This window comes from Moorena bouillonii PNG (assembly GCF_001942495.1).
Taxonomy (GTDB): domain Bacteria; phylum Cyanobacteriota; class Cyanobacteriia; order Cyanobacteriales; family Coleofasciculaceae; genus Moorena; species Moorena bouillonii.
On sequence record NZ_MKZS01000001.1, the window covers coordinates 6,061,871 to 6,177,213 of the forward strand.

The 115,343-nt window shown below is 44.1% G+C and carries 112 protein-coding genes, 1 pseudogene and 1 riboswitch; of the genes and pseudogenes, 58 read left to right on the plus strand and 55 right to left on the minus strand.

The features are described 5' to 3' along the window. The coding region (locus BJP37_RS42015; RefSeq protein WP_214607776.1) for a hypothetical protein at window positions 1-213 on the plus strand (213 nt) is incomplete at its 5' end. Between the two features lie 36 nt (window positions 214-249). Here BJP37_RS42015 and cutA read toward each other — a convergent pair. Further along, on the minus strand, window positions 250-570 hold the full coding sequence (gene cutA / locus BJP37_RS24615; protein WP_075902723.1) for a divalent-cation tolerance protein CutA: 321 nt from the start codon (window positions 568-570) through the stop codon (window positions 250-252). A 435-nt stretch (window positions 571-1,005) separates the two neighbouring features. Between cutA and BJP37_RS24620 the strand changes: the two genes are divergently transcribed. Continuing rightward, window positions 1,006-1,965: an aldo/keto reductase gene (locus BJP37_RS24620; protein WP_075902725.1), complete on the plus strand. Its 960-nt coding sequence runs from the start codon at window positions 1,006-1,008 to the stop codon at window positions 1,963-1,965. A 364-nt stretch (window positions 1,966-2,329) separates the two neighbouring features. Here the strand turns inward: BJP37_RS24620 and BJP37_RS24630 are convergent, their stop codons facing one another. Together BJP37_RS24630 and BJP37_RS24635 are read right to left on the minus strand one after the other, a co-directional pair. After that, window positions 2,330-2,545, minus strand: coding sequence for a hypothetical protein (locus BJP37_RS24630; RefSeq protein ID WP_075902729.1), 216 nt, complete (start codon window positions 2,543-2,545; stop codon window positions 2,330-2,332). Between the two features lie 729 nt (window positions 2,546-3,274). Continuing rightward, a complete protein-coding gene (locus BJP37_RS24635; protein ID WP_075902731.1) occupies window positions 3,275-4,816 on the minus strand; it encodes an Eco57I restriction-modification methylase domain-containing protein in 1,542 nt (513 codons plus the stop codon). A 625-nt stretch (window positions 4,817-5,441) separates the two neighbouring features. Here BJP37_RS24635 and BJP37_RS24640 point away from each other — a divergent pair. Next, window positions 5,442-5,858: a helix-turn-helix domain-containing protein gene (locus BJP37_RS24640; RefSeq protein WP_075902733.1), complete on the plus strand. Its 417-nt coding sequence runs from the start codon at window positions 5,442-5,444 to the stop codon at window positions 5,856-5,858. 14 nt (window positions 5,859-5,872) lie between these two features. Here the strand turns inward: BJP37_RS24640 and BJP37_RS24645 are convergent, their stop codons facing one another. The 4 genes from BJP37_RS24645 to cobM all read right to left on the minus strand — a co-directional run bounded on the left by BJP37_RS24645 (window position 5,873) and on the right by cobM (window position 8,356). Next, window positions 5,873-6,226 (minus strand): phenylpyruvate tautomerase MIF-related protein, encoded by a 354-nt coding sequence (locus tag BJP37_RS24645; RefSeq protein WP_070394851.1) that lies wholly within the window; start codon window positions 6,224-6,226, stop codon window positions 5,873-5,875. A gap of 235 nt (window positions 6,227-6,461) precedes the next feature. Beyond that, on the minus strand, window positions 6,462-6,947 hold the full coding sequence (locus BJP37_RS24650; protein ID WP_075902735.1) for a flavin reductase family protein: 486 nt from the start codon (window positions 6,945-6,947) through the stop codon (window positions 6,462-6,464). Window positions 6,948-7,104: 157 nt separating this feature from the next. Then, window positions 7,105-7,521, minus strand: coding sequence for a zf-TFIIB domain-containing protein (locus BJP37_RS24655; RefSeq protein WP_075902737.1), 417 nt, complete (start codon window positions 7,519-7,521; stop codon window positions 7,105-7,107). A gap of 37 nt (window positions 7,522-7,558) precedes the next feature. Further along, the gene (gene cobM, locus BJP37_RS24660) at window positions 7,559-8,356 is read right to left on the minus strand and encodes a precorrin-4 C(11)-methyltransferase (RefSeq protein WP_075902739.1); all 798 of its coding nucleotides are present in this window, start codon (window positions 8,354-8,356) and stop codon (window positions 7,559-7,561) included. Between the two features lie 195 nt (window positions 8,357-8,551). On the opposite strand from cobM, the gene BJP37_RS39990 reads away from it, so the two are divergent. After that, window positions 8,552-8,698, plus strand: coding sequence for a hypothetical protein (locus tag BJP37_RS39990; RefSeq protein ID WP_158069754.1), 147 nt, complete (start codon window positions 8,552-8,554; stop codon window positions 8,696-8,698). A gap of 162 nt (window positions 8,699-8,860) precedes the next feature. On the opposite strand, the gene BJP37_RS24665 is transcribed toward BJP37_RS39990, so the two are convergent. After that, window positions 8,861-9,217, minus strand: coding sequence for a phage holin family protein (locus tag BJP37_RS24665; RefSeq protein WP_075902741.1), 357 nt, complete (start codon window positions 9,215-9,217; stop codon window positions 8,861-8,863). Window positions 9,218-9,256: 39 nt separating this feature from the next. Then, entirely contained in the window at window positions 9,257-10,348 is a 1,092-nt protein-coding gene (ychF, locus tag BJP37_RS24670; protein WP_075902743.1) for a redox-regulated ATPase YchF, read from the minus strand. 295 nt (window positions 10,349-10,643) lie between these two features. Between ychF and BJP37_RS39995 the strand changes: the two genes are divergently transcribed. After that, window positions 10,644-10,811 (plus strand): hypothetical protein, encoded by a 168-nt coding sequence (locus BJP37_RS39995; protein WP_158069755.1) that lies wholly within the window; start codon window positions 10,644-10,646, stop codon window positions 10,809-10,811. Next, window positions 10,795-11,307 carry a Ycf51 family protein gene (locus BJP37_RS24675; RefSeq protein WP_075902745.1) on the plus strand — a complete coding sequence of 171 codons (513 nt, stop codon included), beginning with the start codon at window positions 10,795-10,797 and terminating at the stop codon, window positions 11,305-11,307. Before BJP37_RS39995 ends, BJP37_RS24675 begins: the two co-directional genes overlap by 17 nt. Before the next feature lie 86 nt (window positions 11,308-11,393). Here the strand turns inward: BJP37_RS24675 and BJP37_RS24680 are convergent, their stop codons facing one another. Continuing rightward, a complete protein-coding gene (locus BJP37_RS24680; RefSeq protein ID WP_075902747.1) occupies window positions 11,394-12,173 on the minus strand; it encodes an ABC transporter permease in 780 nt (259 codons plus the stop codon). A gap of 153 nt (window positions 12,174-12,326) precedes the next feature. On the opposite strand from BJP37_RS24680, the gene BJP37_RS24685 reads away from it, so the two are divergent. Together BJP37_RS24685 and BJP37_RS24690 are read left to right on the plus strand one after the other, a co-directional pair. Further along, window positions 12,327-12,557, plus strand: coding sequence for a hypothetical protein (locus BJP37_RS24685; RefSeq protein ID WP_075902748.1), 231 nt, complete (start codon window positions 12,327-12,329; stop codon window positions 12,555-12,557). Between the two features lie 75 nt (window positions 12,558-12,632). After that, the gene (locus BJP37_RS24690; RefSeq protein WP_075902750.1) at window positions 12,633-13,760 is read left to right on the plus strand and encodes a DegT/DnrJ/EryC1/StrS family aminotransferase; all 1,128 of its coding nucleotides are present in this window, start codon (window positions 12,633-12,635) and stop codon (window positions 13,758-13,760) included. 268 nt (window positions 13,761-14,028) lie between these two features. Here the strand turns inward: BJP37_RS24690 and BJP37_RS24700 are convergent, their stop codons facing one another. Continuing rightward, the gene (locus BJP37_RS24700) at window positions 14,029-14,823 is read right to left on the minus strand and encodes a DUF561 domain-containing protein (protein WP_075902754.1); all 795 of its coding nucleotides are present in this window, start codon (window positions 14,821-14,823) and stop codon (window positions 14,029-14,031) included. A gap of 159 nt (window positions 14,824-14,982) precedes the next feature. On the opposite strand from BJP37_RS24700, the gene BJP37_RS24705 reads away from it, so the two are divergent. Then, on the plus strand, window positions 14,983-16,080 hold the full coding sequence (locus BJP37_RS24705; protein WP_075902756.1) for a serine/threonine-protein kinase: 1,098 nt from the start codon (window positions 14,983-14,985) through the stop codon (window positions 16,078-16,080). 115 nt (window positions 16,081-16,195) lie between these two features. Here BJP37_RS24705 and BJP37_RS24710 read toward each other — a convergent pair whose 3' ends face one another. After that, a complete protein-coding gene (locus tag BJP37_RS24710) occupies window positions 16,196-19,390 on the minus strand; it encodes a phosphoenolpyruvate carboxylase (protein ID WP_075902758.1) in 3,195 nt (1,064 codons plus the stop codon). Window positions 19,391-19,626: 236 nt separating this feature from the next. Between BJP37_RS24710 and BJP37_RS24715 the strand changes: the two genes are divergently transcribed. Both BJP37_RS24715 and BJP37_RS24720 read left to right on the plus strand, forming a co-directional pair. Further along, complete coding sequence (locus BJP37_RS24715; protein ID WP_075902760.1) at window positions 19,627-20,412, plus strand: 4'-phosphopantetheinyl transferase family protein; 786 nt, start codon at window positions 19,627-19,629, stop codon at window positions 20,410-20,412. A gap of 565 nt (window positions 20,413-20,977) precedes the next feature. Further along, window positions 20,978-21,526 carry a response regulator gene (locus BJP37_RS24720; protein ID WP_075902762.1) on the plus strand — a complete coding sequence of 183 codons (549 nt, stop codon included), beginning with the start codon at window positions 20,978-20,980 and terminating at the stop codon, window positions 21,524-21,526. A gap of 340 nt (window positions 21,527-21,866) precedes the next feature. Here the strand turns inward: BJP37_RS24720 and recR are convergent, their stop codons facing one another. Further along, on the minus strand, window positions 21,867-22,463 hold the full coding sequence (gene recR / locus BJP37_RS24725) for a recombination mediator RecR (protein ID WP_075902764.1): 597 nt from the start codon (window positions 22,461-22,463) through the stop codon (window positions 21,867-21,869). Then, entirely contained in the window at window positions 22,463-22,615 is a 153-nt protein-coding gene (locus BJP37_RS24730) for a hypothetical protein (RefSeq protein WP_198954169.1), read from the minus strand. The genes recR and BJP37_RS24730 overlap by 1 nt, the downstream gene beginning before the upstream one ends. Before the next feature lie 119 nt (window positions 22,616-22,734). Between BJP37_RS24730 and BJP37_RS24735 the strand changes: the two genes are divergently transcribed. Continuing rightward, window positions 22,735-25,674, plus strand: coding sequence for a 3'-5' exonuclease (locus tag BJP37_RS24735; RefSeq protein WP_075902765.1), 2,940 nt, complete (start codon window positions 22,735-22,737; stop codon window positions 25,672-25,674). A gap of 32 nt (window positions 25,675-25,706) precedes the next feature. Next, window positions 25,707-26,525: a hypothetical protein gene (locus BJP37_RS24740; RefSeq protein WP_229415438.1), complete on the plus strand. Its 819-nt coding sequence runs from the start codon at window positions 25,707-25,709 to the stop codon at window positions 26,523-26,525. Here BJP37_RS24740 and BJP37_RS40000 read toward each other — a convergent pair. The 3 genes from BJP37_RS40000 to BJP37_RS24750 form a co-directional block, all read right to left on the minus strand. Further along, a complete protein-coding gene (locus BJP37_RS40000) occupies window positions 26,522-26,680 on the minus strand; it encodes a hypothetical protein (RefSeq protein WP_158069756.1) in 159 nt (52 codons plus the stop codon). The two genes, BJP37_RS24740 and BJP37_RS40000, sit on opposite strands and share 4 nt — an antisense overlap. 186 nt (window positions 26,681-26,866) lie before the next feature. Next, on the minus strand, window positions 26,867-27,289 hold the full coding sequence (locus BJP37_RS24745) for a hypothetical protein (protein WP_229415439.1): 423 nt from the start codon (window positions 27,287-27,289) through the stop codon (window positions 26,867-26,869). Window positions 27,290-27,709: 420 nt separating this feature from the next. Beyond that, window positions 27,710-28,204, minus strand: coding sequence for an allophycocyanin subunit alpha-B (locus BJP37_RS24750; protein WP_075902771.1), 495 nt, complete (start codon window positions 28,202-28,204; stop codon window positions 27,710-27,712). Between the two features lie 24 nt (window positions 28,205-28,228). On the opposite strand from BJP37_RS24750, the gene BJP37_RS43900 reads away from it, so the two are divergent. The 3 genes from BJP37_RS43900 to BJP37_RS24760 all read left to right on the plus strand — a co-directional run bounded on the left by BJP37_RS43900 (window position 28,229) and on the right by BJP37_RS24760 (window position 31,088). Next, the gene (locus tag BJP37_RS43900) at window positions 28,229-28,351 is read left to right on the plus strand and encodes a hypothetical protein (protein WP_269087059.1); all 123 of its coding nucleotides are present in this window, start codon (window positions 28,229-28,231) and stop codon (window positions 28,349-28,351) included. A 323-nt stretch (window positions 28,352-28,674) separates the two neighbouring features. Further along, window positions 28,675-30,060, plus strand: coding sequence for a 23S rRNA (uracil(1939)-C(5))-methyltransferase RlmD (gene rlmD / locus BJP37_RS24755; protein ID WP_075902773.1), 1,386 nt, complete (start codon window positions 28,675-28,677; stop codon window positions 30,058-30,060). Between the two features lie 581 nt (window positions 30,061-30,641). Beyond that, entirely contained in the window at window positions 30,642-31,088 is a 447-nt protein-coding gene (locus tag BJP37_RS24760) for an ATP-binding protein (protein ID WP_075902775.1), read from the plus strand. A gap of 24 nt (window positions 31,089-31,112) precedes the next feature. Here BJP37_RS24760 and BJP37_RS24765 read toward each other — a convergent pair whose 3' ends face one another. After that, window positions 31,113-31,400 carry a DUF6439 family protein gene (locus BJP37_RS24765; RefSeq protein ID WP_075902777.1) on the minus strand — a complete coding sequence of 96 codons (288 nt, stop codon included), beginning with the start codon at window positions 31,398-31,400 and terminating at the stop codon, window positions 31,113-31,115. A gap of 81 nt (window positions 31,401-31,481) precedes the next feature. Here BJP37_RS24765 and BJP37_RS24770 point away from each other — a divergent pair, with 81 nt between their 5' ends. Further along, window positions 31,482-31,925, plus strand: coding sequence for a sll0565 family protein (locus BJP37_RS24770; protein WP_075902779.1), 444 nt, complete (start codon window positions 31,482-31,484; stop codon window positions 31,923-31,925). 28 nt (window positions 31,926-31,953) lie between these two features. Here the strand turns inward: BJP37_RS24770 and BJP37_RS24775 are convergent, their stop codons facing one another. From BJP37_RS24775 to BJP37_RS24780, 3 genes are all read right to left on the minus strand, one after another. Further along, the gene (locus tag BJP37_RS24775) at window positions 31,954-33,294 is read right to left on the minus strand and encodes a (Fe-S)-binding protein (RefSeq protein ID WP_075902781.1); all 1,341 of its coding nucleotides are present in this window, start codon (window positions 33,292-33,294) and stop codon (window positions 31,954-31,956) included. A 193-nt stretch (window positions 33,295-33,487) separates the two neighbouring features. Then, entirely contained in the window at window positions 33,488-33,613 is a 126-nt protein-coding gene (locus tag BJP37_RS43905; protein ID WP_269087060.1) for a hypothetical protein, read from the minus strand. After that, on the minus strand, window positions 33,600-34,907 hold the full coding sequence (locus BJP37_RS24780) for an FAD-binding oxidoreductase (RefSeq protein ID WP_075902783.1): 1,308 nt from the start codon (window positions 34,905-34,907) through the stop codon (window positions 33,600-33,602). The genes BJP37_RS43905 and BJP37_RS24780 overlap by 14 nt, the downstream gene beginning before the upstream one ends. Before the next feature lie 162 nt (window positions 34,908-35,069). Here BJP37_RS24780 and BJP37_RS24785 point away from each other — a divergent pair, with 162 nt between their 5' ends. Beyond that, on the plus strand, window positions 35,070-36,674 hold the full coding sequence (locus BJP37_RS24785) for an FkbM family methyltransferase (RefSeq protein ID WP_075902785.1): 1,605 nt from the start codon (window positions 35,070-35,072) through the stop codon (window positions 36,672-36,674). Window positions 36,675-36,935: 261 nt separating this feature from the next. Here the strand turns inward: BJP37_RS24785 and BJP37_RS24790 are convergent, their stop codons facing one another. From BJP37_RS24790 to tal, 4 genes are all read right to left on the minus strand, one after another. Then, on the minus strand, window positions 36,936-38,297 hold the full coding sequence (locus BJP37_RS24790; protein ID WP_075902787.1) for a cobyrinic acid a,c-diamide synthase CobB: 1,362 nt from the start codon (window positions 38,295-38,297) through the stop codon (window positions 36,936-36,938). A gap of 93 nt (window positions 38,298-38,390) precedes the next feature. Then, window positions 38,391-39,746, minus strand: coding sequence for a glucose-6-phosphate dehydrogenase assembly protein OpcA (opcA, locus tag BJP37_RS24795; RefSeq protein WP_075902789.1), 1,356 nt, complete (start codon window positions 39,744-39,746; stop codon window positions 38,391-38,393). Window positions 39,747-39,831: 85 nt separating this feature from the next. Then, a complete protein-coding gene (gene zwf / locus BJP37_RS24800; protein WP_075902791.1) occupies window positions 39,832-41,361 on the minus strand; it encodes a glucose-6-phosphate dehydrogenase in 1,530 nt (509 codons plus the stop codon). A 263-nt stretch (window positions 41,362-41,624) separates the two neighbouring features. Continuing rightward, entirely contained in the window at window positions 41,625-42,779 is a 1,155-nt protein-coding gene (gene tal / locus BJP37_RS24805; RefSeq protein WP_075902793.1) for a transaldolase, read from the minus strand. Between the two features lie 89 nt (window positions 42,780-42,868). Between tal and BJP37_RS40005 the strand changes: the two genes are divergently transcribed. Then, a complete protein-coding gene (locus tag BJP37_RS40005) occupies window positions 42,869-43,321 on the plus strand; it encodes a hypothetical protein (protein WP_075902795.1) in 453 nt (150 codons plus the stop codon). Here the strand turns inward: BJP37_RS40005 and fbp are convergent. After that, a complete protein-coding gene (gene fbp, locus BJP37_RS24815) occupies window positions 43,254-44,333 on the minus strand; it encodes a class 1 fructose-bisphosphatase (protein ID WP_075902797.1) in 1,080 nt (359 codons plus the stop codon). The genes BJP37_RS40005 and fbp overlap by 68 nt on opposite strands. A 244-nt stretch (window positions 44,334-44,577) precedes the next feature. Between fbp and BJP37_RS24820 the strand changes: the two genes are divergently transcribed. After that, window positions 44,578-45,660, plus strand: coding sequence for an ATP-dependent 6-phosphofructokinase (locus tag BJP37_RS24820; RefSeq protein WP_075902799.1), 1,083 nt, complete (start codon window positions 44,578-44,580; stop codon window positions 45,658-45,660). 579 nt (window positions 45,661-46,239) lie between these two features. Here the strand turns inward: BJP37_RS24820 and rbp are convergent. Further along, window positions 46,240-46,518 carry an RNA-binding regulator gene (rbp, locus tag BJP37_RS24825; protein ID WP_075902801.1) on the minus strand — a complete coding sequence of 93 codons (279 nt, stop codon included), beginning with the start codon at window positions 46,516-46,518 and terminating at the stop codon, window positions 46,240-46,242. A gap of 328 nt (window positions 46,519-46,846) precedes the next feature. Further along, window positions 46,847-47,065, minus strand: a complete 219-nt coding sequence (locus BJP37_RS24835; RefSeq protein ID WP_075902805.1) for a ssl0294 family protein — start codon at window positions 47,063-47,065, stop codon at window positions 46,847-46,849. A gap of 217 nt (window positions 47,066-47,282) precedes the next feature. Here BJP37_RS24835 and BJP37_RS24840 point away from each other — a divergent pair, with 217 nt between their 5' ends. Then, a complete protein-coding gene (locus BJP37_RS24840; RefSeq protein WP_198954170.1) occupies window positions 47,283-47,867 on the plus strand; it encodes an Npun_F5749 family FMN-dependent PPOX-type flavoprotein in 585 nt (194 codons plus the stop codon). Between the two features lie 82 nt (window positions 47,868-47,949). Here BJP37_RS24840 and cysE read toward each other — a convergent pair whose 3' ends face one another. Together cysE and BJP37_RS24850 are read right to left on the minus strand one after the other, a co-directional pair. Continuing rightward, window positions 47,950-48,714 (minus strand): serine O-acetyltransferase, encoded by a 765-nt coding sequence (gene cysE / locus BJP37_RS24845; protein WP_075902807.1) that lies wholly within the window; start codon window positions 48,712-48,714, stop codon window positions 47,950-47,952. Window positions 48,715-48,824: 110 nt separating this feature from the next. After that, window positions 48,825-49,292 carry a hypothetical protein gene (locus tag BJP37_RS24850; RefSeq protein WP_075902809.1) on the minus strand — a complete coding sequence of 156 codons (468 nt, stop codon included), beginning with the start codon at window positions 49,290-49,292 and terminating at the stop codon, window positions 48,825-48,827. Between the two features lie 543 nt (window positions 49,293-49,835). Here BJP37_RS24850 and BJP37_RS24855 point away from each other — a divergent pair. Together BJP37_RS24855 and hrcA are read left to right on the plus strand one after the other, a co-directional pair. Further along, the gene (locus BJP37_RS24855; RefSeq protein ID WP_008187977.1) at window positions 49,836-50,195 is read left to right on the plus strand and encodes a rhodanese-like domain-containing protein; all 360 of its coding nucleotides are present in this window, start codon (window positions 49,836-49,838) and stop codon (window positions 50,193-50,195) included. A gap of 365 nt (window positions 50,196-50,560) precedes the next feature. Continuing rightward, the gene (gene hrcA, locus BJP37_RS24860) at window positions 50,561-51,652 is read left to right on the plus strand and encodes a heat-inducible transcriptional repressor HrcA (protein WP_075902811.1); all 1,092 of its coding nucleotides are present in this window, start codon (window positions 50,561-50,563) and stop codon (window positions 51,650-51,652) included. Window positions 51,653-51,661: 9 nt separating this feature from the next. Here the strand turns inward: hrcA and BJP37_RS24865 are convergent, their stop codons facing one another. Further along, window positions 51,662-52,006 carry a hypothetical protein gene (locus BJP37_RS24865; RefSeq protein ID WP_075902813.1) on the minus strand — a complete coding sequence of 115 codons (345 nt, stop codon included), beginning with the start codon at window positions 52,004-52,006 and terminating at the stop codon, window positions 51,662-51,664. Window positions 52,007-52,341: 335 nt separating this feature from the next. On the opposite strand from BJP37_RS24865, the gene BJP37_RS24870 reads away from it, so the two are divergent. From BJP37_RS24870 to BJP37_RS43910, 6 genes are all read left to right on the plus strand, one after another. Beyond that, on the plus strand, window positions 52,342-52,761 hold the full coding sequence (locus BJP37_RS24870) for a ribbon-helix-helix protein, CopG family (protein ID WP_075902815.1): 420 nt from the start codon (window positions 52,342-52,344) through the stop codon (window positions 52,759-52,761). A gap of 255 nt (window positions 52,762-53,016) precedes the next feature. Further along, window positions 53,017-53,766, plus strand: a complete 750-nt coding sequence (locus BJP37_RS24875; RefSeq protein ID WP_143727779.1) for a hypothetical protein — start codon at window positions 53,017-53,019, stop codon at window positions 53,764-53,766. A 156-nt stretch (window positions 53,767-53,922) separates the two neighbouring features. Next, a complete protein-coding gene (locus BJP37_RS24880; RefSeq protein WP_158069757.1) occupies window positions 53,923-54,897 on the plus strand; it encodes a DUF1822 family protein in 975 nt (324 codons plus the stop codon). Window positions 54,898-54,917: 20 nt separating this feature from the next. After that, window positions 54,918-57,233 carry a pentapeptide repeat-containing protein gene (locus BJP37_RS24885; protein ID WP_075902821.1) on the plus strand — a complete coding sequence of 772 codons (2,316 nt, stop codon included), beginning with the start codon at window positions 54,918-54,920 and terminating at the stop codon, window positions 57,231-57,233. Between the two features lie 171 nt (window positions 57,234-57,404). After that, window positions 57,405-57,863, plus strand: a complete 459-nt coding sequence (locus BJP37_RS24890) for a DUF29 domain-containing protein (protein ID WP_075902823.1) — start codon at window positions 57,405-57,407, stop codon at window positions 57,861-57,863. Between the two features lie 294 nt (window positions 57,864-58,157). Further along, the gene (locus tag BJP37_RS43910; protein WP_267876387.1) at window positions 58,158-58,286 is read left to right on the plus strand and encodes a hypothetical protein; all 129 of its coding nucleotides are present in this window, start codon (window positions 58,158-58,160) and stop codon (window positions 58,284-58,286) included. A gap of 44 nt (window positions 58,287-58,330) precedes the next feature. Here BJP37_RS43910 and carB read toward each other — a convergent pair whose 3' ends face one another. After that, window positions 58,331-61,573, minus strand: a complete 3,243-nt coding sequence (gene carB / locus BJP37_RS24900; protein ID WP_075902827.1) for a carbamoyl-phosphate synthase large subunit — start codon at window positions 61,571-61,573, stop codon at window positions 58,331-58,333. A 361-nt stretch (window positions 61,574-61,934) separates the two neighbouring features. Between carB and BJP37_RS24905 the strand changes: the two genes are divergently transcribed. Next, window positions 61,935-62,669, plus strand: coding sequence for a Uma2 family endonuclease (locus BJP37_RS24905; protein WP_075902829.1), 735 nt, complete (start codon window positions 61,935-61,937; stop codon window positions 62,667-62,669). A 620-nt stretch (window positions 62,670-63,289) separates the two neighbouring features. On the opposite strand, the gene ispG is transcribed toward BJP37_RS24905, so the two are convergent. Continuing rightward, window positions 63,290-64,507, minus strand: coding sequence for a (E)-4-hydroxy-3-methylbut-2-enyl-diphosphate synthase (gene ispG / locus BJP37_RS24910; RefSeq protein WP_075902831.1), 1,218 nt, complete (start codon window positions 64,505-64,507; stop codon window positions 63,290-63,292). A gap of 101 nt (window positions 64,508-64,608) precedes the next feature. After that, complete coding sequence (locus BJP37_RS24915) at window positions 64,609-64,812, minus strand: hypothetical protein (protein WP_075906439.1); 204 nt, start codon at window positions 64,810-64,812, stop codon at window positions 64,609-64,611. A 759-nt stretch (window positions 64,813-65,571) separates the two neighbouring features. Between BJP37_RS24915 and BJP37_RS24920 the strand changes: the two genes are divergently transcribed. The 4 genes from BJP37_RS24920 to BJP37_RS24930 all read left to right on the plus strand — a co-directional run bounded on the left by BJP37_RS24920 (window position 65,572) and on the right by BJP37_RS24930 (window position 66,760). Next, window positions 65,572-65,679 carry a pentapeptide repeat-containing protein gene (locus BJP37_RS24920; protein ID WP_081431319.1) on the plus strand — a complete coding sequence of 36 codons (108 nt, stop codon included), beginning with the start codon at window positions 65,572-65,574 and terminating at the stop codon, window positions 65,677-65,679. Further along, entirely contained in the window at window positions 65,666-65,794 is a 129-nt protein-coding gene (locus BJP37_RS24925; protein ID WP_081431320.1) for a pentapeptide repeat-containing protein, read from the plus strand. The genes BJP37_RS24920 and BJP37_RS24925 overlap by 14 nt, the downstream gene beginning before the upstream one ends. 9 nt (window positions 65,795-65,803) lie before the next feature. After that, entirely contained in the window at window positions 65,804-65,941 is a 138-nt protein-coding gene (locus tag BJP37_RS40015) for a hypothetical protein (protein ID WP_158069759.1), read from the plus strand. A 177-nt stretch (window positions 65,942-66,118) separates the two neighbouring features. Continuing rightward, window positions 66,119-66,760, plus strand: a complete 642-nt coding sequence (locus tag BJP37_RS24930; protein WP_075902833.1) for a DUF6391 domain-containing protein — start codon at window positions 66,119-66,121, stop codon at window positions 66,758-66,760. A gap of 390 nt (window positions 66,761-67,150) precedes the next feature. Here the strand turns inward: BJP37_RS24930 and BJP37_RS24935 are convergent, their stop codons facing one another. Continuing rightward, a complete protein-coding gene (locus BJP37_RS24935) occupies window positions 67,151-67,489 on the minus strand; it encodes an NfeD family protein (protein WP_075902835.1) in 339 nt (112 codons plus the stop codon). 863 nt (window positions 67,490-68,352) lie between these two features. On the opposite strand from BJP37_RS24935, the gene BJP37_RS24940 reads away from it, so the two are divergent. The 7 genes and pseudogenes from BJP37_RS24940 (at window position 68,353) to BJP37_RS24970 (ending at window position 74,332) form a co-directional block, all read left to right on the plus strand. Beyond that, a complete protein-coding gene (locus BJP37_RS24940; RefSeq protein ID WP_075902836.1) occupies window positions 68,353-69,312 on the plus strand; it encodes an Npun_F2552 family protein in 960 nt (319 codons plus the stop codon). A gap of 636 nt (window positions 69,313-69,948) precedes the next feature. Further along, window positions 69,949-70,092, plus strand: a complete 144-nt coding sequence (locus BJP37_RS40020) for a hypothetical protein (RefSeq protein ID WP_214607777.1) — start codon at window positions 69,949-69,951, stop codon at window positions 70,090-70,092. A gap of 60 nt (window positions 70,093-70,152) precedes the next feature. Next, window positions 70,153-70,347, plus strand: a complete 195-nt coding sequence (locus BJP37_RS24950) for a hypothetical protein (protein WP_075902840.1) — start codon at window positions 70,153-70,155, stop codon at window positions 70,345-70,347. Window positions 70,348-70,462: 115 nt separating this feature from the next. Beyond that, window positions 70,463-71,386: a Uma2 family endonuclease gene (locus tag BJP37_RS24955; RefSeq protein ID WP_075902842.1), complete on the plus strand. Its 924-nt coding sequence runs from the start codon at window positions 70,463-70,465 to the stop codon at window positions 71,384-71,386. A gap of 489 nt (window positions 71,387-71,875) precedes the next feature. After that, on the plus strand, window positions 71,876-73,081 hold the full coding sequence (locus BJP37_RS24960) for a Coenzyme F420 hydrogenase/dehydrogenase, beta subunit C-terminal domain (RefSeq protein ID WP_070394912.1): 1,206 nt from the start codon (window positions 71,876-71,878) through the stop codon (window positions 73,079-73,081). 275 nt (window positions 73,082-73,356) lie between these two features. Then, window positions 73,357-73,773, plus strand: a pseudogene (locus BJP37_RS24965) (MBOAT family O-acyltransferase); the annotation flags it as partial. Between the two features lie 94 nt (window positions 73,774-73,867). Further along, window positions 73,868-74,332: a hypothetical protein gene (locus tag BJP37_RS24970; protein WP_075902844.1), complete on the plus strand. Its 465-nt coding sequence runs from the start codon at window positions 73,868-73,870 to the stop codon at window positions 74,330-74,332. Window positions 74,333-74,646: 314 nt separating this feature from the next. Here BJP37_RS24970 and BJP37_RS24975 read toward each other — a convergent pair whose 3' ends face one another. The 3 genes from BJP37_RS24975 to BJP37_RS24985 form a co-directional block, all read right to left on the minus strand. Beyond that, entirely contained in the window at window positions 74,647-74,892 is a 246-nt protein-coding gene (locus tag BJP37_RS24975; protein WP_075902846.1) for a hypothetical protein, read from the minus strand. A gap of 499 nt (window positions 74,893-75,391) precedes the next feature. Then, on the minus strand, window positions 75,392-76,357 hold the full coding sequence (locus BJP37_RS24980; protein WP_075902848.1) for an alpha/beta hydrolase family protein: 966 nt from the start codon (window positions 76,355-76,357) through the stop codon (window positions 75,392-75,394). Between the two features lie 62 nt (window positions 76,358-76,419). Continuing rightward, entirely contained in the window at window positions 76,420-77,040 is a 621-nt protein-coding gene (locus BJP37_RS24985; protein WP_075902850.1) for a heme-binding protein, read from the minus strand. A gap of 270 nt (window positions 77,041-77,310) precedes the next feature. Here BJP37_RS24985 and BJP37_RS24995 point away from each other — a divergent pair, with 270 nt between their 5' ends. Continuing rightward, a complete protein-coding gene (locus BJP37_RS24995; protein ID WP_075902854.1) occupies window positions 77,311-77,784 on the plus strand; it encodes an EVE domain-containing protein in 474 nt (157 codons plus the stop codon). Between the two features lie 20 nt (window positions 77,785-77,804). Then, window positions 77,805-78,554, plus strand: a complete 750-nt coding sequence (locus BJP37_RS25000; protein WP_081431323.1) for a YdcF family protein — start codon at window positions 77,805-77,807, stop codon at window positions 78,552-78,554. 176 nt (window positions 78,555-78,730) lie between these two features. Here BJP37_RS25000 and BJP37_RS25005 read toward each other — a convergent pair whose 3' ends face one another. The 3 genes from BJP37_RS25005 to BJP37_RS25015 form a co-directional block, all read right to left on the minus strand. After that, window positions 78,731-80,485: a peroxidase family protein gene (locus tag BJP37_RS25005; RefSeq protein ID WP_075902856.1), complete on the minus strand. Its 1,755-nt coding sequence runs from the start codon at window positions 80,483-80,485 to the stop codon at window positions 78,731-78,733. A gap of 316 nt (window positions 80,486-80,801) precedes the next feature. After that, window positions 80,802-82,094: a cytochrome P450 gene (locus BJP37_RS25010; RefSeq protein WP_075902858.1), complete on the minus strand. Its 1,293-nt coding sequence runs from the start codon at window positions 82,092-82,094 to the stop codon at window positions 80,802-80,804. Between the two features lie 127 nt (window positions 82,095-82,221). After that, window positions 82,222-83,031, minus strand: coding sequence for an SDR family NAD(P)-dependent oxidoreductase (locus BJP37_RS25015; protein WP_075902859.1), 810 nt, complete (start codon window positions 83,029-83,031; stop codon window positions 82,222-82,224). A gap of 910 nt (window positions 83,032-83,941) precedes the next feature. On the opposite strand from BJP37_RS25015, the gene BJP37_RS25020 reads away from it, so the two are divergent. Further along, window positions 83,942-85,366 (plus strand): NADH:flavin oxidoreductase, encoded by a 1,425-nt coding sequence (locus BJP37_RS25020; RefSeq protein WP_075906443.1) that lies wholly within the window; start codon window positions 83,942-83,944, stop codon window positions 85,364-85,366. A gap of 63 nt (window positions 85,367-85,429) precedes the next feature. Here BJP37_RS25020 and BJP37_RS37350 read toward each other — a convergent pair whose 3' ends face one another. Beyond that, a complete protein-coding gene (locus BJP37_RS37350; protein ID WP_143727780.1) occupies window positions 85,430-85,630 on the minus strand; it encodes a hypothetical protein in 201 nt (66 codons plus the stop codon). Between the two features lie 36 nt (window positions 85,631-85,666). Here BJP37_RS37350 and BJP37_RS25025 point away from each other — a divergent pair, with 36 nt between their 5' ends. The 3 genes from BJP37_RS25025 (at window position 85,667) to BJP37_RS25035 (ending at window position 89,265) form a co-directional block, all read left to right on the plus strand. Beyond that, window positions 85,667-87,139, plus strand: a complete 1,473-nt coding sequence (locus BJP37_RS25025; RefSeq protein WP_075902861.1) for a c-type cytochrome — start codon at window positions 85,667-85,669, stop codon at window positions 87,137-87,139. Window positions 87,140-87,312: 173 nt separating this feature from the next. Continuing rightward, window positions 87,313-87,741: a hypothetical protein gene (locus BJP37_RS25030; RefSeq protein WP_075902863.1), complete on the plus strand. Its 429-nt coding sequence runs from the start codon at window positions 87,313-87,315 to the stop codon at window positions 87,739-87,741. Between the two features lie 75 nt (window positions 87,742-87,816). Beyond that, entirely contained in the window at window positions 87,817-89,265 is a 1,449-nt protein-coding gene (locus tag BJP37_RS25035) for a c-type cytochrome (RefSeq protein ID WP_075902865.1), read from the plus strand. Window positions 89,266-89,445: 180 nt separating this feature from the next. Here the strand turns inward: BJP37_RS25035 and BJP37_RS25040 are convergent, their stop codons facing one another. Together BJP37_RS25040 and cobU are read right to left on the minus strand one after the other, a co-directional pair. Further along, window positions 89,446-89,877: a hypothetical protein gene (locus BJP37_RS25040; RefSeq protein ID WP_075902867.1), complete on the minus strand. Its 432-nt coding sequence runs from the start codon at window positions 89,875-89,877 to the stop codon at window positions 89,446-89,448. Window positions 89,878-89,976: 99 nt separating this feature from the next. Continuing rightward, window positions 89,977-90,582, minus strand: coding sequence for a bifunctional adenosylcobinamide kinase/adenosylcobinamide-phosphate guanylyltransferase (cobU, locus tag BJP37_RS25045; protein ID WP_198954172.1), 606 nt, complete (start codon window positions 90,580-90,582; stop codon window positions 89,977-89,979). Window positions 90,583-90,695: 113 nt separating this feature from the next. Here cobU and BJP37_RS25050 point away from each other — a divergent pair, with 113 nt between their 5' ends. Continuing rightward, the gene (locus BJP37_RS25050) at window positions 90,696-91,421 is read left to right on the plus strand and encodes a hypothetical protein (protein ID WP_075902869.1); all 726 of its coding nucleotides are present in this window, start codon (window positions 90,696-90,698) and stop codon (window positions 91,419-91,421) included. A 12-nt stretch (window positions 91,422-91,433) separates the two neighbouring features. Next, window positions 91,434-91,595, plus strand: coding sequence for a hypothetical protein (locus BJP37_RS40025; RefSeq protein ID WP_158069761.1), 162 nt, complete (start codon window positions 91,434-91,436; stop codon window positions 91,593-91,595). Here BJP37_RS40025 and BJP37_RS25055 read toward each other — a convergent pair. Further along, window positions 91,585-92,721, minus strand: coding sequence for a ligand-binding sensor domain-containing protein (locus tag BJP37_RS25055; RefSeq protein ID WP_081431324.1), 1,137 nt, complete (start codon window positions 92,719-92,721; stop codon window positions 91,585-91,587). The genes BJP37_RS40025 and BJP37_RS25055 overlap by 11 nt on opposite strands. Window positions 92,722-93,201: 480 nt before the next feature. Between BJP37_RS25055 and BJP37_RS25060 the strand changes: the two genes are divergently transcribed. From BJP37_RS25060 to BJP37_RS25070, 3 genes are all read left to right on the plus strand, one after another. Continuing rightward, on the plus strand, window positions 93,202-94,632 hold the full coding sequence (locus tag BJP37_RS25060) for a form I ribulose bisphosphate carboxylase large subunit (protein ID WP_075902873.1): 1,431 nt from the start codon (window positions 93,202-93,204) through the stop codon (window positions 94,630-94,632). 81 nt (window positions 94,633-94,713) lie between these two features. Next, a complete protein-coding gene (gene rcbX / locus BJP37_RS25065; protein ID WP_075902875.1) occupies window positions 94,714-95,103 on the plus strand; it encodes a RuBisCO chaperone RbcX in 390 nt (129 codons plus the stop codon). A gap of 84 nt (window positions 95,104-95,187) precedes the next feature. Continuing rightward, window positions 95,188-95,535 (plus strand): ribulose bisphosphate carboxylase small subunit, encoded by a 348-nt coding sequence (locus BJP37_RS25070; RefSeq protein WP_075902877.1) that lies wholly within the window; start codon window positions 95,188-95,190, stop codon window positions 95,533-95,535. Window positions 95,536-95,766: 231 nt separating this feature from the next. Here the strand turns inward: BJP37_RS25070 and BJP37_RS25075 are convergent, their stop codons facing one another. Together BJP37_RS25075 and BJP37_RS25080 are read right to left on the minus strand one after the other, a co-directional pair. Beyond that, the gene (locus tag BJP37_RS25075) at window positions 95,767-96,177 is read right to left on the minus strand and encodes a hypothetical protein (protein ID WP_075902879.1); all 411 of its coding nucleotides are present in this window, start codon (window positions 96,175-96,177) and stop codon (window positions 95,767-95,769) included. Between the two features lie 622 nt (window positions 96,178-96,799). Then, window positions 96,800-97,681 (minus strand): 4-hydroxybenzoate solanesyltransferase, encoded by an 882-nt coding sequence (locus BJP37_RS25080; protein WP_075902881.1) that lies wholly within the window; start codon window positions 97,679-97,681, stop codon window positions 96,800-96,802. Window positions 97,682-97,858: 177 nt separating this feature from the next. Between BJP37_RS25080 and BJP37_RS25085 the strand changes: the two genes are divergently transcribed. Beyond that, window positions 97,859-99,514 carry a Ppx/GppA phosphatase family protein gene (locus tag BJP37_RS25085; RefSeq protein ID WP_075902883.1) on the plus strand — a complete coding sequence of 552 codons (1,656 nt, stop codon included), beginning with the start codon at window positions 97,859-97,861 and terminating at the stop codon, window positions 99,512-99,514. A gap of 599 nt (window positions 99,515-100,113) precedes the next feature. Here BJP37_RS25085 and BJP37_RS25090 read toward each other — a convergent pair. Further along, the gene (locus BJP37_RS25090) at window positions 100,114-100,407 is read right to left on the minus strand and encodes a hypothetical protein (RefSeq protein ID WP_075902885.1); all 294 of its coding nucleotides are present in this window, start codon (window positions 100,405-100,407) and stop codon (window positions 100,114-100,116) included. Window positions 100,408-100,837: 430 nt separating this feature from the next. On the opposite strand from BJP37_RS25090, the gene BJP37_RS25095 reads away from it, so the two are divergent. Next, window positions 100,838-102,226: a GH1 family beta-glucosidase gene (locus BJP37_RS25095; protein WP_075902887.1), complete on the plus strand. Its 1,389-nt coding sequence runs from the start codon at window positions 100,838-100,840 to the stop codon at window positions 102,224-102,226. Between the two features lie 347 nt (window positions 102,227-102,573). Further along, window positions 102,574-103,653, plus strand: a complete 1,080-nt coding sequence (gene psbA / locus BJP37_RS25100; protein ID WP_070393396.1) for a photosystem II q(b) protein — start codon at window positions 102,574-102,576, stop codon at window positions 103,651-103,653. Window positions 103,654-104,170: 517 nt separating this feature from the next. On the opposite strand, the gene BJP37_RS25105 is transcribed toward psbA, so the two are convergent. Continuing rightward, on the minus strand, window positions 104,171-105,277 hold the full coding sequence (locus BJP37_RS25105; RefSeq protein WP_075902889.1) for a TRAP transporter substrate-binding protein: 1,107 nt from the start codon (window positions 105,275-105,277) through the stop codon (window positions 104,171-104,173). A 95-nt stretch (window positions 105,278-105,372) separates the two neighbouring features. Between BJP37_RS25105 and BJP37_RS37355 the strand changes: the two genes are divergently transcribed. Further along, the gene (locus tag BJP37_RS37355) at window positions 105,373-105,555 is read left to right on the plus strand and encodes a hypothetical protein (RefSeq protein ID WP_143727781.1); all 183 of its coding nucleotides are present in this window, start codon (window positions 105,373-105,375) and stop codon (window positions 105,553-105,555) included. On the opposite strand, the gene BJP37_RS25110 is transcribed toward BJP37_RS37355, so the two are convergent. The 6 genes from BJP37_RS25110 to BJP37_RS25135 all read right to left on the minus strand — a co-directional run bounded on the left by BJP37_RS25110 (window position 105,552) and on the right by BJP37_RS25135 (window position 112,502). Next, a complete protein-coding gene (locus BJP37_RS25110; protein WP_075902891.1) occupies window positions 105,552-106,733 on the minus strand; it encodes an RNA-guided endonuclease InsQ/TnpB family protein in 1,182 nt (393 codons plus the stop codon). The two genes, BJP37_RS37355 and BJP37_RS25110, sit on opposite strands and share 4 nt — an antisense overlap. Next, window positions 106,654-107,229 carry an IS607 family transposase gene (locus tag BJP37_RS25115; protein ID WP_075902893.1) on the minus strand — a complete coding sequence of 192 codons (576 nt, stop codon included), beginning with the start codon at window positions 107,227-107,229 and terminating at the stop codon, window positions 106,654-106,656. Before BJP37_RS25115 ends, BJP37_RS25110 begins: the two co-directional genes overlap by 80 nt. Window positions 107,230-107,308: 79 nt before the next feature. Further along, window positions 107,309-109,324 (minus strand): magnesium chelatase ATPase subunit D, encoded by a 2,016-nt coding sequence (gene bchD, locus BJP37_RS25120; protein WP_075902895.1) that lies wholly within the window; start codon window positions 109,322-109,324, stop codon window positions 107,309-107,311. A 235-nt stretch (window positions 109,325-109,559) separates the two neighbouring features. Next, the gene (locus BJP37_RS25125) at window positions 109,560-110,369 is read right to left on the minus strand and encodes a class I SAM-dependent methyltransferase (RefSeq protein ID WP_075902897.1); all 810 of its coding nucleotides are present in this window, start codon (window positions 110,367-110,369) and stop codon (window positions 109,560-109,562) included. A gap of 50 nt (window positions 110,370-110,419) precedes the next feature. Further along, window positions 110,420-110,959: a sterol desaturase family protein gene (locus BJP37_RS25130; RefSeq protein ID WP_075902899.1), complete on the minus strand. Its 540-nt coding sequence runs from the start codon at window positions 110,957-110,959 to the stop codon at window positions 110,420-110,422. A gap of 382 nt (window positions 110,960-111,341) precedes the next feature. Continuing rightward, entirely contained in the window at window positions 111,342-112,502 is a 1,161-nt protein-coding gene (locus BJP37_RS25135; RefSeq protein ID WP_075902901.1) for an SAM-dependent methyltransferase, read from the minus strand. Between the two features lie 164 nt (window positions 112,503-112,666). Between BJP37_RS25135 and BJP37_RS25140 the strand changes: the two genes are divergently transcribed. Beyond that, window positions 112,667-113,629 carry a YihY/virulence factor BrkB family protein gene (locus BJP37_RS25140; RefSeq protein WP_081431325.1) on the plus strand — a complete coding sequence of 321 codons (963 nt, stop codon included), beginning with the start codon at window positions 112,667-112,669 and terminating at the stop codon, window positions 113,627-113,629. 113 nt (window positions 113,630-113,742) lie between these two features. Continuing rightward, window positions 113,743-113,886: riboswitch (cobalamin riboswitch) on the plus strand. 628 nt (window positions 113,887-114,514) lie between these two features. Further along, the gene (locus BJP37_RS25145; protein ID WP_198954174.1) at window positions 114,515-115,201 is read left to right on the plus strand and encodes a HupE/UreJ family protein; all 687 of its coding nucleotides are present in this window, start codon (window positions 114,515-114,517) and stop codon (window positions 115,199-115,201) included. Window positions 115,202-115,343: the final 142 nt, after the last annotated feature.

Below are 115,343 nucleotides of genomic sequence, written 5' to 3' on the forward strand. Positions count from 1 at the left end.
AGTCCGGTTCTTAGGGGAGGGAGAGATGGTAACATTTCTCACCTTACCCGACTAATAGTTTTGTGGAATGGGCATCTTGGTGGAACTGGCATCTTGTGTAGAACTGGCATCTTGGTGGAACTGGCATCTTGTGTAGAACTGGCATCTTGCCAGTTTCAATATATTTTCGCGCGGGCAGGATGCACACTCTACTCCTATTCATTCGAAGACTGACGCAACGCCCCAACTATTGCCAGAAATTACCGGATTTTAGGCAATAGCGACATTATTAATCAGCCAAGCTGCATACTGTTCGTTGACATGCTGTGTACTTAGTACCACAAATTCAGGGGTATCGTAGGGATGATAATTAGTTACAGTCTGCTCTGCTTTAGAGATCAGCTCCGTAGTTGTTTTGATTACTAGCAGCACTTCAGAATCAGACTCAACCTCACCCTCCCACCAATAAACTGAAGAGATCCCGGGAATAATGTTCACACATGCTGCCTCTCTACGCTGGAGAAGCTGATTAGACAGATCATGGGCAACAGCATTATCAGGACAGGTGACAAGGATTAAAACAATGTTCATGCTTTTGCTCAATTTTTTTTGACCCGGGAATATATTAAACCAGATTCCGCACTTTAAAATGTTTTACACAGAAAACGGTTAAAATTAATGTTTTATACAGAAAACCCTTAGAATTATGACGTTGCTGAATTAGAGTATGAATGGGCGATCGTCTCGTTTTGGTGGGGTGCATCCTGCCTGCCGGAAAATTGTAACGGGCAAGATGCCCATTCCACGCTTAATGCATATTCCACGCTTAATGCTTATTCCACACTTAATTACCATTACACACTTAATGTTTATTACACGTTTAATACACATTTAACATTTAATGCACATTTTACGCCTAATGACCATTCCACGCCTGATGCCCATTCCACGCCTGATGCCCATTCCAGAAAACTCTTAAAATCATTCCATGATTAAGTAAGGCCGAAAAAGTGAAAGGAGTTAAGGATGGAAACCAAAGCCTTAGGCACTTCGGAGGTAAAAATCACCCCGATTATCATGGGCACTTGGCAGGCCGGTAAATCTAGGTGGGTAGGCATTGAAGATGCTGAGACCATAAAAGGGCTGCGAGCAGGATTTGAGGCGGGGATAACTACGGTTGATACTGCAGAACTTTACGGGAAGGGTCACTCGGAACAAATTGTTGGTCAGGCTCTAGCAGAGGTACGCGACCAACTGGTTTATGCTACCAAAGTGTGTGCTAATCATCTTAAATATGACCAGGTGATCGAGGCTTGTGAGGGTTCCTTGAAAAATCTGAAGACAGATTATATCGACCTCTACCAGATTCACTGGCCTTCTGGCACCTTGGGAAGTGAGGTAGTGCCAATTGAGGAAACCATGAGCGCTCTCAATACGTTGAAAGAGCAAGGCAAAATTCGGGCAATTGGAGTCTCCAATTTTTCCCGCAGCCAGTTAGCAGAAGCTTCTCAGTACGGACGAATTGATAGCCTGCAGCCTCCCTACTCTCTGTTTTGGCGTCAGGTGGAGCAAGATGCTATGCCTTTCTGTGTAGAGCACAATATCTCGATTATTGGCTATTCTTCCTTAGCTCAGGGATTATTAACTGGCAAGTTTGATCCAGAGCACAAGTTTGAAGAAGGGGATCATCGCAGCAAAAATAAGTTGTTCAACGGTGATAACTATCAACGAGCACAGCAAGCATTAGCTCAGCTACGACCAATTGCAGAGCGTCATCAGTGTACCCTGGCTCAGTTGTCTCTGGCATGGTTGATGTCTCAGCCACAAACTAATGCGATCGCAGGATTCCGAAATAGTGCCCAAGCTATTGACAATGCTCAAGCTGTTGAGGTTAAGCTGTCTGCTGATGAGCTACAAGACATTGATCAGATTGGACGGCTGGTTACAGACCATTTAGATGATAATCCAGTGATGTGGGATCTTTAAGGGACTGCTTAAACCTGACTTCTTGACCTCAGCGGTCAGCGGTCAGCGGTCAGCGGTCAGCCTTCAGCTTTCAGCCGTCAGCCGTCAGCTTATTTTATTCAAAAGCTCTCTTAGCCTGGCTTACTGCCAATGGCTGTTCGCGTAGCGTGCGCGTAGCGCATAAGCTGAAAACTGAAAACTGAAAACTGAAAGCTGATTGCTGAAAGCTGATTGCTGAAAGCTGATTGCTGAAAGCTGATTGCTGATTGCTTATTGCTTATTGTCAGTAACCAAAACCATTTCCCAGATAGTCTAAACAACTATCTGGGGATTCAAGGAAATTAAAAAAAATAGCTCAAGTTGATCAATTTAGGCTATCCAGTGGTCAATCCTCCTTTGCCTCTTTAATTAACTTGGTTATCGCTTCGATAATTGTTTTTGAGTAGACAGTTAGGGCAATGACTGCCGCCACCGCTGTGCCGCCTTGGATCAGGGGGATAAGTGGAGCGCCAGCAGGTGTATCGGGAGTTGATGCACCTGTTGATGTACTAACAACCTGGCTAACTTCCACATTGACATGGATATTTTGATATGCTAGCATACTAGTTTAGCGGCCCTTTAAGAGCCGTGTTAATTTTCTATGTTAGAAGGACAGCAGCCAGAACCGGCCTGCGAAACTGAGTCTGGCTGAGTCTTTCTAGTCTGAAAATCTGGCACTACTCCACCTACATGGCAACGAGGCAAAGCACAGTAAATCACACAGATACACTGTGGTAGACATAGCAATGACTACGACCATTGAAGGCTAAAACACTCCTCCACTTCCCTGGTTCCTATAATCAGGAGCCGGTAATGGTTATCCTCTCACCTAAGGTTTTTTTGACGTAGCCTTCCAGAAGGGTAGCCGACGATTCAGTGGTGTGATTCACTTGCTTAGTTTAAGAAGTTTAAGAATACCTCTTACATCGACCATTTCCAGATTAGGAGCATTACCAAGCGCTGCGAATCAGAAGAATGAGTCGATTGTTAGATCCAATCAGACTACAAAAAATCTGACATGCAAAGCTTTTGAGGATAGCTATATAAAGCTTATCCGTAAAAATACTATTGTGTCAAGTCTGATTGGATCTTATGCTAATCATAAATGATGACTTGCTGTAATGTCAACACAATTACTTCACATTCTCGGGATTTAAATTAAAGTTTTTGTAAATTTTGAACATTAAGGGGTGAGAGGGGGCATCTAACTTTTGCAAAAATACTCCGATGGAAGCATAAAACACAACTCCTGTTCCCTGAATTATAGATTTAAAACTTTGAGATGCTCCCCTTACTTATATCCTTTTGATAGCAACCCCTGCAGCTCAAATGCTGGCACATTAGCCAGTTCCTTCGGTTCTAATTTATACATCGCTCCACCATAAACTCTCCCTTCAGCAACCATAGCTTTCCCAGTAATTTGGTTAAGCGCTTCTATCAACAATTTGTCCAAGTTGGGATTTTGGTTTATGGCCTTTTCCAAATCTGGCTTGGGGTAGAGAATCAGATATGAATTGGTAACAATTGCTTTTGATTGGTTTAGAATAAATCTAAAGGGCTTTTTCCCTTCTTTGTCTGAACGTCCAATATACGTACAATATAATCTGCTTTCAGGTCGGCTTTCTTGGGAATACCAAATTTTACGGCTTTTGCATAAATAGCGGTTGGAAACACCAGCGTTAATCCCTGCTTTAAGATAAGAATACAAGTCAGGATAGACGCGCTTTATTTCATCAAGGGGCAATTTACAATCAAGCACAAATAGCGGGTTTTTAATTTCCGGGTTGCCATCCTTATCCGCTTTTACTTCAGTAGTCTCTAAGTATCGCGGGCTTGGTAATATTGGACGAAATTGTTCAATAGGTAAGTTTAGGCTTTCAATCTCTACAGGGGAAAGAATAAAAAACTTATTGTCACCGGTGGCAATGCCGCGCTTAACTGCAAAGAAATCACTTAACTTTGGATAAACGCTTTCTTGACGTTGGTCAAACAAGGGAAAGCGTGACCATTTCTTTTCACTAGTCAATACTTTCCAACTAACGTCTTTTCCCTGTGCTGGCTTGTTGATGGTTCCACCAAAGGTGAATTTAACGTTATGGTTGTTATCGGATTTTTTACCTTTAAACCATACAACAGCTGAGGAAACTAGAGCATCATCAAATTGCACATCACTTGGGTCAAATCGGTGAATCTGTAACAAGGTTACTTCATTCAACAAGTAGTTTTTGACTGACTGACCATAATTCACGTCCATAAATTCACTTGGAATCAACCAAGCGGCAATAGCATTTTCATTCATCCAGCCATGTGAAAGCGCCATGAAGTAACAATAAAGACCTGCTAAGCCAGACAATTTCATATTGGCAGATTCTAGAGCTTTAGCCTGTAGGCGTTTTTTTTGGCCATTGATATGATGATGCCGAACGTATGGTGGGTTACAAATAATCAAATTAAACTTATCACATTCTTCAGCGGGTGGCTTTTGTTTCGTGAAGTCTTTTAGTTGATAATCAAGAATTGTTTTAGACCACAATTCCCGGGCTGGTTTTCCATAGTGCTCATCAACTTCAAACCCTGTAGCGGCTTCTATACGACTTGATGAAACAGTGCTAGTTAAGGCACTCAAGAAGGCACCAGTACCAAAAGCTGGATCAATAAAACGAATCTTTACTCCCTTTGGCATTAGGTTTTTAGCATGGGTAATAATATCCTTAGCTAGGGCAATTGGTGTGGAAAACTGCCCCATGACATTGCGATCTTCTTGAGTTTTTAAGCTGTCAAGTTCAACTTGTATCTCCTGACGTCTGCTTTCAAGTGCTGTAATTTTGGTCATTGTTATGGCAACGAACACAACAGCTGTTTGAGCCGGTGGTGCGTTACGGGACGGGCTGTTCCAACCGGGCACGAAGAGGTGGAAAATGAGGGCGATCCCGTCTTATCACGCACCCTACTGTCGTGGCACACCTAAAAATGTTTGTTGGGTTGAGCGGTAGGGAAACCCAACAAAGCGTTACTGGTGTTGGGTTTCATTCTTCAACCCAACCTACGCGGCGTTGCACCAAATTAGCTGTGCCACCCCAGTAGGGTGTGTTAGGGGCGGGCTTGCCTTCATGTTCTCCTCTTCGCGCCTGGGACAGCCCGCCCCGTAACGCACCACCCAAGGACCCGCTCTGACTAAATCAACCCTAGCGATAGTGCAACAGTTTTTCACTTCACTCCCCACACCTCCCACTCTCACCACTATTACCACCCTCACAACACCTTGTGACAATGCAATAGTTTTTTACCCCACTCTCCATACCTACCACTTTTACCACTTTTACCACTCTCACAACCCCTTGTGACAATGCAATAGTTTTTTTTAGCAACCACCCTTTCCACCTTTACACCCCAATACTTGCATATTTTAGAAAATCGTGTTACTATAAACAATATCGTAAACACAATGGTTTTTCGCCATGATGATTTCTACCGCACAAGCCGCTGAATTACTAGGTATCTCTGCCACTCGCGTCCGTTTCCTGTTGAGCAAGGGCAGAGTGAAAGGAGCTTATAAAGTCGGTAGAACTTGGGTGATTCCCTTATTTGATGGCATGCCTGTGGTTACCCCTGGCACTCGTGGACCAAAGCGGAATTGGTCAAAGCGTACAAATTACACTAAAGCTGTGATCCACGTGAACCAGAAAGTGATTCGCCAAAATCACAACACCGGCGAACGGAATCCGGTGATTACGGTCAAACGAGGCTCTAATAACACTTACGGTCATACCGTAGAAGTCAATGGCCCTTGTCGGGTGATGTATCGCCCTGATAATCCCCTAAATTGTGGAGCACGGGTATGGATTGAGACGATTTCCGACTTTAAGGTGAGCTGAGCCAGGTCTAAGGTCTAACCAAACGTTGACCCATTCCACCCCCACATATGTCTCTGGGCATCAGCAAATTCAATATAAATTCGGTTAAGTGCTACACCCAACGTCTCATTAATCGTCTTGCAAAAATCCTGACTCATGGCCTTAGTTTGAGTAGGCTTCATGGTGCCAATATTTTTAATTTCCACATAGCAAACTGGGTCAAAGCTACCAGCAAACGTCATAGCAACACCAGGCTCAAACGCTGTCATCACATAAGCTTCTGGTTTCCCCACATGCTCGGCTAGTTTTCCGGACAGGCTTTTCAGCAACCCTTCAACCGCTGCTGATTCTGGAGCATCAATGGAAGTTTGAACTTTAATTAGCGGCATAGTTTTGATATAGTGGTTTGCGACTTTCTTGAGTACATATTCTGGATTTTTAGGGAACAGGGAACAGGGAACAGGGAATAGGGAATAGAGCTGTAAGCCCCGTGGAAACAAACCCCCAAGACCGCGCTGCCTCCCCAAGACCGCGCTACCTCGCTGCATCGCTTTAGGTCAATTCTTGCTCACTGTTCCCTGTTCCCAGATCCGCTGTTCCCAACTTCTGTAAGAAGTCTAATCTCTAACCGCCATACTGCCAACTAGTGCTTTCCAGTAACAACTGATCTCCTTCCCGATGAATGCCAGCACCAACGACTTCAGCAACAAAGACGGTGTGATCGCCTTCTTCCACAGTTCCTCTGACCTGGCATTCTACATAACCGAGGGAGTCAGAAATGATCGGACAACCAGTTACTTCTCCTAGGTAAAATTCTACATCAGCAAACTTATTACCAACGCGACTTTGGGGTTTAAAAAATTTTGCTGCCATATCTTTTTGCCCACTATCGAGGAAGCTTAGGGCAAATACTTCTGTTTTCTTAATGATGCCGTGGGAGCCAGTATCTTGTTTAACACAGTTAACTATTAGTGGCGGTTTGAAAGAAGACTGCATCACCCAGCTGACCGTGAAGCCGTTGATTGTTTCTTCACCATCTCTGACACCACAGATATATAGACCATGGGGAATTTTGCGCAGCATGGTCTTTTTCGCTTGTTCGTCTAGCACGAGTTTTTCTCCCTATTTTCTTAGCATTCGCGTAGCGTGACTTTTTGGGCAAAGCCCGACGCTGTCTTGATGCAGTCGCTCATGGGGGAAACCCCCAAGACCGCGCTGCATCGCTGCGCGAACGGTCAATGGCAATTAGTGTACAAAATTTTGGTGTTTAAAAGACAGGATTAGGGATATCCTTTTGGGTTCTAAAGATGCGCTTAACTCGATGTAGAACACCTCTGGGCTGAAAATTATGCTTATACTGCCTGAATTCCCCAGCATCTAGCCAAACCCCGTGGCATTGGAAACATTTTTCGTACCAGATGCTGTACTCATCAATATCAAGCATGCGGACCATTTTGGCTCCACAGCGGGGACAGCAAATATCATCATTGATCTTATTCAGCTCAGAGCCAATTTCCGGGTCTCCAATATCTAGACTCTCAGAACCTTTAATCTTTTTGAGTATTTCGGCCTCTAGGGAATCAAACCAAATGCCTTTGCAGTTGACACAACGGTCTACTTCAATGTCATGGCAGGTAACTGGCTCTAATGTTCCTGTACACTTTGGGCAATTAAGTTGCTTCACACTTCCACACAAAAATTAACCTAACCTTAGTTATAGTTTACACAATAGAGGGGTGAGGACGAAAGAGGTGGGAGTGTTCAGGATGATAGAGACGGGAACGGGTTTTAAGGCCATCAGGGTTTAAAGCTGTCCTTAGTGCTGGACTGATTAAGTAAAGGGTTGTCCGAATTAAATTGTGCTCATCAGTAGTTGCTGCCATTTTGTCAAGGTCAACTAGCCAGATTTTTTCATCTGGCCAGCCAATGCGGAAGCAAACAGCTACTGGTGTATCGGCAGAATAGTGTTTTAGGAGTTTGGCTTGAGCCGCTTCTACATGACGAGCACTGAGATAGAGACACAGACTAGCTTGATGGGCAGCTAGGGATGCTAATTCTTCTGAGTCGGGCACAGCAGAAGCACGACCACTGATCCGAGTAAGGATAATCGTTTGTACTAATCCTGGTATAGTTAGCTCAACACCAAGTTGTGCCGCTGCTGCTTGAAAGGCGCTGATGCCTGGGATAACTTCAAAGGGAATAGATGCTTCCTTTAGAGCTTGCATTTGCTCGTGGATAGCACTATACAGAGTCAAATCTCCTGAGTGTAGCCTGACCACAGATTTATGCGATCGCACCCGTTCAATCATCAGTGGCACAATCTCTTCTAGGGTTTTGTTGCCAGAGCGAATAATTTCGGCATCAGCACGAACACTCTCTAACATCTGTTTGGGCACTAGAGAATCTGCCACTATAATAACATCTGCCTTTTGGAGGATTTTCAAGGCTTTGACAGTTAACAAGTCTGGAGCGCCTGGTCCAGCACCGATGATGTAGACCGCTGGTGCGATTGAATTCATATAGTAGTTCTCAATTGGGTGAGGTATAAAGTCGTAGGGAGTAGGGAGTAGGGAGTAGGGAGTAGGGAGGTAGGGAGTGCAGGGCTCGGGCGTGGATATTTCAAGACAAACAAAAACTACACGGATTTAACCTAGATGCACGAATAAGATAGTCATTTATTATCGGTGTATCTTCGGTATTTGTATATCCGTGTAGTGCCGACAGGCCAAGGAGCTAGAGTTTGTTATCCTTTGCCCCTGTTGTGTTTACCTGTTGTGTTTACCTGTCTGTTTAAGCATTCAGCTATCAGCTATCAGCTATCAGCTACCGGACGCGATCGCTGCACCAGGTCGGATGAGTAAAATGACCAGGGATTTCCAAGCAGTTGTACCAGCACCCCCGATGCTTGTTTACTATCGACCGTTGATTAGCTGACGGCTGACGGCTGACGGCACCTCAAGTAGCGTGCGCGTAGCGCATAAGCTGTCTGTCTACCTGTCTGTCTACCTTTTAGTGACCAACAATCAAGTCAAGGTTCCGAGCAGCTTATAGATCAAGGAATTAACGAAACCAAGGGCAATTGCGCCAATCAAAGCGCTCCATACTCCCCAGCGCAGTCGAAATCCGGTTACCAAAGCGGCGGCTAAGCCAAAAATAATCCCATTGACCACAATAGCAAAAAGCCCAACAGTCAAGATAGTCAGAGGAAGAGATAAAACAATCAGGATTGGTTTCAATAGGGCATTGAGAATACCGAACACCACTGCTGAAACCAATGCTTTCTCAAAACTATCAATCTCGACACCAGTTGGGAGTTTGGAAATGATCAACAAACTGACGGCAGTAACCAAACATGCAATTAAAAAACTAACAATATCCATGGGTAAACCCCCTAGAGCACCACTAATTTAAAGCACTACTTACACATTAAAGCGGAAAAGCATCACATCTCCTTCTTGCACAACATAATCTTTACCTTCTGAGCGAACCAACCCTTTTTCCTTAGCAGCCGTCATGGCTCCAGCGGCTACCAAATCCCCATAAGCAACGGTTTCTGCTCGAATAAAGCCTCGCTCAAAATCCGTGTGAATTACCCCAGCCGCTTGGGGCGCTTTCATACCAGCAGTAATAGTCCAGGCACGAGTTTCCTGGGGACCAGTGGTGAGAAAGGTACGTAAGCCCAACAATTCGTAGGTAGCGCCAATCAAAGATTTTAATCCCCCTTCTTCCACACCAAGGGACTGAAGAAAATCCTCTCGCTCTTCCTCAGGTAACTCAATTAGTTCTGACTCTACTTGAGCAGAAACCACTACCACTTGAGCATCTTCGGTAGCAGCAATTTGCCGCACTTGCTCGACCCAGTCATTACCAGTAGCTAAGTCATCTTCAGATACATTAGCGGCATAGATGACTGGCTTACTGGTCAGTAATCCCAATTGCTTGACTGACTCAGCTTCTTCTTCTGTTAAACTAATCTGGCGCACTAATTTGCCTTCATTCAACCCAGCGCTCAAGGTTTCCAAGACATCAAGTTCCATCTTGGCATCTTTGTTACTACGAGCTTGCTTCCGGGTACGCTCAATCCGGCGTTCCACTTGCCCTAAATCCGCTAAGGCTAATTCTAGATTAATTACTTCAATATCCCGAGCTGGGTCAACGGAGCCGGAAACATGGATGATGTCATCATCATCAAAGCAGCGCACCACATGGACAATCGCATCGACTTCTCGGATATTGGCTAGAAACTGGTTACCCAAGCCTTCCCCTTTACTGGCTCCCTTGACTAAACCAGCAATATCCACAAACTCAATCCGAGTTGGCACGATTTTCTGAGATTCAGAAATCTTTGCCAGAACCTGCAACCGCTGATCTGGGACAGCAACTACACCCACATTCGGCTCAATGGTACAAAAGGGGAAATTAGCAGCATCTGCCTTGGCATTGGCAACTAGGGCATTAAATAAGGTTGATTTGCCTACATTAGGCAGTCCAACAATTCCGGCTCTTAACATAGTAGTCTAATATAGTGCTTTAAAATGGACAATGGACAATAGAAAATTGAACCGATCGGCCAGCTGTTCTACTATTGTATCAATTATCGCTTATCTTATTTATTTTTAGTTTATAATGATAGTTGATAAATGGTTGATTATGGTTTCAACTAAATTGGTTATTTTGAGTATTATAGATAATATAACTTTGCTCACCCTAAGTTAATTTGTTGGTATTTTTTTATAGGTCTTCAAAAGCTTATTAAAAGTGTTATGTCCAAAAATAGGATGCTCCCGAATCTAGAGGCTACTCTAGTTGGTTGAGTGGTCAGTTAGCAATTATTCATTACCGATTAGCAATAGCAATCCTAAATCCATTGTGATAATTTTTGATGCCCTACTTTCTGTTCCCTGTTCCCTGTTCCCTGTTCCCTTTGCTAAATTACCTATTACCAATTATCTAAACTATGCCAACAACAGCTGATTTTCTGATCTACACTCAATGGGCAGGTATTCTGACTTTAGCCTGTGGCTTGATTGCTATACTCGGTTTTATCTTCAAATGGGGACTCCGGTTTCGTCTGGTAGGAGTCACTGGGTTTATGCTAGTGCTAACAGCTAGCTTTTTCTCGTTATCCTTAGTACCGTTTACCCGTACTACCATTCCAGGGGCAATCCGATATACTGTAGTCTACGATAATGGTGGCAACCAAACAGTGATTGCTTTGCCCCCTACTGCTACAGAGTCGGAAGTAGAAGCAACACTGCGGCAAGCTGCTAGTAATTTTTATTCCTATGGACGCCTCGGTGGCGCAAATAACCAGTTAACGATTCGAGCCCGGACGATAATCCATCCGGAAACTGGTGTATCCAAGCCGGTATTGTTGGGTCAGGTTATGCGATCGCTTTCCGAGCGTGATGATCCAGATATGGTGATTGAAGTCTATTCCCAAGAATTTGCTCAATTGCCTCAAGAGTGATTGGTATGAGGTACACTCAATTTTATTCCCTCGACTCCCTACTGCGATTAACCCCGTGACTGTGTACCTCACCCAATTGATAAATGCTATATCGTTAACTGCTCAGACTGATTAAAAAATTGCCGTGTCAACCCATAGGTTATCAATAAGGTTGCGATCAAGTTAGTAAATGCGAGCATAAACATAATTAATATCTGATAGGAAGCAGCATTCAAGGGATCAATACCACTTAACAATTGACCTGTGATGATTCCAGGTAAAGTCACCAGTCCCACTACCATCATGGAGTTAAGAGTAGGAATCAACCCAGCCCGAATCGCATCCTTACGGTAACCGGCTACTGCTTGTTGTCCCGTTGCACCTAAACTTAAATGGGTTTCGATTTCCAGAGTGCTCTTGCTAATGGTGCTAACTAGGCGTTCCCCTGCGATCGCAGCCCCATTCATGGCATTGCCCAGCACAATACCTCCTAAGGGAATCAGGTACTGGGGTGCATACCAAGGTTCTGGTTGAATCATCAATAGATTTGTATAGATTAAGGTCAATGCTGTACTGAAGAACAGGGAACTGAAAACTATTGGTAAAAGTCTCGGGATCTTGTGGTTACTAATCCGATTGCGGGCAGTAATGGTACCAATAGTCAGCATTACCATTAAGATAGCTAAAACAGGGATCGGGTGATCTAAGGCAAAAATCACAGCCAGTACATATCCCACAACAATGAGTTGCACGATAGTTCGGCCAGTTGCGATCGCTAGTTGAACTTCCAAACCCAGCCTTTGCCAGCTGGATAAACCAATTGCGATCGCCATCATGCCCAATCCCCACGCTAAATCGCTAATATCTAGTTCAATTAAAGAATCCACCAGCCACCACAGCTAACTTGTTTTAATCTATTGTCTCAGATCGTCTGTTAATTGTGATTGGAGTTTAAAGTTAACAGGTTGAAAGTTAACAGGTTGAAAGTTAACAGGTTGAAAGTTAACAGGTTGAAAGTTAACAGGTTTAAGGTTAATAGGTTGAAGGTTGAAAGTTATCAGACTAGTTTTGAAGCATCCACCATCTCACCATCCCAGCTTCAAACCTTGGCCAAAAGGCCACTCTACGCGAACAACCTTCAACCTTCAACCTTCAACCTTCAACCTTCAACCTTCAACCTTCAACCATTCAACCTTCAACCATTCAACCTTCAACCTTGGCCTTTGGCCACGCTACGCGAACAAACCTTCAAGGCCAGGAGTGAAAAGTAAGCTGCAGGTAAAATTTGAACCCTTTTTGCAAAAAATTCTGTTTTAATTGAAAACAACTTAAGGTGTGAGGAACAAGTGAATACTATACCCCCTCTTGACTTAAAACGGCAGTACCAAGTTATTGGAGAACAAGTCAGTGCTGCTGTCGGTGACGTTCTTTCCTCTGGACGTTATATTGGTGGTCCAGTTGTAGAACACTTTGAGCAACAGTTTGCGGCTTACACCGGTACCCTGGAATGCATTGCATGTAACTCTGGTACAGACGCTCTCTATCTCGCCCTGCGAGCTTTAGATATCGGACCTGGTGATGAGGTAATTACCACACCCTTCACCTTTATCGCTACCGCTGAAGTAATTGCTGAAGTTGGTGCTACCCCAGTCTTTGTCGATATCAATGCCGAAACCTTTAATATCGATGTCAATCAGATTGAGAAAGCGATTACCCATAATACTAGAGCAATCATACCAGTTCACCTGTTCGGACAGCCAGTGGATATGACTGCTGTGATGGATATCGCCAAGACTCATTGTCTTGCAGTCATTGAAGACTGCGCCCAAGGGACTGGTGCTGAATGGGTAGGAAAAAAGGTTGGCAGTATTGGACATATTGGTTGCTTTAGCTTCTATCCCAGCAAGAATCTGGGAACCTGTGGCGATGGTGGTGCGGTAACTACTAATGACAAAACTGTTGCGGCCTCAATACGGATGCTAAGAGACCACGGCAGATGCTCGGGCTATTACCATCAAGTCAATGGTATCAACAGTCGTTTAGATGCCCTACAAGCCGCTATTCTTAACGTAAAGCTACCCTATCTCGATGGCTGGAACAATGCCCGTCGTCAGGTAGCAACCCGGTATCACCAGTTATTGGAGCCATTACCTGAGATCATCCGGCCTCGGGAAACCCCTGGGGGACATTCCGTCTGGAACCAGTACACCATTCGCCTCACTCAAGATAGCAGCAATAGCAACTATCGGGACGAGGTACGCCAAAAATTAAAGCAGGCAGGTATTAGTTCTATGGTCTATTACCCCCTGCCGTTACACTTGCAGCCAGTCTACAAAGACTTAGGCTATCAAATCGGTCAGTTTCCAGTTGCTGAGCAAGTCTGCCATGAAGTATTGTCCCTGCCAATGTTCCCAGAACTTACCGTTGAGGAACAGCAACAGGTAGTTTATGGATTGAAGGACTGTTTAGTTTGAAGGTTGAAGGTTAACAGGTTGAAAGTTAACAGGTTGAAGGTTAACAGGTTGAAGGTTAACAGGTTGAAGGTTAACAGGTTGGAGGTTAACAGGTTGAAAGTTAACAAGTTGAAGGTTAACAGGTTGAAGGTTAACAGGTTTAAGGTTAGAAGACTAGTTTTCAAGCATGCAACCTTGGCCAAAAGGCCACCCGTGCGCGTTCAACCTTCAACCTTCAACCCTTCAAACCTTGGCCAAAGGCCACGCTACGCGAACAACCGTTCAACCTTCAACCCTTCAAACCTTGGCCAAAGGCCACGCTACGCGAACAACCTTCAACCTTCAACCCTTCACCCTTGACACCTTCGAGGGATTCTACCAAGCTGCGAACCGCTGCTACCATTGCGACTTCGCTATCTAACTGATTGATAGCGGAACCAACGCCAACACCAGCAGCACCAGCGGCAATGGCCATGGGAACGGTCACACTGGATAACCCGGAAGCACACAACACTGGTACTGACACAGCACGAGAAATTTCATAGGCAGCTGCCAAGGTTGGTGCCGCTTTTTCAATTAAACCCAAGGTGCCAGCGGAGCGAGGTTTACTGCTGGTACCCCCTTCAGTTTGAATAATATCGGCACCCGCTTTGACTAATTCTGCCGCTAGTTCTACTTGCTGATCTAACTTTAGAATGTGGGGGACAGTTACTGATAGGGTTATATTGGGTAGTAATTTACGGGTTTCAATGGTCAGTGCCAATACGTCGGAAGCATCAAACCACTGTCCCTGAGCATAAAAGCTATCAAAGTTACCAATTTCAATCAGATCAGCGCCAGCTTGGATAGCAATAACAAATTGCTTTGGTTCTACAGCAGAAACACAAATTGGTAAATCCGTTAACCCTCGTGCCAACCTGACTAGATCGGGCGAGGCGGCAATATCGACAAAAGTCGCTCCACCCCGTGAAGCTGCTTTGACTACAGCAGCAACTTTCTCGGGATCAAAAGTATTTAAGCCACTAATTACTTTCAGGCAACGACCTTGGTCCAAGGCTTCGTTTAGTTTGTGATGCATAGTCATGTTTTCTGTTTACCCCTGTATTATCAACCAACTTTACCTAATTTTTAATTAACTGTAGGAAATTTTTTTTCTCTCTGAATAATTCTGCCAAACCCGTATATTTACGCCTAAACTAAAAGCATATCGGTGCTGATGGCTACTCCTTCTATATAAAAATAAATGAATTTCCCGCAAGTCAAGCTATCTTCTTTTCACAGTGATGTCTTAAAGAATACCGAGTTAGGTCAACTTTGTGGCAAAAAGCAGCTATTTCGCGCACGCTATGAAGTGTTACGGATGATTGGTCGAGGTGGTTTCGGTGTAACCTTTCTAGCCAAAGATACATCCTTACCGGGTCAGCCGTTTTGTGTCATCAAGCAACTTCGCCCCAAATTCAGTGAGCCAAAAGCATTACATAATGCTCGTCAGCGGTTTGAAAGAGAGGCAAAAATTTTGAACAAACTGGGGACTCACCCCCAGATCCCCATGCTGCTCGATTATTTCGTAGACGATGGAGAATTCTACTTGGTTCAAGAGTACATTCGAGGCATTACCCTAGCTCGGTTGGTGAGGCGTTCTGGTTGCTTATCCCCAGGAGCCGTTAAAGATTTTCTGCGAGACATACTACCGTTATTGCAGTACATCCATGACCATGGGGTAATACATCGTGATATCAAACCTCAGAATATTATTCTTTCTCATGATGGTCGGTTGGTACTAATTGATTTTGGGGCAGTTAAGGAGTTAATTGCCCAAGCATCAGATAGCAGTGTAAAAAACCCAACTACCCATTTCATCGGTACTGTAGGATTTGCACCACCGGAACAGTTTAGCCTACGACCCGTGTATAGCAGTGATATTTATTCCCTAGGGGTTACCTGTCTTTACCTACTCACTGGAAAAGCCCCCCTACCATTTCAGAGCGAGCGCCAAACTGGTGAACTGAAGTGGGGCAAAGCATTGGAATTGAGTGATTCCTTTGCTAATATTCTCAACAGAATGCTGGCTATTTCCCTCAAAGAGCGTTATTCAAACGCAAGAGCGATCCTAAGGGCTTTGGAGAATAAATCACTTCAAGAGAATCTTGCCGAGTTTCTAGTTATTCAACCTCAAGCTAATCAAAACCAACGACAGGCAAAGCAAAACACCGGGAAAAGTCAGAAGTATACACCTCCTACAGAAAAAACTGCGATCGCGATTAGAAAATGGAAACAAAGGATGCAAGCCAGACAGCGCCACAAGGATATCAACAGAGTTGAACATCTATTTAATCATTAGGCTAAATTGGCAATTACAAGGATTCCGGACAAAAAAAGACTAACAGTGAATAACTTCGCCATTGGTTCGTTTTTCATCCTTCATCCTTCATCCTTCACTTTCCATTCTTTACAGGTCAGCCAGTATTACGCATGCCAGCAGCAATACCGTTGATCGTCAATAAGGCTCCTCGTAGTAACTCTCCCTTACTATACCGGGATTGAACCACACCCAATGTTACCTGGTTGCTATGTTGACGCAGGCGTTTGAGCAAAGATACCTGTAAAAATCCTAAGGGAACGATGGTACCATTACGCAACTGTACAGACCGTTGTAAATTTGGGTCGCCATCTAGCAGTGTTTGGTGTCCTGTGATCGTCAGGACTAAATTGCATGTAAGGTTAAATTCCTTAGCAATTTGCTCAAACAAATGCTCGAAGCGTTCCAGGTCTTCAGGGTTTGAAAGTTCCTTGAGATAGTGGTGAGCAATTTGTAAATCCACCTTGGCTAAGGTCATCTCTACTTTGGAAATAACCATTTTGAAGAAGGGCCATTTTGAATAGAAACAGCGCAATAGGTTGATATTTTCCTCTGGATCCTGCTCGACAAAGCTTTGTAGGGCAGTGCCAACACCGTACCAGCTCGGTAGCAGGAAGCGGCTTTGAGTCCAGCTAAAGACCCAGGGAATTGCCCGCAGACTGCTTAAATCCTTCTTCCCTGATTTACGCCGTGCAGGGCGAGAACTAATTTGCAACTGGCTAATTTCTTGAATCGGTGTCACTTGATGGAAGAAATCTACCAGATCCGGTTGGTCGTGAATCAGGGCTCGGTAATGGCTACGGGAAGTCTGAGCTAATTCCTCCATAATTTCATTCCAGGGCTGGATATCATCAAAGCCATTATTGAGTAAGCTAGCTTGCATCACTGCTGTGGCTATTGTTTCGAGATGATAGAGCGCTAGTCCTGGAAGAGAGTACCTAGAAGCAAGGACTTCCCCCTGTTCGGTAATTTTGATTCGGCCATTGATACTACGACCTGGTTGCGCCAGGATAGCTTCATAAGATGGACCGCCACCACGACCCACTGAACCACCACGACCATGGAAGATCCGTAAAACAATACCATACTCTTGGGCCACGTGCTCTAAGGCTTTCTGAGCTTTGTGGATTTCCCAGTTGCTACTGAGGAAGCCAGAATCTTTGTTACTGTCAGAGTAGCCGAGCATTACCTCTTGTAAGTTAGGAGAGGTTAACGCTTGTTCCCGTAGCGTGGCCTTTTGGCCAGGGTTATTTGGTTGTTCAGCTTTGGCGTTCGAGTAGGGTAGGTTATTTAGTTGACGGTTATTTGAGCTAACCTGCATCTGTTGATATCCACCAGCCAAACTAGCACGATACAAGGGTAGCTCAAACAGGGATTTCATCACTGCTGGAGCACGCTTAAGGTCTTCCACTGTTTCAAACAGTGGCACCACGCGAATGGTACTTTGACCAGTGGCTGGGTCATACAGACCAGCTTCCTTCGCCAACAAGAGGACTTCCAACAAATCACTGGCTGTGTGACTCATGCTGATGATGTAGGTTTGGCAGATTTGGGGACCAAACTCTTGTTGCAGTTGCCGCACCATCCGGAAGGTTTCGATAGTCTCGCAGGTTTTTTCCGAAAATGGTAGTTCTGTTGGGATTAATGGACGTCGGGTTCGCAACTCAGCGGCTAACCACAAGCATGCTTCGGATTCCGATAGCAAGTTGTAGGGCTTAGGCAAAACTTGCAGGTACTCAGCAATTTCACTCAGGGCTTCTGAGTGGCGAGAACTTTCCTGGCGAATATCTAGGTGAGCCAGGTAAAAGCCATAAATTTCCACCTGACAGATTAAATTGTCTAACTCACGACAGTTCAACCCGGTTTCCAGCAGATTACTCTCAATCAGCTTTAGTTCTGCCAAGAATTCTTCTCCACAGCGGTAAAAACTCCAGCTTTTACCATTAGCCATCTCATCTGGTACAGGCATACCATTGGCAAGCTGTTGGTTTCGCTCACGGGTGTTTTCCAGTTTTTGCTTAACGTAGGTCAGTTTAAGTCGATAGGGTTCTTGCCGATAGCGAATGGCGAGCTGTTCGTAAACCTCTGGCAATTGAGAGCGGTCTTGTTCTAGAGAGTCTAACAGTTCCGGTAGCACATCACACCAGTGCAAGGACAGACTTAATAATTCGGTCAGATTCTTAACCTCACCTATATATTTACCCAGCACCAAATCTCGTTGATAGCAGGCAGTTTGCCAGGTAATTTGGGGAGTCACAAAAGGATTACCATCCCGGTCTGACCCTACCCAAGAGCCAAAATGACAGAAGTTCTTAGCTGGTGGGTTAAGCCAGGGGAATGAACCCTTTAAGGCTTGCTTGAAGCGACTATACAATTGGGGTATAGTATCAAACAGTACTTCTTGGAAGTAGTGAAGAGTGTAATCTACTTCATCAAGTACTCCTGGCTTAAACTGATGTAGCTCATCGGTGCGCCACCAGAGGCGAATTTCTTCCATGAGCTTTTGGCTACATTCAGTCACCTCCCAGGACGAAGTGATTCCCAAGGTACCATAGGTTTGCTCTGCTTGGTCTAATTGTTCGAGAATCTTAGCCATCCGTCGCTGTTTACCCCGAATGGTACGACGGACAATTTCAGTAGGGTGAGCTGTGAAAACTAAACGAATATCAAGATTATCAATCAGCCGCTGAATTTGACCTGGTGGCACATTTTGCTTATGCAAGTGGGGAAATAACCAATCTAGTAGCCCTAATTTTCTTTCAGATCCTTGGTTTTCTTGCTGGCTCTTTTCGATAACATTGGTAACGGCACCCCCTGGTTGAGTAACATCATTGCCTAGGTCCACCTCTTGCTCAACTGTTACAACAGTTGAGCAAGACGAATTACCATTTTTTGTTAAAATGCCTTGGCTGAAGGGGGTTAACTCGGGTTCAGTGCTTCTTCGGTAGGAACGGCGTCTTGAGAGTTGTTGATTTCGCTGTTCATAATGTTGTTCAACAATATTGATCAGCTGAAAGTATAGAGCAAAGGCTCGTGATGCCCGGATCGCCTCATTAAGGTCAAGCTGTTGGATTAAATCAGCTACTGAAGATTTAGGATCTTCAGTGGCTTGTCCTTCTGGAGAACACAATTCCCGCAGTTGCTTGAGTAAATCAACGAGTTCCTGACCACATTCAGATAGGAGAACAGATTCCCACAAATCCTCTACAATTTTAAGTCGATGGCGCAGAAACAGGTCAGAAGTAGCTGGGAAGGTTGATTCTTGATTAGATGGAGATGGGATAAAACTCATAGGCTCTATCTATTCCCTATACAAAGCTGATCTATTTTACGGGTTTGAGGTTCTTTGGAGTAACTAAGGAACAAGAATTTAAATTTATTGGGAAAGCTCATGGAAGCTTAACATCTTTACATTAACTTTAATACTAAGCCAACTTGTTAAGTATCTGTAAAAATCATTAAATTTATGAAATTTGACTATTGGGTATACCTGTGAAACTACTAATGTTTATAAGTTTTTCTTGAACCATGACCCCAGTGTGGCTACTTCCCCCAACAGATTTGCAACTAGTTAACCATGATGTCCATCTCTGGCGTGCCCAGTTGGAGCTGAGTGAATTATTGATTCAAAAATTGGCAACTACTCTTTCTGAGGACGAGCAGCAAAGAGCTAGGCGATTTTACTTTGAGCGGGATAGAAAGCATTTTATAGCAGGTCGGGGTCTTTTGCGCCAAATCTTAGGTCGCTATTTGGGCATGAACCCACGCCAAGTGGAGTTTTGTTATGGAAAGCGGGGCAAGCCAGCACTTAAAGAAACCTCTGGGGGCAGAAGACTCCGTTTTAATGTTTCTCACTCTCATGGACTAATTCTGTATGCTATTACCCAGGATCAGCGGATTGGCGTTGACCTAGAATATCTGCGACCAATGCCAGATGCTGAGCAACTCGCTCAACGTTTCTTTTCCCCCCAAGAGTATGCCGTGATTTGTTCTGTGTCTGAGGAGCAAAAGCACAAGGCATTTTTCCAGGGATGGACCAGTAAGGAAGCCTATCTCAAAGCGATTGGTGAAGGACTAGCTGGCTTGGAACAGGTCGAAGTTTCTGTAAATCCAGCTGAACCGACTGCCTTGCTGAGCATCAACAAAGACCCTCAGGCAGTTTACCGTTGGTCTATCGCTGGTCTAACCCCTGTGCCTGGTTACTTTGCCTCGTTGGTTGTGGAAAGAAAAGATTGGCAGTTAAGTTGTTTTGATTACACCGAGAAATCAGTGTCTGGTTGGGGTGTGGGCGGATCAGGTGTAGGGGGAAATTAGGCCGTAATAGGAACTGGTTAATCGTAACTGAACCAGACCAAGTACTTTGCATCGGAATGCGATCGCTTATATCATGTCGGGATAATTACCCTGTCTTGATGCAGTCGCTCATGGGGGAAACCCCCAAGACCGCGCTGCATCGCTTAATAAAAATTTCCCCCATCTCCCCATCTCCCCATCTCCCCACACTTCCCACCCTCCCACACTTCCCGCGCCCGGGCCCCTTAATTATGGGTATTCAACCAGACTTGATATTAGGGGTGACTGGGGGAGCCTCAACACCCATTCACCCCGAACGAGTGTATAATCTTACCGTAAAATGGCACTAAGTAGGGATAGATTGTCACATCTCCCACACCTTTTTATAGGGGTATGGCTATAGATTGATAGGGCTGAGTTATCTTAGTTGGGTAGGTCGTGACTTGTCGATCATCGCTAGGCAAACTGGCACTCCCCTGATCCTAAGTTAGGGTGTCCACATTAGCCTCTGGAGTCGGCGACAGTCGCTTCATTCAACATTTGTTTTTTTAAAATTAACTCAAACTACCTTGGAAAGGAGTCAGTCGTGGCAAGTCATAAAATCCTGGTAATCGATGATAGTACGGTAATCCGCAAGCGTGTCAAAGAGATGTTACCTCCGGGGTTTGAAGTCCTCGAAGCTAAAGATGGGGTGGAGGGAATTAATTTAATTTACCAGGAAGACCCTAACTTTATAATGTTAGATTTTATCCTGCCAAAAATGAGTGGATTTGAGATTTTTGAGAAACTTCAAAGTGAGCCTAAATTACAAAAAATTCCTCTAGTATTAATGTCAGGAAGAAAAGAAGAGGTAACTGCTAAAATTAAAGAACCTTTTAAGTATTTTTCCTTTATTGAAAAGCCTTTTAATAAAAAGCAGCTGACGGACGCTATCAAAGAATCTATGCAAAAGGCTAAGAAGCGACCAGCAACTGCACCACCAACAGTTAGTGCAGCTACCGATCAGTCCTCCGTCGCATCAGCTCAAGAAATTGCACAGTTGAAGGCAAAGGTTGCCAAAATGCAGAAGGAAATTGATGCCTTGAAGAAACAGTTAGGTCAGCTGGTGACGTTTATTAAGCAAAAGTTGAAGTAGTTTATGGAAGGATGAAGTATCAAGTATGACTTGATACTTCATCCTTTACTAATTCTTAGCTTCATCCGCTCTTATGCCTCACATCTCAATGCTACTCCATGAGTGTCAGATGAATCGCGGACAGGGTCTTTAATATTTTGAGATCGTCTATAATGAACATAGCAGGGAAGACAAATTAAGAGCTAACCGCCACCTGCGTGCCTAAAAAAATAGAACGAGTTGTATTGTTCCGGTGCGGAGGGGCATCCCGTATCGTTAATAAAGCTTACCGAGTATCCGAACCAGTAGGTGGAGTTGGTAAGAAGCCCACACTGAACCGATAGGCCAGTGTGGGAGTATGTCACTCCAACTCACGGCGTCCTTCTAAGGCTCTAGCTAGGGTGACTTCATCTGCATATTCTAGGTCTCCCCCCATGGGTAAACCAAAGGCAATCCGGGTCACTTTAGTAAACGGCCTGATCAGTTGACCTATATATAGTGTGGTTGTCTCCCCTTCTACACTGGGATTGATGGCTAAAATGACTTCTTGAATCGTTTTCTGGCTGACTCGTTGTACAAGTTGCTGGATATGGAGTTGTTCTGGACCAATGCCATCCATAGGGGAGATCACTCCTCCCAGAACGTGGTATTGGCCTCGGTACTCGCGGGTTTTTTCGATGGCAATCACATCCCTTGAGTCGGCAACTACACAGATAGTCTTCTGGTCCCGGTTGGAATTGCGGCAAATTTGGCAGACCGGTTCAGCAGACAAGTGAAAGCATACTCTACAAAAACCAACTTGTTGTTTGGCTTCCACCAACGCTTGCGCTAGGGCTTTGACTTCTGGTGCTGGACGCTTGAGGATATGAAGGGCTAGTCGTTGAGCAGTCTTTGGACCAACTCCAGGCAGGCGTTGTAGCTCTTCAATTAAGCGAGCGAGGGGGCGTGTGTAAACCATCAGTCAAGAATCGGGAATCGGGAGTAGGGAGTAGGGAGTAGGGAGTAGGGAGTAGGGAGTAGGGAGTAGGGAGTAGGGAATAGGGAGTAGGGAGTAGGGAGTAGGGAGTAGGGAGTAGGGAGTAGGGAGTAGGGAAAGTGTTTATGGACCATTGAGCGCTGCTAGATCATCGGATATTTAGAATCACACTCGAAAAACTAAACATTAGAATAGCCTCAGCTATAAGATAAATAGATCTAGATAGATCTGCGATCGCATTTTATCCGCCCCTATGAGTACAACCCCTGATTTCCTGAGCCACCTCAACCCTTCCCAACTTCAAGCTGTTGAACATTTCTGCGGTCCCTTGTTAGTCGTTGCTGGTGCTGGGTCTGGCAAAACCAGAGCCTTGACCTATCGCATTGCTAATCTAATTCTCAAACACAAGGTCTCACCAGAAAATATCTTAGCGGTGACGTTCACTAACAAAGCCGCACGGGAAATGAAAGGGCGGATTGAGCAAATATTTGCTCAGCAGCTGGCGGAACAGAAGTATGGTCAACGGTTGGAGCTTCTGCCAGAAGACCAACAAACCCAGTTGCGATCGCGTGTTTACAGAACAATCACCAAACCGTTGTGGATTGGCACCTTCCACAGTCTATTTGCTCGGATTCTCCGGTTTGATATCAATAAATATCAAGATGAGCAGGGACGGAAGTGGAATCGGAACTTTTCCATCTTTGACGAATCCGATGCCCAGACCCTGGTTAAAACCATTGTCACTCAAACCTTAAATCTTGATGACCACAAATTTAACCCCCGTTCTGTGCGCTATGCCATCAGCAATGCCAAAAATCGTGGTTTTTCTCCCCAGCAGTTTGAGCTAGAACAGTCGAATTTCCGGGGACGAGTGATTGCTGATGTCTATAGTCACTACCAAGAGCAATTAGCTGCTAACAATGCTTTGGACTTTGATGACCTCATCTTAGTGCCCATGAGGCTATTCCAACAGAATGAGTCGGTCTTAAGCTACTGGCATCAGCAATTTTATCACATTTTAGTGGATGAATATCAAGATACCAATCGGATTCAGTATGAACTGATTCGCTTGTTGACTACCAAGGGAGAAACTCAAAAGAGTCAGTGGGATTGGCAGAATCGCTCAGTTTTTGTAGTAGGGGATGCAGACCAGTGTCAGCCACCAGGTACTCAGGTACTAACTACTGAAGGATATGTCCCAATCGAAGCACTAGACCCAAATCAACATCGGTTAGTCAGCTATAACCCTCATTCTTCCGCAGTAGTTGGTAGAGTCGAAGGTTATCGTTTCAACAAAGCCAGTCGTCCTTTTAGTGGCCATCTGATTGAGGTAACTGTTGATAGCCAAACTACTCGCTCCACACCAAACCATCGATGGCCAATCCGGTGGAATCAGCAAGCTAAGGAAAAGACTCATGTTGTCTACCTAATCCGCCGAGGTCAGTGGTACCGAGTCGGATGGTGCAAGCTATTTAAAAGCGATGGTGGATTTCAGTTAGGCTATCGAGCCAGGGTTGAGAAAGCAGATGCCGCCTGGATTCTCGTGGTAACCGACAATCGGACAGAAGCTTCCTTCAAAGTCTCTTATATTGCCGCTCGCTATGGTATTCCCACTGCCCCGTTTGAACCAATGAATGGTGCCACTGAGTACACCCGTCAGATGCTGGAGCAGTTATTTAATGCACTGGGTGATGTGTTACCAGAACGGGGGATTTCCTGTCTTCAAGACTTTGGACTCGACCCAAACTACCCCATTTACAGCCCTGACATTGCCTATCAAGGCGGACGGGGTAAAAGTACTATCGAGCTAGCAGCGATTAACTTATTACCAGAACTGATGGATATAGCCGTCTATCAGGGTGGCAAAACAGTGGCTTGGAAACCGATTAGGATTCAGCGTCAGGAATACAATGGCTTGGTGTATAGCCTAGAGGTAGAGAAGCACCATGTCTACTTTAGCGATGGATTGCTTACTCATAACTCTATCTACAGTTTCCGAATGGCAGACTTCACCATCCTTCTGGGTTTTCAGCAAGACTTTGGTGACGGTTTACCCGATCAAGATACTCGCACTATGGTCAAGCTAGAAGAAAACTATCGCTCTAGGGAAAATATTCTTCAAGCTGCTAACCACCTGATCGAAAATAATACCCAGCGAATTGATAAAGTTCTGCGAGCAACACGGGGTGTCGGGGAAAAAATTTATTTTTATAGCGCTGATGACGAATTGGAAGAAGCTCAGTTTGTAGTCAGTAAAATTATCCAGCTAAAACGACAAAATCCAGAACTGGATGGTGGCAGTTTTGCTATTCTTTATCGTACTAATGCTCAATCCCGTGCCTTTGAAGACGTTTTGATCAGAGCGGATATTCTCTATACTGTAGTTGGTGGCTTAAAGTTCTATGACCGTAAAGAAATTAAAGATGCTCTGGCTTACCTCAGAGCGATCGCAAACCCATCCGACACTGTTAGTCTATTGCGCATTATCAATACTCCTCGACGAGGTATTGGACAAACTACCATTAACAATCTGGTCGCAGCTGCCCAAGAATTAGGAGTTCCCCTGTGGGAAATTATCAGTGATGAAACCTCAGTTCATACATTTGCGGGAAGGTCAGCTAAAGCGGTCAAGAAATTTTCTCAGCTTATGTCTCAATGGCAGGAGCAATTGGAAGACCGAACAGCATTAGAGATTCTCAAAGGGATTATGGAGGAGTCTGGTTATATTGGAGATTTGAGAAACAAAGGAACTGAAGAAGCTGAGAATCGATTGGAAAATATTGTAGAATTGTTTAATGCAGTCCAGCAATTTCAAGAAGAAAACGAAGAAACCACCTTAGAAGGGTTTCTTGCTAATGCAACTCTTGCCTCTGACATGGATAACCTCGAAGAGGGGAAAAAAGCAGTTTCTTTAATGACCCTTCACTCTGCTAAAGGGCTAGAATTTCCCATTGTCTTTCTAGTCGGTCTAGAGCAAGGACTGTTTCCTCACAGTCGTAGTCTTAGAGATCCTGTAGCGTTGGAGGAAGAACGGCGTTTGTGTTATGTAGGGATTACTCGCGCTCAGGAACAACTGTTTTTGTCCCATGCTCATGAGCGCCGCTTTTATGGGAATCGGGAACCAGCTAACCCTTCTCAGTTTCTTGAAGAGTTACCCTCAGAGTTAATTGAGAGTCAAGTGGGAATATTTTGATAGTCTCCTAGGTACTTAATACTTCAGCCTTTATGCTTCATCTTAGACAGATGCCTTGGCAATTTCCTCAAAGACTAACCCAATCCCTAGGAGCAATCATAATTCTCCTAGGTTGTATATTAGCAGTTGGCAAGCTACAGCAACCCCAACTCAATGCCCTCAAACAAAGCTCTAAAAACACTTCACCCGCAGACCTTCAGCGAGATGTAGAAGCAACACAAGTGTATCTCAATCTACTTCAGAGACTACCTACATTTGGCTTCGATAATGTATTAGCTGACTGGGTATTTATGAATTTCCTTCAATACTTTGGTGATCAAGACGCTCGCCGAATTACTAGCTATCAGCTTAGCCCAGAGTACTTTGACGTTATTATAAACCGAGACCCGAAATTTTTAACAGCGTATTTATTTCTATCTAGCAGTAGCTCATTATATGCAGGAATGCCAGAAAAATCCGTCGCCTTAATGGAAAAAGGACTCCAGTCACTATCCCCTAAAGTTCCAGCTCGGTCTTATTATGTGTGGCGTTATAAAGGAATTGATGAATTATTATTTTTGGGTGACGCTAAAGCCGCCCAACAATCCTTTGAAAAATCAGCCGATTGGGCAAGTCAATCCCCTGATGAACAAAGTCAAAACATTGCTGAACTTTCCCGCAACACTGCTGACTTTATAAGTCGAAATCCTACTAGTAAGATAGCTCAAGTGAGTGCTTGGTCAATGGTTTTAAATAACTCCCCTGACCCTCGCACTAGCAAAATAGCTATTAGTAGAATTGAAGCCCTAGGTGGTAAAGTTATCATCACACCAGAAGGAGCAGTTAAAATTAAAATGCCCCAGACAGATTAATAGTGTTTAAGGTTAGAAGGTTGTTCGCGTAGCGTGGCCAAAGGCCAAGGTTTGAAGGTTGTTCGCGTAGCGTGGCCAAAGGCCAAGGTTTGAAGGTTGTTCGCGTAGCGTGGCCAAAGGCCAAGGTTAGAAGGTTGTTCGCGTAGCGTGGCCAATAGGCCAAGGTTAGAAGGTTTAAGGTTAGAAGGTTTAAGGTTAGAAGGTTAGAAGGTTAGAAGGTTTAAGGTTTAAGGTTAGAAGGTTTAAGGTTAGAAGGTTTAAGGTTGACGACTCGGATATCGCCATTACCCATTACCCATTACCCATTACCAAAAAAACGACACTCATTTCTATCAACATGGCTATATAATTGCTATTAGTAACTGATTTAGTAATAACCCTACACTAAAACCTGTTAGAGAAACCCCACAGATAATCCAGAAAGCCTGCCATTCACCGTATCCTTCTGTTTGAAGATCTAATCTGGTTAAGGCAGCAGCAGCAATCAGCACCAGGATACGGCTAGAATAATGAATCCAGCGCAGGATGATAACGCCTAGGAAAGAGCTGAAAATTACGGAAACAAAAGCTTTAGCATCAGATTTCATCCAAGTCCCGTACAATTTTCTAATCTGATACACTGGAGCAGTTATAGCCAAAGCCATCAACAAGATATAAACTGCTCCGATCAGCCAGAGCCATACCGATACCTTAAATAAGGAAAGATCTGAGCCTGATGTAGTGTGTTCTACCGTAATCAATTCCTGATAGTCAACAGATATCATCCAGCCAAAAATACTATGGCTTAACAGAAGAATTGATAATGGAAGCCAAGGCAGTTTTTTAATTAACCACATTTAATTTAAAGAATCCCACGACTAAAATGCGTGGGATTTGAGGTCATTAATCATTAGTCTTTTCTTAATTTTTAATTGGTAATTGCTAATTGCTAATTTTGAATTGTAAATTTACAACTTACAATTAACCATTGGCTATTTGTAAATAACCAATGACTAATGACTAATCACCAATGAGTTAGTAGGTCAGCTGTCAGCTGACAGCTGACGTAACAGAGATTAAACGAATGCTTACCTGTTTTATTCAAAAGCTGTTCAGTGTAGCTTGCCCTATGCCCATAAGCACCTCAAGTAGCGTGCGCGTAGCGCATTAGCTGATAGCTGATAGCTGATAGCTGATAGCTTACCTTAGGACTTAGGAGACATTGCTTGAATAATGTAATCGAAGTAGGGACCTGTCAGGTCAGCATCCTCATCGGTTAGGATTCCCAAAGATGCCTCTTTTAAGCAATTTATCGCTTCTGACATCCCTGCCATTGGCACACCTAGGGCATTATACATTTCTCTTGCCCCGATGATACCAATGTCTTCAATAGGTTTCTGATCACCAGCAAGTACACCATAGGTGACCAACCGCAAGTACCAACCATAGTCCCGTAAACACTGATTCCGTTCACGCTGACCATAGGCATTGCCTCCTGGTGCTATGAAGTCAGGGCGTTTCTGCCACAGCTGACTGCTGGCTTTTTGTACAATCTTTTTTTCATTCTCCGACAGGGTGGCAGCAATGCGCAATCGCTGCTCACCACTTTGCAAAAAATCATTGATACTTCTGAGTTCACCAGAGCTGAGGTATCTCAGCTCGTCGTCGGCTTTGAGAATGACTTGACTAACTACACTCATGTTATTAGTTTATGGAGTTTTTTATTGAGTTACTCAGGCGATTCATCCCAAGCTAAATTACAGATTTTAGCTCGGGACTTCTTGCCAGAACTTTTAATTAGTAGTTTACCGACTTTGGGTGACACAACGGAAGGGCATTGGGCATAAGATCAACAAATAGAGCAAAACCCATGCATGCTTGCATCGATAGTCTCTTTCCCCTCTTACCCCATCCTTTACATCCCCTCGAACCATCCGTTGCCCCCTCTTGGCATCTGTAGCTCGTATTAAAACAAAACTATCAGGATTTACGCAAAACTGCTCACCAAAGGCTATAAGTACTAAGGTACCTTAATAATGCACTGTACAGGTAGCGAGGGGTGCGCCGACCTGAGGGGATTTCTACCATGAGCGACTGAATCCGATCTCTGTACTCTCTACTCCCTACTCCCTACTCCCTACTCCCTACTCCCTATTCCCTGTGCTATATGATGCCAATGATGATAACTAATGAGCCCAGCCCTGAGTGTTGGCAACAAGGTCAACTGATTGAGGTCATGATTACAGACCTCAGTGATAGTGGTGATGGCGTTGGACGGCTAGGAAATCGGGTGGTTTTTGTTCCAGATACTGTCACAGGGGATAAAGCTTTGGTGCGCCTGATTCGGGTCAAACCTAACTATGCCACTGGTAAGTTACACCAACTGTTGCTGGAATCTCCTAATCGTGTTCATCCCAGATGTATCGTGGCGAATAAGTGTGGTGGTTGTCAATGGCAGCATGTGAGCTGGAACTATCAGCAGTTGGCGAAGCAAAATCAGGTGATTCAAGCCCTCAAACGCATTGGTGGATTTAGCGAACCCGCCGTAGCACCAATCTTAACCGCAGATTCTCCCTTGGGCTATCGAAACAAAGCTACCTATCCCCTTAAACGCTCAGCAACGGGTTCAGTTCAAGCGGGTTACTACCAAAAAGGTAGCCACCAGCTGATTAATCTTAATCAATGCCCCGTGCAAGACCAGCGTTTGAATCCCCTGCTAGGGGAAATTAAGCAGGATATGGAGCAATTGGGGTGGTCGATATACAACGAAAGCCGCCACCAAGGAAGATTGCGTCACCTTTCGTTACAGATTGGGAAACACACTGGCGAGATGTTGCTAACCTTGGTCACAACAGATCTGAATTTAAAAGACTTGGATGTCCAAGGGCAAAATTGGCTAAATCGTTATCCCCAACTGGTTGGTGTTTGTGTGAATCATAACCCCCACCGCAGTAATGTCATTTTTGGTTCCCAAACCTATTGTGTTGCCGGTCAGCCATACTTGACAGAGAACTTTGCTGGTCTTGAGTTGCGGCTGCGACCAGATACATTTTTCCAAGTTAATACTCAAGCAGCTGAGGTTTTGTTAAACCTAATCATTAAACAGCTAGCCCTCAAGGGGGATGAATGTGTAGTTGATGCTTACTGTGGCATTGGGACGTTTACTCTACCCCTTGCTCAACAGGTACGCCAAGCTATCGGTATGGAAGTGCAAGCCGCATCGGTAGAGCAAGCTGAGCAGAATGCCTTGATTAATGGGATCACTAATGTAAAATTTCAGGCGGGATCAGTGGAGCAGTTACTCTCCCAGTTGACTATAGCGCCAGATATTGTAATACTTGACCCACCCCGTAAGGGATGTTCTCCGGCTGTGATTGACATGCTTAGGCAAGTGGCACCAAAACGGATCGTTTATATTAGCTGTAAGCCAGCTACCCTAGCACGAGACCTCAAACTCCTTTGCCTCAACGGTTACTACCAGTTAACCCACATCCAACCTGCTGACTTCTTTCCTCAAACCTCCCATGTTGAATGTGCTGCTTTTCTTGAGCACTGATATCCGCGTTGCCCAATTGTCCAACACCTAAGGCTAATGGCTGATTGGTGATGGACAATTGGTAGCCTACCCAACGGTTGCATGGGCGTAGAAATAGTTTGTTTATGTATAGTCTTTATATATAGACTCAATTATCTACATCAATTATTTACCTATTTGACTGGTATTTCATGAGGAAAATACCCAGAAGGGTCTGGTCTGGGCGAAAATTTTCTGATACTATAGACGTAGGGAATCAGAAATAAACAAGGTTACAGAATATGAGTAACGCTAAATTAGCATAGGGCTATTTAGGCATTTTTGCCATTGAGCTGATTTGCCATTGAGCTGATAGGTACAGCAGCAACAATAAACTTATTGAAATAATCAACATAATAATTAACCATGGAGAGGTTGTAGTTTAGCTATGCCACCAGAAATCTTTATTTCTGAATATAGAAGCCAACCTCAAGAAATCGAGAGTTCCTAGTCCGGTGAGCCCTGAGCACGATTCAGCCGTGCTTAGGGGTAAACCGATCAAAATCAGGGATCTAGCCTCCTATTAGATCAAGTCCACCAAAAAAAAGCTAGGGGTTTCTTGAGTGATTGCCACATCTTTGAGTCCGGCTGAGTGCGGTTGGGAAACGGTTAGCTTTGCTTCTACCCTTTACCTTTGCCCGATCCTAGATTTGCTTCTTGAACAAATTCCCAATAAATGGCAACCGGAACTCCGGCTGGGATTACAAGAAGCATTAGTCAATGCAGCAAAGCACGGTAATAATTTAGACCCAAGTAAGACCGTAGAGGTTCAATTTTCAGTAGTCAATGGTGAATATTGGTGGGTAATTTCAGATGAAGGATCTGGTTTTCCCAATGGTGATGACCAAGAGAGTCCCGATGTATGCCTACCCTGCGATGAATCAGAAAGCGGTAGAGGAATGAGTCTGCTTCACCAAATCTTCGATCAAGTCCTCTGGAACAACCAGGGCACAGAAATTAGACTTTGTAAACAAGTCAACCACCCCTCTAAGCGCCCCCTATTGTCTTAAGCACCTATTTTACTTAGGGTTTGGTTACTTAGGGTTTCGTGTCCCATGAGTTGGACAGGGTGGAGCGGAAATAGAGCGGTCTAGCCATCCAGATGCTTGGCGCAATCGTTCAAGGGCTTCTTCTGGATGTTCATTGAGCAGAAATACCAAAGCAGCAGCAGCTTGCTCACTGGCTCGGGCAGAGCGGTTAGACTTTAGGCGATGCCAATCATTGGGCCTGATCGCCAGACGCTCTGCTAAAGCTTGAGCCAATTCCAGAGTGCTAGGTTCGATCTTAGCATCAGTTTTGGGTAATTGGATGGATTCAGGCATTGTTTTTTGAGTGCTGAGTGGGGGAGTGTGTCAGTGCTTACCAACTCAAGACTATTTTAACTTAGGATTTACGATTGCTATATGCCTCCAGAATCGTTTCAATCATCTTACCGTAATTCAGGAAAAAATAGAGAGGATCAAGAAGATGTTGCTGAGTTTGAAGAGGAATTGGCAGAAATAGAGCGATCGCTTAATACTCTCAAGAAACGTTATACTCAGGTTGAGCGGGATCAGCGACAGCAAGCTCAACTCCAGGAGCGTCGAGAGCAAGTTAGGAAAGACTTGCGCAAGACTAAAAGTAATCAGACTAATAGTAATAAGACTAAAACTACTAATACTAAAACTAATCGACAAGCCCTAAAGGCTGAGTTAAGGCAAATCCAGGAACAACTGGAAGTCTTGGAGCTCAATTTAGAGAGTCAGTTGTTTTCTTGGCATAGTCTACGGGAACCGTTTTGGCATGGAGTGCGGTTTGGGGGATTGGGGTTGGTGATTGGTTGGATACTTAGGTCTTGTGTTAGTTAGTTAATTGTTGAAGGTTGTTCTTGTGCGCCTAAAGCTTAATTCTTAATCCTCGCATCGAATAATCCAATAACTCCATCGGATGCATTAAGGTAATGTCTTTTCCTTGCAGCTGCAAATGCTTTTTGATCTGCAATGAACAGCCTGGATTCGGGGAAGCAATCAACTCTGCGCCAGTATTCAATAAATTATTCACCTTCTGCTGTCCCAGCTCATCCGCTACTTCCGGTTGCAGCATGTTGTAAACTCCAGCACTACCGCAACACAAGGCGGCATCCATCGGTTCCCGTAAAGTCACTCCTGGAATTTGTCGCAATAACTGTCTCGGTTGTACACTAATCTTCTGTCCATGTAATAGGTGACAAGCATCCTGATAGACAATAGTTAATGGCTCATCCCTAAGGGGTGAAAGGGTTGCAGTTAGTCCCACACTAACTAGAAACTCTTGGGCATCCTTTACCTTACCCGCAAATTCCTGAGCTTTTTGGGCATACTCGGGGTCATCTTCCAGGATGTGACCATACTCCTTCAAGGTATGACCGCAGCCAGCAGCATTAATAATGATGGCATCAACTTCTGTCCCCTCAAAACTATCAATCATCTGTCGTGCTAAGGCTTGAGCTTGCTTGGTTTCTCCTTGGTGTTCTGGCAAAGCGGCACAACAGCCCTGAGTTTTGGGAATCACCACTTCACAGCCATTGGCGGTCAACACCCTGACTGTTGCTTCATTCACTGGGGAGAAAAACAACCGTTGCACACAGCCAAGTATTACCCCTACCCGGTAACGCTTCTTACCCACAGCGGGAATAACATCGGGCAAATTATCCCGAAACGACTCTAGAGTAACTTTTGGCAGCATTGACTCCATGGCTGCTAACCGAGGAGATAGCAGTTTGAGCCAATTCGTAGAGCGCACTAATTTCTGCACGCCCAAGGTCTGGTAGAGATATAAAGGAAACAATAATGAACGCAATCGCCCCGGATAGGGAAACAAGCTAAAAATTAGCTGTCTAAACAGGGAATCTGGAAAACTACGAGGCTGATTTCGCTGAACTTGATGACGAGTGGCGGAGATTAGCTTATCGTACTCAACCCCAGACGGACAAGTTGTCACACAAGCCAAACATCCCAAACAAGAATCAAAATGTTGTGTGCTCCCCTCGGCCAGGGGAGCTTGCCCTTGACTAATTGCATTCATTAAATAGATCCGACCCCGAGGGGAATCCATCTCTTTGCCAAGCACCCGGTAACTTGGACAGGTAGAAAGACAAAAGCCACAATGAACGCAGGAATCAATCAATTCCTGCTTGGGCGGTTTTTCAGCATCAAAACCATTTTGCTTATTCGTGGTTAGTTGTTGGATATTGGTCATTTTTAAAGGTTTAAGGTTGTAATGTTGAAGGTTTAAGGTTGGAAGGTTTAAGGTTTAAGGTTGTAATGTTGAAGGTTTAAGGTTGGAAGGTTTAAGGTTGTAATGTTGAAGGTTGAAGGTTGAAGGTTTAAGGTTTACTGGTGAATGGTGATTGGGAATTTATCATTTATGATTGATATAGCGTTTATGATAGTTATAAGATACTTTCAAGTTTTTTACCCCGACTCCCGACTCCCGACTCCTGACTCCCGACTCCCGACTTCCGACTCCCGACTCCCGACTCCCGACTCCCTAAAACCCATAAATCAAATTCCTCCAATAAATCGACCAGGACTTAAAACATTTTCTGGGTCAAACTTTTGTTTAATTCCACGCATTACCTCTAATCCATTACCTTGATATCCCCAAACATCTAACTCCTGCTTCAAGGTTATGGGAGCTTCTAATACTGTCATAAATCCTTGTTCAGTTTGACAATAGTTGCGCATAGTTTTAATCATTTCTGAACTAACTGCTTGGGATTCAAACCACACTTTACCTAAGCCACTTCTAACATGAATCAATCCCAATCCTCCTAAGCTTTCCAAGGTGTTCAATGTCTTAGCCGCAGCAGTTGGTAATACTCCTATTTTGCAGACAATTGTTGAGGGGTGTCCCGATTTCCCAATTGAGTTTGCCAATGATTCCCATAGACTGGTGTCATCACCGTTACTATAAAAACTATTCCGTAACCCTAACTGTTCTGCAACTGACTGTATTCGAGCACATTGCTCCTTGACACTGTCTGCTACACTTTGGAACCTTACCATCAATCCCATCTCCTGACCAATCCCTAATTCTGTGACTAACTTAGGGGATAATAAATCTAGTGCTGTGGGAGTCAAGGCTGAGGCTAATACTGTTTTTACAGCTGAGGCAATTCCATCCATTTCACCTGTCAACACAATAGTTTCTGCTGCTTGTGGTATTGGATATAGCCGAAAGGTTGCCTGAGTGATAATTCCGAGGGTGCCATAGGAGCCAGTAAACAGCTTCATCAAATCATATCCAGCCACATTCTTTACCACTCGACCCCCGGCTTTAGCGATTTGTCCATCACTGCGGACAAAGGAAATGCCGAGCAACATATCCCGAACCCCTCCATAGCGTTGACTTAGGGAGCCGCTGTCTGCGGTAGCAATAATACCTCCAATGGTCGCTTCTTGGGGATTAGCTGGATCTAATGCTAGAAATTGACCGGTTTTTGATAAAATTGCTTGTAAGTCAGCTAATTTTACTCCGGCTTCTACGGTAACTGTCAAGTCTCCTACGGCGTGGTCAATGATTTGGTTTAGGTGCTTGGTACTAACTACCACATCAATGTCTTTACCGATACCTCCCCAGCCTAATTTACTGCCGTTACCACAGGGGAGGAGATGATAATGTTGGGAATGAGCTAGACCTATGACTTGGGCTAGTTGCTCGGGTGTGCTAGGGTAAATGATACTCTTGGGAAGGGTGTCGGGAGCAATGGCTGGTTTGATTCGCTCTTGCCAGCTTGGGTCTAGGTTTTCCCAGGTGTAGATATTGGAATTTTCGACAATTGGTTCGAGGGTTGAAGCGATCGCATTCATAGAAGTTGAGGGGGTTTGTTGATCAGATTGTGGGATAATCCATATAGTAATAGTAAAGGATTGGTGAACAAAAACAGATCCTGATCGTCTTTCCTATCAGCCCATAACTGTGTGTTAGAGGTAAAAATAGGACAGCCAACCTTTGATTAAGAGAAAGCGGAAATGTCTGTCAATTATGCTGATTCCTATTGGAAATATCTCGAAAGTGCTGGTCTGAATCTGGATTCAGAGACTTTATCTACTGTAGAGACCAGTATTGAAGGTACGTCTTGGGATAATCCGACTTCTGCTATAGAATTGAACAACTGTGCTGTAGTAGCATTAATTGAAGCTGAGCAATGTGACAATTCATCTCTACGTGCGATGTATGTTGAGATGGCTTTTGATGCTTTGAATCAGGGAATTGAGTTGTCTGGTCATCCCCTGTGTGCTGCTCATTTAGCTCTAGTTTTCGCCATGACTGGAGAAATGGAGCAGGGGATACAAACAGCATTTCCAACCTTAATTAATATCTTACATCCCGCTGATATTAATGAGCAATCCATACCTCTAGGACTAGTTTATCTACCTTCTGGAAATAGCTTTACAGGTAATCGATATGAGCAATTGGCTCACATTCTAGATGCTGAGGATGGCTACGCTCAATCAATTTTTTTGTTAAGTGAGGTTTTATGTCGCTCACAATTGGTATTTTATAATGCTACGGGATTGCGGTTTCTCCATCTTGCTGTTCAACTATTCTCCGATTCCCCGTCTATTCATTTAAAGTTGGGAATTGCTAGCCTGGTCAATAGTCAATGGGAAGGATTATTGAATTTACACCAGGCTAAAAATTTGGCTCCCTATTCGTCTAGGATTATACAATCACTATACCTCGCTTATCGAGATTTAGGACAGAGAGACTTAGCTAAGTATTGGGGAGATATGGGGCTAGCTATGGCTGGCGATATTAGGGACGAAGATTCGGATTTAATCGGGTTTAAATGGACTGAATTAGAGCTTGAAAGTCCATTTACTTATGTGACCTTTGAAGAGCAGTTACTATTAGCGGTTGAGCCAAGTCTACGGAGTTTGGTGACAAGTGTATTAATTGCTCAAGGAGACTGGTTTGAAAAAGAAATGGAGTTTTGGCGCAACTGGCTCCAACCTGGAATGACTGTTATTGATGTTGGTGCTAATGCGGGAGTCTACACCTTCAGTGCTGCTTTACGAGTAGGACCAGAAGGGTGTGTGCTAGCGGTTGAACCGTTTTCTGGTTGTGTTAGTTGTTTACGAGAAACCTGTACTATTAATCAGTTAGACTGGGTGAAAGTGTGTGCAGGTGCAGCTAGCGATCGCAATGGTACTGCTCAACTGGCTCTTTATGGTGCTAGCGAACTTAATGAAATTGTTTCTACTGATGAAGAAGCAACTGTCAAAGCAGGTAATTTTGAGGAGGTTTCCTGCTTTACTCTGGATAGTTTGATTGAGCAAGAAGCTATTAGCAAGGTTGATTTGTTGAAAATTGATGCAGAAGGTCACGAACTGCAAGTTTTAGCAGGTAGCAACAGGATTTTAACGGAATTTAGCCCAACGATACTGTACGAAAATATTGCAGGGAGTCGGGGTAGTAACCTAGCTGTTGCTGATTTTCTCAGAGACAGAGGCTATCAACTATATCAATATCAGCCTTACCTAGGGCAGTTAATTCCGATAAATTCTAGGGAAGATTTACAAGGAAGACTGAATATTATTGCGTTGCGTGAAAATATAGCAAGGGAAGAATAGTTTAGGAAATAGTATTTTGGTTTCAAGGGAACAGGGAACGGGGAACAGGGAACAGGGATAATATTTGATGGTTTCGGTACTTCAATTCATTGTTGTCACTTCCGTTATTATTTTTTTGTACTAGTGGAATAGCTCATAAAAAAGTAGTTAAATAAGGCAAGAGGCAAGAGGCAAGAGGCAAAAGGCAAGAGGCAAGAGGCAAATGTTGATTTGAGAAACTTTTAAAGAAGAAACTAGACTGATTGCCTGTGTAGTCCTAAACTAACTTGTCACTCCCTCAAAAGTGAATTGCTGACAGCGTTCCAAAAATCCCAGGGGAACCTCAAGACAACTACCCCAATGGAGATGAACATAGGAAGCATGGAGCTGATAGACTTGCCAACCTTCAACTCCAACCTTTCTCTGGTTATATCCCCGTAACTCAAACAAGGGATTGGAGGGCATGACTGTCAAGTGGGAGCGATGAAATTCATGTCCCCAAACCGTTGCTCCGACAGGTAACAAGGGTCCATCGACCAAAGCAGTTGCCTGTCGATATCCTAAAGTAAGGGATTTTCCCATCACCGTAACCGTGGGTAATACCCCTACCATTGACCAAGATTTCCCGTCAAAATCTGTAATCTGCTCCCCCAAATACATCAATCCGCCACACTCAGCATAAGTGGGCATCCCTGACTCTATAGCTGTTCGCACTGACTCTCGCGCACTAGTATTTTCGGCGAGTTGCTCAGCAAAAACTTCTGGAAAACCACCACCAAAGTACATCCCTTGTATATCAGGAGGTAAAGTGGTATCGGTGAGGGGACTCCAATACACTAACTCTGCTCCTAGCTGTTCCAAACTATCGAGATTGTCTTGGTAATAGAAACTAAAAGCGCGATCGCATGCTACAGCAATTCGGATTAGAGCAGGTTGCTGGTTAGTAGAGGTTAGAGGTTGCTGGTGGCCAACCTTCAACTGTGAGTCAAGATGCTCCCAATTAAAGCAATTCTGTCCTAGATCAGCAAGTCGGTTAATCAAAGCATCCAGTTGAGTAATTTCAGCAGTAGGTATCAAGCCCAAGTGCCGATCGGGAATAGTTATATTATCCTGACGCTGTAGCTCTCCTAATACAGGAATGTGTAACGGTTCGAGAGCATCCTTGAGCAATTCCAAATGGCGTGAGCTTCCGACTCGATTCAAAACTACCCCAGCTATGGTAATCCTGGGATCCCAGGATTGATAGCCATATGCGATCGCAGCCACGGAACGAGATAACCGAGAGCAATCCAACACTAATAACACTGGTATGTCTAACAGCCGCGCTACATGAGCTGTGCTGGCAAAATCATCTTTTCCTGATGCTCCATCAAATAACCCCATCACCCCTTCAATCAGGGCATAATCTACTCCCTGGCAATGGCGATAAAAGCAATCTTTAACATAATCTTCAGAGGTTAATACTGGGTCTAAATTCCGACAAGGACGTCCCGTAACCCGCTGATGAAACATCGGGTCAATGTAATCCGGACCGACTTTAAAGGATTGAATTTTATAGTTACACTTGGATAAATACGACAATAGGGCGAGCGTAACTGTTGTTTTGCCCACCCCACTACGTTCACCAGCGATGATTAAAGCCATTGAAGAGTTGAAGGTTTAAGGTTTTAAGGTTAAAGTTTATGATCTCAACATTGAACGTGCAACTTGTTAACCTTCAACGCTTCTGTCAAACCTTCAACTTGTTACCGTCAACTTCAAAATTTCCTTGGTTACTGCCATACTTTCTTCGTATAGCATCTCCCGACCCCAGCGTTGTAATTGCTGAGAGAGCAAAAACTCTGTCTTCTGGTCAAACAAAGGCGATACCTGCTGAATGCGGCAAGACTGAGCACCACCACCAGCTTCCATCCGCATACAACCAGTGGTTTGTGAACACAATACAGTGCAGCAATCAGCTTGCAGGTTGGTCGAACCCAAGCGCAGGCTAATCAAATCACCTGCCACATCTCCGACATCAGCTACCGGGATAGCTGCCAATTCTGCTTCTACAGGTTGCTGGTTGGGTCTGATAAATTTAACACGCCGCAGGTCGTAATCCCCACCCTCTTTGAGATCAGACTTGGGAACCCATTCTAAGCGAGACGCTAACCAACTGAGAAACATCAGTGCTTGAGCCTCATTCCCTTTTTGGTAATCAATGGTAACTTGATCAACTTCGTAGATTGCCCCACGACGTTCTGGTGGATCAAATGCTTCTGCGGTTAACTCTTGCCATGCTGCCAACCGTGCCCAATTCAGGTCAGCCACTGGTGTGCCCTGATTGATCAGCTCACACATTTGTGATAACTGTTCCTCTGGATTGCTAAAGCTACTTGAGTCAACAATGACGGTATTACTTAGCCCTGCTAAGCGTTGGAACAACCCATAATTAGGATCAGGAGTTCCCTTCCACCAGAGGAATTTCGGCAGTTCTGGTAACATCAATTCCGAAATGACACCACTAATCCGTTCCAAAGCAGCAGCGGTGCCAGTTAGGGTGATGTATTCACAACATATTAATGTACTCTGGCTTTGCTTTTGAATGGGGCAAGAGGCAGATACCTGAGCCTTAACCCCTTCATCTTCTCCGGCAATAGGACAAAGGGCAATAATGCGACAGGGGTTAGAGGCTGCGATCGCATCGGCAATTCCAAATCCTTCTAAATCACCGGAATACTCTAGCTTCTTCTGGGTCTGTCCCTTCTGGACAGATTCATTGTATTCTTCCCGTAGTTTTGCCTTAGTCGCCTCATCTGCTCTACCCGTTCTTTCCAATCCGTAGGCTTTCTGTGCTGCCTTGAGAGCAGCGACCATGCGCGGGCCTAGAATACCATCAATTGGACCGGAATAATATCCCAGTGCTGCTAATAGCTGCTGGGTTTCTTCAGGTTCATAAACCACTAAACTAAAGGTCGTTGCCCTGATCGCACTGGGAGAGTCACCGTTTTCACCATAGCTTTGCCAAATTTGACGCAGTTCCGCTTCAATTTCACCCAAGGAAACATCTTTGGGTGGTTGTATCGAAAGCAACGGAGGAGATTGTGTAGCCATAGCAATTCACTTGTTTTTTGTCAATAGTCAGTAGTCACTAGTCAATAGTCAGTAGTTATTAGTCACTACTGACTAAGTGACTAACTTAAAGTCTGCGCCAGCGACGTCCATCTCGATTAATTAGGTGTTCGGCTTCCTTTGGTTCCCAAGTGCCTGCTTCATACTGAGGTATAGATGCTGGATCAGCCGGACCATCCCAAGCTGCTAAGGCTGGTGTCACTACCCTCCAGGCTTCTTCCACTTCATCAGCACGGGTAAACAAGGTTTGATCCCCCAACATACAGTCAAGTAACAGCCGATTATAGGCATCAGCGGTTGCCACACCAAAGGAAGAACCGTAGCTAAAGTCCATATCTACGGTACGGGTGCGCAAATCTGGTCCTGGCCGTTTCGCCTCAAAACGCAGAGAAATTCCCTCATTGGGCTGCAAGCGCAGAGTTAAGACATTGGGGCTAGTCTGCTGAGCCGCAGATTTAAAAATCATTAGGGGAACTTTACGAAACTGAATGGAGATCTCACTGACCTTCTTCGGTAGTCGTTTCCCCGTGCGCAGGTAAAAGGGAACTCCTTGCCAGCGCCAGTTATCAATCAGTAGCTTTAGGGCGACATAGGTGGGAGTAGTGGAATTGGGGTCAACCCCTTTTTCTTCCCGATACCCAGGCACTTGTTTGCCTTTCATCCAACCTGCTGCATACTGACCCCGCACTGCTGAATTTTCTAGATTATGAATATCTGCCAGGTGAGTAGCTTGAATTACCTTGACCTTTTCAGTACGCATACTGTCAGCGTCCAGAGCATTGGGAGCTTCCATGGCCGTTAGGCAAAATAGCTGCATCAAATGGTTCTGCACCATATCCCGCAGTGCGCCGGATTTGTCGTAGTAACCTGCCCGTTCCTCTACCCCTACTGATTCGCCTACGGTAATCTGGATATGGTCAACAAACTGGCGATTCCAAAGGGGCTCAAATATAGCATTACCAAACCGGAACACTAACAGGTTCTGAACCGTTTCTTTGCCCAGATAGTGGTCAATGCGGTAAATTTGCTCTTCTTTGCAGACTTTTTGTACCACCCGGTTGAGAGATTGAGCTGAACTTAAATCCTTCCCGAAGGGTTTTTCAATTACCAAGCGCTGCTTCACTGGGTCACTCAGCATTCCCGCTGCCCCCAATTGCTGGATGGCTTCTGTAAAGAATCTGGGAGCTACGGCTAAATAAAATACCCGGTTTCCCCGTGTTCCCCGTTTACCATCGAGTTCTGCCAAGAAGGCTTTCAGCTTCTGGTAACTTTCGGCTTTATCCATGTCACCGGAACAGTAAAACAGGCCATCGGCAAAGTCTTGCCACAACTCCTCCGATTGAATCCCATCGGAAAATTCCTCGATTCCCTCCCGCATTTGTTCCCGGAAGTAGTCATGAGTCCAATCTCGACGGGCAACACCAACGATGGTAATTTCTGGTGGTAGACGTCGTTCTCGTTTAAGCTGGTAAAGTGCTGGTACGAGCTTGCGTTTAGTCAAATCTCCGGACGCGCCATAAATCACCATAATCAATGGTTCTGGCGTGCGCTCCTGTTGCAAGCCCACTCTTAAGGGATTTTCTAGCAGAGTAACCATCTTTGCCTATTGAAGGTGATCAAGGTGAAGGTTAAAGGTTAAAGGTTAAAGGTTAAAGGTTAAAGGTTAAAGGTTATCAGGTTAAAGGTTAAAGGTTAAAGGTTGTTTTTGCTCAGGCGTCCCTTTTAGGGTAGGTTGAAGGGTGTTCGCGTAGCGTGGCCTAAAAGCCAAGGTTAAGACTTTACATTAGCTTTCTTACGAAGCTATTTTGTCACCCAACAACCTTCAACCTATATTAACTGGCAACCTTAAAACTTCTTATATTACACTGTAGCCAATAATTTGACTTTGTTTTCTAAAGATGAAATTAAGGAATCAAAGGGCTTAACAAATTTAACGATCCCTTCATCTAGCAATTCATCCATAACTTGGCTGAGATTGATATTTACATCAGGATCGTTGAGAGAGTTGATGGTTTGGTAAGCTTCTTCAACACCTGTCTCAATCCGACTTTCTGGGGAACAGTGATCGGCACAAGCTTCGATGGTATTGGGAGGCAGGGTGTTGACAGTATTCGGTCCAATGAGTTCATCGACATACATCACATCGCTGTAGGCAGGGTTTTTGGTGCTGGTGCTTGCCCACAATAACCGCTGTACCTGCGCACCTTTTGCTGATAGAGCTTTCCAGCGATCGCTTTGGATAATTTCTTTGTACTTCTGGTAGGCAATTTTAGCGTTAGCGATCGCAACTTTGCCTTCAATTCCCTTTAGCTTCGCTGTCAAATTGGGGTCATCGACACCTGCACTTTTTTCCTCCAATTTGGCATCCACTTTGCTATCAATGCGGCTGAGGAAGAAACTAGCTACAGAAGCAATATTACTAATATCTTTCCCTTCTGCCGCTCGTTTTTCTAAACCCCGGATATAAGCCCAGAATGTTTCAACGTAGCTTTCTACAGAGAAGAGCAAGGTAACATTAACGTTGATTCCTTCACTGATAGCTTGCTCTACTGCGGGTAACCCTTCTGGGGTACCGGGAATCTTAATCATCACGTTTTCCCTACCAATAGCTTCGTAATAGCGTTGGGCTTCGGAAATCGTGCTTTGAGTATCTTTGGCGATAGTGGGTGGGACTTCAATGCTGACGTAACCATCTAACCCATTGGTTTGGTCGTAGACAGGTTTGAAGATATCACAAGCATTAGAAATGTCTTCAAATACCAGGGATTCGTAAATTTCCATCACCGACTTCTCGGCACGAATACCGGCTTCAATATCTGCATCGTAGATGGCATTGCCTGCGATCGCTTTTTCAAAAATTGCTGGGTTGGAGGTTATCCCACAAATTCCCCGGGTTTTAATCAGTTCTTTTAGTTCTCCAGACTCAATCAGCGTGCGGCTGAGATTATCCATCCAGATACTCTGACCATAATTTTTTTCAATCTGAAAAATCGGATTCTCGGCTGTCGTTGTCATTGCTTAGCTCCTTATGTGTTATTTGTCAAGGGTTTAAGGTTGTTCACCTTTCGGGTTCGGTGTAGGGTTGGTTGGTTGAAGGTTGAAGGTTGAAGGTTGGTTGGTTGAAGGTTGAAGGTTGGTTGGTTGAAGGTTTAAGGTTGAAGGTTGAAGGTTGGTTGGTTGAACGCGATCGCTTTCAACCAGTTAACCTTGGCCTTTGGCCACGCGATCGCTTTCAACCAGTTAACCTTGGCCTTTGGCCACGCGATCGCTCGATTGCGGGACGCGCGTCCATCGCGTTCAACCTGTTAACCTTGGCCTTTGGCCACGCGATCGCGTTCAACCGCTTAACCTTGGCCAAAAGGCCACGCGATCGCGTTCAACCTGTTAACCTTCAACCGCTTAACCTTCAACCGCTTAACCTTCAACCAGTTAACCTTCAACCGATTAACCTGCAACCGATTAACCTTCAACCGGTTAACCTTCAACCTTTTAACCCTGATCTACGTGCCCTGCCACTTCCAAATTTTCTTGCGCTTGCCTTGCCTTTTCCTCAATGAAGGACTTGACCAAAGCTACATCCTCTTTGCTGCCAATAATTAATGGAGTACGAGCATGGAGGGTTTTTGGCACAGTATCCAAAATGTCTTCGGTACCTGTACTGGCAGCGCCTCCGGCTTGTTCTATCAAAAAGGCTAGGGGAGAAGATTCGTATAGTAGACGCAACTTCCCTTCTGGTTTCTTAACAGTACCGGGATAAAGGAAGACACCGCCCTGATACAAGATGCGGTGAAAATCTCCCACTAATGCCCCGCCATAGCGAGCGGTATAGCCTTCATGGCGATGGACATAGCGAATATAGTCCCGTATGGATTCTTCCCACTGCCAGAAGTTTCCTTCATTGGTGCTATACACTGGGCCATGTTCTGGCACCTCAATGTTTTCCTTCGACAGGATAAACTCTCCCAAACTTGGGTCGAGGGTGAAGGCATGAACACCAGTACCGATGGAATACACCAGGATTGTGCTAGGACCATAGAGAACGTAGCCAGCAGCAATTTGCTTATGCCCGTTTTGGAGAAGATCACGGGCTTCCCCGTCTAGATCATCTCCTTCTTGCTTACGAATCGAAAAAATCGAACCAACATTCAAGTTCGTGTCGATATTGGAGGAACCATCAATGGGGTCATACAGCAGAGTGTAACGTCCAATTGGGCAATTCTCCGGGATATAGTAGGGTTTTTCCATTTCCTCGGAGGCCAAGCGACAGACGAGACCACTTTGCTTAAATACCGAGATGAAAACATCATTGGCATAGAGATCCATCCTTTTGACAGATTCACCCTGCACATTGACTTCACCCGTGAATCCTAACACCCCTTCCATCAAACCAGCTCGGCTCATGCGTTGAGCAATTAGCTTAGCAGCTAGGGCGATGCGATTCATGAGGGCACTTAGGTCTTGTGCCTCCATGGAAAAACTTTGGAGTTGCTCGAAAACGTGACGGGATAACGTTTTACAATCCCGATCCAGGGCTCTTTCTTGAGTTCTAGCTTCAGCTACCTCTGCCATAATTTTTGTCCTCCCTAGGTCTTAGGGCACGTGGTTTGTCAGAGATGTTGGTGTTCGCAAGAGTACCGATTGGCCCAGTGCCTAGTCCTCTTCACTCTCTATCTTAGGGAGGCATTTTTGATGATGCTTAATAACTTTAGAAGAAATACAGAAATCAAATCTTCACACCATTTTTCTTGTCTTGGAGCCTATACCTGAGGTCAAATTGATGTGAACATAGGCATTACAACCTTAAACGGAGATTATGGGAGAACGTAAACGCATTGGCATTCTCACCAGTGGTGGAGATTGTGCTGGTCTCAATGCGGTGATTCGAGCTGTGACTCACCGAGCTGTGGCTACTTACAACTGGGAGGTGCTTGGCATCTGTCGGGCTACTCAGGGGTTGATGCAAAATCCGCCTCAAGCGATTAACCTAACTTTGGACAAGGTTGATCGGATCTTGACTATGGGTGGTACAATGCTTGGCACTACTAACAAAGGCGACCCCTTTGCTTTTCCGATGCCAGATGGTACGCTATGCGATCGCAGCGCTGATATTGCTGATGGCTATCACCAACTGGGTCTAGACGGTCTAATTGGTATTGGGGGCGATGGTAGTTTGGCTATTTTGCGCAAACTTGCCCAACAAGGGGGGATGAAATTGGTAGGTATACCGAAGACTATCGATAATGACGTTGCCATTACCGAGCGCTCCATTGGGTTTGACACTGCCGTTAACATTGCCACCGAAGCTCTAGATCGCTTACATTTCACAGCGGCTAGCCACGACCGGGTGATGATTTTAGAAGTTATGGGGCGTGATGCTGGTCACATTGCTATCAGTGCTGGCATTGCAGGAGGGGCTGACGTTATTCTGATTCCAGAAATTCCTTATACCCTTGAGAATGTCTGCCACAAAATCAAGCAGCTTCAGGACCAAGGGCGAAACTTTTGTCTAATCGTGGTTTCCGAGGCGGTTCGCACTGCAAGCGGTGAGGTGCTTCAGAGTAATGTTGGATTTGGTGAATGTCGCTTAGGTGGTATTGGTCAATATCTAGCCCAAGAGATTTGTAATGCCATTGGAGCGGAAACGCGAGTTACAGTTCTTGGACACACCCAGCGGGGTGCCACTCCTTCACCCCTTGATCGCTTAATTGCCTCAGCCTTTGGTGTGGCAGCAGTTGACTTAATCGCCAATGAACGATATGACCAGATGGTTACATGGCAATATCGCCAGGTTGTCAGTGTACCGATTGAGGAAACCATTAAGCATTATCAAGCCGTGAATCCCAACGGAACTTTGGTCAGAACCGCTAGAGGATTGGGTATTTGTCTAGGAGATTAGACAGTTTTTAGATCATGAACGTTTTAAGTACATGAATCTTGTTGACTGTTGACTGTTAGTGGTCAACGGTCAACGGTCAACGGTCAAATTGAGAACTCTTAAAGAACACTTAATCAGTTATACCAATTAGATGATGAATGCTTCCCCCACCTCGCGTACCAGGTGGGAGTATCCGTCTTGATTACAAGGGCTTATCCCTCGCGACAGGCGGCATTCTCGCCGAACATCCAGGACTTTTGCTGGACTGTTCCCCCAAGTCGTTTCCGCTATGGGGCCATGTTTAGAATCTCTCACCTAGAGTCTGACGTATATAAACCGACTACACAGGATTTACAGGTTTGATTTCCCTTTCGTTGAGAGGTCGTGCCTCCAGGTTGTTCAGAATCTTGTTCTGCCCTTTGCCGTACCGCTCAACATAAACCTAGTTATAGCACAGAATTTGTCGTTTCTTGACCGGATTGACCGGACAGAAGGCGTAAGACATGTGCGCCCCTAACCCCCACCTGAACGTTCGCGCAGCGTGGCGATAGCCAGGTGGGGGAATACGTCGCTCAATCTTGTTCAACAGCTGATTACCAACTACCAGGAATTGCGCCGTGGAGCGTTACTACGATTTTCCCGAGGTCTGGCTTTATTGACCCTGATTCTACGTCCCATCCACTCAGCACCATCCAACTGAGATATAGCTGAGTCTTCTTGATCTGATTCTGTCATTTCCACAAAGGCAAACCCGCGCATTTTGCCGGTTTCACGGTCTGTGGGCATAACAACTCGTTTAACGGTGCCGTAGTCTCCAAAAACTGTTTTTAAGTCGTCTTCGGTGGCTTGATAGGACAGGTTTCCGACGTAAATGGTCATGTCGATCGATGAGGCAGAACATAGAACTAAAGTTCAGAGGCACAGAATAACGGAGTACAACGTATTTTGGTTGCTCACGGTCATATCTGAGGAACCAGTGGTAAATTTCGACAGTGGGCAACCACCTCAGGGGGGGGAAGCAAAATCAAAGTTTTACCAAAGGAATCCACTGAACTTGTGAATACCGTTTCATGATAGCTCACTTACGGGATTATCAGTGGTTGTCTAGTTGACAGTATTTAATAATTCATCAAAAAAATGTCTTGGGGTGGTGCTTAAGCACCAATTAGACCCCAAACAACCACGCTAAATATAGTTGAATTAGCTCTTAATCAATGGAAATAGACTGCGGCCCTTGATTTTTATCATTTTCGCTTCTGTTCTGACCATCTTTGTATATCTCAGAGCCATTTTGAGCCTCTAGCCAACTCTTGAGAGGATCATCTGAGAGATTCAGGCGGAACACTCCTGAAAAAAATCCGCCCAAAAAAGCGACAGGCTGCTGAGTAAATTCTTCAAAAATTGGTGTCAGTTCATTAAGGAACATGAGTTGATCTCCTGGTGCTGGTTGTGCTGGCAATAGTTGTGTGACTGATCAAATTGGGATTCTAATTGGGATTCTAACGTTTAGTCAGCCAACTTGGGGCTTGCTTCCATCCTGAGCTTGAAACTACCCTACATTTAGGTGCGACCCGTGGCGAATTTAATAATTAGATGCGGAAAGCGCACCTTTGCGCTATTTTATGGGCTATGTCTCAAAAAAAATGCCTATTGCTCTTTGGCGATCGCCCCTAGCTCGCGCACTCCACCGAAATCGGAGCCTAGCTTATGCTCGTTACTTTCAACTGGCAACGGTTGACCCCAAGGGCTATCCTGCTAACCGCACCGTAGTTTTTCGGGGTTTTTTGGACAACTCCAACCAACTCAAAGTTATTACCGATACCCGTAGCCAGAAAATTCACGATATTAATCATCATCCCTGGGGAGAAGTTTGTTGGTACTTTCCCAACACTCGCGAACAATTTCGTTTAGCAGGCCAGTTGACCCTGATCACTGCTGATTATCCCGACGAAGGACTTAAACAAGTCCGCCAACAGACTTGGCAAAATCTTTCCGATGCAGCTCGTTTACAATTTGCTTGGCCTGATCCTGGTGTTGCTAGAGTAGCAGATAAACAAGCCTTTTCCCCACCGCCACCTGCCCTAGATCAGCCTTTGCCAAATTTTTGCCTATTATTGCTCGCACCAGTCAAGGTGGATCACCTAGCGTTGCAGGGTTTGCCCCAAAACCGATGGCTTTACTACCAAGACAGTTCTGGGGAGTGGTTTCAAAAAGCTGTTAATCCTTAGCTTCGGGGTCACACCAAGTTTTTCTGTGGGGAACGGCAGGTAAAACCTTGAAGCTGTAACCTGCTAACATTCAACGACTAGATCAAATCCCATAACTATCCAAAAACTGCCGAATTTCTTTATCCTGGAGATCACAACATGGAGCAGTAGTCCCCTTCTCTGGAGCATCTGGCTTTGAAGAGTGATCAGAAATTATTGATGCCATGGAAGATCTTTGCTGAGCTAACTCTTGTAGCTGTTGTTCTAGAGACTCAATCCGGTCTACTAACGCTCGAATTACTTTGGCTTCTGAGTCAGGCAAGCTACCATGTTCAAGGGGATTGACTCGTACACCGGAACGATAGACAATCCGACCTGGTATACCGACCACAGTACAATCGGAAGGAACATCTCGCAAGACCACTGACCCAGCACCAATGCGGACATTATTACCAATTTGGATATTCCCTAGCACCTTAGCACCAGCTCCCACTACCGCATTTTCTCCTAGAGTAGGGTGACGCTTACCACTTTCCTTTCCTGTACCGCCGAGGGTAACACCTTGATAGATTAGACAGTAGTCTCCCACAATAGCGGTTTCTCCAATCACCACACCCATACCGTGGTCGATAAAGACACCATGACCAATTTTGGCACCCGGATGAATTTCAATACCTGTAACAAATCGGGATAACTGACTGAGCACTCGAGGAATTAATGGAATCCCAATCACATGTAACCAGTGACAACAGCGATGAAACAGCAGAGCCTGTAGACCGGGGTAGCAGAACAAAACCTCCAGCCAGTTCCGAGCAGCTGGGTCACGCTCAAAGATAATACGGAAGTCAGCAATCAGGGCAGATAGCACTAGGGGTCACCATAATTAATGCTTGAACAAATTACTAACTAGTTTACCGTTTCTTGATGTAATAGCGAGTGGAAGAAACCCCCTGATGAAAGTGCCGCATCTGTTGCTGGTTACTCAACAGCCGTCAGGGTGTAATCCCACCGTTGTCCTCCCTCAAAGGCACCGACCCAGATTTGGTATGTGCCAGCTGGCCAATTTTGTGCGGTTATGCTGGCATCTTTGTTAGAACCTGTATCATCTCCACAAAGGAGCTGATTGTTGGGAAACTGAATTAGTAAAGTGGTATCTTTTCCCCCTGTGTTTACCCCTATAGTTAAACTGGGGAAATTTGCCTCCAAAACCATCAGGTGATCGGGAGTAGGGTCTCCAAAACCGATACAGGGATCATTGTTGCGATCGCTATTTGCAATCGATGACAACGAGTAAGCACCACCGGTGTGACCACTGACCTGTCCTTGACTTGGGGAAAAACCAGGTGATAAGTTTAAAGAAGCAAAATTCGCTGTCTGAGATAAAACTGGCATAGAACAGAGGGCTACTATTAAAGCTATGACTCCTCTAACACCTTGTCGTACCATTGTCAAAACCCTCCTAAGACTAGTTGTTACTATTTCCTCCCTATTTGAGTAGCAGTACACTATTAGAAATTACAGTACTTACTTAGATTTTCCTATAAACCTCTGTTGTTTGACAGGAACACCTGTGACACTATGCTATCTGCCACATTAATTATTTATTTATAGCTTTGGTATTAATTTATTCTTTACCAATTAGCTATCAGCTATCAGCGATTAGCGCTACGCGCACGCTACTTGAGGTGCTATCAGCCAACGCCTGAATACTTAGATGGACAAATGCCCAAACTTTCAATTCTGTAAAATCTCGAACTATTAAATTATCGTGTTCGATGTTTATTTTAAGCATGATAGCTGACGACTTAAAGCTGATGTTAATGCTGATCGTAACTCCTTTAAATATTGGTACATATTAATCAGCGACCATAGCTGATCACACCATCACCTGATCATTATCTTTAGGGCGAATCAATGAAATTGGGATGACTAGAGGTAGAATAAAGGTCAAAACTAAGAAAACAAGCGCGTTACAGCTATTTCCGTCCTATGGTCGCTCAATCGTTTGATCAACCTCTTCTTGAAATCAGTGTTGAACAACTGGCAAGGCAGATGGCAGATTCCCCGGAGCAGTTACAGCTTATTGATGTCCGAGAACGGCAAGAAGTGGCGATCGCTTCTATAGAAGGGTTTGAAATTCTGCCTTTGAGTGAATTTGCTCAGTGGTCTGGGGAAATCTCTACTCGCTTTGACCCCGCAGTCGAAACCATGGTCATGTGCCATCATGGTATGCGCTCGGCTCAGATGTGTCAGTGGTTAATCAGTCAGGGGTTCACGAATGTCAAGAATGTAGCTGGGGGTATTGACGCATACTCAATCATAGTTGATCATAGCATTCCTCGTTACTAATTGCAGGTCACTACTAACTACTGCTATGAATATATTCTGCTATCTTAGAACAAATGTTCTTACAGCAAATATTTTTAGATAAAATGTATTAATAACCAACTTAATCCTTGGGTGAGCAGAAGCTGCCATAGCTATGGATAAATGCCAGATACTTCCAACTTTCACCAAAACCAACCCTGATTTTTGGTGATTGATTGGGATATCTAATTATCACCCCTACTGTTTTGGACTAAAGACTGGTTAACTCAAGCCAGCTTTTAGGCAAAATTCCATTCCTAGTTAGTATGTTTGATAACCTTAATGGTAACTCCTCCCTCTAATTTAGACTTTTTTTCCTTTAAAATGAAGTTCAGCTTTGGTTCAAAATGTCTCGCCAACAACTAAGTTTAACAAGTCGGCAACAACATATTCTCTGGGCGACTATTCGTCACTATATTGCCACGGCAGAACCGGTTGGTTCTAAAGCCTTGGTTCAAGAATATGACCTGAGTGTCAGTCCAGCGACGATTCGTTCTTGCATGAGTATGTTGGAAAAAGTTGGACTACTATATCAACCCCATACCTCTGCCGGTAGGGTTCCTTCTGATTCAGGTTATCGAACCTATGTTGACCAGCTGATTCAACCGTCAGAAACCTTGAGTCAGTATGTTGAGAATTTATTGGCAGAGAAGTTGAACTGGGAGGAAGCTAAGTTTGAGGTATTGCTACGGAATGCTGCTCAAATTCTGGCAACGGTTAGTGGATATATTGCTTTAATTACTTTCCCTGACAATCGCACTACTCGCCTGCGCCATCTACAGTTGATGCACCTAGAGCTAGGGCAGGTGATGTTGATTATAGTTACCGATAGTTATGAAACTCAGTCGGTATTGATGAATCTGCCCCAGTCAGAGGATGATAGGACGGTTGATGAGTCGATTGTGGAGCGGGAGTTAAAAATATTATCTAACTTTTTGAATAGTAAGCTGCGCGGAAGAACTCTCAGGGAATTGGAGAAATTAGATTGGGGTGAATTAGACCGAGAATTTGTCCGCTATGCGGATTTTTTCAGCAATTTATTAGCTGAGTTGACCCGCCGCACTGTAGCACCTAAGTCCAGCCCGATTATGATTCGTGGCATCTCAGAGGTGTTGCGTCAACCAGAATTTTCGGAAATCGACCAGACTCTAGGTTTGCTACATCTGTTGGAAGAGGAACAGGAGCAACTGTGGTCAGTAATCTTTAAAGTACCGGAAGAGTGTGAAGTTAACTCTCGTGTGAATATTAGGATTGGTGCGGAGAATTCCTTGGAACCGATGCGTGGCTGTACCTTGGTATCTGCTAACTATCAGCAAGACCAAGTGCCGGTGGGAAGTGTGGGAATTATTGGACCAACTCGCATGATTTATGAAAATGCGATCGCATTAGTGCAAGCAGCGGCAGATTATCTAACGGAAGCTTTGAGTCAACCAGCTTAAAGCAAAGTCTTACGGTAACAGCAAGACCTTGATCGCAAATGCTCTATCCAGCTCTTTGTCCAAATTATTCACATTACTATACCTAACGGGACTTGAAAAATTTCTAAGTCCCAACTCAGTTGCCTCCCTAAAACAGAGGGCGTTGATCACCATAGGTAGAGATGCACCCGAATCCACCCATTCCCCTTGCCACTGGGTGGGCAAGTCACCGATTTCCGTAGCTTCTTCAGAGTTTAGGAGGTAGATCTTCAGGAAGGTCCGTATCTTTCCTGGTTGTCTCAGAATAAGCCCCAATATGATGCGATTTTGTTGATAATCTCCTGGATATGACTGTTTAAATCTAAATTTAGCCAAATCTGAATCCCAGCGTTAGCTCCGACAAGTATTGCGCTTACTACCTCTATCGGAGTTCTCATTTTTCTGGAAAAGTCTATTAGAGTCGCAGGTTTCATGTGGGCAGCTTAAATAATGTACATCTTTTGTATATCATACGTATATCATATTTGACCACTAGCAGACAGGCTGACGTCGGGGATATTTTTTTGAAAATAGCTTAAATCCCTATATTAACTGGGTTAGAGGAACGATATTATAGTAATTACTGATCAGCAAGCAGCTATAATAAGTATATCACTAGCCACCAAAAAAGCTATAATACGTATATCACTAGTTAATGTGAATAAATTGTTATGTCTAGGAAACTCGTTAGCTTCAGACTATCTGAAGACCTAGCACAAGCCCTCAAAGACCGCGCTGAGGAGATGGGGATTTCAGTGACAGAGTTAATCAACAGACTGCTGAGACAGGGTTTGGAAACCGATGACTCAGTAGAGGATCGTTTAACAGTAGTAGAAGCCTCCGTTGATAAGCTCATAAAACAACCCAATGTTAATGATCTCGCACTTGTCTTTCAAGGAGTTACTCAATCCCCGGGAGGTTCCCCTGTACCTAAGACTGACTCCAATGTAGAGAGGCGTCTGAATGAATTGCAAGAGTCATTGATGCAGATCCAGGAAAATCTCAACCAGGTGCTGGATCAGGAGCCAAGCAGCCGTAAACCTTCGTCTTCTGTATCAAAGGGGTCTAAATCAGCGATCAAAGGGGTCTAAATCAGCGCAATTGCGTAACCTAGTAAAAGGTTAAAAGTCTGTCTTCAGTCAACCCCGAGATTCCGAAAGACTCTAAATTCAAGGACTACTAAATTAAGTAACTAATTAGTTACTCAATTTAGTGACAAGATGCATACAGCGGTTTTGACGTCAATAGCCCCCATCCCTGATTAGCGGGTAAGCTGAGAATCAGCTGTTGCTGTCACCAAGATTCACTGGGTGTGTTCATTTGAAAACTGCTATGGATATTCAATTATGAGCGTTTTGGTCGGTTTAAGTGTCTTGATGTGTCTCGTATTCGAGCAAGAGCCCTTCTTCGCAGAGACTAGAAAGCTGTTGGAAATCATTAAATCCCAACGAATTGAGGGCTATGTTGCACAGGCGACTGTGGCGAAATTCTTTTATTACGCCAAAAATCTGAGGGGGGAAAAATATGCGACAGAAATTTTATCTATGGTAATGGAAATTCTAAAGGAATGCCCTTTCGATGACACCATCTTAGAGAAAAAGCGATTAACATTAAAGCTTATAGAGATTGCAGATTTTGAAGTTGCTGAAGGGGTGCTTTGTACAATAGCTAATCATCTAGAAGCCTTTGTAACCTTAAATTCTAAAAAATTAAATTATATGGGCTCTATTTTTCCAGTTTTATCAGTCAAACAAGTGTTAGACCGTCAGCCATTAGAAGATTGCTTTCATCTTTCTGAGCCAATTGAAGACTCCTTGCTTTTTCCTGAGCCAATTTATGAGCCAAAGGTAGAAACTGAAATGTCCGTTGTACCTGAGACTGACTCCAATGTAGAGAGGCGTCTGGATAAATTGGAAGAGTTATACATGAAGATGAACGAAAATCTAAACCAGGTGTTGGATCAGGATCCAAGCAGCCGTAAACCTCGTTCTTCTTTATCAAAAGGGTCTAAATCAGCGCGATTGCGTAACCTAGTAAAAGGTGAAAAGTCTTCAGTCAACCCCGAGATTCCGAGTGACTCTCAATTCAGGGACTAATAAATTTTAGTTACAAGATGCATACAGCGGTTTTCAAGTGAATAGCCCCATTCCTGATTAGGGGGTCAGCTGAGAATGAGCTGTTGGTGTAACCAAGATTCACTGGGTGTGTTGACTGTAGTCTATTCATTTGAGAACTGCTATAGATGTTCAATCATGAAGGTTTTGGTAAGTTTAAGTGTCTTGATGTGTCTTCTGATCGAGCAAGAGCCGTTTTCGGCACAGACGCTAAAGTTGTTGGAAATCATTGAATCCCAACGAATCGAGGGCTATGTTGCCAAAGCGACTATGGCTAAATTATTTTATTACGCCAAAATCCTGAGGAGCGAAAAAGATGCGACACAAATTTTATCTATGGTAATGGGAATTCTAAAGGAATGCCCTTTCGATTACACCATTTCAGAGAAAGATCGATTATACAACCTTATAGAGGTGACAGGTTTTGAAGTTGCTGAAGAGCTGGTTTGTGCAAGGGTTAATAATCTGGAAGCCTTGGTAACCTTAAATGCTCAACAATTAAATTCTATGGGCTTTACTTTTCCAGTTTTGCCAGTTTTGTCAGTTAAACAAGTGTTAGAGCGTCAGTCATTAGAATACTGCTTTGATAAAGACTTTGATATTTATGAGCTAATTTATGAGCTGCATGAACCTGAAACCTCACTCCTAAATACCAGGCAGACTGAACTTGATCAGAAACGAGTAAAATTGAAGAATTGGTTGGGCAATGACTTTCGTGAGGCGGAGCAACAAAATTGGCACCCATGGCACGAGATTTTAGGAACAGTACAACCTTCTTATGGATATGCTCTTAAGCACATCAAAGGAGTCCATCGAGTTAAAAAAATTACCTGGGATAATAGATACCAGATGGCTTTAGTGCTCCATGTGGCTAGAGAAACTAATAATGAAGTCGATATTTTTCTACAGCTATATGCTATCAGCAACCCAAATGATTTACCAGAAAATACCAAGATGATTTTACTTGATGACTCAGATGAAACTTTTATAGAAGCACAATCACAACTTGGTGATATTGGTATCCAGCTAAGGTTTAGTGCTGATTATGGAGATAAATTCACTGTTAAAATAGACTATGATAATTACAGTTTTACAGAGTTATTTATAGTTTAGTTTTTTTTATAAAAAATAAAATGGGCAAATTAGTTGTAATCAATCTAGGAGAGGGAAACCTAGAAGCTGGTTGTTTAGCTACTATAAAAATTGGAGATGAGCGCGCTATTCCATTAATAGAAAGACTAGGAAAATTGCCTCCAGCACCAGAATTAGAAAAACTCCATAAGCGCTGGAATTTAATATATCAAAACCTAGGCTTTTCTGTACGCGCTTTGAATAAAAAACCAGATATAAACACTTCTATCATCAGTATCGATCAGTTTCGCCAATTATCCAATAACTTGGAAAAAAGTCTAAATAGTTGGCTTAATTATGAAGATTTTCGTGTCATCAAAGAGGGATTTCTTAAAAATTTAAATCGTTCTGAAGAAATTCGCGTACTTATCCAAGTAGAAGATATTCAGTTACGACGAATCCCCTGGCATCTGTGGGACATTTTTGATTATTACCGGTATGCTGAGGTTGCTTTGGGGGAATTAACCTATGAAAAAGTTAAGCGCCCCGTCTCGTCTATGATCAAGGATAGGGTGAGAATTTTAGCTGTTTTGGGAAACAGTGACGGAATTAATCTTGAAAAAGACCGAGAATTACTAGAACATTTACCTAATACAGAAATTACGTTTCTGGTTGAGCCGTCACGCCTGGAATTAGATAGGGCATTATGGGACGAAAAGGGCTGGGATATCCTCTTTTTTTCTGGGCATAGTTACAGCCAAGGAGATGGCAAGACCGGCTATATTTGTATTAACCAAACAGATAGCTTAATAATTAGTGAGTTAAAAAATGCTTTAAAAGCCTCAATTGAACGGGGATTAAAGATAGCTATATTTAACTCTTGTGATGGGCTAGGTTTAGCACAAAGTTTAACTGACTTGCACATCCCGCAAGTTATTGTGATGCGAGAGCCAGTACCCGATCTAGTGGCTCAGGAGTTTTTAAAGGGATTTCTTAAGTCATTTTCAAGGGGAAAATCGTTATATATTTCAGTAAGGGAAGCAAGGGAACAACTGCAAGGATTAGAGAATGATTTTCCCTGTGCTAGTTGGTTGCCAGTTTTGTTCCAGAATCCCGCAGAATTGCCTCCCACTTGGAATGATCTTGCTCCGATTAGTTTTATCACTCAGCAGCAAGCCAACAACGAAGACCTGATTTTATATCAAAAAAGACTAGAAGCTTGGAATCAGTGGAGGGCAAGAAACACTGAGTTAGTTCCAGAGCTCATGGAAAGAAACTTAACTGGAGCCAATCTTAGGGGAGCTAATCTTAGTAACGTTAATCTTGGTGGAGCTAATCTCAGTCACGCTAATCTCAGTGAAGCTAATCTCAGTCAAGTTAATCTGACTGGAGCTAATCTCAGTCACGCTAATCTCAGTGAAGCTAATCTCAGTCAAGCCAATTTGACTGGAGCTAATCTAACGGCAGTTCAAGCATTGAATACTAACTTTGAAAAAGCATTATTGACTGGGACTTGTATACAAGACTGGAATATCAATAGTGCTACAAATCTTGATGGGATAATTTGTGCTTATGTTTATCTGAGAGATTCTCAACAAGAGCGTCGTCCCCATAGCGGTAACTTTGCTCCAGAAGAATTTAGTAAGTTATTTCAAAAAGTTTTAGAAACTCTTGATTTGATTTTCGTTCATGGACTTAACTGGCAGGCATTTCTTCCCTCATTCCAGAAGATAAAAGTTGAAAGCGGGGCACAGGAGTTAGCGATTCAATCTATTGAGAATAAGGGGGATGGTACTATCGTGATTCGCATAAACATACCTAGGGAGTTCAACAAAGCTGAAATTGAAAAGGATTTCAAGCATAATTATGAGTTAGCACTTAAAGCAGTCGAGGAAAAATATCTAGCTCAATTAAAGGCTAAGCATAGCGAAATAGAGATTTATCGTCATCAAAGTGCGGAGCTAGTGGAAATCATTAAGCTCCAGGCTAACAGACCTATTTATAATACTATTGATTTCGCAGCCAACAACATAGACCAGAGCAATTCTTCAATCGGTTTTGGTTACGCGGGAACAGTCAATGACAGCAAAATAGTTGGCGCTCAGCACTACTACGCCCCAACCAAAAATCTGGCAGAGGCAGCAGCAGAGATTCAGAAACTCCTAAACCAACTTTCACAAATTAAGCCAACCACAACCGAAATTGAAAAATTAACAGTTGTCGCTGAGGCTGCTGAAGAAATCAACAGTAATCCTACCCTGAAAGCAAAGGTTATTAATGCCTTGGAAGCTGGAGGAGTTGATGCGTTCAAAGAAGCTATAGAGCACCCACTTGTGAATATTTTGATAGCAACGATTGAGGGCTGGACCGAGGTATAGTGTAAGGTTTATAAAGGGTTATAATGGATAAGATTGTCCCAGCTAATAGCATTTTAATTTTAGTTGTGAACATATTACTTTAGGCAAGAGACAAAAGGCAAAAGGCAAGAGATAATAAACTATATAGGTATTTTTGGCAATGTAAAAAACTGTAATAACTTTTTCAAGTTTATGGATAAACCATCCCTATACGAGCAAGACTTTTATGCTTGGACTCAGCAGCAGGCGCAAGCACTGAAGCACAAGCAATTTTCTGAGCTTGATTGGCAGCATCTGGAGGAAGAAATTCAAGCTTTGGGAAGACAGGAATATCGGGAATTAGTAAGTCGCCTTTGCGTTCTGCTTGGTCATCTGCTCAAGTGGCAGTATCAGCCAGAGCATCGTAGCCGCAGTTGGTTTTTGAGTATTAGAGAACAACGTCGGGCAATTAAACGACATTTACGGCAAAACCCGAGCTTAAAGTCTCGCCGGTCGGAAGCAATGATGGATGGCTATGAAGCAGGTATTGATTTGGCTTTGCGGGAAACTAATTTGCCACTACGAACGTTCCCAGAAGCTTGTCTTTATTCCTTTGATGAGGTGATTGAAGATAGTTTTTTGTGTGATACTAGCCAAGATTGGGAAAATTAGTGGGACTTACCCAGTTAAACCAAAAATCAAGGGTTTCAGCTATAGGGAACAGGGAACAGGGAACAGGGAACAGAAGCTTTCAAGGAAACGGTAGAAAATTTTTCGTAGGGTGCGTTAGGGGGGGGTTCTCATTTTCCGCCTCGTAGCCAGGGTTGGCACAGCCCGCCCCGTAACGCACCACGGGGTTAAACAGCAAAAGCGATGCAGCGCGGTCTTGGGGAGGCAGCGCGGTCTTGGGGGTTCCCCCCATGAGCGACTGCCGTGGTTTCCCCCATGAGCGACTGCATCAAGACAATGAGATGCACCCAAGAGGGAACAGGTAACAGAAGGTTTCAAGGGAACGGTATTGGTAAAGATGTAGTCCAAACCCTGGCGGTGCGTTACGGGACGGGCTATCCTAACACTGGCTACCGAGAAAATTAGGGCGAGCCCGTCCCTAACACACCCTACGGCTGTGAGAGCAAAAGCTAATTCGTGATATAGTCCTGTAGAGCTTTTACTCCCAGTGGTTGGGACTGTAGTGAACGAATTGCTGCTGCTGTTGCTTTAGCACTAGCAATTGTAGTCACAATCGGAATTTTATAGCCTAATGCTGTTCGGCGAATTAACCGCCCATCGGCATAGGCATCTTCTCCAGAAGGGGTATTAATAATTAGCTGAATCTTTTGATTCTTAATCCAATCCAAGACATGGGGACGTCCTTCATGGAGTTTTAACACCAACTCCACATCCAGTCCATGCTCTTGCAGCACCTTGCGAGTGCCATCCGTTGCCACTAGCTCGAATCCCAACTCGATTAAGTCTTTCGCCACTGGTACTACATTTTGCTTGTCTCGGTGATTTGTAGAAACGAACACTGTGCCAGACAGGGGTAAACGCTGACCAGCTGCTAATTCTGCTTTGGCAAATGCCTTCCCAAAATCTGTGTCAATCCCCATTACTTCCCCAGTAGAACGCATTTCTGGTCCGAGGAGGGTGTCTGTACCAGGAAATTTCTCAAAGGGCAATACCGCTTCTTTGACTGCAATGTGCTTAGGGCTAGCTTCTTCAGTTAACCCAAGGGATTCCAAGGTTTCACCGGACATAACCCGAGATGCTAACCCCGCCAGGGGTACCCCTGTTGCCTTGGAGACATAGGGAACTGTTCGGGATGCTCTGGGATTGGCTTCGAGTATGTAAACGGTTTCCCCTTGCACCGCAAATTGAATATTCATCAACCCCACCACCTTCAGGGCTTTGGCCAGCTGGTAGGTCCAAGTGCGAATAGTTTCCAAAGCAACGGGTGTTAGAGAGGTGTGGGGTAAAGAACAAGCAGAGTCTCCGGAGTGAATCCCCGCCTGTTCGATGTGTTCCATGATGCCACCAATCACTACCCGACCAGTGTCATCTGCGATCGCATCCACATCTACCTCTACTGCATTCTCCAAAAACTTATCAATCAGAATGGGATGCTCTGGTTCCACCTGCACCGCAAACTTCATGTAGCGTTTCAAATCCTCATCGGAATAGACAATTTCCATAGCCCGTCCCCCCAACACATAAGACGGACGCACCACCACTGGATAACTAATCCGTTTCGCCACTTCTAGTGCTTCCCCATAACTGCGAGCAATTCCATTGGGTGGCTGCTTAATATTTAACTTCCGCAAAATCTTCTCAAACCGCTCCCGATCCTCAGCTACGTCGATGGAGTCGGGAGAAGTTCCCCAAATTTGCGTTACCAGTTGTTGCTTGCCAACCTTTAAGGCTTCTTGCAACGGCACTGCTAACTTAAGCGGTGTCTGTCCCCCAAATTGAACAATAATCCCTTCCGGATTTTCCGCCTCAATAATATTGAGTACATCCTCTTTGGTCAGGGGCTCAAAATATAAGCGATCGCTTGTATCATAATCTGTAGAAACTGTCTCTGGGTTGGAGTTGACCATGATTGTCTCAAACCCCTGCTTACTCAGAGCATAAGATGCATGACAACAGCAATAGTCAAACTCAATCCCTTGACCAATCCGGTTTGGTCCCCCACCTAAAATCATCACCTTCCGCCGATCCGAAGGTATCACTTCCGACTCTTCTTCATAAGTGGAGTAATAATAAGGTGTAAATGCCTCAAACTCTGCTGCACAGGTATCTACTAGCTTATATGCTGGTACTACTCCTAGATGCTTACGGTATTCACGCACCTCATCTTCCGAGGTCTTGGTAGCAAAAGCAATTTGGCGATCGCTAAATCCCTGACGTTTGACTGCCCATAACTGCTCTTTGTTCAAGGTCTGCAATGGGTTACGTTTGAGGAATTTTGACGTTTCCAGCAACTCCGCCAATTTATCCAAAAACCAGGGGTCAATTCCTGTGAGTTCCTGTACTTCTTCTAGGGTCATCCCTAGCATCAAACCATGACCCACCGTGAAGATACGTTCTGGATTCGGGGTTCGTAAACCATAGCGCACTTGTTCGAGAGATGGCAGCTTCTCTTTGCGATCGCATCCCCACCCAAAGCGTCCAGTTTCCAGGGAGCGCAACGCTTTCTGAAACGATTCGAGAAAGGTCCGTCCAATCGCCATCGCTTCTCCCACTGACTTCATCTGAGTAGTCAGGATTGGTTTACTACCGGGAAACTTCTCAAAGGCAAACCGGGGTACCTTAGTTACCACATAGTCAATAGTTGGTTCAAAGGAAGCAGGAGTTTGTTTAGTAATATCGTTGGGAATTTCATCGAGGGTATACCCCACGGCTAATTTAGCCGCAAACTTAGCAATCGGGAACCCTGTTGCTTTCGAGGCTAGGGCAGAACTGCGAGAAACCCGAGGATTCATCTCAATGATAATGACTTGGCCATTGATGGGATTCACAGCAAACTGAATATTTGACCCTCCGGTTTCAACCCCAATCTCCCGAATAATTTTAATCGAGTAATCCCGCAACCGTTGGTATTCCTTATCTGTCAGGGTTTGAGCAGGAGCAACAGTAATCGAGTCCCCAGTATGAATCCCCATCGGGTCAACATTTTCAATGGAACAGATAATCACTACATTATCTGCCAAATCTCGCATCACCTCTAACTCATACTCCTTCCAGCCCAACAAAGACTTTTCCACCAAGATTTGAGACACTGGCGAAGCATCCAAACCCCCCTGAGCCATTGTTTCGTATTCTTCTTTGTTATAGGCAATGCCACCACCACTACCCCCCAGGGTAAAAGCCGGGCGAATAATCAGCGGGTAAGAGCCGATTTCTTGTGCGATCGCTTTAGCCTCCTTGAGATTATTCGCAATGCCCGAAGGACAGACCCCTACCCCAATCCTTTCCATTGCTTCCTTGAACAACTGGCGGTCTTCAGCCTTTTCTATCGCCTCTAGCTTTGCCCCAATTAGCTCCACTCCATGCTTTTCCAAAACCCCATTCTTAGCTAGGTCAACCGCAATATTCAGAGCCGTCTGACCCCCCATGGTTGGCAGTAAAGCACATGGTTGTTCTTTTTCGATCACCTTCTCGACGATTTCTGGAGTTAGGGGCTCGATGTAGGTACGGTCAGCCGTTTCCGGGTCAGTCATGATACTAGCTGGATTAGAGTTTACCAGTACCACTTCATAGCCTTCTTCCCGGAGTGCTTTACAAGCCTGAGTCCCGGAATAGTCAAATTCACAGGCTTGTCCAATCACAATCGGACCAGAACCAAGGAGCAAGATTTTGTGAATATCATCGCGGCGGGGCATAGTGGTTGCTCTGTGGTGACATAAACGTTATTAGATCCTGACTATTATATGCTTGCTTGCCAAATTATTCCCTAGTTATTTATCCAGCTTTTACAAAGCATCTAGCTTTTTATCCAGCTTTTACCCAAGAGCCCTGATTTGTTGACAGTTGACGGTTGACAGTCAACGGTTACGGCGGTTTGCATAACTATCAGGTACACAGGATTGTTTTCCCACTTCCGACTTCCCTGCTCCCTGCTCCCTGCTCCCTGCTCCCTAAAAACCCAGAACGAAAGTACCTAATTGAATTGTAAACCGCTGTAAGTTAACCATTTCTATTAAAGCTGTCAAACTAGAGGTAGCGATTTTGCCTGTGAGTGCTATGACCCTTGCCAAGAATTCAGAAGCCACTGCGGAAGTCAATGTAATGGCTGAGTCAGAAAGTATTATCATTCCACCATGTGATTTATGGAGTGATGAACCACCCTTGGAAAGCGATCGCCATCGAGATCAAATTGAGCTGTTACTCGCTTGCCTGAAGTGGTGGTGGCGAGAACGAAGCGACTTCTATGCTACTGGGAATCTCACTATCTATTTCACTCCTGAGCATATTACCACCAGAGACTTTAGAGGACCCGACTTTTTTGTAGTACTCGGTACGGAAAATCGACCCCGCAAAAGTTGGGTAGTATGGGCAGAACAAGGAAAATATCCCAATGTGATTATTGAACTGCTCTCTAACAGTACAGCTAAAGTTGATAAGGGATTAAAGAAAATCCTCTACCAAGATACTTTCAGGACACCAGAATATTTCTGGTTTCACCCCGATACCCTCGATTTTCAGGGATTTCGCCTGATGGGAGGCCAGTATCAACCCCTCGACCCTAATACTCAGGGGTGGCTGTGGAGTCAGCAGTTGGAATTATTTTTAGGTGTGCATAATTCCCAGCTACGGTTTTTCAGTGGAGATCAGCAATTGGTACCAACACCAGACGAGAGAGCTCAAGCTGCTCAACAACAAGTTCAAGCTGAACGGCAACAAAGAGAACTTGCCGAAAAGCGGGTAGAGGAATTGCTAGCTAGACTCAAAGAGTTAGGTGATGAGTCAGATGCATGATTCTCGCCATTGCTCTAGGGCATCGGTCAAGTAATTGTGACATACTCCTACACTGACTCTGCTCTTACAGAGCCGCTTCGCGAACGAGTGAGCGTGTAGGCTTCTTGCCAACTCCACCCAACGGTTCGGATACTCGGCAAGCTTTATTAACGACACGGTCAGAAGTTACCGCAAGAAGAGTGGAGCCTTTATGGTTAGCAGGCTATGCATAAAAGGGTTAAAACTTTATGATTAAGGCTCCACTATTCTAAGGTTTCGTCTCCGGGATGCCCCTCCGCGCCGGAACAATACAATAAGTTCTATTTTTAAGGAACGTAGGTGCCTGACAAACCAGCATTTTCGGCTTTGTTTATCAGTACGTACATATATTATAGCAATTCCATGCATACCCTGTGCAAAATTCATCCCACACCTAATGCGCAGCATTAGGTGTGGGATGAATTTTGCCGGACAGCTAAAACTACGTAAATCCATGATCAGCTGATCGAGTGATGAGGAGGTTAATTGCTAATTGTCAATTTATAGGACTTGTGGCCATGAGTGTAACAGAAATAAATTGTAAGGGCGCAAGGCTTGCGCCCACAAAGTGATAGTTTTTTATAGTTTTTATTCAAAAATTATTAAGGATCTACCCAGCGACCATCAGCTTTAATTAAATTAATCAATTCCTCTACTCCTTGATCTTCAGGTACCTTTTTAATTTCCTCCTTACCGCGATACAGAGAAATATAGCCTGCTTGCTTACCCACATAACCATAGTCAGCATCAGCCATTTCCCCAGGGCCATTAACAATACACCCCATCACAGCAATATCTAAGCCAGCGAGATGTTTAGTAGCTTCCCGCACCTTATGCAGTACCTCCTCTAAATTAAATAAAGTACGACCACAGGACGGACAAGCCACATACTCCACCATAGTTTTCCGCAATCCCAGAGCTTGCAGAATACTGTAGCCAACAGGAATCTCTTTTTCTGGGGCTTCCGTAAGAGAGACACGAATCGTATCACCAATCCCCTCAGCTAGCAGAGTAGCAATACCAGCCGTAGACTTAATCCGTCCATATTCCCCATCCCCGGCTTCAGTAACACCTAAATGCAACGGGTAATCCATCCCCAACTGATTCATCCGCCTTACCATTAAGCGATAGGCGGCTAGCATCACAGGTACCCGTGAAGCCTTGAGGGAGATCACCAAATTGCGGAAATCTAGGGATTCACAGATACGAATAAATTCCAGAGCAGATTCCACCATCCCTTCTGGGGTATCACCGTAGGTAAACAGCATCCGTTCCGCTAGGGAACCGTGATTGACTCCGATGCGCATAGCTTTACCTTGGTCACGGAGGGAAATGACCAGGGGTTCTAGGGTTTCCCGAATTTTTTCCCCAATTTCCTCAAATTCAGCTTCAGTGTATTCACTGCGATTGGCTTTGGGCTTTTCAAAGACATACAATCCAGGATTAATCCGCACCTTATCCACATGCTTGGCAACTTCCAGAGCAATTTTCATGCCATTGTGATGGACATCAGCTACTAGAGGCACCGCTTGATAGGTCGCTGCTAGTTTCTCCTTGATTTGGGCTAGAGCCTTAGCATGTGCCATACTCGGTACAGTGACACGGACAATCTCGCAACCAATCTCGTGCAAGCGGCGAATAGCAGCAACGGAACCATTGATATCTAAGGTATCTTCATTAATCATCGATTGCACCACCACCGGGTATCCCCCGCCAATAGTGACATTAGCCACTCTGACAGGGCGGGTTTGACGGCGGTGGATAGTAGTATCGAAAGCTGGTAGTGTACTAGCCCTTTGAGGTGTACTTAGAGTTTGCATAACCTGTTAGTTGCTTGGCGTAGCGAAAATAGTAGGTTTTTGTATTTATTCTCTTAGGTTCCCATAGAATCAGGCGCTTTTGGCTTAGGGGTGAGAGTTTCCTACTCAGGAAAGTCGGGAATCACCCATTTAGGGGGTTGAGATAGTTTCTTGAGCCGTGCTTCCTCTGCCAACTCCAACATTTTGTCCAATGAAGTACCGTTAATGAACTGGGATGCCTCAGCAACGTATTGTTGATTGGGGCATTTGTCACCTAAGATACAACCGTTGATGCAGTCTTGGGCACAATTTACATTAACTTCCACAGTACTCTCCTTATGGTTATAGCTAGTAATGACCACCCGGGCAAATTACATTCCTCATTGGCTAAAGTCATTGCTCTCAATTTTACGTTTTTTAGGAGTCGCTTGTTGGTCTCAACTTGCTGTTCAAATTCAAATCTCTATATAATATTAATAAAGGAATTTGTATCTATGGTAGAGAGCATCTCAAATAACAACAATAATCACCCCAATAATACCACCGAACATGAGGATATTAATCATGATGTTTTACTGAATATGAACTACCGAAACTGTAAAGAATTCAGCGTTATAAAGAAGTCATATATCAGATTTTTTTAAAGGGGGTAAAGGTAAATTATCCATAAACCGTTTTGTTGGAATTTAAGCAAATTTTATTTTGTAAAATGACGGCAAACCTAGAGGTAAATAAAGCGTTATTGGAAATTATTTTACACAACGATTATCAAGTCTTTGCCAATACATTTACGGCGGTTTGCATAACTAAGTACCTGGACAAAAATAAACCTCACTTCTTGATGCAATAGCGAGTGGGGGAAACCCCCTGTTCCCTTGCTGCCTCGCTGTATTAACTTATGTAAAGTTGCCAAAAGCCCCTCTGCTCCCAGCTCCCAGCTCCGAACGCGCCCCGCGTGGCCCACGGCCTCAGTCCCTGCTCCCTATTTCAACAGTTAATTTTACTTTTGTCCGACTACTTACCAACCTAAGCGGTGCTGATTTACGTCGTACTAATTTACAGCAAGCAATCTCAGCAATGCCAGTTTGAACGAGAGTAATCTGCTTCATGCTGACTTACAAAATGCTGATTTGAGCGATGCTAATCTCAGTGGTGCTAGTCTGCAAAATGCCAAACTAAGTGAGGAAGACTAACCTTAGCTATGCTCAATTAAGTCATGCTCAGTTGAGTTATGGAGACCTCAGTGGTAGTGAACTCAGTTATGCTCAACTGCGTCACGTCGATCTGACTAATGCTGACTTGAGTTAGACAAATTTGATGGGTACTAACCTATTTGATAGCAATCTTCATAAAGTCAATGTCCAAGGTGCTCAATTTTGGGACAATACGGTTTTGCCCGATAAAATTCAACCTGAGCTAGAACAGCGAGGAGCTATATTTATTGTTAATGGTTAATTGTTAATTTTTAATGGTTAATTTACGAACAACTAAGAATGATTAAGTTTTCTAAGCATTCAGCTATCATTATTAAGCAGTCAGCTGAATACTTAGGAATTTTAAGTATTCAATCGGACACAATGCTACAGTGAAAGTGTCTGATATTAATTAACCTGCTTTTGCTTTTTTGCTGCCATGAGTAATTCTGCTTCCGTAAACACCAGTAACTTTTGGGACTTTGATTTTACAGCCCCTCAACCGACACAGGATACGGATTTGCTTAGGCAGCTGAATTTCGTTCCAGGGTTAAAAGACATTCTCATGCTGCGTCAGGTTCATGCTCTAGAACACGCTACTGTCTGGGTTCTAAGTGAACGCTATGGTGCTAGTGGTGCTGGTGCAACCCCAACCACTCCTCCATCAGATAATAATGCTATAGGAGGACTATCAACTGACCAAGGATTTTATCTCTATGGTCACGTAAATTTGGCTGACTTGAGACGAGCAGTACCCACTGCCCTAGAGCGACTGACTCGGGGAGAATGGGATATGGCTATCCACCCCCGGTGCGGCACGAATCTCTCAGTAGCAGTGTTTTTAGGTGCTGGACTAGGGTTGGCTGTTCATCTGTTACTGCCGCGAGGACCGATTGAACAACTGTTGGGTCTTGGCTTTGCAGCGGTGGCTGCTACTCAACTAACACCTGATTTGGGCAACTTAGCACAACGGTACTTAACTACTGCCATTCCTTTTAACCTGGCGATTGTAGACATTAGGGAAACATCTGATATCTGGGGACGTCCAGCCCATTTTGTCCAGATGCGATGGATTGACTAAGCTTGAATTGTTATTTGTCCTTGGTTAGATCAGTGCAAGAGAACCGACCCACTTATACCAATTCTTAAAAGTAGGACTAAGCATGCAGATGGTGAGATGGGGAGATGGGGAGATGGGGAGATGGGGAGATGAGGAGATTTTGATTAATGGTGATTATCCGGAAATAACATAAGATGCAAGCTTTAGATGCAAGCTTGGCCACGAAAAAAAATCCCACATTCAGACGTTATATATCTTACATATAACGTCTGAACTTTGTTTATTTATCCTGGCTACGAGAACATTAACTGTTTCACCGAAAGCGAAGCTTTTCAAGTAGTGCGTAAGCTGACTGCTGATAGCACCTCAAGTAGCGTGCGCGTAGCGCATAAGCTTACGGTTAGTTAAACTCTAGCGCCACAGTTTGGAAAAGACTGAGCTCAGTTTTTGAGTGAATCCCAAGCTCTGGGATTCACTAGCTTCTTCAACCCCCGGTTCATCCTCTGGTGAATTGCCAGTGGAAATATAGCCGGCAGGAACCACCAGCAATGTAATCCCGTGTCGGCCCAGCACAGTCACTTGGTCATCAGGCACAAGGGTAACTTGGGAATCATGATCACATAACCGGGCGGGCCAGTATGTGGCTTTAAATTTGACTCGCCCAGGCTTGGTAGGGGTAATGGTACTTTCTACCTTGCCAAGGCCTGGTTGTGGAAATAGGATGGAATCAGGAGCCTGTACTTTAATCATTTGTGTGTTCACCTCGTTTGACTGATTATGTTATTCTGTTCAGCCTGCTTGGTACAAAACGTTTTAACCAGGGAAAATCTGGCAACGTAGGCTGAATGTGAAATTTTTTTGCCTTAAGTGGCGATTAACCCGTGCCATAGATCGGTTTTCAGTCAAGAGAGCATCGGTATTATCCAGTGTTCTAGGTATTTTTAGCGTCAACAGAGAATTCCGATCTTCCTGAAAATTAGCCTTAAATTCGGCAACGGAAACGTTTATTGGTTACAGATTAGATACACTTCCCAGCATCCAAGGAATGACACAAGGAACCATTCTTCCTCAGGAGAGTAAACACTTCAGGATTAGAGAAGTTAGAGAATTATAAATTTGTTAAAATCCACATCCTTTAAAAGTTTGGTAAGTGCACTACTGTATCCAGGTACTGTCCTTAAAACCCTGGAGTAGGACAAATGCGTTCACTGATACACCCTGAAACGATTGAATAACGCTTTCAACCTAAACATGACCTAGAGTGATTATTTAAGGCTTAACCTAGATACAAGACCGCAGACGCAACTGACAAGCTGTAGATACATTGGAGAATCAGTAGATTTATTATGTATTCTTATTCTACATGTGTAGCGAAGAATCTGCCACCCTAGGGTAAAAGATTTTCATAATACAACAGACAATTGCTACGATAGGCAACTTCCTCCAGGAATAATACCAGATTTTCTTGAAAATTGTCACTTATCTGTTGGAGGCGGGAAACAATCTGAAAAATTTCAAATCTCCAAGTGTACTATAAGTTTACATCTTTGACAGGAAATTGGTATAACAATACACAATTGATCATTTTCCCCTGACATCAAAACTATTAAATTATGCAAACTGTTAGTTTAATTCGTGCTGATTCCTATAATAGACAACTCTTACGAGCTTCCTTGGAAAGGCTGCTAGAACCTTTGGGAGGGATGAGTGCTTTTGTTAAGAAAGGTAATTCGGTTCTGCTGAAACCTAATTTACTTACTGCTGGTCGTCCTGGTAAAGAATGTATCACTCGCCCTGAAATTGTTTACTGCGTGGCTCAACTAGTCAAAGAAGCTGGGGGTAAACCCTTTTTCGGAGATAGCCCAGCCTTTGGGAGTGCTAGGGGTGTGGCTAAGGCGAACGGCTATCTGCCAATGATGGCAGAACTTGATATCCCTATTGTTGAATTCCACGGCAAGGGTTATGAAACTGCTAGCGAAACCTTTAATCATCTGCGTTTGTCTAAAGAGGCCATGAATGCGGATGTGGTGATTAACCTACCGAAGGTAAAATCCCACATGCAGTTGACCCTGACCATGGGGGTTAAAAATTTATTCGGCTGTGTTCCCGGAAAAATGAAAGCCTGGTGGCATATGGAAGCGGGTAAGGATGAGACGCGCTTTGGGGAAATGCTGGTGGAAACAGCACGGGCGATTAATCCGCAGTTGACTATCATTGATGGCATTATTGGTCAGGAAGGGAATGGTCCGATTGGTGGTGAACCGAGACATTTGGGGATCTTGGGAGCATCAGAGGATGTCTTTGCTCTCGACCGATCAATAGTGGAAATTCTCAATGTTGAGCCAGCTCTGGTTCCTACCCTAGCAGCTCAAAAACGGCTAGGGTTGTTGCCAGACTTAGCAGAGATTGACTTTCCTTACCATCGACCTGTAGAAATCCAAGTGAGGGATTGGAAACTACCTGATACTATGACACCGATTGATTTTGGTATGCCTCGAGTAATTAGGTCTACCTTTAAGCATTTATATATTCGGCTTATCAAAGAGCCCATTAATGCTTATGGTAAAAGCTAGACAGTCATAGGTATTTGGTAAAATTTGCTACAACACTATCCTAGATTAACCAAGTAACCTAGAGTTACCCTCCGATTGCTTAACCATCCCGCCCTATTGCTAGCGGCGGTTTTTTATTGATTAGTAATCAGTCATTGGTGAATACCAGAAAACTTGTGACTGGCCACAAAGCACTTATCACCAGCTTAGTAATTACTAATCACTAATTACTAAGCTGGTGATTGGTGAATACCAGAAAACTTGTTACTGACCACAAAGCGCTAATCACTAATCACTAATTACTAAGCTGGTGATTGGTGAATACCAGAAAACTTGTGACTGGCCACAAAGCACTAATCACTAATTACTAATCACTAATTACTAATCACTAAGCTGGTGATTGGTGAATACCAGAAAACTTGTTACTGGCCACAAAGCACTAATCACTAATCACTAATCACTAAGTAGTCATTGGTAAATACCACAACACATAGTCCAACTTTGTATAATTAAGTACTGTCTAGCTGGACTATTGGTCAAGTCCAGCAAACAGTGATAGACTTTCTGCTTACTTATAAGAGACCGAAGGTGGCATTTAAAAAGTCAAACAGCCTGATGCGTCTAGGTTTGAGGAAGTTGCGATTAGCCCGAAGGGCGTTGGCTAGCGAACGCAGCCATGTATACTTTGACCACTCAGCTATCAGCCATCAACAGTTACCCTCGGACGTTATGGCCACTTGGGAAGATCCAGTAGGGGATTTCCGCTTTGGTTACAATAATGACTATCTCTCGTTTATCTAAATTGGTGAGGACTCTGGCTACCTCACCTTTAATTGTGAATACATCAGTACTTTCCCCTGGATGCAAAGTTATCAAAAGGTGTTAGGCAAATATCTGCCTTTTGAGCAGGTATTTGCAGCATTGAAGACAGCAGCAAAGAAGGGGATGAATGCTTTCTCGTTGCCGGATACTGACCCAATCAAAGCTAAACTTCGGCTTCTTTGTAAAGAAGCACTGACTGACCAGGGCATGGGGGTGATTTCTATAGGTATCTAGGAGAGTTTCCGTCCGCCAAAACCAGAGCCTCCAAAATATGATCCCATTTGCTTGGAAGCAGCACCCATTAACATAGAAGTGTCAAAACTTGGTAAACTGAAACCTTTGGACAGCCATGTCAGAGCTTACACTCTCTAAAACTATAGTGTCAATGCCAGTGGCAGCACCACCTACTCAGGCTGAGCTCCCTTGTGATGATGATATACCAATGGAAACCGCACGGCACAAAGCCCAAATGGATCTGCTCATTTATACCCTATCGCCTTGGCTAGATAATAGGTCGGATGGCTATGTCGGTGGTAATATGTTTGTTTACTACAGCGTTGCCCAACTCAAAAATAAGGACTATAAAGGACCAGATTTCTTTGTTGCTCTAGATGTACCCAAGGGAGAGCGTCGAAGCTGGGTGATTTGGGAGGAGGAAAAGGCTCCTGACGTGATTATCGAACTTTTGTCGGCAAGCACTGCTGAGCGTGACAAAAACGAGAAAAAACAGATTTATCAAAATCAGATGCGTGTGCCAGAGTATTTCTGGTTTGATCCGTTTAATCCAGATGATTGGGCTGGATTTCATCTCCAAAATAGAGTTTACCAACCGATAGAACCTAATGAGCAAAACCAACTGGTATCTCAGGCATTAGGTTTGAGCTTGGTGCGTTGGCATGGTGAGTATAACGGCATCGAAGCAACTTGGTTACGCTGGGCAAATTTGGATGGGGAGTTACTGCCCACTTCTGAGGAAAAAGCTGAGCAAGAACAACAAAGAGCCGATCAAGAACAACAAAGAGCCGATCAAGAACAACAAAGAGCTGAACAAGAACGGCAAAGAGCCGATCAAGAACAACAAAGAGCCGATCAAGAACAACAAAAAGCCGAGCAAGAACGACAAAGAGCTGATCAAGAACAACAAAGAGCTGATCAAGCGGAGTCTCAGTTGCAGCAGGTGGCGCAGAACTTGTTAGAGCAAGGGATGACGGTGGAGCAGGTGGCGAATTTAACAGGTCTGTCTGAATCTCAGGTGGCAGAATTTGGTAACTAAAAGGAGGGTTTTTCTGGTTTTCTTTTCCCTTGGTGGGTGGGCGCACGCCCTGCGCCCCTAAGGTGGTACTTTGATTGACCTGAGGGTCCAATTATCTCCTCTTTGTGCGATTGGCCGTAGGCCACGCTACGCGATCGCATGACTTAATTGAGTACAAATGTACCAAATAAGAGAAAATTAAGAGAAAATTAAGAGAAAATCCGATCAGTGTTGGCAATCGAGATATGCGATGCTAAGCATTGAGCCGCGACGGGAACGCATTTACACTCCTGTCTATTGTGTTGGAATCGATAACCAAGATCCAAATTAACGCTGACGGCTGATAGCTGATATCACCTCAAGTAGCGTGCGTGGCACAGGCTTTGGCCTTGGCCTTTGGGCCACGCGGGGCGCGTTTGGCCACGCTGTGCGAACGACGCGCTTGAGGTAGCGCATTAGCTGACGGCTGAATGCTCACCATCGTGAGACAATAGACCATTAGTTAAGCAAATGACTTCAGTGACACCTCAACCTGCCAAACATAAAAAAGCGAGAGCCTTAAAACCAAGTAGCCGACGCCCTGCCAAGGAACTGTGTAGCGAGTGTGGACTTTGTGATACATACTATATCCATTATGTCAAGGAAGCTTGTGCATTCTTAAACCAGCAAATAGCTGACTTGGAAACAAAAGCCCATGGACGTAGCCGCAATCTAGATCATCCAGACGATTGGTACTTTGGTGTTAACCAGAAGATGATCACGGCTAAGAAGATTAACCCCATAGAAGGGGCGCAGTGGACAGGAATTGTCAGTACCATTGCCATGGAAATGCTCAAGCAGGGTAAAGTTGAAGGTGTAGTCTGTGTCCAAAACACTAAAGAAGACCGCTTTCAGCCAATGCCGATCATTGCTCGTACCCCAGAGGAGGTGTTAGCAGCACGGGTGAATAAGCCTACCTTGTCTCCTAACCTCTCTGTGTTAGAGCAAGTGGAACAATCAGGGATGAAGCGATTATTAGTAATTGGTGTTGGCTGCCAAATCCAAGCATTGCGATCAGTGCAAAACGAACTCGGTTTAGAAAAACTCTATGTTTTAGGTACGCCCTGTGTCGATAATGTCAACCGTGAGGGGTTGCAAAAATTTCTAGAAACCACCAGCCGTTCACCAGAAACAGTGGTACATTACGAGTTTATGCAGGATTTCCGGATTCACTTTAAACATGAGGATGGCTCGATTGAGAAAGTACCGTTCTTTGGCTTAAAGACTAATCAACTCAAAGATGTGTTTGCCTCCTCTTGCATGAGTTGTTTTGACTATGTAAACTCCCTAGCGGATTTAGTGGTAGGTTACATGGGAGCTCCCTTTGGTTGGCAGTGGATTCTCGTTCGTAATGACATTGGGCAAGAATTGTTGGATTTGGTGCAAGACCAGTTGGAAACTCAACCAGTCATGTCAAAAGGCGATCGCAAACAGGCAGTGCAACAGAGTATTCCTGCCTATGACAAGGGAGTTACGTTACCGATGTGGGCAGCAAAAATGATGGGAGTGGTGATTGAAAAAATAGGTCCGAAAGGATTGGAGTATGCTCGTTTTTCTATTGACTCCCACTTCACCCGCAACTATTTATATCTAAAGCGCAATCATCCAGAAAAGTTAGAGGCACATGTGCCAGAGTATGCCAAGCGGATTGTAGAACAGTACAAGTTGCCAGACTAAAAACTGAGGGATTGCTCCGGTTCGGTAGAGTAAGCGATCGCGTGCCTTCCAACTCAGCTACGAGAGAAATTCTAGGTAATGGGTAATGGGTAATGGCGATGCTGATCAGCAAGCGATCGCAAAGGCTTGAGCTGAAATAACAACAATAGCAGCACTAACTCAATCCCCAATGATCAATGACCAAGCTGACGGCTAAATGCTTAGGAAAAGTCAGCAATTACTGTTCATTGGACAGGAGATCAGGGAACTGTATAAATGTAGACCTAAAGATTGGTCAGTTTAACCCTGAAGATCTGGCGGTGGGGGTAACTATTTTCTCCATAGGGTTAATCAAAAAAGTCTTGATTGCTGACACAGCTGCTGTTTATGCTACTCCAGTCTTTAATGCTGCTGCTTCAGGAGAATTGCTCACCTTTTATGATGCTTGGAGTGGTGCCTTATTTTACACGTTCCAACTTTACTTCGATTTTTCCGGCTACTCTGAGATGGCTATCGGTGCAGCACGGATGTTTGGTATTAAGCTACCACTGAACTTTAACTCTCCTTACAAAGCAGTAAACATCAGCGACTTTTGGCGTAGGTGGCATATTACCCTTTCTAACTTTCTGCGGGATTATCTCTATATTCCTCTCGGTGGTAATCGTAAAGGCGAATTGAGACGCAATCTCAATTTAATAATTACCATGGTGCTATAGATTTGGCATTAGCTGTAGTCAGATACATAAAGAGACGTCCATAAGTTGTCTTAATGGAGCTACAACTTTTCCACTTGGTATTGATTACATCTTGACTCGTTCTCGTTCCTGGCTCAAACCTGGAGATTTAGTTCTTCTTCCTCTGGAATATGAGCATTATATACATGATGGAAAACCTAGTAATCTCTTTACTGATTATGTGTTGAGTCGGGATCCGGAATATTTACTATCACTGAATTTAATTGATCAAGTTCGTTTTATCAGTGCAATATCCTTGAAGCGTGTGCAACAGGGAATAGTAGCTAAATTTAAAACCCTTCAGTCCAGGAATTCAGCTTATCAGTCTCCAACTATTAATGAGTATGGAGATGAAACAGCTAATCGAAAAGCTGATATGACCCAAAAAGAAATCAAAACTATTGCCAAAATTACTTCAAACAAGAAGATATCTGAATCTATAACTTCAAGTCAGGGAATGAGTAGCATCATCAAATTTATAAATTGGTGCAAAAATCAGAAGATTAAGGTTATAGCAACTTGGCCAAATAGAATCTAATTTGATGTTTATCAAGAACCTAGACAGCAATATTTTTTTCAAAGTATAGAATTTATCAAATTTAGAGGGTTTTTATTCTTGGTAAACCAGAAGATTTTATGTACAGTAAATCTATGTTTTATAATTCGATTTAGCACCTTCATGATTTAGGAAAAAATCAGAGAAATCAAGAGCTTATAAATTTAATAAAACCCTATTTACAATCAAGTGAAACTAAGCGAAAATGCTCCTGTAGTCTAATATCTGTAGAGTTCAGAATTCAGAATTACGAATTGAGCTGGAATATTCCTGAACTCTGAACTCTGAATTCTGAATTAAGACCCCATTAATGAGTCTTTGGAGTCTCTTGGTGATGCCCCTATTTCTTCAGTCAATTGAGAGAGTTTAGTCGTTTCTGATTTAGGAATAATCACCGACTCTATACTCTCCCCCTCATCCAGTCGTTTAGCCACTTCTAGAATTGTATCTGCGATCACTACCGGAATCCTTACTGCTTTCGTTTGACCCAGATTCCACTTCGGCTTGCGACCACTATTTTCTCGATAACCACCACGGGGCATAACTTTACCTCACCTCTGAATCTGAAATAGTACGTTTTCCTTATATTCTACAATCTTCGGTTACTTCAATAGCTAGAGCTTGTAACACTTAACTAGTTAGTGATTTTTAGACAAAACCTGGTAATTGTAATTTTTTTTGCTATTCCGTACTTTTTATGATCAAATAACCCTATAAATTTCAGCCAATGAGGTGTCCTAACTGGAAACTACCAAAATTTATGAAGTCGCTTTAACTGATATCTTGCACCATTTTTAGTAGCCCTAGGCTAGAAAGAAACTTGAGTCCACTTAGGTAGGTGGACTTGGTTTGTCTAGCCAAAGGCTTTCGCCTAAGAGCCGACATTTCAGACTTGACGAATGGTGTATATATCGATTCCCAATAATTAGCCTAAAATAAACTGGATTTGTTAGCTAGATTAAGGGGATATCATAGTCTGTTATTCTTTCCTGTTCTGTAGCTGATATCCCGATCTCCCCATGACCTGATCTGATCACCTGATCACTTTTGTTGCCAGACTTTTAGCCAATTAGTTAGTGCTTGGGGCATTTCTGGATCTAGGGGTCGTTTCATAGCAGTAACAAAATCTTCATCTGGGTCACCTAATCTTCTGAAGCTGTGATCCAATCCAGGAAAAATATGAGTTGTCACATTCCTATTTCCAGCATCGATAAGTGCTTGCTGCATTTCTTGAGCTTCTTCTGGAGGTGTATTGTGATCCAAGGCACCGTGTAAAATTAGTACTGGGCATTTGACCTTGTCCACAAATAAATAGGGAGGATTGTCAAAATGCTCTTGAGCCGCCGGTAGGTAAGAATTAAAAGACCAATCTTCATCTCCGATGCGAAAGAACTCTTCACCCCTTTTTGCGCTAGCAATAATTTCATCAAACTGTTTGTATGTCCAATAAATTAATGGCATGTTTTTCTTGAAATTTTTGATAGTTGTACTATCTAATTTTTCAAAGGCTTCGGCTTGCCATTTGATTATCCCTTCTAGGTTGTTATAAATGCCACCTTGCCAAACAAAAAAATTAATGTCTGGGTCAGACGCTGCTAAAATTAAAGCAATTACAGCCCCTTCACTTTGACCAAGAACTCCGATTCTACTGCTGTCAATCTCAGGAATACTCCGCATCCATTCCAATGCCATCCGAGCATCATCTACCAAGTCAAATAGTCGAGTAGTATTAAAATTTCCTTCGCTTTGACCACATCCTCGCTTATCGTATCTAAATGTGGCTATCCCGATTTCCTCCAGAATTCTAGCTTCATCCCGGAACAGGTTTCGCTCTGGTAATGGTTTAGGAAACCAATCGGTTTTTGAATTATCTATATTTCCTTCTCTTGTCTGAGGAAAAGACCCTCCAATGAATAGGCAAGCGGAGGGCTTTTCCACACCTTCTGGTAGGGTAAGTGTTCCATAAATCTTTGCACCCTTGGATTCAAAGAATTCTTGTCTTTCCATTTTTAAAAAATCCTGATCATTCTAATTATCATTATTGGTAGCAGGAATAAATTAAATTGGTATTAGTCATTTACCGCTCTAATGGGAACTTGAACTTCACTGCGCTTTAGGGGTTCCGGAACAAAGGGAGAATCATAGAAAAAGCGACGGGGTTTACCAACGACGGTATACTCCGAGTGTTGGGCTAACCATTCCTTCAACTGCTCAATACTTTGTTGGTAGCTGATATAACTATAGCTACCTTTCATCCCAAGGCTGACTACTGTCATCGGTGGTATGTCTTCTACCTGAATATTCTTTTCAATCTGCTCAGGAGTGATATTACGGCGGTGGTATAGAAATGATACATAGGCAACACCAAGCTGAGCAAGGGAATCTCCCTGACTACTTTCCAGGGTACTGATCGGATAACGAGTTTCGACCGGAGCAGTCATGGAAATATCGTTAGAGCTAATATGACGGTACAGGGAGCCAAAAGCACGATTAGCTGCCTCAGACAGCTCCCCAGAGTAGGGTACTGTGGCAGCGCGATAGGCAGGGTAGTGTTTGATTTCGATTTTGCCAGCTGGGGTAGGAGGTGGAAACCCTTCTGGTAGGGGAGCAGAGGCAGCACTGAACACTCTCCATCCCAGTAAGACAATTGCCAGTAAGCCTACAGGCAAGAGAAATTTGGATAGCTTCATCAGGGAGCAAAATTAACTAACAGTGGAAGACTACGCCTTGTTTAGCAAGTTCAAGATCATTATAGTTATAAGAAGAAGGAAAAATTACGAATAACAAAAAGCGACTTGAGCATAAACCAACTAACTAACCGGACTTGATCAGCATTTCCAAATAGATAAGGAAACCAAATCCTGATTTCGGATAACACCAAAAAATCATCGGGTTGTCTTGATGCAGTCGCTTTTTTGATCAATACTAGTTTCACATCTCCTTTTAAAAGCCTATAACTAATGAATTACTGGTTGATGAAGTCGGAACCACAAGTCTATAGCATCACTGATCTGGAAAAAGAAGGGAAAACAATTTGGGATGGGGTTCGTAATTACCAAGCTCGAAACTTTCTGCGTGAAATGAAGGAGGGAGACTTGGCTTTTTTCTACCATTCCAATACTAAACCCCCGGGAATTGTCGGCTTAATGGAAATTGTTAAAAGTGAAGTAGTTGACCCAACTCAATTTGACCAAACTAGCCGTTACTACGACCCCAAATCAAGTGTTGAATCTCCTCGGTGGCATACTGTGGTAGTGCAATTTGTCGAGGTTTTTCCCCATTTTCTAGAGCTTTCAACCCTTAAACAGGAGTTTAATGACCAAGAGCTATGGGTTACTAGACGTGGAAATCGCCTCTCGGTGATGCCAGTTTCTCAGGCAGTAGCTCAGAAAATGATAGGGATCACTCAAGCCAAAAATCCAAGTCAAAGGTAATATTTCAGGCCGATTAATGAATGATAAACTTGTCACGAGCAGTAAAATGGCGAAGACGCCTAAGACTTTGGGGGTTATTAACCCTAGCACTTTTTTTGTGTGGCTGGCTGCTAATTAATACTCTGAGATTGCAGGCAGCAGCATCAGCACCTGTGGATACGTTCTTTGTCCTAGGGGGGAGTATTCGTCGAGAAATCCATGTTGCTGAATTAGTCAAACAGCACCCAGACAAGCGAATTCTGATTTCTCATGGATCCCCAGACCCCTGCATTTGGCTAATTTTTCAGCGGGAGATGGCATCTTCGGAACAGGTTTGGTTAGAAAAGTGTGCCAATTCTACCTTTGGTAACTTTTTCTTTAGTATCCCAATTTTCCGGCGCTGGGGTGTTCGTAGGGTTAAGTTAATTACTTCTGGCACCCATCTACCACGGGCTCAGTGGATGGGGAAAATTCTTCTGGGAGCTCATGGGATTTGGGTAGACACAGAGTTGGTGCAACAGAAAGGTATTCCTGGTAATTTAGAATCCCCTCTCAAAACTGGGCTAGACATTGCTCGCAGCTTGGTTTGGGCGCTGCTGTCTCAAGTCATTCAACCCCGATGCTCTGATCTAATCCAGCTCACGGATGTAGACATGAAGGCTTGGCGTGAGTCGGGTTTCAAGTGTGAGCGTCAGGGCGGAATTTCCTCAGGTGCGACCCGTGGCGAATTTATAGCAGAAGTCAGAAGTCAGAAGTCAGAAGTCAGAAGTCAAACTCTTGCGCTTACTTAGGTTTGAGACTTTTGTCATGTCCGCGCCTGCCCTGGCGACTGCTATAATTCTTAATGGGTCAAGCGCACCTAGGGAGATTTGATCTCTACTGTCATTGGTGCAAACCAAAAGCAACAATCCCCGTCTCTGAGCGAGCGGAGATTGTCAATTAACCCAAAGGTTCAACTGAGCCATTATTAGACTATGGGCTTCCAGGGAGCAAAGCCATTTTCAACACCCTCAAGACTAGCAGCCAAGCTGGGGTAATGTCGGAGCACAACACTAATGAAAGTGTTCTTTTCAATCCAGTCCAGACCGAATTGAGTATAGATTTCGGCAGTGTAATCCTTGGTAAAGAAGCGATCGCTTTTCAGTCGTCGGGATGCCATCAGAATGAATATCCGAAAGGCGGTATCGCTGAAACCAAATCCCTTGGGAGGATTTTCGGCAAACATACCTATCATTAGGTCTACACTATCGATATCATTGTTGTAAACCTCCCGCAATTCTTTCGCCCATTCTGGCTTCTCAGTGATTTCCTCGAAGGATTTAACTCGATCGCGACCAATTAGTTCCCGGAACTGGTTGTAGCGGGGAACCCCTCGCTCCCGATCTCGCAGGATATCTACAGCAGCTAAGTCAAATACTTCACCGTTGTCCCTCACTAGCTGCTGCAATTTCTTTGGATAATTGTAAAGGGTGACAGCACCTGGGTGGCTGATTCCGAAGGTGTAGAATAAATCAGCTATATCTACCTGTTCTAGAATGGCACGTGAGCGCTTGCCAGAAACTTCAAAAAAGTCTTTCGTCAGCAGCTCTTGACCGTCTTTAACTGAGTAAAACGGGAATTCATCAGGGATGAGGGGATGCATCCGATACACAGAAACGAATTCTTCGGTGAGGTAGAACGGAGCAGTATGGTGGTCAGTGGCTGAGCCGATAATGCCGCTGACTGCTTCACTGTCCCCAAGACGCCCAAAGCGATTTTTGAATTCCTGACCTAATAGACCCCACCAATTAGCTCTCATGGCAACTTGCAAGGCGGGATGTCCCAGGATGCCCGGAGTCCATTCCACAGTATGAATTTTAGCCAGCAAGGCAGCATTAATCAGTCGAGCGTGGTCGAACAGGTCATCATCTGTCCAGTCAGGATATTGTTTTTTCAGATGATCACAGATAGTGTTGTGCTCTTTGACGAACAGGATATGCAACATGCTCAGTCCTATCCACCAGTTATCGTCAAAGCCCACAATATCGATTCCATTCTCTGGGTTGACAGGTAACAAACCGTCATCACCAATGATCATCTTACCATCGACATGGCTACGCACCTTATCGATAGTTTCCTGATAACTGCCATAGATTTGGGAAGCATCCCACCAGTGAGTTTCTCTGTTGATAAAGGTTGGGGGATTGTTGGTATCGTCTTCAGAACGAGTAGGGTCTTTTGGAGTTTTTTCGATTTCCAGAGGTCGATGCTCTTCGGGCCAGGGGTCATCCTGTTCCAGAGGAATCTCGATTTTTTCCTGGGACTCATTATAGCCATGAGAAAACCAATCGTGGGTCTGGAATTGAATCCAGGCTGCAGCTGTTAGGTTTAAGGTAGAAGCTGGTACAAATTCATCCCGCGTCAATAACTTCAGACTGATTGTACGGGGGTTGGGATTGAGTAAATTCTTTTCGTCGGGGTAGGCGTGTTTCAGGGGTACATTGCGTCCAAAGCGGGTGCCAGCCATCCCCATTTTGGGATCATTGGGGTCATTAAATGAACCATCCGCTGTACGAATTTTAAGATGGCGACCATCAGGACTAGGAGTCGGTTCAGGGGGCTCCCCTTTTGTGGGTAATTGGGAAGTATCGTGCAGGTTTTCTTCCCGCATATTATCGCGGAATTTATTTAATTTGAACAGGGCTAGAGGAGTAGGAAACTTATGCCAAGGTTTCTTTGCCATTTTGCTAATTCCTTTAGTTTTTATTACCGAGATATTTAGTGTTTTAGCTTAGGGAGTTTCAGCAATTCCGGTCAGAGCTTACTGCTAACTACTAAGCTTAGGTGAATAGGACTGAGCATGATCTTAATTAATCCTTAATTCACCGTTGTCTAGCTCTTTCTATTTCTTAGTTTTTTATGTTCATCATAACTCATTAATTTATAAATTAAAGAGGATTGACTAATAAATCTAGTGTTGTACAATTTACAGGGATTGACAGTACCCATCTCGGGTACTCTTTGCTGATCACTCAACTGTCAATTAATTTCACAAGCCGTCAAGGGTTAACAAATTGGATATCCTTTTCTGGGAAGTAGGCTGGTAGAGGGTCTCGGGAGAGTACATTGGTTTTGGATGTCAGCTGCTGCTGGTCTAGGAGAATTGCGATCGCACTCTTACACACAAACAGGATCAAATCCCTTCCGGGGCAAGTACGAGATCCTCTCAGAAACAAATTGGAGTAAGTCGAATTGTCCTGCTCCCTCGGATCTAGCCACCGTTGAGGTACAAACGAATCCGTGGATGGGTCTAAAGAACGTTCCCGTTGCATGATTGGGAAAAAGTGTAGAATTTCCATGTCTGGGGGAATACGGGTGTTATTATAAGTGTCCCCAGCTGTTGTGATGTGAAAGGTTCTGGTCACTGGAGGGAACAAACGACCAGTTTCCAACAAACAAGCTTCTAAATAGCTGAGCTTAGCAATTGTTGAGGCTTGCTCCAAGGAACCCGTTTCCTTGATTTCCTGTCCCACCCGTTCGAGCACCTCTGGTCTAGAGGTAATCAGAGTAAGGGTTCTCGCCAGCAAGTCAGTTCCTGAACCAGTAAAAGTAAACATCCAGTGGGGGATTTGTTGCAGGAGTTCCTCTTCGGTAGTGTAGGGCTTTATCCCATGAGCCATAGACAACAGGCATGGCTTTTCAGAGGCTTCGCTGCCTTCCCAAAGCTGCTCAAGAGTTTCATAGAATTTTTCTAAACGCTTAGTTTCAAACCTTCCCAATAGAATCCGCTTGATCGGATTTCCAACCATTGAGAATAACACCTGTATATCCTTGATCAACCGCTCAGGAGCAACATTTTCCCCAAACACAATGCCCAGCATTGCCTGACCCATACATTTCCGGATATCCTCAATGTTGGATACTGGCTTTGAAAAAGCACGATGTACCTGTTCGAGGAAAGCCTGTTGGTACTGGTGCTGGCAACCTGTTCCAAGCACTCCCTCGTTATAAGGTCTCAGGCGTTGCCACTGTTGATCATGGCTGATAGTGAGGGCGTTGGGGGCAAGAAAAGACATACCATCCTTCTTGAGATTGCCTTCGATATAGCCTTGGCTGTCTGGTGGGTCTTGTAAAATCCGGTCTGATAAGTCACGCCCAGATACTAGCAAGACTTTCTTGAGAAGAAAGTTTAGAATGACATTTTTACTACCATAGCGTTTGATTACATCACCAATCCAACCCCCTAATACTTTTTCAAGGTCGAAACCACGGGGGTTACGGATAAAGCCACTGGCTAGATTACCCAGAAGCCGTAACAAGTCGATTACATTGGTAGAAGGGTAGGTTTTCATTATTCATTGTTCATTGTTTCGTTGACAAATCTTACTTGAGGCTTTCTTTGAAACTTATCCATTGCTTCTATTTTCATGAAGGCTATCAGCTTAAGCCAGAATTTATCAATCCACTGCCTAATCAGAACTAGTGGCTCCTTTCTTGCATGTTTCTTACCACTTGGGTTACTAGATTTCGGGGCATAAATCTTATACTCAGGGCAAGCAACTGGTTTTTGAGACCAGGGACAATAACAGTTCGATTTTTCATCAGACCAAGATAGCCAATCCTAGCAACAGTTTCAGCATTCATAATCTTTTGTCCACTAACCAGCTTAGAGTCTTCCATGTTTGCCCGAGCTTGAAAACCCGATTCTGTTGGTCCTGGGCACAGAGTAGTTACCGTCACCCCTGAACCCTTGAGTTCATTGGCAATTGCCTCAGAAAAGGATAGGACATAGGCTTTCGTCGCATAATAGACTGCCATCAACGGACCAGGCTGAAACGCTGCGGTGGAGGCAATATTTAAAATTTTTCCATACTGTTGTTGCACCATAGCTGGCAGAAATAATTTGGTCAAATGGGTCAGGGCTACTATGTTTAGCTGCATCATGGCTAGTTCAGTAGCCAGGTCTGTTTCAGCAAAAGCTCCATAGGTAGCGAATCCCGCGTTATTGACTAGTGCATCAACCTTGGTACCTTCCTCTTGCAGCTGGTCAAAGATCTCCTGTGCAGCTCCTGGAACTGACAAATCCTTCGGAATAACCCTGACGAATGTCCCAAATTTTTCCCTAAAATCCTCGGCCAGTTGAGATAGTTTTGACTCACTTCTGGCAACTAGTACTAACTTGTAGCCATCGCGAGCAAATAACTTAGTAAATTCATAACCAATTCCACTGGATGCACCAGTAATCAGAGCCGTTTTGGGAAGATCCTTTACCTGATTTTTTAGATTCATTTGAGGTGTCTTTTAACAAAAATTAACTCAGGAAATATTGAAGAATTATTTCGATAGCTTTTCCAAAGGATTTGGAAACAAAGATGATAGGTTTTTGAGATTTACTAAAATCCCTATATCCTTGATTAGCTCTTGCCTTTTGAATCTTACCTTTTGCCTTTCCCTAAGGGATTATGTTCACAACTCAAATGGAAATGCTATGTAGGTTATAGTTATCCACTAGTAATTGTAACTTAAATTACATTTTAAGCAGATCACCAGATCCTAGGGCAATGAAAAATAAAACCAATGAACCAAGCAGAAGCCCCATAGTTGAGGTATAGCATACTTTTGAGAAATTGATGGAGAATGGGGGCGCTAGCTGAAGTAGGTGGTTCAGTTGCCAAAAATCTCTCTATTGCCTTGATAGTTATCCTCACAGGGAGCTTTTCCAAAACCGGATTGTTGTTAAAAAACTTAATAATCATGAAATATCAATGGTCGTTAAGTCATAATGGAAAGTGTTGGAAATTCTAGTTTTTCGAGGAGAGACTTAACAAGATCCAACTGGGGAGCAAGATTTTGTCAGGACTTACCCAACATTGGCTAAAAAACGCCCTTATACAAATTTGTGATAGTTCAATGACTCCTCCCCCAACCCAAAGCAAGGGGATGGGGTCAAGGGAGATAGTCACTGACAATAATTTATTCCTAGCTTAGCGACAGCGTATAACAGAGAATCGGGCATCAGACCAAATAATCGTCACAAAATAGAAAGGACAAAAGACAAATGACATCCTTATTGTTATTTACTCTCAATAAGAGCATTAAATAGTTTTCCTAAAAAAATATTCCGCCAGCATCTGGAATGCTAGGCATTGAGCTTGTAGCTTGCTTTATTCCGACAAAAGCCAAGATTCAACTAAATCAAATGGAAAAGGATATAATTTTTGAACCTTTGGAGTTCCGAAACTTGACCCTAAAGAATCGGATATTTCGTTCTAATATCTCTGGTCGATTTGACAACTATGATGGTTCCGGTAACCAGGCACGGATCAATTGGGAAGAGAAATTTGCCCGAGGCGGCGTCGGTGCAATCGTCTCTTCCTTTACACCCGTCCAAATCCGAGGACGAATTTTACCTAACTATGCCACGATTGACCGGGATGATCGAATTCCTTTCTGGCGCAAGGTCGGGGAGAAAGTTCATGAATATGACTGTAAGTTTTTGATGCAACTGAGCCACTCTGGTCGTCAGCGGGATGTTGGTGGTGTGGAGAATTTGCATAATAAGGGTCTTAGTTCAACCAGTGAAACTGAGTCATTTCATGGGCTGGAGTGTCAGGCAATGACACGCAAGGAAATCAAGGAAATGATTCAGGCGTTCGCTGATGGTGCCAGACGAGCTCGTGAGGCAGGACTTGATGGGGTAGAACTGCACAGTGCCAATGGCTATCTGATTACCCAATTTCTGAGTTCAGGCATCAACGACCGCAAGGATGAGTATGGCGGTTCTCTGGAAAATCGAGCTCGTTTCTTGCTGGAGATTATCCAGGCAATACGCAAAGAGGTAGGAAACGATTTTCACCTCCAGGCAAAAATCAGTGCAGTGGAATACAACGATGCTGTGATTCCTTGGGACAAGCCTGGGAATACCCTGGAAGACTCTATCCAAATCTGCAAGTGGGTGGAGGAAGCTGGAGCAGATGCGCTTCATATATCCACTGGAAGCTTATTTCCCCACCCCTTGAACCCACCCGGTGAGTTTCCCCAGGACGAAGCATTTCGATGGTACGAGATCATGCTCGGAAGCGGTATCTATACCTTCCGCAATTACTTACTGTTCCGGTATCGATTCTTATTTCCCATCTTCTTGTTCTTGTGGAACCGAGTTTACAGAAAGGGTTCGACTCAGCCGATTATCGGCAAAGATGTACAGGATAAAGCCTTGGACGACTCCTTCCGGGAGTTTGTATCAAGTCATACCATGCAGGAACTCCTAGATAAATACCAAGGTATTAGCATCAGTGATGCTCGGGAAATCAAAAAGCATGTGAATATCCCAGTCATCTGCACGGGAGGTTTCCAGCAAGCATCCTACATCCGTGAGGCGATTAGTGAAGGATTCTGTGATGCAGTTAGTATCGCCCGTCCTCTGGTTGCCAATAATGACCTAGTCCAGCAGTTTCAGCAAGGAAAAGACCTGCCAGACCGACCCTGCACCTACTGCAACAGGTGCTTGCTCAATGCCCTACAAAACCCCTTAGGCTGCTACGATGTGCGCCGATACAATGATGACCACGACAAAATGATTAAACAGGTGATGACTGTATTTGATCCACCGCCATTCTCGTAATTCTTGATTATTTTTGTCAACAATGAAGAATAAAAACCTCTTCTAAGAAATAGAAATGTTTCTTTACATCTTATAGAGAATGGCATAGAGAATGGCATAGAGAATAGCATAGAGAATAGCATAGAGAATAGCATAGAGAATGCGATCGCTTTCCTCGAACGCTTTTTTATAGTTGAGGGGGCACGGGTGTGTACCCCTACAAATGGCGTTAATTTTTCGATACAAGGGTAATTCGTGATCTACTAAATACTTAGCACTGAACACTAACGCACTATTTTATAGATTACAGGTAAGAAATTGATGAGTAAATCAGAAAACCCAACTCTACTTAAGGGTGCTTTAAAAAGCTTAAAGCGGTTTTGGCTTCTTATTATCGGAGTTGTACTGGTCATCACCCTAGTGATAGCTTGGCCGTTGATATCCAACTCCCCAGTTAGATATGCAGATATTAACGACCACTTTAAGTATGGTTCCATCGGCAGCGAGCCAGTGAATGGAATGCCCTACTGGATCTGGAAAGTACTGCCAGCAATTTTCCCAGATAAGCTACCCGGTGAGGGTTATGCTTCATTGGGCTTTATCTATGAACCAGGACAAGACAGACCCATTGGCTTTTCAAAGCGTCGGATGTTCGTTGACCGTGTTGGTTTAAATTGTGCAGTCTGCCATGCTGGTACAGTGCGAGATACCCGGGATAGTACACCCCGGGTAATCACCACCATGCCTTCCAATACGGTCGATCTATCGGGCTACATCAAGTTAATCTCCGAAGTAGCATTTGATCCACGATTCAACGCTAACCGGATTTTGGCAGAGATTGCAGCCCAAGGGGAAAAGTTCAACCCCATCCAGAAATTGATTTATCGCTACCTGGTTATTCCCCAGACTCGGGATGCTTTAATCGCTCAGGGTAGCCTACTCGCCTTTTTAAATAACCAAACAGCTGCTGATCGCGGTCCTGGGCGGGTGGATACATTTAATCCTTATAAATCCCTGCAATTTCGCTTCCCGATGGATCAGTTAGACCCTGATGAACTGATTGGTGGTGCAGATTTTCCCTCCATCTGGAATCAGAAGCCTCGTGAGGGTTTGCAATTGCACTGGGATGGTGATAATGACTCGGTAGATGAGCGGAACCTGAGCGCTGCTTTGGGTGCAGGGGTGACACCAACCACGGTAGATTTGGATGGGATTCAACGGGTTGCTGATTGGCTGTGGGAATTACCAGCCCCGCCCTATCCCTATGAAATTAACCAGAATTTGGCAGCAGTGGGTAAGCCAATTTATGAAAACAACTGCGCCAGCTGCCATGCTTTTGGTGGTTCAAAGGTTGGCAAGGTAACACCTATTGAAGAAATTGGTACAGACCGATATCGCCTGGATTCCTACACCTATGAACTGCTTTCTAACCAAAATACCCTCTTTGTTGGCACACCAAGGCGTTTCAAACATTTCCGCAAAACTAATGGCTATGCCAATGTGCCCCTAGATGGAGTTTGGCTACGAGCTCCCTATTTACACAATGGTTCAGTACCAACTCTCAGAGATTTGTTGGAAACCCCCGAAAACCGACCCAAAGAATTCTATCGCGGTGATGATGTTTTCGATCAGGAAAAGGTTGGTTTTGTTTCCGATGTAGCCGAGGATAATACCAATACATTTTTTAAGATTGATACCACAATTACTGGCAATTTCAATAGTGGTCACCTGTATGGAACTGACCTCTCTCCAGAAGCAAAAGATGCCTTAGTGGAGTACATGAAGACCCTTTAATAAGGGATATAGCGCTACGGGCAAGTCAGAAGTTAGAAGTCAGAATTCAAAAGTAAGCTAGGACTAGGTTTCGGAGTTTATAAATGTTAAACATCTGAATGCGTAGTGCTATAACTATACAGAATTTTTGACAAACAAAATTTTTATTTAAATAGATTTAATCAAGAGGTTCAATGAACGCTTACGCTAAATGGTTTGGTCGTGTGGTATGGCTTGGCATCATTATCAATGTGGTGTTTTTTGTCATTCCCTTATTGTTCTTCCCAGAAGTCATGCTTTCGTTATTAAAAATGCAAATTCCAGTGCCGATTATCTGGGTACGTGCTGCAGGATTGCTGTTGCTGGAAATTAGTATTTTATACATTCCTGGTGCCATGGATCCCTATCGCTATAAAGCAACAGCTTGGATGTCCATATTGGTCACACGAGGTGGTGGAGCTACGTTTTTTATAACCGCTGTCTTGTTATTTGGTCAAGATCTGGGATTTCTGAGTATCGCTTTGGTTGACCTTTTCTTCGCAGTTATCCAAGGAATTCTATTATTCCTTGCCCTGCAAACTGGACAACCCCTTATTTCAAAAATAGCCAAGGGATTCTCCTAACTTTTCGGGAATAGTGATACTTATCACCTAGCACTGCACTCAGCACTATCTAGCAGTAGGGAGAAAAATAACGTTATGGAAATGGTGAAGACGAAATTAGGGAAAATACTAATAACGATTGTGATTAGTATTTTCTTGCTGGCTGGAGTTGTAGCCTATGTGGGATGGTACAACCTATTTCGAGAAGACCCCAATCCTCCCACCTATTACGATTATGAGTCGCCAGAAGAACACTTCAAGTATGGTTCCATTGGCACAGAAAAGGCTGAAGGTGTACCGTATTTAATTTGGCTGGTGCTTCCCCGGATATTTCCTGACAAACTACCAGGACCTGGTGGTTATACCTCTTTGGGAATTACCTGGGAAGAGGGTAAAGAATTACCTGTTGGTTTTTCTAAAAAAACTATTGGTTTTCCCCGTCAGGGCATAACTTGTGCTGCCTGTCATACGGCTACATTTCGGAAAACTCCTAAAGATAAACCCACGATTATTGCAGCAGGGCCGTCAAATAAGTTTGATTCTCAAGGCTACCTCCGATTTCTGCAAGCTTGTGCCAATGATCCACGATTTACAGCCGACTATATTCTTGGAGAAATTGGATATAACTATGAACTTTCTTGGTTTGATAAACTACTTTATCGCTATGTAATTATTCCTCAAACTAGGAAATCAATTCTGGAACTTGAGGAAGGATATGCGTGGATGGATTCCCGTCCGGACTGGGGACCTGGTCGGATCTCTCCGTTCAACCCTGTTAAGTTTCGATACTTAGATCAGCCTCTAGATGATTCTGTTGACAACTCCGACATGATGCCCCTTTGGAATCAAAAGATGCATGAAGGATTTGCCTATCATTGGGATGGCTTAGAAACGTCACTGAGGGAAACCATCCAGACTGGAGCAATCGGTGATGGTGCTACTAGGAAGTCGATTAATATCGAAGGTTTAAAGCGGGTAGAAGATTATATTACTGAATTACCTCCTCCCCCATATCCTTTTGAGGTTAATCAGACATTGGCAGCAAAAGGTAGTGCGATTTTTGCTAATAGCTGTGCATCCTGCCATGCTTTTGGTGGAGAACGGACAGGAACTGTTATTCCTATCGATGAGATTGGTACTGACCGCAACCGCTTAGATATGTGGACTCAGGAAGCAGCTGATGCTTATAATGAGTACGCTGAAGGCTATGAATGGGACTTTGACTACCTGCGTAAGACTAATGGTTATGTAGCAGTAGCCCTTGATGGACTTTGGCTAAGAGCTCCTTATCTCCATAATGGTTCGGTTCCTAACCTAACAAACTTACTAGAAACTCCCGAGAAGCGGACAAAGGTATTTTACCGGGGATATGATGTCTATGATCCCGAAAAAGTGGGCTTTGTCTCGGAAGGAGAAAAAGCTGAGAAGGAGGGTTTCAAATACGATACTAGCCTTATAGCTAACGGTAACCAAGGACATCTCTATGGTACTGATTTACCTGAACAGGATAAGAAAGCTTTGATTGAGTATCTGAAAACTCTGTGATCTCCTTGACTGTCTAGAGCACTAGCATATGGGGTAGATAAACTCCCCCATATGCTGCAATTCAACTAATCGTCTTTACTGAAATCTTTCACTTTAAATTAAACGAGAGTAATATATAGAATAATTATCAAAATAACCAATTTTTTTTTGGGGCGACTCTACAAGCTAAAAACTGGTATTTTATTTGTTTCCATTCTCAGTAATTTTGTTTAAGCGATCGCAAATCCCTCTTAGTTCGGTTTGACTACACACTGGATCTCGTGGTGCTGGCAATTCTGTATTGGGCCATGTGGGTAAATCAAAACAGGGACAACAGGTTGGTGGTATCCCAGCGGTTTTAATGGCTAAAGGCATATCACAACGGGCACAAGGCAGTATATCCCACTTGGGTGTTAATAAATCCGCAATTGCTTCATCAGTTCCTTCCAGGTAACAATCACCAGTCTCTGGTGAAATGACTAGCTGCCAGATAGTTTCAAATTCTTGGCTGTAGTGCTTGCCATTTGTAAGTGATTGTGGCTGCATAGCTGAAAAACCATTGCGCATCACAACTTTTTTGCCTAACTGGAACCAGTAGGTGAGATAGCGTTTGACTTGTGATTCAGATGCCATTGGTTTGTTTAATAGTTAGTTTTAAGCTGTTAATGAACGACTGAGCTAGGAAGGTTCTTCTCCACTGCGGGTATGTTCCTCCTCTTGCTATGGATTGGATTAGGTTTGAGGTGATTCGCCAAAAGTACCATTATCTGGTAAAGGTTGACCTAGAGTACTGAGATTAAGCACATGACCACCGGTGACTAAGTAGACTGGGTTAGCCAAGTGCCCCAAATAACGCACCACATTCCCCAGGCGATCGCGAAACGCCCTACCCATAGGATAAGCTGGCACCACTCCCCAGCCAGCCTCTTCTGCAACAAAAATTACAGAACCTTTAACTTTGCTCAAACTATTCCATAAGTTTTGTAACGTTTGCTGCCAAACGGTATCATCCTGTTCTAAGCAATTAGCAACCCAGGTTCCTAGAGAATCTACTAACAGGCAGTGATTGATGTCAGAATAGTTGGTAATTGTTGCTGGCAAGTCCAGTGGAACCAAAAGGGTTGTCCAGGAACTGGGGCGTCGCTGCTGATGTTTTTCAATGCGGGCCAGCCACTCTGGATCATCCGGGTTGGTTGTGGCAGTAGCAACGTATATTACCGATTTCCCAGTCTGCGTGGCCAGGGTTTCTGCCCACTCGCTTTTGCCAGACCTGGATGGTCCGGTGACTAAAATTAAATTACTGGTCAATTTGGTACTGGTAAATTTAGTAGTATTCAAGGCTATTGGGACTTATCTTCGCGCTTGCGCCAACATTAACAGAGCTTATAGTTCAGAATAATTGGCATCTTCCCCCTTGAGATCAACTATATTATTTCCTCAAATCAATCTTCATGAAATCAAAATTGCGACGGATCGAGACAACACTAAATCAGTTAGCAAAAGCTAGTGCCACTGATTCATCACAACCATCTCCAGCTGCGGCTGATCAAACTAATCACCAACAAGCAGATGTAGTAAGTCGTAGAACTAAAAAGGAACCTTCTTTCTCTATGGCAGTACAACCGTTCCCCACTCGCCAGGATGAACAGAAGATACCGACTCTGCCTAGATTGAAATACCCTAAACTGGGAAACCATCGCCATGGTGCTAACCCAGCTTTGGCAATGAATCTGTTGCAAGACATTGAGGGAATTGTTCTGGGTTGGCAGCAGGAACTGCACAAAATCCTCCGGCAAATTCAAGACCTATACCTAGAAGGACCAATTGTTGATGGCTGGTTAGAGTCTCAAGCGAGTCAACCCCAAGATGCTATGGGGACCGTAAGACTAGCCAATGGTGACCGGATGATGGACTATGTGGATGAAGGGGTTGAGGTATCGAATACTAATGTTACGTATCAATCTCCTCGTACTGGTTACCGTCTTTGTGGCTTGGATGAGCAGGGTCAATCTTGGTCAAGGTCTTGTCCAGCGGATCAGGTTCCCAGTGTGAGCATGGCAATCGCTCGTTATCAAAAATTGCGACAACTATTGATTCGGAAAAAATACCTCGAAGATCGCCTTAGCCAACTAGCAGAAACATTAACTGTGATGCACTCTCAGCTGAATAGACCTTAATCAAAGCTGCTGATGGGAGTCTCAATTTTTGCGATTGACCTTGGCCAAAAGGTCACGTTACGCGAATGGTCACGCTTTAGGCAAAGCCCGACGCTGCTTGAGGTGCGATTGACCGTAGGTCACGCTACGCGATCGCACTCACTTAGAGCCAATAGTTTGGGAGCTAAAAGCTAGGTGGAATCTCTCTAACAAAGCCCAAATGAGGTTCGATGCGGCCTGTAGTCATGCTCACCCAAGCTAGTCCTTCGGAAGTTCCGATCCACAACTTGTTACCAGTATTAGGAGCTAATGCCAAAATACGACTAGAGGGTAGCTCGCCTAGTTTAGCCAACACTTCTCCACTGTCTCGTTTAATTTTAAATAAGCCATTATCCGTACCAACCCAAACATTACCATCTAAATCAAACTGCACAGCAGTGACATTACGTCCTCTTAGGGGAGTTACAGACCTGAACACTTCGTAAGTGTCTGGGTTAATCACCAGTAAACTATTAGGAGTGCCAGCCCATAGCATTCCCTCCGGTCCTCGGGTCAAGGTTTGCACGGTGTTTCCTGGTAAATCCTTGATGCGAGCAATCACAAAAGCACTAGCAGTATCCACTCGCACTAGCCCTTCTAGAGTGCCCACCCACAGCTGACCCTCTTCATCTAGAGTCAGAGCATTGGCACTGACACCGGGTAATTTTTGTAACGTTGTCATCAACAATCCCTGGTCAGGGCTAATCAGAGCCAGACCGCGATCGCTTCCTACCCAAAGATAGCCACGAGTGTCAATCAACAAGGACAACACATTATTAGAAGGTAAGGTATAGTTTTGGGCATTAATTTCATTATTACGGGGGTCTATACGCAATAGTCCTTCATAGGTTCCTACCCAAATCCGCCCTACCCGGTCTTGAGTTATAGCACCAACAGTGTAATTGGGGAGACTTAGACGAGTGCGGATTTTTCCACTATTGGGGTCAATTCTAGTTAATCCTAGCCAAGAGCCCACCCAAAGCTCACCAGTAAAATCCGGTTGCAACGCAGACACCCGAAAATCTGCTGGCAGGGGCTGGGTTTCTTGCCTGAGGCGTTGATCAGGTAAAGGTCTAGTTGGCGGCGGAGGGTTTCCCCCGGAGGTGGGGGGGGATACCTCTTGATTTACCGAGTTAGTGGATAACTGTGTCTGAGCGTAAGCTGTTGAGAAATGCTTGTTTGGCTCACTGTCTGGGATTGAGACAGGTAAGATTTGCCCCAGCAGTGTAGCACTGACTACCAGAGCGATACGGTTAGTTAAGCATGCCATTATTTTCAGCATCTTGATTAAGTCTTTTGTTGATCAGGAATTACTGTCACAAGCCCCGCTGCCAAACCTAGTCAAGCCCTTAATAATAAGTCAATTTGCTCGGTTTTGTGACAAGACTGTGATAAATATTTACATTTCGTCACCTTATAAGAGGAGCTGATACATTCCTAAAGAATATTTGAGGTTTAAGTGTTCCCATTACCTGCTATATTTCAAAATGATTAAGAAATTCTGAATTACCTTAGCGACTTGACTGACTAGCAACCGTTTACCAATCAGCGGAGCGGTTGGGTTAGTAAGTAAAGCTACAGGTAATCCCCAACATTAGCCACAAACAGGTGATTGTGGAATCAGTGTTGTGCCCTTCTTCAGGCTTAGAAAACAAGCCTAGATGGGTTGTTTCTTCTCTTAGCTAGGAGCAACACACAACACTAAGAAAAGAAAATCTCTTCTAGCGATAGCAACATTCAGTAGTTCCTAAGGAAGCAACGCATGTCTTACTCATCAACCAGTACTCAGACAAAAGCTGGCTACGATGCCGGTGTAAAAGACTATAAATTAACTTATTATACGCCAGATTATACTCCAAAAGATACGGATATTTTGGCAGCGTTTCGCGTAACACCGCAGCCTGGTGTACCTCCGGAAGAAGCCGGTGCAGCGGTTGCAGCTGAGTCTTCTACGGGTACCTGGACAACAGTTTGGACTGACTTGCTGACTGACCTAGACCGTTACAAAGGTCGTTGCTACGACATCGAACCAGTACGTGGGGAAGACAACCAGTTCATCTGCTTTATTGCCTACCCACTGGATCTGTTTGAAGAAGGCTCAGTCACCAACATGCTGACCTCCATCGTGGGTAACGTGTTTGGTTTCAAAGCTCTGCGAGCACTGCGCTTAGAAGACTTGCGGATTCCCATTGCTTACCTCAAGACCTTCCAAGGACCTCCCCACGGAATTGTTGTAGAGCGGGACAAGCTGAATAAGTATGGTCGTCCTTTGCTCGGTTGTACCATTAAGCCCAAGCTAGGTCTATCCGCTAAGAACTACGGTCGTGCAGTATATGAGTGCTTGCGCGGTGGTCTGGACTTCACCAAAGACGACGAAAATATTAACTCCCAGCCCTTCATGCGCTGGCGCGATCGCTTCCTGTTCGTAGCAGAAGCAATCCACAAATCCCAAGCTGAAACTGGGGAAATCAAAGGTCACTACCTCAACGTCACTGCTCCCACCTGCGAGGAGATGATGAAGCGGGCTGAGTTTGCTAAGTCCCTGGACATGCCCATCATCATGCACGACTACCTCACTGGTGGCTTTACCGCCAACACCACTCTGGCTCGTTGGTGCCGTGATAATGGGGTTCTGCTGCACATCCACCGCGCTATGCACGCTGTGATTGACCGTCAGAAACACCACGGTATGCACTTCCGGGTCTTGGCTAAGTGCTTACGCATGTCCGGTGGTGACCACCTCCACTCCGGTACTGTAGTCGGTAAGCTTGAAGGTGAAAAAGGTATCACCATGGGCTTCGTTGACCTGATGCGGGAAGACCACATTGAGCAAGACCGCGAACGGGGTATTTACTTCACTCAAGACTGGGCTTCCATGCCTGGTGTAATGCCAGTGGCTTCTGGTGGTATTCACGTTTGGCACATGCCTGCGCTAGTAGAAATCTTTGGTGATGATTCCTGCCTACAATTCGGTGGTGGTACTCTAGGTCACCCATGGGGTAATGCTCCTGGTGCTACAGCAAACCGGGTAGCTCTAGAAGCTTGTATCCAAGCTCGTAACGAAGGTCGTAACCTGATGCGTGAAGGTGGTGACATTATCCGGGAAGCTGCTAAGTGGAGTCCTGAGTTGGCAGTTGCTTGCGAACTGTGGAAGGAAATCAAGTTCGAGTTCGAGGCAATGGATACCGTCTGATGCAGTTTGAGGTGTGAAGTTTGAAGTATGAAAAGTCATACTTTAGACTTCATAACTTTTTCTAAAAGACTGGGTTAAAGCATGGATTTAAAACGAGTTGCGAAAGATACAGCCAAGGTGCTGGCTAGCTATATGACCTATCAAGCACTGCGGACAGTGATAAACCAGTTAAGAGAAACCGACCCTCCCCGAGCGCTTTGGCTACAGTCTTTTTCCTCACAACAAAGTATCCAAGATGGAGACGCTTATCTTGAGGAATTACTGCGGGCTAAACCTGAATTAGCCTTACGGATTATGACTGTGCGGCAACATATCGCAGACGAAGTGGCCGAGTTCTTACCTGAAATGGTTTGCACTACTATCCAGCAGTCGAATATAGAACATCGGCGTCAGCATCTTGAACGCATCACGCAATTCACTCTTCCAGATAACCCAACTAATTCTGAGCAGAAAACTGATTCGGACACCTAATTGGTTCAACCGAAGACGTTACCTGCTATCCCCCAAATTTCATACCTATACTTCAACAGAGAATCAAACAGAGCATCAAAATCTATGAAAACATTACCAAAAGAGCGTCGTTACGAAACCCTTTCCTACTTACCCCCCTTGAGTGACGCTCAGATTATGCGGCAAGTGGAGTACATCTTAGCGGAAGGTTACATTCCCGCGATCGAGTTCAACGAAACCTCTGAACCAGAGACTTACTACTGGACATTATGGAAACTGCCTTTGTTCAAGGCTACCTCACCTAAAGATGTGCTAGCGGAAGTGGATGAGTGTCGCTCTGAATACCGCGACTGCTATATCCGGGTTGTGGGTTTTGATAATGTTAAGCAGTGCCAAGTTCTCAGCTTCATCATTCACAAGCCCAATGACGGTGTTAGCCGCAGCCGTTGGTAACTGCAGCTTTTAGTAATAAAGTCTAAAGCATTGATGCTTGGATGAAATGCTATTATTAGCCCCCCGAGGTGGCTCGGGGGGCTGACATGATAATAATGGCAATTAACAATCAAAAATTGCCCATTTTATTGTGAGTAATAACTAATAACTCATAGACATCTGGGTTAAATTAACGTTTAGTTCAAACATGGCAACGACTAATCGCTAATTCTCACCTATGATGTCTAATCACTAGTTATCAGCTTCACAGGACTTAATCAGTTTATTGAAATCTTCAGGAGGTTCCGCACCGCCAGTAATTTCTAGACCAATACTTAGAAACTCTTCATAGGGGTATTTTTCTTGAATTTTATCAATGGTACACTGACAAAAAGCCTGAGCCTCTGAGCCCTTAGTCCCAACACATTGCCCCATGTAAAAATTTACAAACTCAGGTGTATAGCCAATCTCAGAGTTTTCGAGGATAGTCTCAGCTTCTTCAGGGATAGTCAAGGGTTTTTGAGGAATAGTCTCAGCGTCTTCAGAAATAGTTTCAGGTTTTTGGAGGATAGTCTCAGTTTCTTGGGAATAACCCACTGTTGGGCTGACGAGAGCAAACAAACAGGCACTGATAATTGGTAGCTGGTATCGTTTGATGTTCATGCTTTTTAACCTCTACAAAAATTAGCCCATTCGGACTATTTTAACAATTGCACACTATTAGGTTTCCCATCTTTTCTCTGAAAGAAACATTAGGTAAAAAGCTTGCAGACAAAAGGAAAAACATAGCAGTAAAAATTAACAATTAACTGTTTTTAATTAACAATTAACTGTTAGCAATTTTTAAAATACTAAGAGACTAGCCAGGATGCATCTCATTTTTGTTGTTTAACCCAGCAGTGGTGCGTTACGGGGCGGGCTGTTCCAACTCTGGCGCTTGAGGCGAAACATGAAGGCCCCCCTAACGCACCCTAGGCAATATTTTCAAATATGAGATGCACCCACTAGCCAAGAAACACAATACCAGTTTTTAGCTTGTAGACTAGGCAAAAAAATTGCGTTTTGTTGAGTATTCTAGATTAGATTAGCTAAGTTGCTAGTTATCAGTGGGTAATTATCAAAAAATACCTCAAAATCCCTGCCACACACCAAATACTAGTATCTCTAGATACTCAACTTTCCATTATTGGTATCAAGAGCTACTCTTTCTAAGAATAACTAGCAACTTTTTTGAGATTACTTCGCACACCCTACTTTAATTGGTATTTTTTTTAGATGCAAGTCCCTAATTACTACCAATAATCATCCCGGCCAGTAGCACAAAGCCAATCCAGACATTTTGGCGAAAAATCTCTCCATAGACAGATGTGGGATGATTGGGCTTTCGTAGTCTAGTATAGTGCCAAATCCAGACTACTGTCGCTATCACTAGGGCTAACCAAAAGGCCAGTTGGAGATCCATCACAACTCCCAGGCCAGCAAGCAAGATAGCAGTACCAGCAAAGAATACACCTACGGCATCAGCAGCATACTTACCGAAAAACAAGGCACTAGAGCGCACGCCAATCCTCTGGTCATCCTCCCGGTCTGGCATGGCATAGACTGTGTCAAATCCCAATGCCCACAGTACCGTTGCTCCCCAGAGTAACCAGGTAGCTGGTTCTAGAGTTGTAGTAATGGCACTCCAACTAATCAGTACAGCAAAACCCCAAGCAATGGCCATAACCAGTTGCGGTAAAGCAAACACTCGCTTGGCAGATGGGTAAAACACAATTACTGGTACAGCGGCCACGCAAAGCCAGAAGGTGAAAGCATTAAGATACAGAGCAATCACCCCAGCGCAGACCATAGCAACTAAGGCAACTACTACGCCAACTTTCACCGATAGGGCTTTGGATGCCAAAGGGCGTGAGCGAGTTCGCGCCACTTGGGAATCAATATTGTGATCCCAAACGTCATTAATTACACAGCCAGCAGCACTGGTGGCTAAAGTTCCAAGAACAATCACAGCAACCAGGGGAATGGGTGGTTTCCCTTGGGCTGCTAAAAAAACTGCCCACAGTGCTGGCACCATTAAAATCAATCGTCCAGTTGGCTTATCCCATCGCAACAGTCGCATAATGGCTAGCCAGGTGGGTATGGGATTGGGGTTTGGCTGGGTAAGCATAGCAGGAATGGTTACTTGTTTGTTGGTAATTTTGTTTGTAGGTAATTTTCCGCATTGTTCCCTCGAATCAGAGGAATTTCACTATAGGAGATAGTGCCTATTTTTTGTTAGTCTCCTTAAAGATATCGTTATTCATAGGTTTCGGGCTGATATCTGTAAGCAGGATATTATATCACTATGGTTAACTCACTGACCCAAGACATTTTCCTACATGTTTCCACTCCTGACAAAGAGCAAGAGCGCATTATTGCTGCCATTGATATTGGTACCAATTCCATTCACATGGTGGTGGTGCGAATTGACCCCAAACTCCCGGCATTCACGATTATTGCTAAAGAAAAGGACACGGTCAGGTTAGGAAATTGCAACCCCCGGACCGGTGAGTTGACCCCCGAAGCCATGAATAGAGCGATCGCAACTCTACAACGCTGCAAGGAAATGGCAGCCAGCCTCAATGCTGAAAACATCGTTGCTGTAGCAACCAGTGCTGTGCGGGAAGCTCCAAATGGCCAGGCTTTTTTACATCAGGTATATACAGAATTGGGTTTATTGGTAAACCTCATTTCTGGTCAGGAGGAAGCACGACGCATCTACCTAGGTGTGTTGTCAGCTATGGAATTCAACAACCAGCCCCATATTATTATTGATATTGGTGGTGGTTCAACGGAATTGATCCTCGCGGATCGTCATAACCCCCGTTCCCTAAGTAGCACAAAGATAGGAGCTGTTCGTCTTACAAAGGAGTTTGTCACTACAGACCCGATCAGCCAAAGTGAGTTTCTCTATTTGCAAGCTTATGTCAGGGGAATGTTAGAGCGAGCTGTTGAGGACATTCAGGCTAACCTGAAACTGAGTGAACAGCCTCGTTTAGTGGGGACATCTGGCACTATTGAGACCCTAGCCAAGATGCACGCCTATGAGCATCTGGGTATGTTACCTAATCCCCTAACGGGTTATGAGCTGACTCGTCAAGATTTGGAAAAAATGCTCAAGCGCTTAGCTGCTATGAGTTTGGCTGAACGCTCAACCCTGCCAGAGATGTCCGAGAGGCGTTCAGAAATTATTGTTGCTGGGGCAATCATTTTATTAGAAGCTATGAAGCTTCTGGGAATGGAGTCGATCATAATTTGTGGACGATCACTGCGGGAAGGTTTAATCGTTGACTGGATGCTCACCCATGGATTGATTGAAGACCGGCTACGCTACCAAGATGAGGTCAGGGAAAGGAGTGTGATCGCAGTGGCCGGGAAATATCAGGTCAACCTGGACTATAGTAAGCGGGTGGCTGACTTTGCCCTGAGCTTATTTGACCAAACCCAAGGAAAACTGCACAATTGGGGAACACAGGCACGGGAATTACTTTGGGCAGCAGCAATTTTACACAACTGTGGCGTGTATGTGAGTCATTCGGCCCACCACAAGCATTCTTATTACTTAATTCGCAATGCTGAACTGTTGGGCTTTCTGGAGCCAGAAATTGAAATCATTGCTAATCTGGCTCGTTACCATCGCAAGAGTCCTCCCAAGAAAAAACATGAGAATTACAACAATCTGGCCAATCAAGAGCATCGGCTGTTGGTGATTCAGCTTAGTGCTTTGTTACGATTAGCTGTTGCTTTAGACCGTAGACATATTGGTGCAATTCGGCATGTTAAGTCTGATTATCACTCCGATGATAAAGCATTTTATCTATATCTAGTTCCAGCTTTTAGAAATGATGATTGTGCTTTGGAACTGTGGAATTTGGATTATAAAAAATCGGTATTTGAAGAGGAATTTGGAGTTAAAGTGGTGGCGAGTTTGGCATCCAAGAGTAGTCTGGACCGTCATTAAGGCTAAGCCTTCAGCCTCACGGGGTGACAACAAAGCTCAAACCTACATAGGTGTTGGGTTTTAGGTTTTAGGTGTTGGCTAAAATGAGCGCATCGGAGTCATTTGTATTTCCCAGCAATTGAAGCGATTTTCACGCATACTGAGTCAATGATAGTTTTAATCAATCCATCCCGCTTGAGAATCTTCACGCTTCACCTAACCCCTAAAACCTAACCCCTGTAAGATTTTCAATTAGCTTGTCACCCCCTGAGCAATTTTAGTTACACGATTTTGGCGTTACCTAATCGTTATCCAGAACAATCTGCTGATAAAACCCGCAATTTATCGGCTAACTGTTATCAATAGACTTCGCGGCAGTTGTCGGGAACAGGGAACAGGGAACAGGGAACAGTGGAGAATAATTGACGCAAACACTATCAGAAAAATACTTTTGCAAGAGGTCTAATCTACCAATTCCGAAAAGGTCTTTGAGTTCGCTCCCCTTCCTAAACCATTAGGATAATTTCCGTACAGAACAGATATAAATAATAGATAATTTCAATTTCAACCATATCCCCAATACCTCAGGGGAATTTTTACGAATTTGATTACTATTCTACTTAGTTATCATTCAGATTTTGGTAGCGGGCGCAGGCGTAGAGGTCAAATAATGCTCCAACTAGGCTACAGGTAAAAGCAATCACTAATACTCCCTGAATTGGGGATCCATTACCAAAAATAGTCAGAAATTTCAATAGCTCAGTTGTGGCAGTAAGACCAAACCCTGTCAAGCCTGGAATGTATCCTATTATACCAAAAACTGCCAGTAAACCAATAACTAGTGCCACTGGAGCCATAAAGCTCAGAAGGATTGTTATTACCAAAGAACGGAGAAAGTTTGGCAAAATGCTCATAAAATTTAACCGCATAAGCAGGTGAGTTAAAAGCCAGAGCCAAAGTATGACTTGGCACTTTCTACCTTAGGCGAAATCCCTGTCGATAACCGAAAATGTCAAAAATCTTAAATTTTCATTAAAAATCTTGGTAAAGGTCTGTGAATCTGGATCATAAAGCCGGGTTGTTGGTGGCTTCTCTTTTGGGCTACCGGTGCTCGGTTAAATTGATCGGCCTCAAGGTCCCTGCCTTGATATATCAGTGATTTCGGCTCAGTGGCAGGGGAGTTGCAACCCTAAAAGACCCTACCCAATTCCTGAGAAGCTGTGGATCAAAAGTTATCATTCCTGTTAAGATTCTTCGTTGATTGCGGATAGGTTAACTCGTCCCACCACTAAAGTAGGTGGGATGATCTAGTACGTAACTCCCTATCTTAATAACAAAGCACTAATGACTAACGGCGATCGCATCAGTTACCAATTCCCAGAGAAATTCTTATGGGGAGTAGCCACGGCTGCCTATCAGATTGAAGGAGCAGCCAGTGAAGGAGGACGCAAACCTAGTGTGTGGGATACCTTCAGTCGTATCCCTGGAAAAGTACTTAACGGTGATACCGGTACGGTTGCTTGTGACCACTACCATCGCTACGAACAAGATATAGAGCTGATGGTAAAACTAGGGATCAAGGATTATCGCTTTAGCATTGCTTGGCCTCGGATTATTCCTGACGGGCGTGGCAAAGTCAATCAGGAAGGGGTTGATTTCTATAAGCGTTTGGTGGATTGCTTGTTAGATCACGGCATTACTCCCCATGCCACTCTATTTCATTGGGACTCTCCCCAAGCCTTAGAAGACAAATACAAGTCTTGGCTTTCTCGCCAGATGGCCTTTGACTTTGCGGATTATGTTACTGCTGTGGTCACTCAATTAGGCGATCGCATTACTAATTGGATGACCATTAATGAGATCATGTGTTTTACTCACTTAGGCTATGGGTTTGAGCACGACCCGATCCATGCTCCGGGTAGGCGTGTTACATCCATCAAACAGGTATGGCAAACCTCCCATCATGCCCTTTTAGCTCATGGTTTGGGCTGTCAAGCCATCCGTAGTGCTTCCCGGGTTCCCTGTTCTATAGCCTTAGTGGATAACTTGTCCGTCACGGTGCCAATCAATGAGTCACCCATCCATGTGGCAGCAGCAAAAAAGGCATTCCCTTTATGTGGGCAAAATGGCGGTATCATTATCCCTGCTCTGACTGGTGCTTATAGTCCTGAATTACTTGAGGTGTTAGGAGACAATGCCCCAGACATCGGACCATGTGACCTACAAATCATTCATCAGCCTCTCGATAGGATTTGTCTTAATATTTACACTGGTACCTATGTCCGGGCTGCTGACAATCCACAGGGGTACGAGTTCCTTGGTATGCCCAAAGGCTACCCTCGCATGAATCTGCCTTGGCTGAATATCCTACCAGATTCCCTTTATTGGGGCATTCGTCACGTCAGTGAAACCCTGGGGCGTTCAGATTTGCCGATGTTTATCACTGAGAATGGCTGTGCGGCACAGGATGAATTGAATGGTAGGGGTGAGGTGATTGATACGGACAGGATTATGTACCTCCGAGAGTACCTCAAAGCAGCCCATCGCGCTGTTAGTGAAGGTTATCCTCTTAATGGTTATTTCCTCTGGAGTATGATCGATAACTTTGAGTGGTATTGGGGATATGATCGGCGCTTTGGGATTACTTATATTGATTACCCAACCCAACAGCGTATTCCTAAAGCTAGTTTTGAGTGGTATTCCCAGTGTATTCAAAATAATCGGGTGGTTTGATCATTAATCGGATAAATCCGATAAAACCCTATCGGTATAGTGGTAATCCGTTAGTGTAACCCTAGGGAGAGGGTTAAGGAGTAAGTCCTAGTAGCGATCGCTACCAGATCAAATGCGATCGCTATTTTTTTTTGCCTATTTTTGTTTGCTTTTACCATATTTTTCTTATTTTGTCAATAATTAGCTAATATAAGTTTTACTTATTTACATTATTTAATAACCTGAGGGGTAATTACTCGCAAAACCCTTTACAAAAATAACTATATTGCTTAATATAAATATATGAAGGCGCACACAAGCCGGACGAACCTCGAAAAGTTCATATACATACCCGCAATCATAAGAACATGACTACTGTATTACAGCAGAGCAACACCTCTGTGTGGTCTCAGTTCTGCAATTGGGTCACCTCTACCAACAACCGCCTCTATGTAGGTTGGTTTGGTGTATTAATGATCCCAACCCTGCTAGCTGCTACCACCTGCTTCATCATTGCATTCATCGCTGCTCCTCCTGTGGACATCGATGGTATCCGCGAGCCCGTTGCTGGTTCTCTGATGTACGGAAACAACATCATCTCTGGTGCTGTTGTTCCTTCTTCTAACGCCATTGGCTTACACTTCTACCCAATCTGGGAAGCTGCTTCATTAGATGAGTGGCTCTACAACGGTGGTCCTTACCAGTTGGTAGTGTTCCACTTCCTGATTGGTGTATTTGCCTACATGGGTCGTGAGTGGGAACTGAGCTACCGCTTAGGTATGCGTCCTTGGATCTGCGTCGCTTACAGCGCACCGGTTGCAGCTGCTAGCGCCGTGTTCCTGATCTACCCAATCGGACAAGGTTCTTTCTCCGATGGTATGCCTCTAGGTATCAGCGGAACCTTCAACTTCATGTTCGTGTTCCAAGCTGAGCACAACATCCTAATGCACCCGTTCCACATGCTAGGTGTAGCCGGTGTATTCGGTGGTTCCTTGTTCTCTGCAATGCACGGTTCTTTGGTGACCTCCTCCTTAGTGCGTGAGACCACCGAAACCGAGTCACAGAACTATGGTTATAAGTTCGGTCAAGAGGAAGAAACTTACAACATCGTGGCAGCTCACGGCTACTTCGGTCGTTTAATCTTCCAATACGCTTCCTTCAACAACAGCCGTTCCTTGCACTTCTTCTTAGGTGCATGGCCTGTAATCGGCATCTGGTTTACTGCACTGGGCATCAGCACCATGGCATTTAACCTCAACGGTTTCAACTTCAACCAGAGCATCATCGACTCACAAGGTCACGTGATCAACACCTGGGCTGACGTACTAAACCGTGCCAACCTAGGTTTCGAGGTAATGCACGAGCGTAACGCTCACAACTTCCCTCTAGACCTAGCAGCTGCTGAAGCTACTCCTGTAGCTTTGACTGCTCCAGCGATCAACGGCTAATAAGATCGTAATCCGATCACCCCTAGGGGAGTACAAAGGTACCCCCTAACAGCGCTCTCCAAAAAGGGAGCGCTTTTTTATTTGGTGGCAAAGCACCAATCGCTTTTCCAAAAAAAAATAAGAGAGCCGTCAAAAAGACTCTCTAGGTCATCAGGGTGCATCTATCTACTGATCTCAATATAACAGATTGAGCGAGGGGTGTCACCCCTCAGTTAAAAATTTTCCAAGCAGCTGACCCTAGGTATAGCGCTACGCGGAAGTCAGAAGTTAGAAGTCAGAAGTTAGAAGTCAGAAGTCAAAAGTAAGCTATGACTAAGTTTTGGAATTTAGGAATGTCCTAATCTAAATGCGTAGTGCTATATGTTCACGTATCAATTTTTGCAAAAAAATAAGAGAGCCGTCAAAAAGACTCTCTGAATCATCAGGGTGCATCTATCTACTGATCCCAATATAGCATAAAATGATGGGTGACACCCCTCAGTGAAAAAATATGGTAATTTAAGATGGCGATAGTGCTCTAGTTCCGAGAAAAGGCGAAATTAGCAAAATTCAATTCATTTGTGCCATTCCACTTGTAAACTTGGTTGCGAAACCCTTTCCACTGTTCATAAACTTTCTTAAACTTGGCATCTTTGCTAGCATCTTCCTCAAATAACTCGAATGATGCTTTCTCAGCCGCCTGCAAAATGTCTTGAGAGTAAGGAGTCAGCTTAGTACCTGCTTTAATCAAGCGTTCCAATGCCCCTCCATTCAAAGCATCATACTGAGCCGCCATATTTATATTGGCGTACCTGGCGGCATCTTTAAAAATTTCCTGATACTCCTTGGGCAACTTATCCCAAGCTTTTTTATTAACCTGTACCTCTAGGGTTGGTCCGGGTTCCCACCAGCCTGGATAATAATAGAACTTAGCTGCTTTGTACAAGCCCAGCTTCTCATCATCATAGGGACCAACCCATTCAGCAGCATCAATGGTTCCCCGGTCTAGGGCAAGGAAAATTTCACCCCCAGGTAATACTTGGACATTCACCCCCAAGCGCTCCATCACTTTACCTCCCAATCCAGGGATACGCATTTTTAATCCCTTCAGGTCACCTACAGAATTAATTTGTTTCTTGAACCAACCTCCCATCTGAGCACTGGTGTTACCCGCTGGAAAATTAATCACGCCAAAGTCAGCATAGAGTTCCTGCATCAATTCCAAGCCACCACCGTGGTACAACCAAGCATTTTGTTGTGGAGCAGTTAGACCAAAGGGTACACTAGTGCCGAATGCTAGGGCAGGATTTTTGCCAACGTAGTAGTAACTAGCGGTATGACCACACTCAACGGTTCCCTGTTGGACGGCATCGAGAACCTCTAATCCTGGTACAATTTCACCAGCAGCAAAGGGGGTAATCTGGAAACGCCCATTGGTCATTGCACTGACCCGCTTACAGACAGTATCAGCTCCCCCATAGATAGTATCAAGGGATTTTGGCCAGCTCGTGACCATTTTCCATCGAACCATAGGCTGACTGCCGGATTGAGCAACTGGTCCTGTACTAGTTTGATTACAGGCCGCTAAGGCAGCTGTACTGGCTGCACCAATCGCAGCGTTACTAAAAAATTTTCGGCGTTTCATGGTTGTTGATTCAAGAGTTGGTCATCTTTTGCACAAATTTTATCAAGTTTAGTAACTAGAAACCCCTTCGCCAAAGGAATATCGCAGGTAAACATATGCGCTACGCGCAGGCTACGCCAACAGCTATCAGCCGTCAGCCGTCAGCCGTCAGCCGACAGCTAATGAATGGAATCAATTGTGATAATTTTGTTCCCTGTTCCCTATTCCCTGTTCCCTATTCCCAGATCCGCTGTTCCCTTTGCTATTTAGCGAGATGTCATATCAGCGGATACATTTAACCAGGCAATTCCCGGCAAAACCCGGAAGCCGTGTACAGCACGTCGGTTATCGACGAGGAGGTATCCCTCAAAGCTTTTAGGTAAATCCCAAAAGCGCCATTATGATCACGGTCAATGGTGTGGCCACAATTTGGGCATTTAAATCGTTTAGAACTGCCTAACTTGCTGTGAATGTGGCCACATTTAGTACAAGTCTTGGATGTGTATTCTTCAGTGACGTCTACTACAAAACAGCCTCTTTTGGCTGCCTGATGCTTCAATGTCATCTTGAATCGATAATGTGCCCAAGACATCATTTTTCTAACGGTCTTGCTTCTTATTTTCCTCTTGGTTTTACTCACCATTTGAGATGTCTCAAATTTGGGAAGGTAAATAACTTGATACTCAGAAGTGAGGAAACAGGCAACCTTTTTGTGAGCTTCGTCTATAAGATTGCGAATTTTTACTCTCATTCGCTGAGCGGCCTTCCTGATCTTGAATCTTTTTCTTTTATTTTTAGATCCCTTAGCTAGAGAGGCGCGAGATATTAGATTATCTAAGTGGCAACAAAGGCGGTAAACTCGTCCAATGTCTCCTGAACCTATATCTAAAAACCTCTGGCCGTCAAATCCAGTCAAAAATGTCCTTACTCCAGGATCTAAAGCAATACTTCTATCTGGCAGAGAAGGTTTAGCAGGTTTTTCGTCTATGGCAAAAGTAATAAACCAACGTCCTCGATCAATAACCAGAGTAGGGTCATGAAGGATCTTTTCTGGCATTGATTCGCTACTATGAAAAACCCTACCTTTCGTCTCTTTTGGGTAAAAAGTCCCTTTCCTGAAGTTAACCTTATTGAACCTGATCGATTGAACTGGATCTGAAAACTTCCTAAACTTAGCTTCTCCGTCTACCTTCTTGGCTGCTTTATGAGCTTCAAATGCTTGAAATATTGCCGATTCCCTGGGGCTGTAAGGTGTTTTACTAACCCATTCAGGGACCTCTGACATTATTTTCTTTCTAAGGTCGTATTTCCCTATTTTTGTGGTTTTCAGAGTTGCGATAGCCTGATTGTAACACCATCTCGCGGCATTAATCCAAGTTCTCCATTTTAGCTTTAATTCAGTTTCCGGGTAGACTCGGATCTTCTTTGATAACTGACTTGTATTTCCTGAGTCCATAGAGTCTACAACTGAAGACATGGACGATGGCAAGGATGTCTTCCACCATCTCTCGTTCTGGAGATAGATTTGACTGGTCGAGAACCACGATTCTGCAACCGTTCTGTTCACAAATCCATTCGATAAGCTCGAATCCAAATCTTGCCATCCGGTCTTTGTGAGCGACCACAATTTCGCTGACGTCTCTTGACAAAACTCGTCCCAATAAGGCTTTAAGACCTTTTCTGCGGTAGTTGAGTCCTGATCCGATATCTTTGATGACTTCCGCGTTCGGGAACTTCCCTTGAAGGAACGCCGCTTGCCTTTCGAGGTCTTCTTTTTGTCTTCTGGTAGAGACTCTAGCGTAAATAATTGTTGGTTTGTTCTTGACTTCTCCAAGCACTGAATCGACATCATAACGTCGCTGGTTACTTGGGGTTCTAATGGTTTTGATTTTGCCCTCCTGCTCCCAGTACCTGAGTGTTCGTTCAGATACTCCGAGGATTTCGCGGGCTTTCCTGGGTGGGACATACCTCATAGTCTGAGTTGGTGCGATTCTTTATATATACTAACAGAGACTGCCGGGAACTGCCGGAGATTGCCTTAAAAAGATACTTCTATCTTTGGCCGATCGCATTCTTAGTCATAGCTGCGATCGCTTTATCAGTAGCTTTCGGTAAATGATAGTACTTGCCACCGGCTTGTTTGGCCAATTCCTTGGCAAAACCAGTAGAAACAAACTTACTCTCGGTATCAATTACTAATAATTGAACCCCATTAGCTCGAATGCGAGCGGCAATTTCCAACAATTCCCCTTTAATATCTGGCTTTTCCCCTTCCGGTAGAGTTTCTCCCAAGGAACGAGCTAAGGGAATATTGCCCCGACCATCAGTAATTGCCACAATTACCACTTGACCAATATCCCCAGACAATTGAGCATTCATGCCCACATGCACCGCCTGAGTCAATCCATGAGCTAAAGGGGAACCGCCACCACAAGGTAATCGCTCCAAACGCCGCTTTGCTAAAGCAATGGAACGGGTAGGGGGTAACAGCACATCGGCTTGTTCTCCCCGGAAGGGAATCAGGGAGACTTGGTCACGGTTTTCATAAGCTTCCGTCAGAAGCTGCATCACTGCTCCTTTTGCAGATTGCATCCGGTTTAGAGCCATAGACCCTGACGCATCTACTACAAAAACTACCAAGGAGCCAGCTTTTCGGGCTAAGCGCTTGGAGCGTAAATCCCCCTGTTCGATAATAACCCGACGGTTAGGATGACGTTGCCTACGAGCTTTTTGATAGGGGGCAGCAGCTCTGAGGGTGGCATCTACAGCAATCCGCCTTACTTTCCCTTTCGGTAGTATCGGTTTCACATACCGACCCCGGTCTTCTGAAAAGATAATGCTACGGTTTCCGGACTTACCTTGCCGTTGTGCCATCTGGGCAAAGTAGAGCACACTAGGGTCAAGGATCACCCCTTCTGGGTCAAAGAGAAACTCTTCCGGGATATTCGGAGCTTCCTGTTCTTGCTCCTCTGAGTCATTGTCGTCCTCCTTGTCTTCCTCTTGGTCTTGCTCTTCTTGAGATTGATCTTGTGGGGGTGGGGGAGGAGGTGGTGGAGCTTCTTCTGGTGGTGTTTCTACCATAGTCGCACGGGGGACAATTACCAATTCCACGGCCCGACGCAAATCCTCGGAATTAACTGTCTGACGACCATCTAAGGCTGCTGCAGCTTTAGCAACTCGAACCGCAAACAGTTCTGCGCGATGACCTTGGACACCACCTCGGATGGCTTCATTAACGAGATAGGTAATTTGGTCATGGGTAATCTCAACATCCTTGAGCCACTCTCGGGCTAGAATAATATCCGTCTTGAGGGTATCGAGATCCTCCTGGTATTCCTCCAGAAAGTGCTGGGGAGAGTTAGCGTATGCGATCGCTTGTTCTACTGCCTCCACCCGTTGCTCTAATGCCAAAACACCATCAGCAGAGAGGGTAATGGCAATTCTGTCCAATAAATGTTCCCGCAATGGTCCCTCGTCGGGATTGTAGGTAGCAATTAAAATTGGTTTGCAGGGATGTTGGAAACTAATGCCCTCTCGCTCAATTAGGTTGCGTCCTTCCGTTAAAACACTCAGTAGCTGGTTAGCAATTTGGTCATCAAGCAGGTTAATGTCATCTACATACAACACACCCCGATGAGCTTGGGCAAGTAATCCTGGTTGAAAGACAGGTTCCCCTTGTTTGACAGATTGTTCCACATCCACTGAACCCAGGAGTCGGTCTTCGGTCACTCCTAGAGGAATTTGGATGAATGGAGCTGGGATGATTTCGGTATCTGGAGAACCGTCAACCTGTAACTGTTCCTGTAACTGTTCCTGTAACTGTTCCTGTAATGCTTCCTCTGGAGTACAGTTACTCAAGGAACCCTTAACCACTTCAATTGGGGGGAGCAAGGTGTGGATTGCCCGTGCCATCACTGATTTAGCTGTGCCACGGCGTCCTGCGATCGCAACGCCTCCTAATCCAGGGTCAATAGCAGCGAGGAGGAGGGCGAGTTTAATGGCTTCTTGACCCACCACGGCGGTGAGGGGAAAGCTAGGGTTGGCCGGTTTTGTGGTCAGTGCGGGCATAGAGCAACTATTGTCAAACTTCCCTGAATCAAATCATAGTAGTCTAATAGTACTCTTTTACGACTCCCTATGGTTTATTTAGCCCGATGGGAAATTCTTGAGGGCGAGTTTTTCAAAACACTATCCGCCCTATCTAGGTATCCGTATAGGAATTGTGATAATTGTTGTTTCCTACTCCCTACTCCCTGCTACCTGCTCCCTTTCCTATAGCTGATAGCTTACAGTTGAGCTAAAGCTAAGTAGCTGGGTTTTTTTGCAACATTGCACTGATATATACTACTCGTCCGTCAACGAATCGGTTGTATAATTCTGTGCCTTTTACACTCGCAAAGGTTTTTACCATATCCAGTAGAAACCAAGGAACATAGCGTTGCATAATACTAAGCTTCAGGTGGTCAGTTAAATTAAGAGCATTGACGACGTTGCCTGTAATATTAGTCGAACGTATTAACTCTAAATCACACTCTGAAAGCTGTTCCTTGAATTCGTCAAGCTCCGTTCGCTCTCGATAGTCGGCTAAACAGAGATAGCCACCAGGTCTGAGCACCCTTTTAACTTCCTGTAGAAAAGTCCCAAGGTTAGGATAGTGATGGCAAGACTCAACATTTAATACGATATCAAAGGATTTGTCGGGGAAAGGCAATTGTTCAGCATCTCCCTGCTTAAAGGCTAAATTGGGAACTTTATGATTTTTGTTACAGAGATTGACTGCACTATCGGATAAATCAAGACCAGTCATTGAGCTGACATTCTGAGTGCGTGCGATCCACTCGCTACCTCCTCCTCTGCCAGATCCAATTTCTAGGATATCCCTACCGCTAAGTTCTACCTGACTTAATGTATGGGCATAAAGATGAATAAAGTAACGGTTTTTTTCATCTTCTGGTAAAAGGTTAAGCTCGTCTTCTGGATTATCATAGCCATAGTTCATAAAGAACCATTCGCTAGTGGGGAATCGCCAAGCCAAGAAATTATATATGGCTTTCCAGATTATTTTTTTGATTGCCGGAAATCGGCTTTCAAAGAAATTAAATAAATTGATCATGGTTATCTTCCATCCTGTTCATTAGCCACTAATTGTTGTTGGGTTTATTTTTAGGTTATGCTTTTTAAGTTTTTTATGGCTTGATAAGTCCCAAATAAACGATCCATAAGATGACCTGCCATTGGTCCACCGAAAGCATAATTCTTGCTATTCATGAATCTTTTCTTATCATAACTATGATGAATTTTATGTAATAGTCTGTCTTTCTTAAACCAATAGTATCGAGTTAACCAAGAATCTTTATTGCCATACTCAGCATGAAGATAATATACGGTTAGCATGTAAACTATGGCATCAATACAAAAAGTCCATGCTACCCAACTACTGAATAGTAATTGATATCCGATCAAGGAGCTTATGAAAAACAATCCCGATGTAACATGTTCACTAATCGCCCAATAGTAATCTGATTTTGAATACACATTATATTCTATACGATGATGGGAATTGAGATGAATTTTATATAAAGGGATGCCTAAAACGTTTTGATGGAACAAAAAGTGAATAAACCACGCTACAAATAAATTACAGAGATGAGCAACAACCACCACCCCTAAAAAATTAATAGGATTAAAGTCAATAGACAGCACGCTAGGTTTCTCTCTTTACAAAATTGGACGCCATCTGATCTCATAGACTCTCGGTTGGCGGAAGATCAGAATTTGAAAAAAATTCTGATCTTCCGCCAATCACCGTTTCGCTACCTAGATCTAAACTCTGCTCTGCACAAGACTAACATATCTCAAACAAAGTCTACTAGATCCTCTCGTCATCCTCAGCTAAAACAGCATTTTCGTAAGCATTTAGCTATCAGCGGTCAGCGGTCAGCTATCAGCTATCATGCAGACGTAACTCAGCATTATTCAAATGGTTACCTGCCTGTTGTAAGCATATGCGCTTAGCCCATTAGCTGACGGCTGAATGCTGACCCATCAATTCAAAATTAATCTAGGAATCTAGGTCTGACCACAATTATTCTATGGACTGGTGATCCTCGGGTAATTCTAAAACCACCCGATAGGCCGTCGCATAGTATGATGATTGGATCATGGTACCCGCTGTCGCCGCAAAAAGTATCCGGAACGTGCGCCAGATTTGTTCATTTGACTTGTCGATAATATCTGCTTTTTTTTCCATCCAGCGCTCATACATCCCCTTAGCCCAAAGATAATAGTTGCGACGGTCGTTATAGATGGCTTGGATCTGAAATAGTGATTGTCTAACAGCATCGATAAATTCCGGCATATAAACCATCCGAAAGGTTCCCGGCCAGATATACTTGGTAATAAAACTGTGCGTGACAAATGACTCTTTGTCTGAGGCAAAGTCGAGATATACTCGTCCGCCAGGTTTAAGATAGTTCAAGAGACGCTCCATCACGCGAGGATAATCTGACAAATCTTCGATTACCCCCATCATGACTATGCCATCATATTTCTGGCTAGGTTGGAAAGAGAAAAAGTCTTGATACTTGACCTCTGCCTCAAAGTTGTTTTTTTCAATTAAATCTTCTACATACTGTTTTTGGTGCTTAGATAAGGTAATTCCAGTCACACGGATATTTCGGCGTGCGGCAAAACGCAGGAAACCGCCCCAGCCAGAGCCAATATCCAGTACTGAATCATTCGGTTTGAGATTTAAGGATTGAAAGGCAAAGTCCAACTTGCGTTCAGCTCCAACCTCTAGGCTATCCTCATCTTTCTCATATATCCCAGGAGTATAAGTATTGTAATCGGTATCCATGGCGAACAATTGGATATTATTGGAGTCATAATGCTTCGAGATCCAATCTGGATTGCATTTTTCCCGCCCAAGTAAGATGGGCTTGAGTCGCCGACCTATCTTTAGCAAAATATGCTGATCGGATAACAGCTCCTGGAACGACATGGCGTTGATTAAGTTCCCTTCGAGATCAATATCACCCTTGATGTAAGCTTCCACTATCAGTAATTCGTCTAAAGACATGAGAGCTTTTCGACCAGCTGGATTTTTGATGTATATATCCAAGATCGGTTTCTCTTCTCCAATAGTGGTGAGTGACCCATCTTCCAAATGAAGTACAAAGCTAATTGGTAGTTTGCCACGTTTGGATAAGGAGGAGACGAAGTTGGTTACAAATTGGTTTCCAATCATGGGTAACTTAAGATTTTATTGGTTTTTATGGAATTAGCTTACCCCACTACCTGTCAGCTATCATGCTTAACTACGATCAATTGTCAATTTAGAATATTCTCAGACATTGTCCGGCATTTCCAACTGGAAGCATGCCGATTAACCCGCGTCCAGGAGTGATGGTGATGAATCCCAAGGCTATTTTAGGACTGCTTAAGGAAACATTTAAAGAATGGCAGGAGGATAACGCATCTCGACTAGCAGCAGCATTATCCTATTACATGATTTTTTCCCTAGCGCCAGTGCTCATAATTGCGATCGCAATTGTGGGGTCTATTTTTGGGGAAGAGGCGGCTAAAGGCGAGATTGTAGGGCAAATCCAAGGATTGGTTGGCGAACAGGGAGCACAGTTTATTCAGACAGCGATTACTAATGCCAATCGGCCCGATGCTAGTGGGGGGTTGGCTTCCTTGATTAGTATTGTGGTGCTGTTGTTCGGTGCATCTGGGGTATTTGGCGAACTCCAAGATGCCTTGAATACGATTTGGGATGTGAAGCTGAAACCAGGACGGGGCATCTGGGGGATTTTGAAAAAACGGATTCTTTCCTTTCTGACCGTGCTGGGTGTAGGACTTTTTCTGCTATTGTCCGCTGTGCTCAGTACTGTCTTATCAGCTTTGAGGTCTTATGAGAGCGAATTTCTCAAGGATCTGGGTTTACTCTGGCTCTACCAACTTGAATTTGTCTGGACAATTCTCGACTTGCTGGTGTCCTTTGGTATCGTTAGCTTGATGTTTGCTCTGGTTTACAAGTACTTGCCAGATGTCAAAATTGCCTGGAAGGATGTCTGGGTGGGAGCGATTATCACTACCTTACTGTTTAACTTGGGTAAATCGCTATTGTCAGGGTATCTCGGCAGAAGCAGTTTTTCCTCAAGTTACGGTGCTGCTGGTTCTCTGGTGGTTTTATTGGCTTGGGTATACTATTCCTGTCAAATTATCTTTTTAGGAGCTGAATTTACCCAAGTTTACGCTAAAAGATTTGGTTCAAAAATCGTTCCCGATGACCATGCTACCCCTCTCCCGGCAATAGGCCAGCTCCCTAGTGTTCAGAAAAGGGATAACCCAACATCACAGGATCAGTCTTAGCCTAGACGAAATCAATCAATGTTAATTGTGTGCAACTACTTAATTAATCTTAATTAATCGTAATTAAGATCTTAATTAATAATTAACGAATAATTTAGGTCAAATTGTGCTAAAGTACCTGAAGTTCCATCGGTTCTGGTGAAGAGCACTCACCAGAGGTAACGGGGAAAGTCCGGTGCAAGTCCGGCGCTGTCCCGCAGCTGTGATGAGGTCTGTGACCTCTAAGTCAGAATGCCCGCCAATGGTGTCAGTTGTTGTTAAATCTATCTGCGAGGTACGGATGATGTCTGATGTAGCATTTCCAAAATTAGTTAGTAGCCAACCACATTTCCCAATAACGTTTGTGATGCTCTTTTTGAAAACGAGTGGTTGACTAGAAAGTATTTAACAGGTTTGATCTGTAAGTTTTGTCGTAAGCGATCAGCTTATGGGCTAGGGCATGTTTTCAAAGTTTTCTGCAAGATTATGATCCCCCCCAGCCCCCCTTTTTTAAGGGGGGAGCAATACTCAAAGTCCCCCTTTTTTAAGGGGGGAGCAATACTCAAAGTCCCCCTTTTTTAAGGGGGGAGCAATACTCAAAGTCCCCCTTTTTTAAGGGGGGAGCAATACTCAAAGTCCCCCTTTTTTAAGGGGGGAGCAATACTCAAAGTCCCCCTTTTTTAAGGGGGATTTAGGGGGATCTCCGAGGCAAGAAGACACGCCCTAGGCGCACGCTAATTGATGTGCTTATGCGCTACGCGCACGCTACGCGAACAGCTCAGTTTAAATGTGCTACGAGACTACTTTAGACTTTTTCAAGATAGTCTTAGAAAGCCTATTCTGTCAAGGTCGTTAGCACTAAACTGTTGCAAGTATTTTTATCAGTTATTGACCAGCATTTACCCGATGTCTAAGAACAAATTTTACGCCAGCAATCGGTCTTATATCTCCCGTTATCAAAACCATAAACTTGGCTTTAATGCTATAGCTTTGTTGGTATGGATGGGGATTTTAAGTACAGCACAACAAGCCATGGCTCACCATCCCTTTGGTGGCGAGACACCCGATAATTTCATCACAGGATTTTTGTCTGGATTAGGTCATCCCGTGATTGGTTTCGATCATCTTGCCTTTGTCATTGCTGTTGGCTTAATTGCAGCCGGATTTACCAGTGGTTTCCTGATTCCTGGTGCTTTTGTCCTCACCACCCTACTCGGAACAGGTATTCACTTGCTGGGAATGGACTTACCAATACCAGAGATTGCGATCGCAACGTCAGTGGTGCTCTTTGGCGGGCTACTGTTGAGTGCCAAAATTCCCAAGATATCCGTAGTGCTAGGGTTAGCGAGCTTAGCTGGTATTTTTCATGGCTATGCCTATGGTGAAGCAATTGTAGGTGCTGAAATGAGTCCACTATTGGCTTACCTGATTGGCTTCAGTGTGATTCAGTATGGTATTGCCATCCTAGCCCTAGGGCTGAGTAAGAGGTTGATCAAACAATGGAAAGATCAACCCTTCCCACTGATGCGAATTTTAGGCTTTGGTATCTGTTCAGTAGGAGTCGTTTTCCTATCCTCTGCAATTTTTGGATAAGAAGAATTAAGAATGTAGAATGAAGAATTTAGAATTAAGAATTTAGAATTGATCAGAATTTATAATTCTGCTTTATGTATTCTGCTTTCAGCATTCACCATTCTTCATTTTGCCTTTCGCCTTAGAGGATATCTAAAAAGTT

What these genes read in the sequence shown, in the direction of transcription:
- BJP37_RS24700 (WP_075902754.1), bottom strand. Translation starts at nt 14,823, where the DNA reads ATGACTATGCATCACAAACTAAACGAAGCCTTGGACCAAGGTCGTTGC.
- BJP37_RS25135 (WP_075902901.1), bottom strand. Translation starts at nt 112,502, where the DNA reads ATGATTGGAAACCAATTTGTAACCAACTTCGTCTCCTCCTTATCCAAA.
- BJP37_RS24870 (WP_075902815.1), top strand. Translation starts at nt 52,342, where the DNA reads ATGTCTAGGAAACTCGTTAGCTTCAGACTATCTGAAGACCTAGCACAA.
- ispG (WP_075902831.1), bottom strand. Translation starts at nt 64,507, where the DNA reads ATGCAAACTCTAAGTACACCTCAAAGGGCTAGTACACTACCAGCTTTC.
- BJP37_RS24705 (WP_075902756.1), top strand. Translation starts at nt 14,983, where the DNA reads ATGAATTTCCCGCAAGTCAAGCTATCTTCTTTTCACAGTGATGTCTTA.
- BJP37_RS25090 (WP_075902885.1), bottom strand. Translation starts at nt 100,407, where the DNA reads ATGAGCATTTTGCCAAACTTTCTCCGTTCTTTGGTAATAACAATCCTT.
- BJP37_RS24645 (WP_070394851.1), bottom strand. Translation starts at nt 6,226, where the DNA reads ATGCCGCTAATTAAAGTTCAAACTTCCATTGATGCTCCAGAATCAGCA.
- psbA (WP_070393396.1), top strand. Translation starts at nt 102,574, where the DNA reads ATGACTACTGTATTACAGCAGAGCAACACCTCTGTGTGGTCTCAGTTC.
- BJP37_RS24785 (WP_075902785.1), top strand. Translation starts at nt 35,070, where the DNA reads ATGTCTGTCAATTATGCTGATTCCTATTGGAAATATCTCGAAAGTGCT.
- zwf (WP_075902791.1), bottom strand. Translation starts at nt 41,361, where the DNA reads ATGGTTACTCTGCTAGAAAATCCCTTAAGAGTGGGCTTGCAACAGGAG.
- BJP37_RS25070 (WP_075902877.1), top strand. Translation starts at nt 95,188, where the DNA reads ATGAAAACATTACCAAAAGAGCGTCGTTACGAAACCCTTTCCTACTTA.
- BJP37_RS24840 (WP_198954170.1), top strand. Translation starts at nt 47,283, where the DNA reads ATGCCTATTGCTCTTTGGCGATCGCCCCTAGCTCGCGCACTCCACCGA.
- BJP37_RS24905 (WP_075902829.1), top strand. Translation starts at nt 61,935, where the DNA reads ATGACCCTTGCCAAGAATTCAGAAGCCACTGCGGAAGTCAATGTAATG.
- BJP37_RS24740 (WP_229415438.1), top strand. Translation starts at nt 25,707, where the DNA reads ATGCTTCATCTTAGACAGATGCCTTGGCAATTTCCTCAAAGACTAACC.
- BJP37_RS24855 (WP_008187977.1), top strand. Translation starts at nt 49,836, where the DNA reads ATGGTCGCTCAATCGTTTGATCAACCTCTTCTTGAAATCAGTGTTGAA.
- BJP37_RS24630 (WP_075902729.1), bottom strand. Translation starts at nt 2,545, where the DNA reads ATGCTAGCATATCAAAATATCCATGTCAATGTGGAAGTTAGCCAGGTT.
- BJP37_RS24675 (WP_075902745.1), top strand. Translation starts at nt 10,795, where the DNA reads ATGCCAACAACAGCTGATTTTCTGATCTACACTCAATGGGCAGGTATT.
- BJP37_RS24715 (WP_075902760.1), top strand. Translation starts at nt 19,627, where the DNA reads ATGACCCCAGTGTGGCTACTTCCCCCAACAGATTTGCAACTAGTTAAC.
- BJP37_RS25085 (WP_075902883.1), top strand. Translation starts at nt 97,859, where the DNA reads ATGGTTAACTCACTGACCCAAGACATTTTCCTACATGTTTCCACTCCT.
- BJP37_RS25015 (WP_075902859.1), bottom strand. Translation starts at nt 83,031, where the DNA reads ATGAATCTAAAAAATCAGGTAAAGGATCTTCCCAAAACGGCTCTGATT.
- BJP37_RS24820 (WP_075902799.1), top strand. Translation starts at nt 44,578, where the DNA reads ATGGGAGAACGTAAACGCATTGGCATTCTCACCAGTGGTGGAGATTGT.
- BJP37_RS24620 (WP_075902725.1), top strand. Translation starts at nt 1,006, where the DNA reads ATGGAAACCAAAGCCTTAGGCACTTCGGAGGTAAAAATCACCCCGATT.
- BJP37_RS24950 (WP_075902840.1), top strand. Translation starts at nt 70,153, where the DNA reads ATGCAAAGTTATCAAAAGGTGTTAGGCAAATATCTGCCTTTTGAGCAG.
- BJP37_RS24960 (WP_070394912.1), top strand. Translation starts at nt 71,876, where the DNA reads ATGACTTCAGTGACACCTCAACCTGCCAAACATAAAAAAGCGAGAGCC.
- BJP37_RS24880 (WP_158069757.1), top strand. Translation starts at nt 53,923, where the DNA reads ATGAAGGTTTTGGTAAGTTTAAGTGTCTTGATGTGTCTTCTGATCGAG.
- cutA (WP_075902723.1), bottom strand. Translation starts at nt 570, where the DNA reads ATGAACATTGTTTTAATCCTTGTCACCTGTCCTGATAATGCTGTTGCC.
- BJP37_RS24765 (WP_075902777.1), bottom strand. Translation starts at nt 31,400, where the DNA reads ATGCCTGAATCCATCCAATTACCCAAAACTGATGCTAAGATCGAACCT.
- BJP37_RS40025 (WP_158069761.1), top strand. Translation starts at nt 91,434, where the DNA reads ATGGGAGTCTCAATTTTTGCGATTGACCTTGGCCAAAAGGTCACGTTA.
- rlmD (WP_075902773.1), top strand. Translation starts at nt 28,675, where the DNA reads ATGCCAATGATGATAACTAATGAGCCCAGCCCTGAGTGTTGGCAACAA.
- BJP37_RS25095 (WP_075902887.1), top strand. Translation starts at nt 100,838, where the DNA reads ATGACTAACGGCGATCGCATCAGTTACCAATTCCCAGAGAAATTCTTA.
- BJP37_RS24750 (WP_075902771.1), bottom strand. Translation starts at nt 28,204, where the DNA reads ATGAGTGTAGTTAGTCAAGTCATTCTCAAAGCCGACGACGAGCTGAGA.
- BJP37_RS25025 (WP_075902861.1), top strand. Translation starts at nt 85,667, where the DNA reads ATGAGTAAATCAGAAAACCCAACTCTACTTAAGGGTGCTTTAAAAAGC.
- BJP37_RS24735 (WP_075902765.1), top strand. Translation starts at nt 22,735, where the DNA reads ATGAGTACAACCCCTGATTTCCTGAGCCACCTCAACCCTTCCCAACTT.
- BJP37_RS24790 (WP_075902787.1), bottom strand. Translation starts at nt 38,297, where the DNA reads ATGGCTTTAATCATCGCTGGTGAACGTAGTGGGGTGGGCAAAACAACA.
- BJP37_RS24710 (WP_075902758.1), bottom strand. Translation starts at nt 19,390, where the DNA reads ATGAGTTTTATCCCATCTCCATCTAATCAAGAATCAACCTTCCCAGCT.
- BJP37_RS24890 (WP_075902823.1), top strand. Translation starts at nt 57,405, where the DNA reads ATGGATAAACCATCCCTATACGAGCAAGACTTTTATGCTTGGACTCAG.
- BJP37_RS25140 (WP_081431325.1), top strand. Translation starts at nt 112,667, where the DNA reads ATGAATCCCAAGGCTATTTTAGGACTGCTTAAGGAAACATTTAAAGAA.
- BJP37_RS25125 (WP_075902897.1), bottom strand. Translation starts at nt 110,369, where the DNA reads ATGATCAATTTATTTAATTTCTTTGAAAGCCGATTTCCGGCAATCAAA.
- BJP37_RS25005 (WP_075902856.1), bottom strand. Translation starts at nt 80,485, where the DNA reads ATGGCAAAGAAACCTTGGCATAAGTTTCCTACTCCTCTAGCCCTGTTC.
- rbp (WP_075902801.1), bottom strand. Translation starts at nt 46,518, where the DNA reads ATGACCATTTACGTCGGAAACCTGTCCTATCAAGCCACCGAAGACGAC.
- BJP37_RS25050 (WP_075902869.1), top strand. Translation starts at nt 90,696, where the DNA reads ATGAAATCAAAATTGCGACGGATCGAGACAACACTAAATCAGTTAGCA.
- BJP37_RS24940 (WP_075902836.1), top strand. Translation starts at nt 68,353, where the DNA reads ATGCAAACTGTTAGTTTAATTCGTGCTGATTCCTATAATAGACAACTC.
- BJP37_RS24955 (WP_075902842.1), top strand. Translation starts at nt 70,463, where the DNA reads ATGTCAGAGCTTACACTCTCTAAAACTATAGTGTCAATGCCAGTGGCA.
- opcA (WP_075902789.1), bottom strand. Translation starts at nt 39,746, where the DNA reads ATGGCTACACAATCTCCTCCGTTGCTTTCGATACAACCACCCAAAGAT.
- BJP37_RS24885 (WP_075902821.1), top strand. Translation starts at nt 54,918, where the DNA reads ATGGGCAAATTAGTTGTAATCAATCTAGGAGAGGGAAACCTAGAAGCT.
- BJP37_RS24745 (WP_229415439.1), bottom strand. Translation starts at nt 27,289, where the DNA reads ATGATATCTGTTGACTATCAGGAATTGATTACGGTAGAACACACTACA.
- BJP37_RS24930 (WP_075902833.1), top strand. Translation starts at nt 66,119, where the DNA reads ATGAGTAATTCTGCTTCCGTAAACACCAGTAACTTTTGGGACTTTGAT.
- hrcA (WP_075902811.1), top strand. Translation starts at nt 50,561, where the DNA reads ATGTCTCGCCAACAACTAAGTTTAACAAGTCGGCAACAACATATTCTC.
- BJP37_RS24775 (WP_075902781.1), bottom strand. Translation starts at nt 33,294, where the DNA reads ATGACCAATATCCAACAACTAACCACGAATAAGCAAAATGGTTTTGAT.
- BJP37_RS24875 (WP_143727779.1), top strand. Translation starts at nt 53,017, where the DNA reads ATGAGCGTTTTGGTCGGTTTAAGTGTCTTGATGTGTCTCGTATTCGAG.
- BJP37_RS24780 (WP_075902783.1), bottom strand. Translation starts at nt 34,907, where the DNA reads ATGAATGCGATCGCTTCAACCCTCGAACCAATTGTCGAAAATTCCAAT.
- BJP37_RS25000 (WP_081431323.1), top strand. Translation starts at nt 77,805, where the DNA reads ATGATAAACTTGTCACGAGCAGTAAAATGGCGAAGACGCCTAAGACTT.
- BJP37_RS24635 (WP_075902731.1), bottom strand. Translation starts at nt 4,816, where the DNA reads ATGACCAAAATTACAGCACTTGAAAGCAGACGTCAGGAGATACAAGTT.
- BJP37_RS43910 (WP_267876387.1), top strand. Translation starts at nt 58,158, where the DNA reads ATGAGATGCACCCAAGAGGGAACAGGTAACAGAAGGTTTCAAGGGAAC.
- BJP37_RS24665 (WP_075902741.1), bottom strand. Translation starts at nt 9,217, where the DNA reads ATGGATATTGTTAGTTTTTTAATTGCATGTTTGGTTACTGCCGTCAGT.
- BJP37_RS24995 (WP_075902854.1), top strand. Translation starts at nt 77,311, where the DNA reads ATGAATTACTGGTTGATGAAGTCGGAACCACAAGTCTATAGCATCACT.
- recR (WP_075902764.1), bottom strand. Translation starts at nt 22,463, where the DNA reads ATGGTTTACACACGCCCCCTCGCTCGCTTAATTGAAGAGCTACAACGC.
- bchD (WP_075902895.1), bottom strand. Translation starts at nt 109,324, where the DNA reads ATGCCCGCACTGACCACAAAACCGGCCAACCCTAGCTTTCCCCTCACC.
- BJP37_RS25060 (WP_075902873.1), top strand. Translation starts at nt 93,202, where the DNA reads ATGTCTTACTCATCAACCAGTACTCAGACAAAAGCTGGCTACGATGCC.
- BJP37_RS24730 (WP_198954169.1), bottom strand. Translation starts at nt 22,615, where the DNA reads ATGGTCCATAAACACTTTCCCTACTCCCTACTCCCTACTCCCTACTCC.
- BJP37_RS25075 (WP_075902879.1), bottom strand. Translation starts at nt 96,177, where the DNA reads ATGAACATCAAACGATACCAGCTACCAATTATCAGTGCCTGTTTGTTT.
- BJP37_RS25040 (WP_075902867.1), bottom strand. Translation starts at nt 89,877, where the DNA reads ATGGCATCTGAATCACAAGTCAAACGCTATCTCACCTACTGGTTCCAG.
- BJP37_RS24835 (WP_075902805.1), bottom strand. Translation starts at nt 47,065, where the DNA reads ATGTTCCTTAATGAACTGACACCAATTTTTGAAGAATTTACTCAGCAG.
- carB (WP_075902827.1), bottom strand. Translation starts at nt 61,573, where the DNA reads ATGCCCCGCCGCGATGATATTCACAAAATCTTGCTCCTTGGTTCTGGT.
- BJP37_RS25145 (WP_198954174.1), top strand. Translation starts at nt 114,515, where the DNA reads ATGTCTAAGAACAAATTTTACGCCAGCAATCGGTCTTATATCTCCCGT.
- BJP37_RS24975 (WP_075902846.1), bottom strand. Translation starts at nt 74,892, where the DNA reads ATGCCCCGTGGTGGTTATCGAGAAAATAGTGGTCGCAAGCCGAAGTGG.
- BJP37_RS24850 (WP_075902809.1), bottom strand. Translation starts at nt 49,292, where the DNA reads ATGGTACGACAAGGTGTTAGAGGAGTCATAGCTTTAATAGTAGCCCTC.
- BJP37_RS24935 (WP_075902835.1), bottom strand. Translation starts at nt 67,489, where the DNA reads ATGATTAAAGTACAGGCTCCTGATTCCATCCTATTTCCACAACCAGGC.
- rcbX (WP_075902875.1), top strand. Translation starts at nt 94,714, where the DNA reads ATGGATTTAAAACGAGTTGCGAAAGATACAGCCAAGGTGCTGGCTAGC.
- BJP37_RS40015 (WP_158069759.1), top strand. Translation starts at nt 65,804, where the DNA reads ATGGGTACTAACCTATTTGATAGCAATCTTCATAAAGTCAATGTCCAA.
- BJP37_RS25020 (WP_075906443.1), top strand. Translation starts at nt 83,942, where the DNA reads ATGGAAAAGGATATAATTTTTGAACCTTTGGAGTTCCGAAACTTGACC.
- BJP37_RS25035 (WP_075902865.1), top strand. Translation starts at nt 87,817, where the DNA reads ATGGAAATGGTGAAGACGAAATTAGGGAAAATACTAATAACGATTGTG.
- BJP37_RS25110 (WP_075902891.1), bottom strand. Translation starts at nt 106,733, where the DNA reads ATGTCTTCAGTTGTAGACTCTATGGACTCAGGAAATACAAGTCAGTTA.
- cobM (WP_075902739.1), bottom strand. Translation starts at nt 8,356, where the DNA reads ATGAATTCAATCGCACCAGCGGTCTACATCATCGGTGCTGGACCAGGC.
- fbp (WP_075902797.1), bottom strand. Translation starts at nt 44,333, where the DNA reads ATGGCAGAGGTAGCTGAAGCTAGAACTCAAGAAAGAGCCCTGGATCGG.
- BJP37_RS25105 (WP_075902889.1), bottom strand. Translation starts at nt 105,277, where the DNA reads ATGAAACGCCGAAAATTTTTTAGTAACGCTGCGATTGGTGCAGCCAGT.
- BJP37_RS25080 (WP_075902881.1), bottom strand. Translation starts at nt 97,681, where the DNA reads ATGCTTACCCAGCCAAACCCCAATCCCATACCCACCTGGCTAGCCATT.
- tal (WP_075902793.1), bottom strand. Translation starts at nt 42,779, where the DNA reads ATGACAACGACAGCCGAGAATCCGATTTTTCAGATTGAAAAAAATTAT.
- BJP37_RS25055 (WP_081431324.1), bottom strand. Translation starts at nt 92,721, where the DNA reads ATGCTGAAAATAATGGCATGCTTAACTAACCGTATCGCTCTGGTAGTC.
- BJP37_RS24770 (WP_075902779.1), top strand. Translation starts at nt 31,482, where the DNA reads ATGCCTCCAGAATCGTTTCAATCATCTTACCGTAATTCAGGAAAAAAT.
- BJP37_RS24640 (WP_075902733.1), top strand. Translation starts at nt 5,442, where the DNA reads ATGATGATTTCTACCGCACAAGCCGCTGAATTACTAGGTATCTCTGCC.
- BJP37_RS25010 (WP_075902858.1), bottom strand. Translation starts at nt 82,094, where the DNA reads ATGAAAACCTACCCTTCTACCAATGTAATCGACTTGTTACGGCTTCTG.
- BJP37_RS37355 (WP_143727781.1), top strand. Translation starts at nt 105,373, where the DNA reads ATGCGCTACGCGCAGGCTACGCCAACAGCTATCAGCCGTCAGCCGTCA.
- ychF (WP_075902743.1), bottom strand. Translation starts at nt 10,348, where the DNA reads ATGTTAAGAGCCGGAATTGTTGGACTGCCTAATGTAGGCAAATCAACC.
- BJP37_RS25030 (WP_075902863.1), top strand. Translation starts at nt 87,313, where the DNA reads ATGAACGCTTACGCTAAATGGTTTGGTCGTGTGGTATGGCTTGGCATC.
- BJP37_RS24980 (WP_075902848.1), bottom strand. Translation starts at nt 76,357, where the DNA reads ATGGAAAGACAAGAATTCTTTGAATCCAAGGGTGCAAAGATTTATGGA.
- BJP37_RS24985 (WP_075902850.1), bottom strand. Translation starts at nt 77,040, where the DNA reads ATGAAGCTATCCAAATTTCTCTTGCCTGTAGGCTTACTGGCAATTGTC.
- BJP37_RS25115 (WP_075902893.1), bottom strand. Translation starts at nt 107,229, where the DNA reads ATGAGGTATGTCCCACCCAGGAAAGCCCGCGAAATCCTCGGAGTATCT.